The following is a 113,048-nucleotide window of genomic DNA, read 5'->3' as shown; positions in this document are numbered from 1 at the left end:
CGTCGACGGCGGCTGGACCGCAGTCGACGGCCGCTTCAACCCACCGAACTGACCCAACAAACCACCACACCCCGCCGCCGAACGTCCGACCACCAGGAAGCGCGCCGCCCCAGAACCTCCGACTGACCATGAAAGCCCGCCGCTGAACCCGAGCCGCTGAAGTGGAGCCTGCCGCATGAGCCTCGCCGACCTGACCGCGATCGAACTGTTGTCGAAGTACCGCGACGGTTCGCTCTCACCCGTCGAGGTGATCGAGGACGTGCTCGCCCGGATCGAGGAACTCGAGCCGCGGATCTGCGCGACGTACGCCCTCGATCCCGACGGCGCCCGCGCGGCCGCTCGCGAGTCGGAACGCCGCTGGCGTGATGGATCAGCCGGCCGCCTGGACGGCGTACCGACGACAGTCAAGGAGAACATCGCGACCCGCGGCACCCCGGTGCCCCAAGGCACGGCGGCAACCGAACTCGTGCCGGCAACCGAGGACGCACCCGCCGCGGCCCGACTCCGCGAGGCCGGTGCGGTGATCATTTGTAAGACAACGATGCCTGAATACGGAATGCTCTCGTCAGGCGTGTCAACGTTCCATCACTTGACCCGCAACCCGTGGGATCTGTCGAAAACGGCCGGCGGTTCGAGTGCGGGTGCGGCGGCGGCTGCGGCGGCTGGGTACGGCCCGCTGCACATCGGCACCGACATCGGCGGCTCGATCAGGCTGCCGGCCGGCTGGTGCGGCGTCGTCGGCATCAAGCCCACCCACGGTCGCGTCGCGGTCGGGAATCCATACCCGGGCCGCGCGATCGGCCCGCTCGCTCGTACGGCGGCGGACGCGGCGCTGGCGTTGTCGGTGATGTCCGGGTACGACCCGCGCGACCACACCTCCCTTCCGCCCATCGATGACACCTACACCGAGGACCTGACCGTTCAGGGGCTACGCGTGGCACTCCTGCTGGACGCAGGCCTCGGACTCCCCGTCGACCCCGAGGTCACCAAGGCCGTCTCGTCCGCGGCCGCCGTACTCGAGAAGGGCGGAGCGATCGTCGAGCCGATCGAGCCGATCATCACCCGCGAGATGCTCGACGGCCTGGACCGGTTCTGGCGAGTCCGTTCCGCCGCCGATATCGCGGCGTTGCCCGAGGACCGCCGAGCGAAGGTGCTGCCCGAGATCCGCCAGTGGGTCTCCACCGCTGGCGACCTCTCCAGCTTCGACGTCTTCCACGGCTACAGCCAGATGGGTGCGATGGCTGCTGCCGTCACACAAGTGTTCCGGTCATACGACGTGATCTTGTCGCCGGTAGCGCCGATCACGGCGTTCCGGGCAGAGCTGGCATACCCGACGGACGATCCGTCGAAGCCGTTCGAGCACATCGCGTTCACGGTGCCGTACAACATGTCGGCCCACCCGGCGACGACGGTGAACGTCGGGTGGTCGGCGTCGGGGCTTCCGATCGGTGCGCAGCTCGCCGTACCGCATCACCAGGACCTGACCGCGCTCGCGCTGGCGGCCTACCTCGACACCGAGCGCAGGGACTGGCCGACCACCTGACGCGCGCGGTTGCAGGGCCGTCGCGATCCGCCCCTGTCACCGCGGTTTGGACTCGATCTTCGGAAGATGGGTCGCGCCTGACGGCACTTTCCTTCCGCAAAGTGCGGTCCAGTTGTAGCTTGAGGTCGAGGTTGCTGACCATGGCGGATCGTCTTGACGAGGTTTCGGCCCACGCGGTGCGGCGCGGGCTGGTTTCGCACTGCTATCGGATGCTCGGCTCCATCGCCGAGGCTCAGCAGGTCGCCACGCTGAGTCTGCAGTCGTCGGGCGAGGTGTACGCGATCGCCACCCGGCAGTGTCTGGACCAGGACGTCTGGCGCCCGCTGCCGACCGGCCTCGCAGCGGCGAGCGACGACCCCGAGGGGAGGCTGCAGCAGCGCCCGGAGGTGCTGTGGCTCGAGCCGATCCCGGACGACCTGACCGACGGCCGCCCGATCGGCCTGGATCTCGTCGCCGCGCTGCAGCGCCTGCCCGCCCGGCATCGCGCCGCGCTGATCCTGGCCGACATCGAGGGCTGGACGCCGGCCCGGGTGACCGACGCGATCGGTGTCAGCGCCGCCGATCTCGACGAAGCCAGATCACACTTCGACCCGGGCCAGAGCCACGTCGCGGACGACGCCGCGCTGCTGGATCGCTACCGCGCCGCGTTCGAGCAGTACGACGTACCGACCATCACCGGGTTCTTCACCGACGACGCGATCTGGGAGATGCCGCCGTTCACCTCGTGGTTCCGCGGCGCCCGCAACATCGGCCGGCTCATCTCCACCCACTGCCCGGCCAAGGAAGCCGGCGACCAGCTCCTGGTCCCGATCAAGGCCAACGGCCAGCCCGGCTTCGCCGTCTACATGCGCGACCCGGCCGACAACGTTCACCGGGCCTTCCAGCTCCAGGTCCTCACCCTCACCGCGACCGGCATCGTTCACGCCATCGCGTTCTTCGACCTGACCCTCTTCGAAACCTTCAACCTCCCCGACCTCCTCACCACCCTCCCCAAGTCCCCGTACGAGGCCCAACCCAGCCTCCACGTCACCCGCGCCGACAAGCACGAGTGACGTGGAGGTCCGTCAGTAGTCGCCGTAGACCTGGACCTTGGTGCCGATGGGGGTTTCTTTGAAGATCTGGGTGATTTCGGGGCGGGTTACGCGGACGCAGCGGTGGCTGGCGGGGTAAGGCTTGACCAGGGAGTTCACGCGGGAGCCGTGCAGGGCGATGCCGGGGCGGTCGCGGAGGAAGTAGAGCGAGTCATACATGTACGCCTCGGGGTAGAGGCTGCTCTCGTGTGCGCCGGCCCACTTGCGCCAGACCTTGCCGGTGCGGTTCGGGGTTTCGTAGCCGGGGGCACCGGTCGAGACCCAGACGATGCGCTTGTAGGTCTTGCCGACGATCTGGTACGCCACCTGGCAGGTCTTGTTGACGTAGATCCCAGGCGCGCGCGTCGGCGTCGGGCGGCGGGCTGCGTTGAGCACCGAGTACGCGTCATTCAGGGTGAGGCCCTTGCGGCTGACCGGCATGCCGTGGGTCTCGCGCCACGCGCACAGGGCCTGCTTGGCGCGCGCGGTGATGTCACCGTCGACGTCGCCGACCGGGTACCCGAGCTTGTCCAGTTGCCGCTCGACGCGAAGCGCGTAGTACTGCGGCGTCTGCTTCACCTTGGGCTTCGGCTTGGTCGTCGGCGTGGGAGTCGGTGTGGTGCTCGGGGTGCTGGATGGGGTCGCACTCGCAATCGGCGTACTCGAAGACGACGGCGTGTCCGATGGACTGGACTCACTGGCGGCCACGTCGGAACAGCCGACGAGAACGAACGACAGTACGACCGAACCGGCAACGAGACCACGTCGACGAGACACGATTTCCCCTCTCCCTCAGCATTGTCAGAGTCGCAGAACCGCGCTGCTCGAGCCTGCAACGAAACGCCGAGACTAGTGCTCCGAGGGTTCCCCAGACGTGCCGTTGCCCGCGCCCGTCACCGAACCGTTGTCGATCACGAGTGCAAGACAGTCCCGCAACCTTGCTAGACAAGTACCCATGTCGGCACTTTCCAGCACGGAACGGCGCGGCACGGAAGCCGAGCTCACGAACAGGCCGCAGATCGATGCGCAGGGCATCGAACTCTGATCAGCAGCCGCAGGACTCGCGTCGTACCAGCTCGTGCGGCAGCGTGATCGTGACTGCCCCCTGGCCCTGCGCGGCGTCCAGCAGGAGCTCGATCGCGCGGGAGGCGAGCTGCGGCACCGGACGTTGGATCGCGCTCATTGGTGGAATGGTGACGGCACATTCGGCGGTGCCGTCACCGCCGAGTACGGCGAGATCGTCGGGCACCGACAGACCGGCCCGCCACGCGGCGAACAGCACTCCGAACGCCTGCTCGTCGGTCGCGCAGTACAGCGCACGCGGTCGATCTTCCTCCGCCAGCCAGGAGCTCGTCACCTCGGTGGCGTGATAGCGGGAGATCTCACTCGTCCGGTGATCCACGTGGACTCCCCGGCCGCGCGTTGCCTCGGCGACCCCGATCAGGTGCTCCTCGGTGCCGGGGGAGCCGATCGGTCCGGTCAGTACGCCGATGCTGCGATACCCGTGCTCGACGAGGTGCGACGTGGCGGTCTCGGCGGCGGCGACGGAGTCGATCGACAAGCTCGATGCAGGCGATCCGTCGGGCATGCGGTGGAGGGCGACGACCGGGATGCCCGCCGTGTCGAGGCCGACGAGCTCGGGTTGGCTCCGGACGGACACCAGGACGATGCCATCGACCTGCCGCTCGATGAACGACGTCAGATGGCTCTGCTCCTGCGCGGCATCACCACCGGAGTCGCCGATCAGCAGCAGATGGTTGCGCGCCCTGGTGCCGGCTTCGAGCTGCTCGGCCAGCGCCGCGAAGTACGGGTTGCGGATGTGCGGTACGACGATCCCGATCGAGAACGTACGCCCGGCACTGAGCGCCCGGGCCAGCGCATTGGGTCGGTACTGCAGCTCCGCCGCCGCATCGAGCACGCGCTGCCTCGTGCTCGGAGCGACCGGTCGGGGGCCGTTGTTGAAGACGTAGCTGACGACCGCTGTCGACGTACCGGCGCGCTCGGCGACGTCGCGAGCGGTGACCATCACCGGCCTCCAGTTGGGGTACGCGCGACCACCGGATTCCCTGCTCCGGCGCGCTGGATTGCCTCGATGATAGCCGCCGCGGCGCCGTTGCCGTCCACGGTGAGTGCGAGGCGGATCGTGCCCGCGTCGTCGGGGGTAAACGTGCTGTGGCCTTCAGCTGAGATCTCGACGACGCCAGGTTCGGTGAGCGTGAACAGGTCGGGCCGGGAGAGGGTGAGGACCGCGACAGGATCGTGCGGCACGTTCCATTCCTGCTGCCAGAACTCCCACCACTGCTGGATGTCTGCTTGCAACGCCGCGCCCAGCGCTCCCGCGGCTCCGATCAGGTCGAGCCCGGCCTGGTCGATGCCGAGCTGGCGCGTCACATCGAGTCCGGTCACGGTGGTCGGGATGCCGGCTGACAGTACGGTGCGGGCGGCGACCGCGTCGCTGCGAAAGTTGTGTTCCGCCTTGCTGCCGGCCGGGAACGAACCACCCATGATCCACAGATGGCGCATCCAGGTCGCCACCCGTGGTTCGCGTCCGAGTGCCTCGGCGATATTGGTCAGCGGCCCGACGGCAACGACGTCGATCTCGCCCGGGTGGGCCTGCAAGGTGGCGATCAGGTGCTCGACAGCAGGCCGCTCCTCGACGATTTCGCGATCCAGGCCCTCGTGCAGGCTGCCCTCATGACCCGGCCACCACACCTCGCGGCCGGACAGCGGGATGCTCTGTCCGGCGTGTACGGCGAGATCTTGTCTGGCAAGTACGCCGTACCGACGTGCGATCTTGGCTCGCAAGAGCGTGTCGCCGTACACGGTGGTCACCGAGTGCAGATGGAGCTCCGGCGTTCCGATGATCTGGGCCAGCGCCATCGCGTCGTCGACGTCCGAGCCGATGTCGGTGTCGAAAATGAGCGTGCGGGGCTGCTGCATCTGGTTCATAGATCCTCTACTTGAGGCCGCTGCTGGAGACGGACTGGATGAAGTACCGCTGGAAGCCGAGGATGACGGCAAGCGGGATGAGCGTGAGCAGTACGGCGCCGGCGAACACGACTCCGTAGTCGACGAAGTTCTGCCCCTGCAGGTTCGCCAGTGCGACGGGACCGAGGATGTGTTCGCGGTCGGTGCCCATCAGCAACGGCCACACGTACGAGTGCCACTGGAACAGGAACAGCGTCAGCCCCGCGCCGATCAGGGCCGGGCGTGACAGCGGCAGGTAGATCCGAGTGAAGACCCCGAACCAGCCCAGGCCGTCCAGCCGCCCGGCTTCGACCAGCTCGGTCGGGATAGCCAAGAAGAACTGTCTGAGAAGGAAGATTGCCATACCGTTGCCGATGCCTGGCAAGACCAGTCCGGTGAAGGTGTTGGTCAGATTCCAGTCGCGGAACATGTCCGACAACGGGATGGCGATCGCGTCGAACGGGATCAGGAAGCTGAGTACGACGACCGCGAAGACCGCCGTACGACCCTGGAACCGGAACGCCGACAACCCGAAGGCCGCGCTCGCGCAGATCGCGAGGCCGGCCACGACCGTGACGACGCTGACCAGCAGCGAGTTGACGGTCGCGCGGCCGATGTCGCCGGTGAAGAGCTTGCTGTAGTTCGAGAGCGTCGGATCCAGGGTGACGAATGAGTCCCACGACAACGGACTCAGCCGCGCAAAGGTCTCATTGCCCGGCCGCAGGGAACCGGTCAGCACCCACAGCAGCGGGATGAAGAAGGCCAGGCCGATCAGGGCCGCGGCCACCGAACGCGCGAGGTAGCGGAGGAGCCGGCGGTTCATCGGTCGTCTCCCTTCAGCAGGCGGAACTGGAGCGCGACGATGATGAGCGTGACCGCGACCAGCAGGATGACCTCGGCCTGCGCCGTGTGCAGGTCGCCGATCGCGTAGGCGCGGTTGTAGACGTCGTACATCATCAGGTTCGTCGTCCCGTTCGGGCCGCCCTTGGTGAGGATCTGCACCGGGGCGAACACCAGCAGGTTCGAGACCGTGTCGGCCACGAGTACGAAGGCGAGCGGCCGCCGTACGAGGGGGAGGGTGATCGACCACAGCCGCCGCCACGGGCTCACCCCGTCGAGACTCGCCGCCTCGTGGATCTCGTCCGGGATGTCGTTGATGCCGGCAATCAGGAACAGCATCCAGTAGCCAACGCCGATCCAGGACAGCAACACGATGATCGAGGGCAGTGCCTGCGAGGACGACGTGAGGAACGGCTGCGCCGGGATCGTCAGCAGGTCGAGGAAGCTGTTGGCCAGGCCGTCGGGTCGGTAGATGACGCTCCAGATCACCGCGGAGACCGCCGGCGGAACGGCGATCGGCAGGATCACCAGCGCCCGCCAGACCTTCGAACCGGCCGCCCGCTGGGTGTAGAGCACAGCGAGCAGGAACGACACGGCGATCTGGACCGGGTTGACGATCAGGGTGAACACGAGCGTCACGGCCACGGACTGACGGAAATCGGGATTGCCGAGCAGATCCGCATAGTTGCCGAGGCCAACGAAGGTACGGCCGCCCCGCAACAGGCTCTCGTTGAAGAAGCTCTCGACGAGAGCAACTCCGGCCGGGATGAGCCTCAGCAGGGCGAGGCTGATCAGCGCCGGCAGCAGGAAGAGCACGGCGATCCGCCCTTGGCCGGCGTGACCCCCTTTGCCCGACCGACCTGCCTTGCCCGGCCGACCTGCCTTGCTGCCCTGATCCGTCGTGATGCCGGTCCGGTGGCGCCGCGCTGACACCACCGGACGGGACGTCGTACTCATCGGACCGACTTCCACGCCACCGATCGAGATCCGGTGCTCATCGGATCGACTTCCAGGCCTCGGTGAGTTGGCCCGTGGCGGTCTCGAGGCGCGACGCCGCGTCGGTGCCGTTGCGGATGTCCGCGAACGCCTTGCCCATCACCTCTTCGAACTGGATGTAGCCGACCGAGACAGGTCGTCCGACAGCGGTCTTCGAGGCTTCGTAGGCGACGATCTTGGTGGCGCCGGCGCTCTTGGCCCCGGCGAGCTTCTCGAGCCGCGGCAGGTACTCCGCCTCGGACTTGGTGTTCGCCGGGATGATCGTCGTGGCTTCGGTGGTGGCCAGATTGCCCGCGGTGTCCAGCGTGGCGAACTCGATGAACTTCCGCGCCATGCCCTGCTGCTTGGAGGCGGGGTTGATCCCCAGCGACCACGAGCCGGTCGGCGTGACGGGCTTGCCGCCCTGGAAGTACGGCATCGGAGCGATACCCCAGTCCACCTTCGCGGAGGAGAACACCCCGATATCCCACGGCCCGCCGACGAAGAACGCGACGTCCCCGTTGGAGAAGACCGGTCCGGTCTGGAATCCGCCGATGCCGCGTGGCGACAGTCCGGTCGCGAACGTCCCGCCGTACCAGCTCATGGCCTTCTTCCACCCGTCGGTGGTGACGGCCGGCGTGAGAGCATCCTCGCCCTCGATGCCGCTGCCGCCGCCCAGGGACTCGGCCAGCGGCTGCAGTTGGTAGTAGGCCTCCGCCTGCTCCAACAGCAGTCCGTACTTGATGCCGCTCGTCTGCTGCGCCTTCTTGCCGGCCTCGGCGACCTGCTCCCACGTCCACCGCTGCTCGGGATCCGCCGCCGGTGGGGTGACGCCGGCCTTCTTCAGCGCGGTCTTGTTGTAGAAGAGGAACTGGGTGGAGTTCCACATCGGCAGTGACCAGAGTTTGTCGCGGAAGTGGTTCGCGTCGTACGACGCCTGCGAAGTCGCGGCCTTGGTCTTCGCGTCGAGATCGCTCAGGTCGACCAGGAATCCCTTCGCCGCGAGCTGCGAGACCCGGGGCTGATCGACGGTGTACACGTCGATCGTCGAGTCCTTGGCGTTGAGCCGCCGCTGGAGGGTGGCGTTGAACTGGTCGAACGGGACCTGGCTGTAGTTCACCGTGATCCCGGGATTGGCGGTCTCGAAGGCCTTGATCACCGGCGCGTACGTCTCGGTGTTGTCCGATCCGACCACATTGACCGTGCCGGACTCCGGCCCTTGGTCCGCGGCGGGTGCGGTGCCTGTCTCCGCCGAGTTGCCACAACCTGCCAGCAGCAGGGCAGCGGTGGCGAGGGCGATCAGCTGCGTGGTGCGTGGTGCCATGAGGGTCTCCTGCGACGGGAGTCTAAGCGGTTAGTCTAACCGGGTAGACAGAAGGTAGCAGGCGACCGCCGTCGAGTGGAAGCGAACGGAAAAAGTTCGGGCAGGACACAGCGCGCGGCTGTGTCCTGCCCGTCGTTGGCTGGGTTTGGCTACAACCCGAGGTCGCGGAGGAACTGCGGCTTGTACTTCTGCATCACGACGTACCGCGGATCCGGCACCTCCATGCCGGCGTTCTTCGCCGCGTCGGTGGCCGCGTCGTGCTCCCCGACCGGCGTACTCGGATCCGTCCAGTCCTGCTCGGCCGCGTTCCATCGCGTCACCGTGTACTCGGCCTGCAGTTTGTCGTCGGCGACGAGCTCCTTGACGGTCTTCTCCGCCTCCAGCGCATCCTCCAGCGAATGCGTGTAGAGCAACATCCGGTTCCCGTCCCGGGTCACCGTCACCTGGCTCCCGAGCCGCTTCCGCGCGTCATCATCCAGATCCAGCGCCCGCAGCCGCTCCCAGAACGTCAGCCCGTGCTCGTCACTGCCGAGCTCAACCTCAACCCGAAACTCTTCCGCCATGCGAACACCTTACCGTCGGCTTCGGGCTGTCTGAGGTGGTGAGGTAGCGGTTGGTGCGTCAACATGTGGGACAGGAGAATCTCTTTGCTTCGATTGACTACAGTTCTTAGTCATGGAGCTTAGGCACTTGGAGCATTTCGTAGCGGTGGCCGAGCAGAAGCACTTCACCCGGGCCGCCGAGGCGATGTCGATCTCGCAGTCGGGCCTGTCCGCTTCGATCCGTGCGCTCGAACGTGAGCTCCGCGCTTCCCTCTTCGTCCGAAACACCAGAAGCGTCGAGCTCACCGAGGCCGGACGTGCTCTCCTCTGCGAGGGGCGCCGTACGCTCGCCGCCGCCGAAGCCGCCAAGGACGCGGTCGCCGCGGTCCAGGGCCTCCTCCGCGGTCACCTCACCGTAGGACTCGAGCAGTGTCTCGGCGTGGTCGACGTACCGGCGCTGCTCGCCAAGTTCCGCTCCGCCTACCCCGGCGTGGAGATCGAAGTTCGCCAGGGCGGCTCCACTCCGATGCTCGACGAACTTGCCTCCGGCCGCCTCGACGTCGCCTTCGTCGCCACCGCCGGCGATCCGATCGACGGTCTCGACCTGCGCCCGCTCTCGCGCGAGTCAATGGTGCTCGTCTGCGCCCCCGACCACCGCCTGGCCAACGCGATGTCGGTCTCGCTCGGCGACCTGGCCGGCGAGTCCTTCGTCGACTTCGACCCCACCTGGGGCGCCCGAGCCATCTCCGACCGAGCCTTCGCCGATGCCGGTGTTGCCCACCCGGTCACCATCGAGGTCAACGACGTACACACCCTCCTGGCCCTGGTCGCCCACAACCTCGGCGTAGCCCTCGTCCCCGAGCGCATAGCCGCCAAGCGCGGGGATCACGTGACGGTCGCGATGGCACCGGGGAGCGCCTCAGACTGGCAGGTGTCCGTCGCCGTCCCCACGAGTCCGTCCGCCTCCCTCGCCGCGGACGCACTCATCGGCATGCTCCCGACCACTGCGGTCCACGCCTAGGCGTACTGGAGCTCAGCGACGCTGACCCGTTCGCCGCGGACCGTGAAGTCGTAGTGGGCCCGCCAGCCATCCGAGCCGGCCGGTGCCCAATGCACCAGCAGTTTCTGCCCGTCGGGGCGTCGCTCGACGATCTTGAGTACTTGCAGGGTGCCGCCGATGACCTCGTTTCGGGCCCAGGTGCGGATTGCGTCGTGCCCGGCGATGGTCCGGGAGACGTCGACGATCCGGCCGTCGGGATGAAACGCGTTCACAAGACCCTCGAGATCACGGCGGGCGACGGCGTCGACGTACGCCTGGGCCGCCGGCAGTACGTCGGCCGGCGGCGTCGCGCTCGCGCTGGTCGTTGGAGCCCCGGCCGCTGGCGGAGCGCTGCTGGTTGATGAATCCTGTCCGCAGGCGACGAGCAGGATCGCCAACGCTCCGACTCCGACGAACATCTTCATCGGACGTCCTGCAGGAGCGTGGCGCCCACGGGCTCGAGTCTGGCGAGTACTGCATCTATCCGCGCGAGTGTGTCCGCGTGGAGCGTGATCTCGGCGGCCGCCAGATTCTCCACGATGTGCGCCGGCGTACGGCTGCCCGGAATCGGCACCACCGCCGCATCCTGATGAAGCAACCACGCCAGCGCGAGCTGACTCCGCGTGATCCCGAGGTCCGCGGCCAGCGCCTGCAGAGCCGCGTACGACGCGTTGTTCGCCTTCAGACTCTCCGAATCGAACCGCGGAGCGTTGCTCCTGAAGTCGTCCGCGCCAACCTGCTGCACCGTCCCAGTCAGGAACCCAGCCCCCAGCGGACTCCAAGGTACGACGCCGATGCCGAGCTCCCGCGCCACCTCGAGCAACTCCGGATCGATCGGCCGCCACATCGACCACTCGGTCTGTACGGCGGCGATCGGATGAACAGCATGCGCTCGCCGGAGCTCGCTCGGCGTCACGTTGGAGACTCCGAGGTAGCGCACCTTGCCATCAGCAACGAGTTCGGCCATCGCGCCGACGGAGTCCTCGATCGGCACCTGCGGGTCGGGGAAGTGTAGGTAGTACAGGTCGATCACCTCGGTGCCGAGATTGCGGAGACTGCTCTCGGCGTACCCCTGGATGTACTTCGGCTCAGCGTTCACGAGCAGTTCCTCGAACGCGAACCCAACCTTCAGCGGATGCTCCTCCGCGCCGTCGGCCAGCTTCAGCCCGAACTTGGTCGCCACCGTGATCTCGTCGCGCCGGTCACGAATCGCCCGCCCGACCAACCGCTCGTTGTGCCCGTCATCGCCGTACGCGTCACTCGTGTCGACGAACGTCCCGCCGGCCTCGATCGTCGCCTGGATCGCCGCGACACCGCGCTCGTCATCGATCTCGCCGTACATGCCGGGGGAGAGCACCATCGCACCGAGCCCGATCGCCGGTACGTCGAGCTCACCGAGACCGCGTCTGGGAAGTGTGTTTGTCATACATGCAGCTTTGGCTCGCAGTGATCACTGCGTCCAAGACCTGTTGGTATAACCATTGGTTATGGACGCCCACCTGCGGGAACTGCGGTACTTCGTCGCCACAGCCGAGGAGCTGACCGTCACCGCCGCGGCCGCACGCCTGTTCGTGTCGCAGCCCGCCCTGTCCAAGCAGCTGCGAGCCCTCGAGCGCCGGCTCGGGTTCGACCTGTTCGTCAGACTGCCCCGCGGCCTCGCTCTCACCTCGCAGGGCACCACTTTGCTCCCCGTGGCCCGCTCGATCCTGGAAGCCTGGGACCGCGGCTACGTCGAGGCGCGCGCCCTCACCCATCCCCGCCAACTCGTCGTCGGCATGCAAACCGCGGTCGGCCGCGACCTCCAACGTCCAGCCGTCCAACGCTTCCGCGACCGCGCCCCCGACTGGACCGTCTCCCTACGCCTGGTCGGCTGGGACGACCCGACCGCCGGCCTGGCCGACGCCACCAGCGACGTAGCCTTCGTTTGGCTCCCGATCCCCGCCGACGACATCGCGACCCGGGTCCTAGTCCGCGAAAACCGCTGGATAGCCCTACCCGCCGAACACCCCTTATCCGACCGTCCTGAGATCCCGTACGCCGAACTCCTCGACGAACCGTTCGTAGCCCTGCCCACCGCAGCTGGCCCACTCCGAGACTTCTGGCTCGCACTGGATGCTCGCTCCGGCCGTCCGCCTACCATCGCAGCCGAAGCCACAGCAGCCGACGAGGTCCTGGAACTGGTCAGCGCAGGCGTAGGCATCGCCCTCATTGCCGAAGGCAACGCCCGCCTCTACAAGCGGCCCGGCCTGACTTTCCGCCCGGTCCCCGACCTCCCACCCGCCGAACTCGCCATCGCCTGGCGCCGCACGGACCCCCGCGAAATCGTCCATCTCTTCGTCGACTCGGTCGGCGGATGACCCGAGGGTGCTGGTTTGTCGTCGACCAGGCATCTACGATGCGGATGAGAAAACCACAATTCGGCGAGAGGGTGTGTTGTTGTGGCGCGGGCGATCGGGCGTGAGAGTGGGCCGGGCACGCAGAGTGTCGAACGGGCACTGTCGCTGCTGTCCGAGTTCACCGAGGCGCATCCGCAGCGTCGCGTCTCAGAGCTGGTCCAGGCGACCGGGCTCGGCCAGTCCACCGTGTCCCGGCTGGTCGCCGCACTGGTGGCGCTCGGGTTCCTCGCGTACGACCAGCGCAGCGGCCTGTACGGCATCGGTCCGCGGGTGATCACGCTGGCGGGCATCGGCCTGAACGAGATGCCGGTGCACCAGCAGTCGCGCCAGGTCGCGCAGAACCTCGCCGCCGACCTGAACCTGGGGGCCAACGTCGCCGAGCGTCGTGGTGCCGAGATGTTCTACCTCTGCCACTTCGAGGGCCGGGCAGCCGGCCGCTCGTCGACCCTGGTCGGTCGGACTGGTCCGCTGCACGCGACCGCAATCGGCAAGGCACTGATCAGCGAGCTGCCGCGGGCGGAATGGCAGGAGCTCCTCGGTGACGACCTGCCGCGGTACACGCCGCACACCGTGACCGACCCTGATGAGCTGGAGAAGATGCTCCGGCAGGTGCGTGATCGTGGCTACGCCCTGGAACTCGAGGAGCTGGCCTTCGGCCGCGCCTGTCTCGCGGCTCCGATCCGCGACCGCACTGGCGCGATCGTCGCCGCCCTGTCGGCCTCCGGCCCGCTGTCGGCGATGGACCTGGCGAACCGGGAGGAGTCGCTCGCCATGCAGGTCATCGAGCAGGCGGACCAGATCTCGTCGGGTCTTGGGTACCACGCGTCCGCGGCGGTTGGCTGACCCGCCGTACCACCAGCACGGCGGCGAGTCCCGCAGCGGCCGGCCAGAACACCAGTGCCGCCGGTACGACGAACCAGGCGGCCAGAGCCAGTGCGAAGAGTACTGCGGTCCCGGCGAGCGGTAGTACCGGACGACGCCAACTGAGGTGCATCGTCAGCAGCCACACGGTCCTCGCCCGAGCTGGACCGGCCGAGACAGCTACGGCAGGCAGCAACCAGAGCGAGACCAGATAGCCAAACGTCACCACCGAAAGCGGGAACGCCCACACAGTCTGCCGAGACGCGGTCAGGTAGAACGCCAGCACCCACACCGTGGCAAGCGGTAGGCCGAGAACCACCTGGCCCCGGCCGAACCACGCGCGCCACGCAGACCAGAACCGCGACCACGGACGTACTTCTGCCTCACCATCAGACAGGTACGCATGTAATACATGCTGACTTGCCAACGTGGCCGGAGCGACTCCAGCGACGACAAGTCCGGCTGCAACGCCCAGTAGCCACAGCAACGTGACCACGACGAGCCGCAGCGGCCAGTCGAGCAGCCGGTAGAAAGGCGCTGCTCGCCCGGTCAGCTGGACCTCAGGCATCCCGCAGCCTGGCTCGGAGATCGGCCCGCCCGACTGCTGCGGGGGACATGATGGACAAGCCGCCATCCACCGGCAGCACAACGCCGGTGATGCCGGAAGCCCTTGGTCCGGCTAGGAACGTCACGGCGTCGGCGACCTCGGTCGGCAGGATCGTCCGGCCGATGGGGTAGCCGGCCGCGGCGTCCGGCAGGTTCGCCCCTCCGACCATTCCCGGGGCGACCGCGTTCACCCGGATGCCCCGGCCGCCGTAGTCCACGGCGAGCTGCCGGACCAGTGCGTCTACTCCGCCCTTGGCCGCGGTGTAGGCAGCCGCCCACGGAGCAGCAGCCAGTGTGTTCACCGACGACACCGCCACCACTGCGGCCGCATCGCTCTCGAACAGGTGCGGCAGTGCGGCCCGGACCGGGAAGAAGAACGTATCCAAGGTGTTCGACAAGGCCTCGAACCACTGCGCGTCCGTGGTCCGGTGGGCCGGCTCGAGCGGCATCCGGCCGGCCGCGGTGACCAGGACGTCCAATCCGCCGAACTCGGCTGCGACCCGTCCGACCACCTCAGCGGCATCGTCCGGATCCGAGCAGTCCGCCTCCAGTTGAAGGTCCAGACCGTCGACCTGCTTGTCCTCCAATGCTGCACCGGCGACCTGGCAGCCGTCCGCGACCAGCGCTGCGACGATCGCCGTACCGATGGGTGTCGTCGACCCGATCACCAGGGCCCGGCGGGTCACCGGATGCACCCAGCGCGTACGGCGTCCTCGTCGACCTCGATCCCCAGACCAGGCCCGGTTGGTACGGCGAAGCCGAGAATGCCGGGTTCCAGAGGTGTCAGCAGCACAGTGTTCACCGGCTCGAACAGCATCGAGTGGAACTCGTACGCGAGCAGGTTCCCCACCGCGGCCGACGCGTGCACGCTCGCGGCCATGACTATGCCGAGTCCCGATGAGTGGTGCGGTGCGAGCGGCGTGAACCAGGTCTCGGCCACGGCTGCCAGATCCACCAGCTCGGTGATCCCGGTCCGGCCGACATCTGGCTGCAGGATCGCGGCGGCGCCGCCTTCCAGCCAGGGGCGGAACTCCTGCCGGTGCCGCAAGCTCTCACCGATCGCCACCGGGGTATCGATCCGTCGAGCCACTTCCGCATGTCCGGCAACGTCTTCGAAGCCGACCGGCGCTTCGAGGAACCAGGCGCCCATGCTGTCCAGTCCGCGACCCAGTCGGACCGCGTCCGCGACGTCGTACACGCCGTGGATGTCCACTGCGATCAACAGGTCGTCGTGAACGCCTCGCAGGGCTTCGACAGTCGCCAGGTCCGCACGCACGCCGTACCCGAGCCCCAGCTTCACCTGCCGAACACCTTGTGCCACCCAGTCCCGTGCGTACGCAACCCGCTCGCTGTCCTTCCTGCCAGGCAAGCCAGACATGTACGTCGGTATGACATCGCGCTGGGCTCCTCCGAGCAGCTGGTGCACCGGCAGCCCGGTGATCCGGCCGGCCAGGTCCCACAGCGCCACGTCAACCGCTGCGACCGCATCGCCCTGGTGGCCGCCGAGGTGGCCGCGCTCCCGCATCAGAGCGCGGAGGCTGCTCACCAACGGGCGCACCCTGGTCGGGTCCGCCCCGAGGAGTGCGGGCTTCAGCAGAAGTTCGATGATGTTGGCCGGGACCTCTGGAGCGACAGGCGCCAGGGCCTCACCCCAACCGACCGAACCGTCGTCCGCGGTCAGCTTCACCAGCAGCGCCTCGCGTGACGACGCGTAGATGCTCGGCCACGGCGGCTTGGTGGAGTAGCTCCGCGGTGGCGAGTCCGGCCCGGCCAGCACGAGCGGAAAGACCTGTACGTCGATGATGGTCGGCATCAGCGGATCCCCGTCAGCGAAGTCATCTCTAGCCGATCGAGTATCGCAGTCAGACCCGCTCGCGCTCTGCTGTCGAGGTCGCGAGCCGGGACCCGGACTGTGGCGTGGTCGATCAGGCCACGACGTACCAGGACTTCCTTGTGGACGGCCCAGGCGATCCCGGTCTGCAAGCCGTACACCAGTAACGGCAGCAACCGGTCGAACCTCGCCCGTGCATCGTCATACAAGCCGGCTTGCCAGTCAGTGAGCACTGGTGCGAGGAGGTCAGGGATCTCGCAGGCAGGCATCGAACCCACAGCGCCGGCCGCCAGTTCGTCGAGCAGGAACTGCGCGTTCTGCCCACCCAGTACGACGAAGCCGGGTTCGTCGATCCGGTCCACCACCGCCGCAACCTTCGGCGCGGTGGGCGGCGCCTCGACCTTCACCGAGGTGACTCCGGTGATCCTGCCGAGCTCGACGAGCTGCTGCGGTGACATTGCAACACCGGTCGCGCCCGGAGCGTCCTGCACCATCACCTCAGGTCCTACCGCGGCAACCGCGGCGTAGAACTCGGGCAGTTGGGCCGGACTCGGAGCCACCATGTACGGCGGCAGCACCATGACCGCATCGGCTCCGGCCGCGGCCGCCTCGGTTGCTTGCTCGACTGCGGTCACCGTCGACGTGGCTGCCACGCCCGCCACCAGTGGGACCGCGCCGGTGACCACCTCGGCCACCGTCGTCGTGATCAGGCGGCGCTCGGCCGCGGTCAGTGCGAAGGCCTCGCTGGCCATCCCGAGGACAGCGACCCCGTGGACACCGCTGGCCAGCTGGAACTCGGTCAGTCGGCGCAGGCCCGGCAGATCCAGGCTGCCGTCGGGGAGGAACGGCGTGGCCAGGATCGGTACCAGGCCGTGGACGGTATTCATGGCTCGCTCCTCAGCGTCAGCATTCGGCATCCGATGGATGCTTGACGAGATCCATCATGTGCGTAAGGCTGCCACATAGTGGATGGCATCGTCCATCATCTCGGCAAAGGATGCAGCCTGTGGGCAATGAGGCGGGGACCAACCAGAGCGTCGAGCGGGCGGCCGCAGTACTGCGTGCGTTCGCCGGCACCGGCATGCTCCGCGTCAGCGAGGTCGCCAAGTTGGCGAGGCTGCAGCAGTCCACGGCATCGCGGCTGTTGAGCACCCTCGAACAGGCCGGATTCGTGGAACGGGACGACGGCCAGTACCGGCTCGGCGCCGAGCTGATCACCTTGGCCGGAGTGGCGCTCAACGGTCATCCCGTGCACCACGCGGCCCGGCAGCGGGCGCAGACCCTTGCGGCCGAGACCGGGCTCGGTGTCAATGTCGCTGTCCGGCGCGAGGCCGAGTTATTCTACCTGTGCAACTTCGAAGGGCAGCTCGCACCGCGCTCGTTCGTCCTGACCGGACGGCGCAATCCACTGCACGCGACCGCGCTCGGCAAGTGCCTGCTGCTGGGGGTGGAGCAGAGCCGCGAACTGCTCGGGGAGTTGGAGAGGTACACCCCGCGTACCATCACCGACCACGACGTACTCGCTGCCGCGGTCGAGCAGGTTGCCTGGCAGGGCTATTCGACCGAGACCGAGGAGTTGTCCCTCAGCCGGTCCTGCCTGGCCGCGCCACTGCGCGACCGGACCGGCTCGGTGGTCGCCGCACTGTCCCTGTCCGGTCCGTCCAGCGTCGTCGATCTGCCGGCTCGCGAGCGGGAGCTCTCCCGGCTCGTGATGGAGACCGCCGACGCCATCAACTCGCAGTTGGGCCACCACGGCCCGGCTGATCAACAGATCCCGGCGCCCACGCGCCATGACCTCCGGAGCCGATCATGAAGATCCGCCCTGCCCTCACCGCGTTCGCCTGTGCGGTGGCGCTCGCCTTGTCGGGGTGCAACCTCGTCGGCGGCAGCTCAGAGTCCGCCGACGCCGCCAAGGTCACCGTCACCGTCGCGCTGGTGCCGGACCCACCGGGCGCCAGCCAGTTCTACCGCCAGCAGTTCGACGAGTTCGAGAAGGCGAACCCCGGGATCGCCGTGAAGGTGCTGGAGAACCCGTCCGACCAGCAGCTGAACGCGGTCGAGCTGATGTTCCAGCAGAAGAACGCCCCCGACATCTTCCGGGCCCAGGACGACGGGATGGACCGGATGGCCGCTCGCGGCTGGGTCGCCCCACTCGACGAGTTCGTCACGCCGGAGTTCCTGAAGCGGTTCCCGGCCGGCAGCATGGATCCGGCCACCTCCGGTCTGCACCGCGAAGGCAAGCTGATGAGCCTGCCGCTGGTGTGGGGTCCGTGGTCGACGCTGCGGGTCTTCCTCTACAACGAGGACCTGCTGAAGACGTCCGGGTACGACGGCCCGCCGAAGACCTGGACCGAGCTCGAGCAGATGGCCACGAAGATCACGGCCGACGGTAAGGGCAAGTACTTCGGTTACGCCCCGACCGCTGCCAAGGCGGTGGGCGTCGAGATGCTCGCCGACACGGCCGTCCCGTACTCCGTGCCCGCGACCGGGATCGACTACCGCACCGGCAAGCCGGCCACCTCGAGCCCCGGTCTGGTGGAGGCCGTCGAGCTCCACCGCCGGATGCAGGCGGCGAAGGTGATGATGCCGGGCTGGGAGAGCTGGGACGGCAGCCGTGCGTTCAAGGAGTTCGCAGCGGGCCGGCTCGCGATGTACCCGACGCCGCCCTGGCACGTGGCCGAGGTCCGCAAGCTCGCGCCCGAGATCAAGATGGGCGTCACCGGGCTGCCGGTGCCGGCCGCCGGGCGCGGTGCCTACCTTCCGTTGACCAAGTCGTTCAGCCCGCTCTGGTCGATGTCGGCCGAGTCCAAGCACAAGGCGGAGAGCTGGAAGGTGATGGACTTCCTGGCCTCGCAGCCCTTCCACAAGGCGTACTACGAGAAGTTCGGCACGCTGACCGCGCTCGACAGTGCCTGGAAAGCCGAGGCGGAGCAGAAGCCGGACCAGGCCGCCATCCTGAAGGTGGCCGAGGACACCATGCGGCGGGCGCCGAACCCGGCCCTGACCACCCCGGGCGGCCGGGCGATGACCGACGCGCTGGCGGCGAAACCCGATCTGAAGCACACCGACGCCGCCTTCAGCTCGATCATCAAGAACCAGCCGTTCGCCCCGGTGGCGGCCCGGCTGGACAAGGACCTGCAGGCCTACCTGGACCAGACCTCGACCGCCCTGAAAGGCAAGGGCAAAGAGGGCTCCGCGAAGGACCTGACGTTCACCGGCTGGAACCCGCTGCAGGACTACACGCCGGGAGGCTGACCGCATGAGGTTGCGCAACCACTGGTGGAGCTACCTGTTCCTCGTGCCGTTGGTGCTCCTGTTCGGTGGCTTCACCGTGTGGCCGATGGTCGCGAGTTGGTGGTACTCGTTCTTCGACTGGGACGGGGTGGGCAGCCCGACGGAGTGGGTCGGCCTGGCGAACTTCACCGAAGTACTCGGCTCGGCGGCGTTCTGGCGGGCGTTCTGGCACTCATTCGTCTTCTCGCTGGTGGCGATCTTCGTCGAGCTGCCGCTGGCCCTGGTACTGGCGATCCTGCTGAACAACAGCTGGCTGCGGTTCCGCAACCTCTACCGGCTGGTGCTGTTCCTGCCGGTGGTGGCGACCACCGCGGTGATCGGCATCGTGATCGCCATCCTGCTCGACCCGGCCGGCGGGCTGGTGAACCGGATCCTGCTGGACTCCGGCCTTGTGGACCAGCCGGTCAACTTCCTCGGCAGTACGTCGACCGCACTGCCGACGCTGTTGTCGATCGACGTCTGGAAGGGGTTCGGGATCACCTTGATCTACTGGCTCGCGGCGCTGCAGACAGTGCCGAAGGATCTGCAGGAAGCGGCCTCGATCGATGGGGCCGGATTCTGGCGGGCGTTGCGATTCGTCACCTTGCCGGTGGTCACGCCGATCGCGATCGTGATTCTGCTCCTGGTGTTCCAGCGCAGCCTGAACACCTTCGACCTGGTCCGGGCGGTGACCGAGGGCGGGCCGGACTACGCGACGGACGTCGTACCGACCTATATCTACCGGTACGCGTTCGATCCGTCGCTGCAAGCCCCGCGGTACGGGTTCGCCTCCGCGGCCGGGGTGGTGTTCGGCCTGCTGACACTGGTCGTGACGTTGCTGCAGGCGCCGTTCCTGAAACGTCGCCTGGCGGGAGCGGGCCGATGACCGAGTCGTCGATCGCTCGCCCGATGACTCGCCCAGCGACTCGGCGGATGACCGGGCGCTGGCGAGTCGTTGCCCGGCGCAACATCTGGCACCTGCTGCTGATCCCGCTGTGCCTGGTCTGGGTCTACCCGTTCGTCTGGATGGTTTCGGCCGCCTTCAAGACACCTCGGGAGATGCTGATCGGCGGGCTGTCGCTGCTGCCGGACGACGCCACGTTCGAGAACTTCCGGCGGGCCTGGACGACGGCGAAGTTCAGCACCTACACGGCGAACACCATCACGTTCTCGGTCGTGGTCGTCGTACTGGTGCTGCTGGTGGCGTCGACAGCCGGGTACGCCCTGGCCCGACCGGGACTGCCGGGACGCAAGGTGCTGGTCGGGATCCTGGTCGCGACGATGTTCATCCCGCACGGCTACACGATCATCCCGACCTTCGTCCTGGTGAACGGTCTCGGGCTGGGCAACGGCCTGCTCGGGGCCGCGCTGGCCCAGGCCGGCCCGGCGCTCGTCGTACCGGTACTGCTGTTCATGGGATTCTTCAGCGGCATCCCCAGGGAGTTGGAGGAGGCCGCACGGATGGACGGCGCCGGCTATCTGCGGACCTATTGGCGGGTGATGTTGCCGTTGGCCAAACCTGTGATGGGCACGGTCGCGCTGATGAACTTCATCGGAGCGTGGAACGCCTTCTTCATCCCGCTGGTGTTCACCCTGGGCAACCCCGACCTGCGCACGCTGGGCGTCGGCATGTACGGGTTCTACGGGCAGGACACAACCGACTGGACCGGGTTGGCGGCCGCGGCCTGTATCAGTGTGATCCCGATCGTGGTCGTCTTCCTCTTCCTGCAGCGCACGTTCGTCGAGGGGATCGCCGGTGCGGTCAAGAGCTGACCGCGTCTCCTCGATCTCCTACCGGCAAGGGGAATCACCGAGACTCGATGCCAGGACGGGCGAGTTGGTCTGGGTCGACATCGTGGCGGGCCGGGTGCATCGTGGCCGGCTCGAGGATGGCGTGCTGACCGTACTGCGGGACTACGACATCGGCGGGCCGGTCGGGGTCGCCGTACCGCTGGCTGGGTCGGGGGAGGGGTGGGCGATCGCAGTACGGGACGGGTTCGCCCACCTGGCCGAGGACGGCACGGTCACGCCGCTCGTGACCGGGCTCACCAGTGGGCGGGACCAGATGAACGACGGCGCCTGTCATCCGGACGGCAGTTTCTGGGCCGGGTCGCAGGCGATCCCGCGGGCGCCCCGGGGCGCGCTCTTCCGGCTCTCCGCGGACGGCGAGGCCGCGACCATGCTGACCGGTCTCACTGTTGCCAATGGCATCGACTTCGCTCCGGACGGCCGGACGCTGTACTTCGTCGACACGCTTCCACATCGACGGCTCGAGGCCATCGCGGTCCACGACGGGCGGCTCGGCCGGCGCTGCACCATCGCCGAGATCGGTGGAGGTAATCCCGATGGCCTGGTGCTGGACGACGAAGGCTGTGTGTGGATAGCCGTGTGGGATGCGGGCGAGGTCCGCCGGTACGCCCCGACCGGAGAGTTGCTGGCCACGGTCGAGTTGCCGGTTCCCCGGCCTACCGCGGTGTGCTTCCAGGGCAGCACGCTGGTGATCACCACCGCCTCGCTCGGTCTGGATCGCCCGCCCGCGGGCAGCGGTCGTCTGTACGCCGCCGATGTCGGGGTCACCGGTCCACCCGCGCGTCCCTGGGCTGGCAGGTCGTAACGCATATTGCGGATGTCGCATCCGTACTATGGACATAGAAACCGCAGAGTCATATCTTCGTCCCACGTCTGAACCGTTGGGAGCCGTCTGATGACCGTCCGCCGCTCTGTCCGCTTGCTGGCCTCCTTGACCTTGATCGCCACCTCCGCACTGGCCTCCGCTGTGGCCGGGGCCGCGGTCGCCGACGCCGATCCGGCGCCCGGACCGAACCACGTGCCCGCCGGCTACCAGCTCAGCTGGGCGGACGAGTTCGCCGGTACGGCGCTCAACACGAACGACTGGTACTACCGCGAAGGGGAGAAGGCGATCTGTGCCAACCGGCCGGGCAACGTCTCGGTCGACGACGGCACGATGCACATCGCGCTGAAGCGGGAGACGTACCAGGAGATGGACTACACCTGCGGCGGCATCATCTCGCGGCGGACCTTCGGCTACGGGTACTACGAGACGCGGGCGAAGCTGTGGGGCGACAAGGGGTTCCACTCCGCGTTCTGGCAGATGGGGCTGGCCGACTACGTTCCGGACACCCCGTCGTACAAGGGCCCGTACAACCGGTTCAACGAGATCGACGGGTTCGAGATCGACTCGCATGCGCCGACCAGCGTCCAGCAGCATTCGCACTGGACCGTGCCACAGCACATCGGCAATCAGGGCGGGGTCTACACCGGCCCTGACTCGTCTGACGGCTACCACACCTACGGCTACGAGTGGTTGCCCAACGAGATCCGCTTCTACGTCGATGGCGTGCTGAGTCGGACGCTGGCCTACCCAGGTCCGCACGCGCTGCAGAACGTTTGGCTCACCACACTGGGCTACACCGAGCCGGTCGACGAGGCGAATCTTCCTGGTGAGACCACTTGGGACTACTTCCGGTACTACAAGCCCATCGGCTCGGCAGACGACATCGCGACCGGCACGGTGCTCGTCGACACCTGCGACCCGGGTTACGCCGAGACGGGGAGCTGGACTGGTGTCGGGGATGCTTATGGCTACCAGGACAAGCTCACCCGGCGTGCGGGGTCTGCCGACGCCGCAGCCAGTTGGACACCGAGTTTGCCGAGTGCACAGACGTACGAGGTGTACGCCTGGAACCCTGACTTCATCAGAAGCGGCAGCACCGCGGCGCGGTACGCGGTCGTCCATGCGGGCGGCACCACAGACGTCGTGATCGACCAGACCAAGGCAGGCCAGCAGTGGATCGACCTCGGGGCCTACGCGATGATCCCGGGAGCCGGGCACAACGTTCAGGTCGCCAGCGATACCGGCGCTGTCGGCACGTTGCGGACGGACGCAGTCAAGTTCGTCCCGACCGTTGTCGTCGACAACGGCGGCGCCGGTTACACAGAGGCTGGGCCCTGGACCAGCAGCACGACAGTCAAGGGCTGGCGCTCTTCCGACACCCGCTACTCCTCCACCTCCACGAGCACAGCACGCTGGACCCCGCAGCTCCCGGCCACGGGACGGTATGACGTGTACGCATGGCTGCCAGGTAGCCCTGTCAACGTGTTGACGGCGCGATACACCGTCAACAGCACGACGGGTGTCAGCGATCCAGTGGATCCCGCCGAGTCGGTCGGCGTCGACCGTTGGGTGCGGCTGGGCAACTATCAGTTCGCCGCGGGCAGTGCCGGATGGGTCGAGCTGAGCAAGGCGACCGGTGACGAGGGCTACCTCCGGGCCGATGCGGTGAAGTTCGTCCCGGCTCCTGCTGCCGATGCGGTAGCCCCGGCAACACCGACTCATGTAAGACAGACCGTCAAGACCACGCCGTCGACCGGTGATGCCGTTCTCACGCTCCGGTGGAATCCGGTGACCGGGGCGGACGTGATCGGCCACCATGTCTACCTCGACGGTCGGCGTCAGACCGCCAACCCCGTGCAGCGCGGCTCATTCGAGTTGCACCAGTTGCTGGCCGGCCAGACGTACCAGCTGTCGGTCACGGCGATCGATCGGTCCGGCAACGAGTCTCCGGCTTCGCAGCCGATCGCCGTACCAGTCCCTGCCGACACCACCGCGCCGGCCGCCCCGACAGGCTTGGTGGGGGAGGCCGCCGACGGCAAAGCGGTCCTCTACTGGAGCCAGAACTCTGAGGTGGATCTGCTCGGCTACAACATCTATGCCGACGGCGCTCTCGTCACCACCGACGAACCTGTCGGCAACATCGGCAACCCGGAGCTGGTCGCGCGAGGCATCCCGGTGCCGGATCTGGCGAACAACGTGGCGCACACCCTGCAGGTCCGGGCCGTCGACCTCGCCGGGAACGAGTCCGCCCCGGCCACCGTGTCGGTGACCCCGCTGCCGATGACGTTCGTCGGCGTCACCGACACCGGCTACACCGAAACCGGCGCCTGGGCACCATCCAGCGTCCCCGGCTGGCTGACGTCCGCGACCCGCGCCTCAAACGGCACCGGCAAGGCCGCCGAGTGGCGACCCAACCTGCCCAGCGCCGGCGCGTACGACGTCTACGCCTGGGTGCCCAACCACACCAACAGCACGGCAGCCGCGCACTATGTCGTCACCCACGCCACCGGCTCGGCTGCTTTGGACATCGATCAACGTTCCGGTGGCAACCAATGGATCCTGCTGGGTCGCTACACCTTCACTGCCGGCACCGCGGGCCACGTGACCATCTCGAACCCATCCGGCGCCGGCTACCTCCGCACCAACTACACCAAGTTCGTCCCGGTGAGCTGACGTTCTGGGCCGGACCGCAGATCCGCGGTCCGGCCCAGAGCTGGAGTCCTACCAGGCGTAGTCCTCCGGCGCGGTCTTGTATCCCGGGAAGATCTCATCGAGCTTGGCCAGCGCCTTGTCATCGAGCTTGACGTCGACCGCCCGCACCGCAGACTCCAACTGCTCCATGGTCCGCGGCCCAACAATCGGCCCGGTCACTGCAGGCTGGTGCAGCAGCCAAGCCAACGCCAGCTCGCCCGGCTCATGCCCGAGTTCATCCGCGAACGCCTCGTACTGCTCGATCTGCGGCCGCAGCTTCTCGAGTGCCTCCTTCGCACGACCCTCGAGCCTGCGTACGCCCTCGTTCTCCTTGCGGACCACTCCGCCAAGCAGCCCACCCTGCAACGGCGACCACGGGATCACACCGAGCCCGTACTCCTGCGCCGCCGGCAACACCTCGCGCTCCACATCCCGCACAATCAGGTTGTAGATCGACTGCTCACTGACCAGACCGGTGAAGTTCCGCTCCTTGGCGGCCGCCTGAGCCTGAGCAATGTGCCACCCCGCGAAGTTGCTGGACCCGGCGTACAGGATCTTCCCCTGCTGTACGGCGACCTCGATCGCCTGCCAGATCTCCTCCCAAGGAGTGGCCCGATCCACGTGATGGAACTGGTACAGGTCCACGTAGTCCGTCTGCAGCCGCTTCAGCGACGCATCCAGCGCCCGCCGAATGTTGAGCGCCGACAGCTTCCCTTCGTTCGGCCACCCGTCACCCATGTCGCCGTAAACCTTGGTGGCAAGCACCGTCTTGTGCCGGTTGGCCGGGTCCTTCGCGAACCACTCGCCGATGATCTCCTCGGTCCGGCCGGGGTAGATCGCCCGCCCGTATCCGTTTGCCGTATCGAAGAAGTTGATCCCCTTCTCATGCGCCGCATCCATAATCGCGTGCGCATCGGCCACCTCAGTGTGCGGCCCAAAGTTCATAGTCCCCAACACGATCCGACTGACGTTCAGCCCCGTACGCCCAAGATGAGTAAAGTCCATAACCCCCACCCTCCCGCGCGCAGGCCTACACTTCCAACAAAAGAATCAACTCACAGCCATTGCCACAACTTCTGAGTCCACCCGAGTGCGACGGGTGCACGCGTCACAGATCGATCAGCTCAGCGATCGCCTCAAAAACGGTCTCGGTCGCCTGGGCATCGGATAGGACATCCTCGAGCCGGATCGATGGGTACTTCCGCCAGTGGGCCGCTCGCGCCTCAGCGACCTTTCGCTTCATGGAAGGGAGGTGCTCCAACTTCCTTGCGGCGCCTTCGATCCGGTCGGCTCGATCGGGCCCTGTTCGTTCGATGATGTCTCCGAAGTAGAACACCAGATATGCCTTGCTGGTGGGGCTGTCGGTGTTGGCATTCAGGACCCATACGCCGGTCGGCTGTCCCTCGACGTTGTACCAACCGCCGACACCTGGAGTCGCTCCTCGTCCCCAGGACAACTTGACTCCCAGCGATTCGACATGGGCGAACAGCTTCTCGATGAGAGCGACCTCAGCCTGGCTGCAGCGCACCCGCGCCGCCTCGAGGAAGGATTCCCGAGTCCACTGCCGTCCACTCGGATTCTTGGCGCCGACCGCAGCCGACGTCCTGCCGACTACCCGAGGCACGTAGGCTATCGAGGCTCCGGAGACAAATTGCCGAAGCTCGACACCGAGAACCTCGGCCGGATTCATCTGCTCGTTCAGGAACTCGATCACGCGTACCAGCTCCGGAGGAAGCACATCAGCGACGAAAATCATCCGAATGCGGCCGGCGATCAGATTGGAGTCGACGGAGTTCCAGAACTCCTCCGGCTCCAGTCCCGGCCGCAGCTCGGCCAGCATCGCCTCGACGGCGGTGTTCTCCTGCGCCGCCCGAGCCTCAAGCGCCTGCCTGATGAGTGACAGTGGCCAGTGCTTCACTGCGTTCGCGGCGTAGTCGAGCATCTGTCCGACCACCTCACGGCGTATCCGAGTGTCAGACGACCTCTTGACCTCGACCAGCACGGGAACGCACTCGTGGTCGATGAACAGGTGATCAAGACTGAAGTTCGCGGGGCCCTGCTCCGCAATTGGCACACCCATCTCGCGACTGACAAGCAACAGCCGCGCGTCTCCATCGCCGTCAGTCGTAGGCCCTGCAAGCACCTCCGGATACTTGGCCAGTGCAACCTGCAAGACGTCTTCAGAGTCGTACGGCGTCTCCTTGAGCAGCGCGAGCTCGTTTCCAACCCTCAAGAAGATCCCGGTAGCCCCCACGGCGCGCGCCCCTTCGCAGTCGAGGATCCAGGGTAACCCGATGCAGCCTGAGCGGGAGATCTCAGCCTCTGCCTCAGAGATTGCGAGTGGGATGCCAGGGAGAAAGCGCCTCGGCGTCACGCGGAAGCATTCGTTGGTCCTCGATCTGAAGGTCGCCATCGGCATCGCCACCGAAGGGCGGATTGTCATAGTCGAACCCAGCAGCCAGCTGCCCAGACTGTAGCGAGTCAACCGTGTGTTGTCTCAGGTTCGCTTACCTCCCGAGCAGATCCGGACAGGTGCCACTCAACTTGCTGCCGCGACGAGCCGACACTCCGCTTTGTCGATACGAGGCCGGCGGACATATCCGATTCGGTGTCCACACGGGGCGCGGATACTCATCGGACATGCAACCGAGGGGCATCCTCGGCGAGCTGTCGTCGATGCTGATCGTCGACCGCGAGGACGGCGGATTGGTGTGCCTGGCGTGCGATAGCACCAAGACGGACGCTATGGTCCTATCTGCTGCACGGATTGGGCGTGCATCTCGCTGATTGAAATGGCAGACGCCACCATGCATCCCGTCCGCTGCCCTGCACCCAGCGATCAATCCAGTCGCAGATTGGCTTGATGGCCTCCGCCTGCCGTCAGTGATGCATCACTGGCGGGCTGCTGGTTTCGCGTTGCTGCACGCGACGGGGAAGAAGAGCTTCAGCTGGACACGTCTCTCGTGGCCACCAGGGACATCGATGGCCTGTTAAACCGACTGCAGGCGACCGACGCCGAGGTGATCCTTTGTCCTCGGATCGATGCGTCCTTGATCGGGTCTCCTGGCATACGCTTCGTCGGCTGTGCCCGCACAAGGCCCTTCGACGTCGACGGCCTGGGACGTCGATCAAGCATCACGCGTGCGGGGCGTAGCTCCACGGCCAGCAGAGATGGAGTACCGTTTCCTCCTCGATCGAGGAGTTTTGCCAGGTCCAAACCCTGGACAGATGGCGCCATCGGGTCAAGCGGGAGGGCATGTCCATGCCAGGTACGAGTTACTACGACGTTCCGCCTTCGGCTGCACGACTCACAGGATCTCTCCGCGACATCGGATACGACTTCCAGACTGCAGTAGCGGACCTTGTCGACAACTCGATCGCTGCTGGCGCGCACCGGATCGGCGTAGAGCTTGTCTTTGACCCGAACGCCTCGTATGTGCTCATCTGGGATGACGGAGCAGGAATGGGGCCTGCCGGACTGCTTGAGGCCCTTCGCTTTGGAAGCCGCCGCGCGTATGCCACCAACGAGCTGGGGCGGTTCGGACTTGGCCTCAAGACTGGCACCTTCTCGCAGTGTCGTCGCCTCACTGCTGTGAGCCGGCAGGCTCGTCACCAGGCGCGGTATCACGTTCGGACACTTGATCTCGACTACATCGAACGCCGGGACTCGTGGAGCGTTCTCGCAGACGAGCAGAGTGACGCGATCGAGGAGGCGGTCAGGATTCTTCAGGATGGTCCAGGGACCGTCATTGTCTGGGAGAAGCTGGACCGAGTACTACCCGACAGGTACGCGGAGTCGGGATGGGGCCGGCGTCGCCTGAACATGTTGGCCAAGAAGACTGCCGATCATCTTGGCTTGGTCTTCCATCGGTTCATCGCTGGCGAACGCGAAATCGAACCGGTGGCCATCTCGGTCAACGGCGAGAAGCTCGCGGCATGGGATCCCTTCGCAAGGGACGAAGAGCACACCGAGACCGTTCCGGAGGAGATCTTCGAGGTCGAGAACGGAGACGAACCGTCGGAGGTGGTGTTCCGTGGGTACGTTCTGCCACCCCGCGACCAGTTCTCCTCACAGGAGGCCTTCGAACGACTGTCAGGTCCACTGAAGTGGAATCGTCAGCAAGGTCTCTACGTGTACCGCGCCAACCGACTCGTCCAGTACGGGGGATGGAGCGGCCTACGAGGCATCGACGAACACACCAAACTTGCCAGGGCATCGATCGACTTCGACACCGAACTCGATGAGACCTTCCAGATCAACGTGGCCAAGATGAGCGTCGTGCTTCCCCCAACCCTCAGAAACATGCTCGAGCGCCCGGTGCACGATCTGTGTGCGCGCGCAGACTCGGCCTACCGTAGGGCGGCATCGGCGGCCGAACCGCGTCGACCATCTGCGGCGAAGGCGAGCGCTGACGGAGTGGCTTTGTTGGAGATCGGTGTTGCGCTCAAGGCAGCGATGTACGAGAACACGGACTTGCCGGGGTTCCGCAAGGCGTTGGACACGTTCAGGCGGAGGCACCCTGAGGTCTCTGCGGCCCTGGGAATCTAACTGAAGTCGTCCTTCGAGCGACACCAGGTCGACAACGGGCATTCCTCACAACGCGGTCGAACCGGTACGCATACATCCGTTCCCAGCTCGAGCAGCGCCAGCTGCGCCAAGCGTGCGCTGGGACCGAAGCCGATCATCTTGGCGATCGCGATCCGGCCGTCGCTCCTCTGGTTGATCCGGCCACGCGGATTGCGTTGGAACCGGTTGGCGACCCTCAGCGCTCCGGTCGTCGCGATGACCGGCTCCTCACTGTCGGCGCTCGCCAGGAGCGCAATGTCCGCGATGCCGCGGGTAAGGTAGCCGCCGGCGACGAGAGTGTCCAGCTGTTGTTCGCTGGTTCCGCGCTCAGTGTCGAGCGCGTCGGCAACTTGGATAACTTGGTCCAGGCAGTCACCTCGGCCGAGCCATGAAAGGATTTCGTCGAGCTCGGCAGGTCGTCCGAGTACGTCCGCTGGCAAAGCAAAGGACTCAAGTAGGGGCCAGATTGACTGCGCGACGAGGGACGACACACGACCGAGAACCAGCTCGCCCAGCACGATGTGCCATACCGATGTGGAGTGGAGCCACGGGGAGGTGCCTCTGACACCGCTTCGAAACCAGATCGACAGCGCACCGCCGATCCGCTCGCTGGATGGCTGATCGCCCCCGCTCCGACTGAGAGCACTACGTACGGCTCGACCAATTGCCTCTCCAAGTCGTGGGGGGACAGCGTTTCCGATCTGTTTGAACGCAGCAGTTGGCGGCCCAGCGAACCGGTAGGAGTCCGGAAACGTCTGAAGTCGAGCCGCCTCACGTACGGTCAGCGTGCGATTCTGCTCCGGATGTATGTACCAGTAGCCGTCCTTGGCGATATGTGCAGTGATCGTTCTCGAGACATCGTCCCCGGACAGTCGCTTGTACTTGTCGTCGAAAATGTCATCTCGGTAGCGCTTGAGATGTGTGGGCAGGTCTGAGTACCGACTCTCAGAGTCCAACAGCTCGAATGCGCGCACATCGTCGTCGCGGACGGGACGGGTGATGTGGTCGAAGACCTTGGTCTTGTCCGCCGCGCTTGTGTCCTTCCGCATAGCACGCTGGAAGGACGTCTTCGGGCCTGAGTACTCGGCCCAGCCACCGGCACCTCCGGAGGGCCGCCATCCCCCCTCGACTGGCGGCAGGTCGGAGATCGCGTTCGCAACCGTTACCTTGCGCGGGTTCTCGGCCGGCCATTCGAACGGTGCGGCACCGCGAACTGCCACCAGTACCAGTCGCTGGCGAAACTGGGGGACACCGTAGCGCCACGCGTCGACCACGCGCTCCTGAACGCTGTACCCCAAGGCCTCCAGCTCGTAGACCATGCTACGAAGAATGAACATTTCACGGTCGAGCGCCATGTCCGGCACATTCTCCATCAGCACTGCCCGGGGTCTTGCGAGCCGGGCGACTTCCAGAAACGAGCGCCAGAGGTCTCTGCGACGGTCATTTTGTTCACGAATTCCCTCCCGAACGAGGTGTCGCATCCGCGATCGTCCTGCCTTCGAGAACGGCTGACACGGAGGGCCACCGGCCAGAATGTCAATCTCGTTGTCACGCATCAACTGGGCGACGTGCTCGACTGCTGTGGCCTCGCCAAGGTCCCAGTCCAACGCCATGCCGGCGAAGTGGTGGCGATGGGTTTCCAGAGCCTCTCGGTCATGATCAGCGCCGATGACCACCCGCAGTCCTGCGTGCTCCAGTCCGAGACTCAGGCCGCCAGCGCCCGCGAAGAGGTCCGCCGCCAGTACAGCTGCAGGATCGCTCGCCCGGATCTCGTCACACAGACGGCTCAGTTCGGCAGCCGTCTCGCAGTGCAACGGATGGGGCGCGAGACGCAGAAACGGCCCTCGCACCAATCGGACGTTCGGCCTCCGAGTCTTTGACATCTATCACTCCTCAACGATCAGTCTAAGCGGCCCGACCGGTCTCACTGTCGTCGAGAACCTCGTGTCGAGCGATGACGGTTGCAGGTCACGAAGGATGGCTGCCTTTGGCAACCATCTCGATGGCGCGAACTCTGCGACGACCCCACGGCTGGACACAGCCTCCCCGGCGCAAGCTCGACGTCGCTCCGGGAAGTCTGACAGGCGACACGCACTCGCGCGACTAGATCCGCCGGATGTTGCAAGGACACAGTTACGTTCCTCCAGGTTCGCCTCTCAGCGCCTCGCCACAGCGATCCGATTTGGAGGAATGGATTCTGAGACGCTAGTTGTCGCGTAACGCAACCTCGCCGAATTCCGATGTAGGCATCGACGCAAGTAGGCGTTTGGGCTGGTGGGTGGGGTCATGGAAGCGCGTGATCGAGACCTCAGCTGACGGAACGCTGAGGACGCACATCAGCGGGTTAGCGAGCTGCGAGCCTCGACTGGCGGCCATCAGCAAACGGGGGAGGAAGCGTTCGAAATGACTCGAGCTCACTCGACTGCTGCTCGCAGCGACGAGCCCCGAATGAAGTCGAGCGAAGACCAGGCGCTCGCCCATGACGATATTTCGTATCACTTAGGACACGGCAACGGTGTGGATCCTGGAACTTCTAGCACCAGCATCGCGCATGTCGCGGATCTTGCTCGGGATGTGGAGGGGCAGGCGAGCACGGCCAGACAGGGTAATCGACAGTCCCGCCTGTCCTGTTCCAGTCCCACGGCGGACTACGCATCGACCCCTACGTTGAGTGGACAACGAGTGTTGGTCAGCATGCCGAGGGTATTGGCTGGGGGAGAGCAGAGTCGTGCGGCTGAGCAGGGTCGTAGCAACCCCAAAGGTATTCAAAGCAGCCCTACGGGCGTTAGCCTCACAGAATCGGAACGTCGCGATCGCGGAGGGTTAGCAAGATTGGGCCTCAACCAGACGAGTGTGGCGCCTTGCGTCAACATCTGCAGAGCTACGACCCAGTGTCGGGCACGACTTCGGATGTGGTCGACTCAGTGGCGAGCAGTCCGATTTGACGGACCCGTCACGCAGCTATCGAACCGTCAGGTTTCAGGCCGGGGGAGATGCGGTCTCTGCACTTGTCCGAACGTCAGATCTGGTACCTGTCCGGTTGACTGGACTGGGGCATCGCAGTGAGTCAGATTGAGCTCACGCCTGATCCGCACCTGCTCGAGTCGATGCGGGCCGTGGGGTACTCCTTCGAGACTGCCGTCGCGGACATCATCGACAACTCGATCACTGCGGGCGCCAACACCATCCACGTCCTGACGTCCGCCCAAGGGAATCCGAGGGTCTCGGTCTTTGATGATGGCGATGGCATGGACCGCCAGACGGCAATCGTTGCCATGCGGCTCGCAGCCCAGAGTCCAAGTGCTTCTCGCAGGATGTCAGACCTCGGTCGGTTTGGCCTCGGCCTCAAGACCGCATCGCTGTCTCAGTGCCGCCAGCTGACCGTCGCGACCAAGCAAGCCGGTCAGCTCACGGTGCTCCGCTGGGATCTCGACCACGTTCTCACCACGGGCAGATGGCTCGTGCTCGAACTGGAAGACGGCGACGCGATCTCGCTCCTCGGGTGGAACCTCCTGGCCGAGGTCGACAGCGGCACCCTGGTGTGTTGGACCAGCCTGGACCTGTTGATGTCGACCGAGGGGCCAAGCCAGGCAGACTTCGACGCTGCGGTCGCGCGTGTGCGCGATCACTGCACCCTGGTGTTTCATCGATTCGTGACGGGAGACGACGTCCGCAAGATCTCGATGACCGTCAACGGTAACCAGTTCGTGGCGCTGGACCCATTTCTCAGTGAAAACAGGGCGACCGACAGGAGGACCGAGGATCTCCAGCTCGCCGGACAGGCGATTACTGTGGTGGCGTACACGCTTCCGTTCATCAACAAGCTGACGGCAACCGAACGGCAACGTGCGCTGGCCCCAGGGAGCTTTCGCGACAGCCAGGGATTCTATGTCTACAGGGCGGGCCGGCTTGTGGTCTGGGGCACTTGGTTCCGTTTGAACCCCAAGACCGAGCTGAGCAAGCTTGCGCGTGTGAAAGTTGATATTCCGAACTCACTCGACCATCTCTGGGCACTTGATATCAAGAAGTCTGCGGCGACTCCGCCACGCGACCTACGCGAAGCTCTGAAGGTTCTCGCAGGTAAGTTTGTCGAACCGAGTTCGCAGGTCCACCGATTCCGCGGTCGTAAGGAAAAGGAGCTTGACTCCCTCACCCGTGCATGGGACGTGATCGTGGATCGCGACAGCTTTCGATATGCAGTGAATCGTGAGCATCCTGTCATCAAACGCTTCGCAGACCTCCTTGACCCCAACGAACTCGAGCGTTTCGAGGTCCTGCTCGAGCTGGTCGAGCAGACGTTTCCTCTCATGGATGCCCATAATCGTCTGGGTCAGGATGCGACAGCTGTGACACTTGGAGATCAACTCGAGCGCGCAGTGGCGAGGGCCGTCGAAATTCGGGGGATGTTTGACGGCAGTCACCCGGGCGACGATAGTTACATAGAACTACTCAGTTCGATCGAGCCATACTGTCAGATTGTCGGGTTTCAATCCGCCTTGCGCGCTGCGCTCGGCGCCGGCTAGTTATATCGCAGACACCGTGGGCTAGGAGAATGTGGTGCAGAGTTTCAGCGACCATGAGGTGATCGGCTTCATAGTGCAGCAACTTGGAAAGGAGTATCCGCAGCCCCCGGTGCCCGTCGAGGCGGTAGAAAAAAAGGTCGATGCCTGGCGCAAAGGCGGCATGTACCCCGATCTCTCGGATGAGGCGTGGCAAAAGGTCCTGCTGCATGTGAAGACCAAGGTCATCATCACGATGGATCCCGGCGAGACACTTTCAGACAGCGGCCTCCAGATCTGGCTTCCGGAAAGGCACGCAGATATTGCCTGGAAGCGGTGGATAGCGTACAAACAACTATTGACGCAGAAGGGATTCTCGCCGGGTGTCCTGAATGTTCTGGACGCATCCACCGACGAGATCGTGAACTGTCTGGGAGACCCGCTCCTTGATGGTTCCTGGAAGCGACGAGGACTCGTCATTGGCGATGTTCAATCTGGGAAGACAGCCACTTACCTGGGAGTTGTGAACAAGGCCGCCGACGCAGGCTACAAGCTGATCGTCTTACTTGCCGGGGGTACAGAGGCGCTACGGAAGCAGACCCAGTTTCGGGTTGATGAAGGTCTGATCGGCAGGGATTCGTCGAAGAGTCCTGTTGGAGCGCATCTGTCAGTGACCCCGGTCTTCGGCGTGGGGAACTGGCTCGTCAACTTCCTCTCGGCGCAGGGGCTAACCACGCAAGAGACTGATTTTCGCAAGACGTCCAAGCAAGCTACGAACCTCGCTATCGACCCGCAAGCCTCGGCGCCTTACGTCTTCGTGCTCAAGAAGAACAAGACAGCGCTTGAGAATCTACGGGACTGGCTCATGGGGCATCAGCTGGGTGGGGCGAAACTCGATGTCCCAATGCTCGTGGTCGACGACGAGTCTGACTACGCTTCGGTCAACACGAAAAAGGAAGATTCGCCGACGGTCATCAACGCGCTGATTCGTAGCATTCTCGGTACCGTCACGAAATCTTCCTACCTGGCGTTCACGGCCACGCCATTCGCGAACGTGTTCATCGACCATGAGACGACGCAGGAGCTGCTCGGCGACGACCTGTTTCCCCGAGACTACATTCGGACGCTGGACGCTCCGTCCAACTATATCGGCAGTCGAAGCTATTTCGGAACCGAAGAGGAGGTGGACGCTACTCGGCTCGTCAAGCTGGACGACGCTGAGGACTGCTTCCCAATGAAGCACAAGTCGCATCTGCAGGTGTCGAGTCTGCCGCCCAGTCTCATCGATGCCATCCGCGCCTTCGTCGTTGCCGTCGCGATTCGTGAGGCCCGCGGTGACACCAGCGCGCGCGCCATGTTGGTCAACGTATCCAGGTTCAAGCGTGTACAAGCACAGGTTCACGAGCTGGTCGAAGCGGAGTTCCACAGGATCAAGGATGCGATCGAACTGCATTCCGTCTCGCTTGTGCCCGGCGACACTCATGATGAGTTGACGGCCCTGCGGAGGACGTTCGAACGATTGTTTTCAGGTGCCGAACTTCGATGGAACGACGTGGTGCCCAAACTGAAGTCTGCTGTCCATTCGACGTCGGTGAGGTTGATCAACTCCGACAGAGTCAAGCAGGCTAGCGACATATCCGACCTGGAGTCGGAGCGCATGATCGCGGTTGGCGGAGACGTCCTCAGTCGAGGTCTCACGCTCGAAGGCCTGACGATCAGCTACTTCCACCGAAGCGTCGGCGCCTCCGACACCCTGCTCCAGATGGCGCGATGGTTCGGCTACCGGCCAGGTTACGACGATATCTGTCGCGTCTGGCTACCTGATGACGTAGCGGACCAGTTCCGATACGTCTCCGGGATCGTCGATGAGCTCCGCGCTCAGCTACGTGCGATGAAGAAGCAGGGACTGACTCCACAGGACTTCGGGCTGATGGTTCGGATGCATCCAGAAACCCTGAAGATCACTGCGCAGAACAAGATGGGGGCCGCGGAAGCGAAGTCTTGGACAGTGGACATCGCGGCGAAGCGCATCGAGACAACAGACATCGATGCTTGTCCTGAGACAATCTCAAAGAATCGTACGGCCGTCAGCAGCCTTGTTCGCGGGATTGAATCAGCATATCCGCATCACAGCTGGGCAGGCGGTGGTGGGCCGTGGCCGCTGATCTCTGGGATTGACAAGAGCTTCGTTGCTGAATTTCTTGACGCGTACATCCCATTCGTTACGGATGCCTTATTCGCCGATAACGTTCTCTCGTCCTATGTCGAGAAGACGAGCAGTCCGGCCCTCAAGACATGGACGGTCGCGTTCGTATCGGGGAAGGGCGCGAAAGTTCCAGTCTCGAGGAACTTGGGCATTAACGCGCCGGTGCGAGCGGTGAAGATCGGGGCAGCGGTGACGGCGCGCGGCGGAAGCCGCTCGCACATTCCGTTGAAGGTTTCAGGAAGGAGTACGCGCCTAGCAGGTAAGGAGGATATCGGACGTACGTTCGGATTCGCGACAGCTTCCGACCGAGTTGAGCCCAGGGTTTATGAGGCGATGATGGGACACGGACCTTCCCTGATGATCTATCTGCTGGAGCCCGACTTTGGTGATTCCAGGCCTGAATTCTGGCCCCAAACCGGTCCTGATGGTGCCGACTACCTCGTTGGAGTTAAGGTGGCCATTCCAGGAAAACCCGGCACAAAGGGCTCCGAGGTGAAATACTTGCTGAACTCGGTAGCTCTGGATGCATGGCGCCTTGCCGTCGTCGAAGAGACCGCTCCCGAGGACCTCGGTGATCTGGATGGCAGCGATGATGAGTGAGGCGTCGTTTCTGACGAGTTGGCGACGGCGACTCGCGGACGGTCAGCTCGGCGTTGTTCTGGTCGACGTCGATCATCCGCTTGAGGTCTACGCGGGTGTCGATGATTTCGGTTACCCGCTGGTCCAGATCCGCTCGACCGTGAAGCCGAGACTTCCGGAGCTTTCAGATCTGGTGCTCGTCAGCCGGAAGGAGAGCCGCGGGCACTGGGTGCTGTCTCTGACTCTCCAGGACCCCAGGTTCGCGGAAGTCTTCCTTCGCCTCGTTGCACACGTGGTTTCCTCGTCGCGTGACGAAAGGACGCCGGCGCAGGCCTGGGTCGTTGTGGACGCCGTCCTCGACGAGTGGAGGCGCCTTCTTCGTGCTCGCCCGATGGGCGTGCTCTCCCTGGAGGAGCTGCGTGGTTTGGTGGGCGAGCTCTGGCTCCTCTTAAACCGGTTCGCGGCGCAGATGTCGATTGACCAGGCAATCGTCGGGTGGCTCGGTCCTCTCAATGCTCCTCAGGACTTCTGGTACCAGAAGACTGGTTTTCATGAGGCGAAGTCGATCGGGCCAACGGCCACACACGTCAGCATCAATTCGGCGAGCCAGCTCGATGAGATGGGGATGGAGCTGCTCGTCCTGCAGGTGCCCCAGGTGAGCGAGACGGAGTCTGGCTCCGTGAATCTCGTCAAACTCGTCGACCAAGCGATGGCAGGTCTCAACGCGGCGGGGGCCCCTCCGGACGAGTTCGAGTTGAGGCTCAGGAGTATGGGCGTCGACATCACACATTCGTTCTACGCGGACACCTGGTTCAGGACCACTGCTGTTGAGACGTTCGTTGTGACCGAAAACTTCCCGGCTCTTCGGCAGAGTGATCTCCCTGAAGGGGTGGAGCACGTGCGGTACAAGATCGCCCGCAGCAGCATTGCGCCGTTCCTTGTCAAGACCGACTTGATCGTCTGAAGGGTCGCCTTCCAATGGATCTCGAAGCGTTCCGCCTCAATCTCCTGAACCAAGCCCATGTTCGCGCCGCAGCAGAGGGATCTTTCACGAAGGAGGCCTTCCTGGCCGAGGTGTCTGACCGTCTGGCCGAGGCGGAAGAGGTTGAGCTCCTCAATGTCGTGTGGTTCGAAGGCGAGGGCAAAAGGCGCCGAAAGCTTGCGGTGCATGGCTTCGACCTCGATGATTCGGACAACTCAGTGGCGCTGGCCGTGCTGCGGTGGGGTGGTCAGGACTTCTCGACATTCAGCTACACGGAGGCGATGGCGTCCTTCAAGTCGCTGCAGGGCTTCCTTGAGGAAGCCGTCAGCGGAGAATTCGTTGTTGGCCGTGAGGAGAGCTCCCTGCAGTATCAGTTGGCGGAGGATCTTCGGAAGCGCGGGGCGAACGTCAGCCGCTACCGCCTCTACCTGCTCAGCGACCTAGCAATCAGCGGTTCGGCCAAGGCAGTCCCGTCAACGGAGCTGAACGGCGTGCCCGTCGACTTCCATGTTTGGGACGTCCGCCGGTTGCACCAGGTTGCGGAGTCCCTCACTGGTCGCCAAGAGCTGGTGATCGACCTGACCGAATGGCTGCCTGAAGGACTGCCTGCTCTTGAGGTCCGAGCTCATTCCAATGACACCAGGACGTACCTGGCCGCGCTGCCCTCAGTGATGCTCGCAGAGCTGTACGACCGACATGGGAGCCGGCTTCTCGAGGGAAACGTTCGCTCGTATCTGAGTAACCGCGGCAAGGTGAACAAGGGAATCCGAACGACGGTTCTGTCTGACCCTGCCCATTTCCTTGCCTATAACAACGGAATCACCGCAACCGCTGTCGGCGTTGACCTCAAGGACGGCAGGATCGCGAAGGTGACTGATCTCCAGATCGTCAACGGTGGGCAGACCACGGCGTCGCTTTTCTACGTCCGACGCGAGAACAGATCCGCATCGATGGAAGACGTCTACGTGCAGATGAAGCTGGTTGTGGTCGAACCGTCTGTAGCCTCTGACATGATTCCACTGATCTCGCGGCACGCGAACAGTCAGAACCGGGTGAGCGAGGCCGACTTCTTCTCGAACAGTCCGTTTCACGTCAGGCTGCAGGAGCTGTCGCGACGTATCTTGGCGCCAGCCAAGGCCGGCGTCAACTTCCAAACACACTGGTTCTATGAGCGCACGCGTGGAAGCTACCAGAACGAGAAGGCGAAGCTCACGCCGGCGAAGCAGAAGAAGTTCGAGGAGATGTATCCCAGGACACAGGTCATCGACAAGACGGCCGCCGCCAAGTATGAGGTCACCTGGGGCATGCAGCCACACTTGGTAAGCAGCGGTGCGCAGAAGAACTTCGTTGCATTCGCCAACCTCGTGGCCGCCAAGTGGGAGGCAACACCCGATTTGTTCAACGAACTCTATTGGAAGCATCTGGTCGCCAAGGCGCTTCTCTTCGAATCTGTGAGAACGGCGATAGCCAAGGCCGACTGGTACCAGAAGGGGTACCTCGCCAACTACGTCACCTACACCTTGGCGAAGCTGGCGTACGAGATCGGACGTCAGGGAAGGGGCCGGATTTTCGATCTCGATCAAGTCTGGAGCGTTCAGGCGGTCTCGCCAGAGGTTGTCGACGAGTGCCTTGCCATCGGACGTAAGGTGCAGGGAGTACTGACGTCCGACAACCGCGAGGTACAGAACGTTACAGAGTGGGCGAAGAGGGAGTCGTGTTGGGCGGCCGTGAAAGCCGCTGATCACAGACTCTCTGAGGGGATCGACTCGCAGCTCACGGCCGCCGCCACAGTGAGACAGAACAAGCGCGACGCAGCAGCGGTGCAGAAGATCGACGCGGGCATCGACGCGCAGCTGAAGATACTGTCCATGCAGGCGTCAGAGTGGATTGCCATACAAGAGTTCTTGAGCGACAGGCGGCTCCTCTCTCCCAATGAGGCAAGCATCCTCGATCTTGTCACCGGTCGGCGGCCCGGCGTTCCGTCGGAGGCTCAGGCGAAGCGGCTGCTGGCAGTGCTCCAGAAGGCGGACGACGCTGGGCATGGCCGCGTCGGCGGGGCATGACCGTCAACCACCAGGCAGTCAGATGTCTTCGGTGTCGGCTGCGGGTGCCGGCCGCAGTTGTCATACTGCCGTGTCGACCATTGTTGACGGGTGGACTGTCCGGCCGCCGGTAGGTCTGGTGTAGACGCAACCGGCTTCCGTGCCGTGGCGCCAGACAGTACGCCTCGGGTCCGGGTGGGACTCCAAGCTTGACCCAGCACTGGCCCGCTGAGAGTTGTCCACCGTAGCAATCGCGCCGACCCGGCCGATGCTGCGTGCTGTGTCGATGTGTGCGGAGAGTGTCACGACAGTCTTGTCGATCTGAGGTTGAAGGTGTGGGGCAGCCAAGGCGCGCGTCCAGCAGACCCGCGAGCCTGCATACGTGCGTGACACGTGCGCCCAGGGCTGTTATGGGGTTTCCTGGAGTCGGTAGGCACGATCAGGACGACACGATGAAGACGACACGATCAGGTGTGGACCAGACACTGGCTTGTCTGACGAGCCCAAGATGCGCCAGTGGGTCAACTACGATATCCACCGCGTCTCAAGCCATCGGATGGGGCAAATCGGATGAGTAGTGATCGTCAGTGGATCAGCACTCGTGAGGGGGCGCACCTTCGAGCGCGCCGCGTCCGAGACACACAGCCTGAGGTAACGTTGCGAAGCGCAGTTCATCGCTGTGGCCTCAGATTTCGGGTGCACCGCACGGTTGCCAGCCGGACGACGGCCGATTTCGTGTTGCCGAGGTACCGCATTGCCGTGTTTGTCGACGGGTGCTTCTGGCACGGGTGCCCGGATCATGGAGCACGCCACTTCCGCGGCCCGAACGCTGCCTTGTGGAAGGAGAAGATCGCAACGAACGTAGCTCGCGACGAACGGAATACAATGGCGGCCGGAGCAGCAGGGTGGACTGTCGTCAGGATTTGGGAATGTGAGATCCGTGCGAACGTCGATGCGGCAGCGCATCGTGTGCTCGACGCGGTGTCCAGGGTTGCATGACCACATCAGTCCGCCATTGGGAATGTGTGCCTGATTCCGATCCGGCGCTATCCAGTAGGTGGTGAGAAGGCGAACAAGTCCTGGGAATTCTGGTCCTTCCGCGGACAGTGGACAGCCAGAGGGCAGCTGTAGCAGTTCGGTCGAGTCTCATGGCAGAACTTTGCGCCTATGAGGCGTACCGCCGCCATGCGGAGAGGTGCAAGGTGGCCGGCGCCGATGAGCTTGACCAGTTGGACACGCCCATCGCTCGACCGGTTACGATCAAGGTCTTTGTCGTTTAGCCGCGCAGCGACCCGCAAGGTTCCGTGACTGACGAGCATGAGGTCCTCACCCGACAAAAGCCGGAAAACCGCCTGCTCGCCTGGTGCGAGGTGCAAATTTGCATCAATGGCCTCGACGTCCGACCAAATCGATCGCAAGGCCACAGCGCTACTCAGCCGACTGATGCGCTTGCGGGCCGCGACGGTCGGTGCAGCACTCAGGAGCTTGTTGAAAATGGCAGGTGTGAGGCGCGTCGACTTACGAATCGTTGCCATCAGCTCCGCCAATGCCGATGGTTTCATCCGCGAGCTGGACAGCACGGCCATCACAAGCGCGTGCAGCATCACAGGTTCTGAGGCAGGCAAATGGTGCCAGTCATCACCCTCTCGTCTGGCAAGAGCCCAGGTCGTGAGCGACTCTCGGACCTCCCTCCAGTGTGGTTGTGTCGCGCCAGCGGAGTGCCGACCGGGCTCACACGGCAGCAGAGCCTCGGCGGCAGCCCGCCCGAGCTGAGGTGGTACTGCATTGCCGATCTGGCGGAACGCGTCACTCCTTGTGCCGGCAAACCTGAATCGGTCAGGAAAGGTCTGAATGCGCGCAGCCTCTCGGACGGTCAGGGTGCGCGGCTGATCGGGATGGATGTACCAGTAGCCGTCTTTGGCGATATGGGCAGTGATCGTCCGACTGAGCTCGTTCCAGTCAAGTTTCTTGTACTTGTCCACAAAATGGTCCGCCTTGTAGCGACGCCGATCTTCGTCGATCTCGGAATACAGCGTCTTCGGTTCCATCTCTGTGAATATCTCGAAATCGTCTGCCCGGACTCGTCGGGTCATGTGATCCCACAGGATGCCGCGTTCGGCCCCCTTCCGCATCGACCTCGCGTAGCGGGACATGGTGGGTGGCTGCCTGTAAGCCGTTTTGCGTGCACCGACGCGCTCAAGGGGCTCGACGTCGAGCTTCGGCAGATCGCCTATGGCGTCTCGTAACGTGGTGCGTTCTCGATCAGGCTCACGCCAGTCGAACAAGTCAGTGTCGCTTCGTGCCAGCAGGATCAGTCGCTTGCGGTGCTGTGGTACGCCATACTCCCACGCGTCGACTATGCGAATTTGAATCGCGTAGCCGAGATCCTCGAGTTCCTCCTCGATGAGACGAACAACGAAGAAGTCGTCTGCCAGGCCCATGTCGGGAACATTCTCCATGATCACGGCACGCGGACGTACTCGCTTGATCACATCGAGATAAGCGACCCATAGTTCTTTTCGGCGGTCGTGAGGATCACGCTTATGGTTCTTCACGAGGTCGCGGATCTTGCTCCGTCCGGCCCGACTGAACGGTTGACACGGGGGCCCGCCTGCGACAAGGTCGATTTCGGCTGGCGCGAGGAGATCGATAAGCCGGTCACGCTCCGACGGATCTCCAAGATCCATGTGGAGACTCAAACCAGGAAAGTTTGCGGCATGTGTCTGCAGCGCCCTCTCGTCGATGTCCACGGCTGCGGCCACAGTCCAGCCTGCCTGCTCGAGTCCCGAGCTAAGGCCGCCGGCGCCTGAGAACAGATCAACAGCCAGTCGCTTCCCGCTGCCCAAGGTCTGCAGCCAGTCTCGGAAGCCTTGTGTGTCGCAGCTGCGTGGATGGGGCTTCAGCTCCAAGTAGTCACTTCGCTCAAGCGGCACGCCGTAGTGCCTTCCCAGCTTCGCGGCCACGGACCATCCTCCACAGTGAGCCGAAACTGACGAGGCCCAGGAGATCACGCACGGTCGCGAGAGGTCAAATCGTGATCAGCCCGAGCTGCCATCTCTATGATCTGGCCTGAGTGGGGTTTCGACCCACCCGACGCTCCGTACGAGCTACGGTCTTTCTGATCTGAGCCGCGCTGCGCTCGGCGCTGTTCCGGTCCGGACCGTCGGTCGAGATGGACGGGGAGTCAGGCCTTGCGTGGCGCGGAGACTGACTTCTTCACGGATTTGGCCCATCGCCGAGGTCAGCCGCCAAGTCTAGCCACCGGGTGTACGCGATCGCTCACAGTCCCGTCTTGCTCTGCAACTACCCTGCTCGGCCAGCCAGCCAGCGAGCCGGGCGCAGGCGTGTGCGCAAGCACCTTGACGCCACCTCCTTCAGTCGGCAAGCAGGCGAGAGTGGTGACCACGCCTGTCGGCATCGGTCCGCGGGAGCGTCAGATCGATTTCTAGTCGATGTTGAAAGTCGCTCTGATCACTCTTAAGAGCTCCCGTGCGCTGCGCTCGTCGAGCTGGATCGATTGACTGCTCTTTGGGTTCGACCGCCGATCATCTGAGCCAAAAGTGGTTAGGTGGAGGAACTTGGTGCCGCTGCCATCCACAATCGTTTGATAAAAACAATCGACCTCCGTCGGATGGATTTTTACTGACTGCATACCGCTGCTCAGTGAGCGCACTCTCGCCATCTGTCCCTCGCGTCTACGTCAAAGTGCCGGCGGCGTACTGTATTCGAGTGTCAGGCGCCATGTCGAGCATTTGGCCCAGTGCATGCAACCGCATCTGTAGCCACGACAGCGGGATGTCCTTCGCCGCAGAGCATGGCGACGAAGCGCTCAGTCGCTACCGGTTCATGGCCCACGATCTCGATCTGCTCCAGAGAAGGTCGGATCCAGCGCATTGCGCGGACGTGTTCGCGTGCTTGTACGTCGGTTCCGAAGACCGCCAACCGCCGTACGTCGTTCCGTGCGAGCGCGTCTGTGGCGAGGGCCGACACGGCCGGCGTACGGCGGGCTGCCAGAGCGGCGCCGTCAAGCGTCGCAACCGCCGCGCCGTCGTTGCCGAGCAGGACGTACGCCCCCTGGTGGGCCGCCGACGACTGGCCGTTGCCAAGCAGAGCGTACGACCCCTCGCCCGCCGCCGACGACCGGCCGGGCCGAGCGGAACGTGCGACCCCAAGCCGGCCGCCGACGACCGGCCGGGCCGAGCGGAACGTGCGACCCCAAGCCGGCCGCCGACGACTGGCCGGGGCCGAGCGGATCGTCCGATCCCTGGCTGGCCGCCAGCGGCCGGACGGCACCACCGTGAGGTAGAACGACCGACAGACCATCGGCGAAGGTCTTCCGGAGTTCAGTGACCACCTCCTCGAATGGTGCGAGGCGGTAGATGCGGCCCGCGTCGAGGTGCGGGAGAGTGTTCATGTCATGGCTTCTGCGCCGCGACTGGCTCCTGCTCAGCCACGGCCGGCGCCGTACCACTGAGGTGCGGCTCAGGAACGTCGCGCCGGCGACGCAACAGGTGCGCCACGGTGCCCCAGACGCCCCGCCGGAAGAGCAGTACGACGACCACGAAGATCACACCGGTGATGAGGCCGGGTCCGGTGATGTTGAGCGGGCCGATGTGGATCCCCGAGGTCGCGACGTAGTCCTCGACCTGCACGATCAGAGCGGCGCCGATCGTGCTGCCCCACAGCGTTCCGATACCACCGAGCACTGTCATGATCACGACCTTGCCTGACGTCGTCCAGTACACCTCCTGCAACGACGCGAACCCGTGGCTGATGGCATACAACCCGCCGGCGAGCCCTGACAACCCGGCGGAGATGACGAAGATCATCACCTTGTACCGGTCGACCGGGTATCCGAGCGAACGCGAGCGAGCCGGGTTCTCCCGGATCGCGACGAGGACCCGCCCGAAGGGGGAGTGGACCACGCGCCACGCGATCAGCAGTCCGATCAAAGCGATCGGCAGTCCGGCGTAATAGAAGTAGAACGGGTCCGACAGATCCAGCCCGAACAGGTTCTTCGGGATGCCCTGCAGTCCGTTCTCCCCACCGGTCACGCCGCGCCACTGGTTCGCGACGTAGTACACCATCTGCGCGAAGGCGAGTGTCACCATCGCGAAGTAGATGCCAGTACGCCGTACTGCGAGCAGCGCAATCGGAACGGCCAACACCATTGCCCCGACTGCTGCGCCGAGAATCGCGACGGGAAAGGGCACGCCAGTCTTGATCGCGATCGTGCCGGCTATGTACGCCGCGCTGCCCCAGAAAGCCGCATGACCGAACGACAGCAGCCCGGTGAATCCGAGCAGCAGATCGAGCGCCACTGCGAACAGCGCCCACGCGACGATGTCCATCGCCACCGGCGGATAGATGACCCACGGCAGCGCGAGCACGACCAACAGTCCGACGAGCACCCCGGCGACTCGCCAAAGCCGAGGCATCGCCGACAGTTTGCGGAACAGCAGCGCCGTCATACGGCAGTCTCCTCACGGCCGAACAGACCAGCCGGTCGCCACAGCAGCACGATGGCCATCAGGATGAAGACCGACGTCGTTGCCAGTCCCGGGACGTACACGTTGCCGAGCGCCTGCAGCATGCCGATCAGGAACCCAGCGGCCACCGAGCCGAAGATCGACCCAAGGCCACCGATCACGACGACGGCGAACACGAGGATGATCAGGTCCGCCCCCATCAGCGGACTCACCGCCCGCATCGGAGCGGCCAGTACGCCGGACAGCGCGGCGAGCGCGATCCCGAACCCGAAGACCGGCGAGATCCACCGCCCCACATCGATCCCCATCGCACGAGTCAACTCAGGCCGTTCGGTCGCCGCCCGGATGATCATCCCGACCCGAGTCCGGGCCAGGAGCAACCAAGCGCCGAGCGAGACGAGGACGGAGAACACCAGCACGAACACCTGGTACGCCGGGAAGTCGAACAATCCGAGGTCGATCGTCCCGCGCAGCCCGGCCGGTTGCGGATACGGCTGCGGTTGCGAGCCGTACTTCATCCGGAGCAGATCCTGGAAGATCAGCGTCAGGCCGAACGTCAGCAGGAAGTTGTACAGCGGATCCAGCGCGACCAACCGGCGGACGAGCAACCGCTCCAGGGCCATCCCGACCGCGCCGAGCGCCAGCGGCACCACCAGCAGGGAGATCCAGAAGTTGACGCCGGCCTCGTTGAGCAGGATGAACGCGCCGAACGCACCAAGCATGTAGAACGCGCCGTGGGCGAAGTTGACCACGCCGAGCATGCCGAAGATGACGGCCAGCCCGAGTGCGAGCAGTGCGTAGAAGCTGCCGTTGACCAGGCCGTTGAACGCGTGCTGAAGCAGATCGCTCATCCCTACCCCATCTTGCAGGTGGTCTCGGACACCGGCTTGAACGCCTTGTCCGCGGGAATGGTGGTCACGATCTTCTCGTAGTCGTACTCCTCCTTGACGTCGCTCTTCGGCTTCACCTCGGCGAGGTAGGCGTCGTGGATGACGCGGTGGTCCTCGGCCCGGATCTTGCCGTTGCGCAGGAAGAAGTCGTTGATCTCCTTGCCTTCCAGGTTCTTCACCACGTCGTCTGACGCGTCGGTGCCGGCGGCCTGGACGGCTTCGAGGTAGTTCATCGCGGCCGAGTAGTTGCCGGCGTGCGCGAACGACGGCCGGGAGCCGGTCTTCTCCTTGAACTTGTCGGCCCACTCGCGGTTCTGCTCGTCGAAGTTCCAGTACCAGGCATCGGTGAAGCGCGTCCCCGCCAGTGCGTCTGGTCCGAGTGAGTGGATGTCAGTGATGAACATCAGACCGACAGACAGACCGACACCTTTGTCTTTCAGTTTGAACTGGTTGTACTGCTTCACCAGGTTCACCAGTTCACCGCCGGCGTGCATGGCGCCGAGTACGTCGGGGTTGGCGGCCGGTGCCTGGAGCAGCTGGGACGAGAAGTCGCCGCTGGTGTTCGGGAACTCCGACGACTTCTTGCCGACGACCTTGCCACCGGCCTTCTCGACGGCGGTGGAGAAGCTCTTCTCCATGTCCTGCCCGAACGCGTAGTCCGGGTAGACGATGTACCAGTTCTTCGCGCCGGCTTCGGTCACTGTCGTACCTGTGCCATTGGCTAGCATGTACGTGTCGTAGGCATAGTGGAATGTGTACTTGTTGCACTTGCCACCGGTCAGCTCGGTTGTCGCCGCGGTGACGTTGAAGTAGAGCTTCTTCTTCGCCAGCGCTTGTCCTGCGACCGCCAGCGCCGCGGACGACGTCGGTACGTCGAAGATGGCGTCGGCCTTCTGCCGGTCGTACATCTCCTGCGCCTTGGTGTTCGCGATCTCGGGCTTGTTCTGGTGGTCGGCGACGACCACCTCGATGTTCTTGCTGACGGCGTCGTCGCCGTGCTTGGCCTTGAAGTCGTCGATCGCCATCTGCACCGCCTTGACCGCGTTCGGGCCGGACAGCTCGCTGTAGATGCCGGTCTGGTCGTTGATGACGCCCAGCACGATCTTGTCGTCACTGACCTTCCCGCCGCCACCGGATGGGCCGCCCGCCCCGCCGCCACAGGCTGCCAGCAGCGAGACGACGGCCAGGGTCGAGATCGCCGGGATGAGGTTTCGTCGCATGTCCTTCTCCTCCGATGGTGCGTTAGATTCCGAGGTATTCGAGCAACTCGTGCTCGCGTTCCTTGACCTCGGTGTTGTCCAGCGTCTGCGCGACCCGGCCTTGGGCGAGCAGGTAGTGGCGGTCGGCAACGGTTGACGCGAACCGGACGTTCTGCTCGACGAGCAGTACCGTCACCCCGGCCGCCTTGACGTCGCGCAGGATGTCGCCGATCTGGTGCACGAGCACCGGCGAAAGACCTTCGGTCGGCTCGTCGCACAGCAGCAGCCGAGCACCCATCCGCAATACGCGGGCGATGGCGAGCATCTGCTGCTCGCCGCCGGAAAGCTTCGTACCAGGGAACTTGCGGCGTTCCTTCAGCACCGGGAACGACTCGTACACGCGGTCCATCGACCAAGCGCTGTCGCTGACGCCGGGTGGCAGCCTGAGGTTCTCCTCGACGCTCAGACTGGCGAAGATCCCACGGTCGTCCGGGACGAGTCCGAGACCTCGACGGGTACGTCGGTGAGCCGGCAGGCCGGTGATGTCCGTGCCGTCGAGGGTGATGGTTCCCGAGGTCGGCCGGTGCAGTCCCATCAGGCATCGGAGCAGGGTCGTCTTCCCGGCGCCGTTGCGGCCGACCAGGGTGACCACCTCACCCGCTGCCACGTCGAGCGATACGTTCCGCAGTACCTGCGCTTCGCCGTACGACGCGTTGACGCCCTGCACGCTAAGCAGCGGACTCACCACCCAGGTACGCCTCGATCACCCGCGGGTCGTTGCGTACTTCGTCGTACGTGCCCTCGGTCAGGATCCGGCCGAATTGCAGCACCGTGACCCGGTCGGCGAGGCCAGCGACGACGCTCATGTTGTGCTCGACGAGGACGACCGTGCGGTTCGCGCGGATCCGCTTGACGAGCTCAACCGTTCGCTCGACGTCCTCCATCCCCATGCCGGCCGTCGGCTCGTCGAGCAGCAGCACAGCGGGATCGAGAGCGAGTGCGAGGGCAAGCTCGAGTGCGCGCTTCTGCCCGTACGCGAGAGTTCCAGCCGGTACGTCGCGCTGCCTGGCGAGCCCGACCTCGTCGAGGAGTTCGCCCGCGCGGTCCGCGAACCTGGCCAGCACCCGGTCGGACACCCAGAACCGGTGGCCGAGCTTCGTCGTACCCATCAGCGCAAGCTCGACGTGCTGCTGCAGCGTCAACTGCTCGAACAGGTTCGTGATCTGGAACGAGCGGGCCACACCCAGCCGCGCGATCCGTTCGGGGGACGAGCCGGTGATGTCCCGGCCATCGAGCCTGATCTGCCCGGCGCTCGGCTTGAGGAAGCCGGTCAGCAGGTTGAACAGCGTCGTTTTGCCCGCGCCGTTCGGCCCGACCAGCGCGTGCACGTCACCTTCCGAGACGGTGAGGTCGACCTGGTCGACGGCGGTGAAGCCGCGGAAGCTCTTGCTCAGTCCGGTGGTCTCGATCACCGCCCCGGAATCGCGTCCGGGCGCGTTGCTTGGATCCATGGCTGGAAGTTAGGTGCAGCGCGAACGCTGTTCCATGTCGTAGGGAGACACACTGCTCGCCCGATAGGTGTGGCGGCCGCACAGGTCGAGCCTGCAGGTGACGGGGTCGAAGCCGGCTATTGCGGAAGTCCGTCTTCCGCTATCGGTGGGACGATGACGGGATGTTGGAGACGTCGGCGCGGTTGTTGCGCTTGTTGTCGTTGCTGCAGGTACGGCGGGATTGGTCGGGGGCCGACCTTGCCGAGCGGCTGGGCGTGTCGACTCGGACGCTCAGGACTGATGTGGAGCGGCTGCGGGGGTTGGGGTATCCGGTCGAGGCTCGGCCCGGGGTGGCGGGTGGGTATCGGCTGGGGGCTGGTGGGGAGTTGCCGCCGTTGTTGCTGGATGACGATGAGGCGGTGGCTGTTGCGGTGGGGTTGAGGTCGGCGGCCGCGGGCGGGATTGCGGGGATCGAGGAGACATCGGTTCGGGCGTTGGTGAAGTTGGAGCAGGTGCTGCCGTCGCGGTTGCGACATCGGGTTCGGACGTTGGCGGGGGCGACGGTTGCGGTGGGTGGGGGTGGGGGTCGGGTTGATGCTGAGGTGTTGACGGCGATCGCGGGAGCGGTTCGGGATCGGGAGGGTTTGCGGTTCGACTACGCCGGCGGGGGCGGCGGGGTTTGGGGGAGTCGGCAGGAAGGCAGCGACGAGCCGACCGCGGAGGTGGATCGTCCGGTCGGCGACGAGATGCAGCCGCCGCGGGCGGTTGAGCCGCATCGGTTGGTGGCGTGGGGGAGGCGCTGGTATTTGGTTGCTTGGGACAACGATCGTGAGGCGTGGCGGACGTTCCGGGTCGATCGGATGCGGTTGAAGACGCCGAATGGGCCGCGGTTCACACCTCGGGAGTTGCCCGAGGAGGACGTTGCTGAGTTTGTACGGCGCTCTGTCGGTGAGGCGTCGTGGCAGTACCGGGCCCGGGTGAAGGTGTTCGCCTCGGCGGCGTACGTGCAGAACCGGATGCCGATTCCGATCGAGCCAGACGTAGTCGACGAGGACACGTGCATCGTCGAGATGGGCTCCGACGACCCTCATCAGTTGGCGCTGTGGTTGGGGCTGCTGGACGCGGACTTCGAGGTCCTGGACGCGCCGGAGCTGGCCGCGGCGGCCCGGGACGTTGGCGATCGGTTTCACCGGGCGGCGCGGAGGTTTGGATAGAGCAGGGCGGGCCGGTTCGGCCCGCCCTTGATGGCTGCGTCAGTTGTGGTGGTCGTGGCCTAGTTGGGCCCTGATCTCACCGCCGGGGAAGGCGGAGCTGTGGACGTTGACGTACGTCGTGCCGTTCCGCAGGGCCTTGACGAAGTCGTCGTACTGGCCGGCGAGCAGGCTCTGGCCGACCGGACCGATGACATCGGCGGCCCTGATTGTGCCGGTCACGGTCGCTGGTGCCGCGGGGCACAGTTGGGTTCCGGCGGGGCCGTTGCCCAGGTTGGTGCAGAGGAACACGCTGATCCCGCCGCTCTGCGCCTTCCCGCCGAAGTGGATGTGCGCCTGCTGGACCGTGCCCTCCAACGCGCTGTAGGTCAGCCGATAGGTGATCTGCTTGTTCCGGTCGTCGATGTGGGCCTGGAACCGCCCCGAGCCGTTCGTCGAGATCGGAGCCGGGTCCTCCTCGTAGCCGGTCAACTGCTCGCGCACCGTGGTCGGCGAACTGCCCGAGTCTTCCCGGCCCGCGGTCGCCACACTGCCTGTCGCCGTGGCCGCCAACCCGATCGCAATGGCCGCTGCGAATAGCCGTGCTCTCCTTGCCACCATGTATTCCCTCCCTCATCGAGGCGCGACGAAGAGTCTGTGATCGCCGTCACACCCCAATGAACGATGCCGAGCCCGCAACGGTTCAGTCACAGCACGCTTTCGGCCCATCCGCACCCGACACCCTGGAGTTCACACGCCGCTCACCAGTGAGATGGATCAGAATTCTCGACCGGGCGGACCGTCGCGGCGCGGGTGAGTCCGTGACTGCTCGGCGGGCTCAGGTGGCCTGACGGCTCCGGAGGCGCGGCCGACGCCGGATGTGGCGGCGATGGCGTCGCGGATGTCGGGTGGCAGGGCCTGGCGGATCGGAGCGGCGTGGGAAGTGACGGCCACGCCGGCCAAGGTTTGGATCCTGGTGCCGCGGGCGCGACCGAGGCGGGCTGCGGCGACGTCGAACGGGCGGTCATTCTTGCGTGGTTCGAACGCGACGATCTCGCGGTAGGGCAGGCCGCCGTCCTCGGCCTCGAACTCCCGGTACAGCAGGCGGTGGGAGGGGCCGAGTTCGTGGTTGCGCCGGGCCTCCGGGATCACTGGGAGCTTGATCTCTGCACAGTCGCTGAGGTCGTACTTGCCGAAGCCGAGTCGTTTGCCGGCGAAGAGTTCTTCCTGACCATGCGCGAGAGCGCGAAGCCCAAGCTCGAGGGCCTCGAGTTCGCGGCGGCGCAGGCCACCGGGTGTTTGAGTCGCGGCTGCTCGCTTGAGTACGGCCAGTTGTTGCAGCACCTCCCGGTGAATGAGGAGGCGGTACTGCGTCATTGCGGCTTGGGCAGGTCGGAGTCGTCGACGGGCTCGCTGAGGTCCAAGCCGAGCTCATCGGCGACTTCTTCGATGGGGATTGACGGCTGGGGGTTTGCGAGGCGGTGGCGGAGGACCGAGTAGCTGGAGTCGAAGCCCTCCTCGTCAGTGGCGGCGGCTTCGAGGGCGCGCCAGACCTCGAACGGAATGACGACGCCCTCAGGCTGGCCGGCATCACCGAAGATCAGCGGCTCGGTCGCGCCGGAGCGGAACAGGTTCAAGAGGTTGGACAGGTGTTTCGAGGCTTCCGCGGTGGTGAGCACCCAGACACGGTCGCCACCGGGGAGCAGGTACTCGGTTTCGGGATCCATGGGCAACAGCTTAGGAGCGGGGCGCCTCGCGCGGCGGGAGTTATCCACAGGGGTGTTCTGAGTAGCCTGGGGGGATGGGTGAAGGGCGTTGGGTTGAGGTTCGGGTGTTGGGGGCTGAGCTTGATGCCGAGCGGGTGGGGAAGGCTGTTCGGCAGTTGCGGAAGGAGCTGGCTGAGCAGGAGTTCATGACTCAGGCGGGGATCGGGGACGAGCCGGCGACGGCGGTTGCGCTGAGCGGGCCGGATGGCACGATTCCCGGGTTGGTCGCCGTACTGCGGCATTGGATTTGCCGGCGTCATGGTCCGGGGACAGTCAGGCTGACCGTGGGCGACGAGTCGATCGAGGTGGACAAACCGTCGTTCGACGAGAAATCGCTGAAAGCGTTCCTGACCAAGCACTAGCTCAACCGTCGAGGGCCTCGCGCACAGCCGGAAGCCCGGAGCCGTAGTGGCCCCGGGCTGTTCCAGCGGGTGGTCAGCGCAGGCTGGCGAAGAACTTGCGGAGGTCGGCGGTGAGTTCCTCCGGGCGCTCCAGCGACGCGTAGTGGCCGCCGGTTTCGAAGTTGGACCAGTGGACGATGTTGGTGTTGTCGCGCTCGGCCAGCGGGCGGATCGTCTTGAAGTCGTCGGCGAACACGGCGACGCCGGTCGGGGCGTGGTTCTGGACCGGTTCGGTGCCGGAATGGGCCTCTTCGTAGTGGTAGCGACCGGCCGCGGCGGAGCTGTTGGTGAACCAGTACAGCGACACCTCGGTCAGGATCTGGTCCTGCGTGACCAGGCTGGTTCCGTTGCCGAAGCTGTTGAACAGTTCGTTCCAGGCGAGCTGGCCGACCGGCGAGTCGGAGATGCCGACGGAGACGGTCTGCGGGCGGGTCGCGTTGATCTGGTTGTATCCGCCGACCGACTGGAACCACTGCAGGTGCTCCAGCGCCGCGTAGTCCGCCGGCGTGAACTTCTCGAACTCGGCCGGATCGCCCGACGGGAACGAGAACAGTTGAAGTACGTGCAGTCCCAGGAAGCCCTCGGGGTTCAGGATGCCGAGCTCCCGCCCGACCAGCGCGCCGGCGTCGGAGCCATGAGTGCCGTACGACGAGTAGCCGAGCCGGCGCATCAAGGTGTCGAAGGTGCGAGCCACCCGGGCCATCGTCCAGCCGCGGTCGACCAGCGGCGTACTGAAACCGAAACCGGGGATGGACGGTACGACGACGGAGAACGCGTCCTCGGCCGAGCCGCCGTACGCGACCGGATCGGTCAGCGGGCCGATCATGTCGAGGAAGTCGACGAACGACCCCGGGTAGGAGTGGGTCAGCAGCAGCGGCGTCGCACCCTCGACCGCCGACGGGACGTGGATGAAGTGGACGGTCTGGCCGTCGATCTCGGTCAGGTAGTGCGGGAACTCGTTCATCCGCTTTTCCTGCGCCCGCCAGTCGAACCCGTGCTGCCAGTGGTCGACCATCTCGCGGAGGTAGTGGTTCGGGGTGCCGTAGTCCCAGTTGTCGCCGGGAACGGGTTCGGGCAGCCGCGTCCGCGCGAGGCGGGCGAGCAGATCGTCCAGGTCAGCCTGGGCGATGTCGACGGTGAAGGGCCGGATGCTCTCGTTTGTGCTCATGGCTTCACAGTAGAATCCTTATAGGAACACTAGATTCCTATTTAGGAGATGAATTTGCTCGAGACTTCGTCGCGGTTGCTGAGCCTGCTGGCGCTGCTGCAGACCCGCCCGGCCTGGACCGGCGCGGAGCTGGCCGACCGGCTCGAGGTCACCACCCGGACGATCCGGAACGACATCGACCGGCTGCGCGAGCTCGGGTACCCGGTCGACGCGACCCGTGGGCCGGCCGGGCACTACCAGCTGGGGGTCGGTGCCAAGCTGCCGCCGTTGCTCTTGGACGATGAGGAAGCGGTGGCGGTCGCCGTCGGCCTGCGGACGGGAGCCGGCGTGGTCGGGATGGCGGAGAGCAGTGCGCGGGCGTTGACGAAGCTCGAGCAGGTGCTGCCGCATCGGCTCCGGCGACAGGTGAACGCGATCCACAGCACGATGGAGAAGGGTCCGGACAACACCGGGTCCAACGTGCCGGATCCCGAGATCGACCCGGCGGTGCTGACTGCGGTCGCGGCCTGTATCCGAGACGAGCACTATCTGCGCTTCGACTATTCGGTACCTGTCGACGCTCCGTTCCGCGGTCCGGGATCGGGAAGCGGATCCGATCTGCCCATCCTGGTGGAGCCGTATCGGTTGGTGAGCTGGCAGCGGTACTGGTACCTGGTCGCGCGCGACGAGGCCGACGCCTGGCGCACCTATCGCGTCGACTGGATGTCGTTGCGGATGGCAACAGGTCGTCGCTACCAGCCGCGCCCGATGCCGGGTGACGACTACACAGACTTCGTACTGCGAGATGTCGCGACAACGGGGTGGAAGGTCCACGCCCGCATCACCGTCTTCGCTCCCGCCCAGGAGGTCCTGTCCCGGATCCATGCCGCGGTCGGTGTGGTCGAGTCCGTCGACGACGCGACCAGCGTGCTCGTCACCGGCGCCGAATCCCTCGAGATCGTTGCCGTCTACATCGGCATGCTCGGCCTCGACTTCCACGTCGACAACCCGCCGGAACTCGTCCAGCACCTCAAAACCATCGGCAACCGCTACCTCCGCGCAATCACCTGACGGCTTCCGCACGACGGAGTACCCCGCCGTGCCCGCTTCCGCGCTTCTCGGGAAGAAGTCGTCGCCAGGTGCAACCTCTTCTTCCGGAAGCTCAGGTTTGCTCGGAGCCCAGGCCGGCGTTGCGGGCCTGGATGATGGCGGTGGCGCGGTCGGCGATGCCTAGTTTGGTGAAGATGGTGGAGACGTTGTTGGCGACTGTCTTGGCGGCGAGGTCGAGGCGGTTGGCTATGGCGGTATTGGAGAGGCCGGCCGCGAGCAGGTCGAGGATCTGGCGTTCGCGGGTGGTGAGCTCAGGGAACGGCTCGGCCGCGGGCGGAGGTGCGGAGAAGAAGCTCAGGACGCGGCGGGCGACGCCGGGGCCGAAGATCGCCTCCCCGGCGGCGACGGCGCGGATGGCCCGGGCGATCTCGTCCTGCTCTGCGCCTTTGACCAGGTAGCCGCGCGCGCCGGCGCGCATCGCGGCGAAGACCGAGTCGTCGTCCTCGAACATCGTCAGCACCAGTACGGCGACGTCCGGCGCCGATCGCGCCAACTCGCGCGTTGCCGCGAACCCATCGAGGTCGGGCATCTGCAGATCGAGTACGGCGACATCCGGGCGCGACGTGACCACCTCACGGATCGCCTCGCGGCCGGTCGCGGCGACACCCACGACCTCGATCCCTGGCAGCGATGTGAGCAAGGCTGACAATCCCGCACGTACGACCGGATGATCATCGGCCAGCACCACGCGAATCATGCGTGCTCCAACGGAAAACTCGCCCGTACGACGCCTCCGCTAGGCGACGGCCCTGCCTCGAACCGACCGCCGAGCTCCGCGGCGCGCTCCCGCATCGCGTGCAGCCCGACGCCGGGACGCCACTCGCCGTTCGGCGGCCCGTCGTCGGTCACCTCGATCTCCAGGTCCTTGTCACAGCGCAACGCTAGTACGGCGTATGTCGCGTGCGAGTGTCTGACAATGTTCGTGAGCGCCTCGGTCGCAATCCGGTACGCCGCGACCTCCAGAGCCGCGGGCAGCGCCGGCAACCCGTCCGCCGAGACCTCCACCTGGATCGACGCCCCATCCGCCCGGAACGACAGCTGGTCGGCGCGCTGCCGCAGTGCTCCGACCAGGCCGAGTTCGTCCAGCGCGGGCGGTCGCAGGTCGTCGACTAGTCGTCGTACATCGGCAATTGCCATACGAGTGTCACTGCGTAACGTGCTGAGAAGGTTGCGTGCCTGGTCTGTGTCGGTGGATATCAAGTTGGCGGCCGCGTCGGCGGTGAACGCGACGCCAGTCAGTGTCGGGCCGAGACCGTCGTGCAGGTCGCGGCGGATTCGGCGGCGTTCCTCCTCGCGGGCCGAGACCAGCTTCTCGCGGGACGACTGCAGTTCGGCGGACAGACGGGTCGCGTGGACGGCGACGGCTAGCGGTACGGCGACCAGGCCGATCACGTTGCGGTCGGTCGACGACAACTCCGACTCGCCCGACCTCAGGCCGATGTTCAGTACGCCGACCGTGGTCCCGCCGTACTCGAGCTCCAGCGGTACGACGGTGACCGGTAGCGAACCGTCCGAGGCGACGATCGCGTTGTCGACAATCAGAGCGACATACGGGAACCGGAGGGCCGAGCGGATGGAGGCGACGACACCGGGTAGACCGGCCGATAGTTGCTCGCCCACACGGGACGCGACGCGAGCAGGGTCGCGGCGGTCGCCGTACAGGGCGCGATCGACGAGCTGCTGCAGGCGCGGCAGGATCGGAGCGATGATCAGGGCAATGAGGACCGTGATCGCGGCGGATCGCCCGACCCGCGAAGAGATCAGCGAACCCAGGATCGCGGCCAGGGCCGCGTAGGCGCCGACGGCAACCAATGACAGCAGGGCCCAGGTCAGTGCGCGCGACACGACCAGCCGGATGTCGAGGAGTTGGTAGCGCACGATCGCGACCGCGACTGCCACCGGAATCAACGGAATCGCCAGCAGAACCAGGATCGGGGTGCCGGCGATGAAGGACCACGGGGTCACGAAGAGGATCGCGATGACGGATGCCAGCAGCAACCACAGGAGTTGCCGACGGCCCACTTCGTCAGCCCGGCGGTACCTGATCGTCAGACAGGTGATGGCCAGCAGCAACGCGACGAGGTTGCGGAGTTCGGTCATCGTCCAGAGCGGCTGAAGAGCGTCGTACGACGAGAAGCTCAGGTAGCCGGGCGGAAGTCCCTCGCCGGGTGCGCTGCCATCGCCGGCCATCTCCAGGACGAACAGAGGTGCGGTGGCGATGATGCCGATCGCGGCCCAGCGCCAGCGGGGTGAGAGCAGACTGCCGGTCGGGAACAGCAGGAGCGCCAGCGGAAGGAACAGGCCGATCGACCACGGCCAGGCCGCCATCGAGAGCGTGACGATCAGGCGCTGGGCGACCATCGGGGCGTCCGCGTCGCCCATCAGCTGGCCGATCGGCGTGGTCACCGCCGTCGTGGCGTGTCCGATGCCATCGGCGATGAACAACCAGCCGATCGGGTTGCTCGGCCGATGCCACGCGATCACCGCGCCGCACAGCCCGAACGTCAGCCCCATCAACCCGTTCGTCACCACGAACGCCTCGACCAGGATCTGCCAGCCCCACCCCAGCACCGCAGCGAGGATGAGGGCGGCGACCACTTCCGCGGCGACGAACCCGCCCAGCCCACCCGCCAGCCAACGCCGGTTCCGGTCCGAGGAGCCGCCGAGCCCGCCCGCCGGTCCGGGGTCGGTCCGGTCGGAGGCCTCGTCGAGTCCGTCCGCGAGCCCGCCGTGGGGGCGGTCGGAGGTCTCGCCGGGCCCGCCTGCCGGCGCGCGACTGGGCCCGCCGGGCCCGTCGGCCAGGCCTCGGTGGGTGGGGTGGTTTGAGGCCTTCATACCGGCAGTGTGCGCCTGGAGATGTCCCGGCGTCTCGGGATTGGGTTCCCGGGCGGGTCGGGGGATTGCCTGATGGCGGGGGAGTGCGTGCCCAGGTGTCAGACGGGGTGATCGCCAGACAGTGGTGCCCTGAGAGAGGGGAAAACATGTCTGACAAGACCAATGTGTCTGACAAGAACAACATGTCTGGCAAGAACAAGGTGGGGTTGCTTGTACTGGCGCTGGTGTCGGTCGCGGATCTGCTGACGCCGGTCTTGACCGATGGGGAGCACCCGCCGATGGAGATCGCGATCGGTGCGGCGGTCATCGGTCTGGTGAGCCTGGTGCTGGTCGGACTCGCGTGGCAAGGCAAACGCTGGCCGCTGGCGCCGCTCATCACGCTGCGGCTCGCCTCGGCGCTCCTGGCTGTGCCGGCATTCTTCGCCTCCGACGTCCCCACAGCCGCCGTCGCGGCCGCAGGAGTCGGTGTGGCGGCAACAATCTTCGGAGTCGTGGCGGTGCTGCTGCCGTCCCGTGAGTTGGCAGGTGTGCGATGACCCAGACAATGACCAGTACGACGCGAGCCGACGTACGACCCGTATCGCGGTGGTTCGCCGCACTGATCCTGCCGATCGGCCCGGCCGCGATCGCGCTGCTGCGGTACTTCCTCCCGTACGACACGGTCGACGACCCGGCGACCATCACCACGAAGATCGTCGGCAATCTCGATCGAGGCTCGCTCGTTCTCTGGCTGGGATTCATCGGGATCCTGACGCTGGTCCCCGGCGTGTACGCCGTCGGCCGGGTCACCCGTCGCCGGGCCCCGTGGCTTACCGCGATCGCTCTGCTGCTCGTCGTACCGGGGTATCTCGCTCTTCCGTGGATGGCATCCAGCGACATCTTCATCTGGTCCGCAGGTACGGCGGGTCTGGATCCGGCCGCGATCACCCGGGCCGCCGAGGCCACGCACGGGTCGATGGACGTCGCCGGTGTCACGTTCGTCCTCGGTCATGTGATCGGCACGATCCTGCTCGGGATCGCGATGTGGCGCTCGCACCTCGTGCCCCGGTGGGCTGCGGTCGCGACCGCGATCTCGCAGCCGATCCACTTCGTCGCCGCGGTCGTGCTGGTCAGTCACACGCTCGATCTCGTCGGCTGGGGTCTGCAGGCAGCCGGGTTCGCCGCGGTGGGGTGGGCGATCCTCCGGATGCGCGACGACGACTGGGAACCGTTGCCCTAAGGTGCAAAACACAGTCGGCCCCGGGCTCGTCCGGCGCTACGCTCGATCGCACCGCTAGGGGAGTGCGATCCGTCGATCGCATCGCAAGGGAGTGCGACGACGTCGACAGGGGGAGTGGGATGGCGGAGACGGACGAGTCCGGGATCGACATGTCGCGGGGGAGTTTCAAGCTCGCGGACGCGGAGACGCAGGACACCGCGAAGCTGGCGATGATCCTGGACCTGATGGCGCAGCGGCCCGCCGTACAGACCCTGAAGGCGTGGGCGCTCGAACAACTCGCGCCGGCCGCTGGAGAGACCGCGGTCGACGTCGGCTCGGGGACCGGCGAGGACGTCGTCCGGTTCGCCAAGCTGGTCGGCGCTCACGGGCGGGCGATCGGTGTCGAACCGAGCGCGGGCCTTCGGGCGGAAGCGGTACGGCGCGCCACGGAAGCGACCGTGGAGCGTGCCGCGGGAACGAACGTAGAGTCCGTGGACGGGGACGCGGAAGCGACCGGGGAGTCCGTGGACCGTGCCGCGGAAGCGACCGTCGAGTTCGTCGACGGATACGCCGGAGCGTTGCCCTTCGAGCCGGAGTCGGTGGACGCGCTGCGCAGCGAGCGGGTGCTGCAACATGTGGCGGACCCGGCCGGCGCTGTGCAGGACATGGCCCGGGTACTGCGGCCCGGCGGGCGGATCGCGTTGATCGACACGGACTGGTCGACCGCGATCATCCACCCGGCGGATCCCGCCGTACTCAAGCGCATGGTCGACTACTTCGTCGGCGACTCGGCGAACCCGTACTCCGGTCGCCGGCTGCGCGGCCTGCTCGCCGGCGCCGGCCTGGAGATCACCGGCGAGACCGCCGCGACCTGGATCGAAGCGCAGGAAGGCGCGCGGCAGGGTTTCGTCTCGATGATGCACCTGACCTCCCTCGAGGCCGGGATCATCACCCGCGCGGAGGCCGAGGCGTTCGCTCAGGGAATCGCCGACGCCGCCGACCGCGGCGCGTTCCACTTGTCCCTCACGATGTACGCCGTGAGCGCGCGAAAACCGGCCGGCTAAGGACCTGCGCTCCGTGGCTAAGGCATCGCCGTCGTGATCGATGCGCGTTCGCACGATGTGGGGTTCGGCGTGGTGATCGACCGTGGTGAGACAGGACCACTCGCCACAAGGAGAAGCCATGAACCCCAAGAAGTGCGTCGTCGTCGGATCGATGCTCGGAGTCTGCCTCAGCCCGCTCGCTGCGGCGACGGCTGCGGCCGGGCTGCCGGCGGAGAGTTCAGCGCCCGCCGTAGTCGTCCCGCACGACCCGCCGGTGCGGGACCACAACTATCCCGCGGACGACCCGCTGTATGAGGCGGCTGCGGTCAACGCGTCGACGGCGGCGAACTCGTCCGATGACAACGCCACGGCCGCACTCCAGATCGGGGTCGTCCTGGGCGCGGCCGGTGCCGGCCTCACCCTGGGCGCAGTCCAGCTGTACCACCGTCGCCAAAAACGGGCCACCTGATCCCGACGACGTGCGTCCGCCGGAGGGTCAGGTCGGCGTGGCAGGACGCTTGTCCAGTCCGAGTCGCGCGGCCAGTGCGGCAACCTGCACACGGCTTTGGACGCCGAACTTCTCCATGATGTGAGTGACGTGCACACTGGCGGTCTTCGGGCTCATGAACAGTGCTTTGCCGATCTCACGGTTGGTCAGACCGTCGGTGAGCAGGACGAGTACCTGCTGTTCGCGTTCGGTGAGAACCGGGGGCCAGAGGGGTGCATCCGGTTCTGGTTCGCGAGCATGCTGGGCCGCGTGGTGGGGTTCGGCGGCTGGCTGGAGATCGAGTCTGGCCAGTTGCCGAAGGCGGTCGATGTCCTCGAGTAGCGGCAGTGCGCCGAGCTGTTCCGCAAGCAACTTCGCAGCACGCAGTTGGTCCGCGGCCGTGCGCCGGATCTCCGGGCCGGCTCCGCGCTCGAGTAGGGCTTCGGCGGCCCGTACCCGCGCGCGAGCCTCGTCGAATGGCCGACCCAGCGTGGCCCACTCGCGCGCCGCGGTCAGCCACGGCTCGACACGCAAGACACCTGCCGCCCGCGACCGCTCGCCCTCCACCATCGCGGCCACCGCGGCCGCCGTCCTACCGCTGGTCGGTGCCTTGAGCAACGAGACGAGCCGTTCGAGAGACTCTGGCGCAGCGACAGTCGCTGCTGCGTCCAGCCCGGCCAGGAGGAGATCGACCGTTTCATCCTGATCGAGGGTCACATGCACTCTCTCGGCGATCGACAACGCCAGCTGCAGAGACTCGTCAGCGCGACCGGTCTGAAGCAGCAGACGTGTCTGAACCTCGCCGTACAACGCCACGAACTGCGGTTGGTCACGCTCGGCCAACGATGTCGCCTGGGTCTGCAGCTCCTCAGCGGCCGTGATGTCACCTCGCGCCAGACGTACCAGAGCCAACACCCCTTGGAAGAACCCCAGCTCCGACGGCACCGACGGGTCGGACAGCCACGCCAGCGCCTCGTCCCAGCGGCCCGACTCGTACAGCGCGGAGACGACGTTGCCATCCATGACGTCTTCGAGCCAATGCCGCCCCAGCATGAGTGGATGCACCGCGTTCCGGACCATGTGCCCGACGCGGGCCGCCTGATCGGCCTCGCCCAGCCGCAAATAGAGGTCGGTCAGCATGACGCCTGCCATCGCCAGATCCTCTGGCTCGGCCAGCCGCTGCGCGATCACCAGCGCTGTTTCGTAACGCCCAAGTCCCTCCGTGACATCGCCGGAGAGAACCGCCGCGAGACCCAACAAGGTATGGGCGGTGCCGACCGTTCGTCTGTCGCCACACCTGGTTCCGAGCTCGAGTGCGGTTCTTGCCGGGCCGAGTGCCTCGTCCCACCGGTGTGCGGTGCCCAGCACCATCGCGCGCCGCGCCTGGATACGCGCCCAGGTGAGTTCGTCCCCGGGTGAAGCGAGCTGTTCGGCCAGCTCGACATCGCGCACCGCGCCCTCGGTGGTGCCCAGGACCATGCCTAACCAGCTGCGCGTCAACGCCGCGCGCACCACAAGATCGGCCGCGCCGGTGTCGGCAGACAGCTCGCCGTCCAACAGTTCCATGGCCCGATCCGCCTGTCCGATCGCGCCGAGATGATTGGCGGCTGCATCCAGCAATGCCAGCTTCTGCGGTACCCCTGACCGCCTGTGGTTCGCGCTGTCCCACATCGACGCGGCGACGGCGTACCAATGCCCGGCCTCGGCGATCGAGAACCCTTGCTCGGCCGCCTCCGCGGCGCGCACTGCCCATACCAAGGCCTGGTCCGCGTCACCCGATCGTTCATACTGTCCAGCCACCTCGGCCAGCACCGGATGGCGAGCGGTCCATCCGTGTGGGGGATCACGCACCATGAGCCCGGACGCGTACGCCTCAGCGACAGCCTCAGCGTCACCGGCGGCCGCCACCAGCAGCTCGTCGTCCGTCAGCGCGCGGCCATGCGTCGCCGCGATCCCCACGATCTGGCGAGTCGTGGGCGCGACGGCGTCCAGCCTGGAGCCTAGAACCTGTCGTAACGAGGCTGACGGCCTTGCACCACCGCGGGCCAGCTCAGCACTCAGATACGGATTGCCCGCACTTTGGCTGTGCACGGCTTCGCCGATCTCGGTGGGATAGCCGGTCAGCTGCCGGATCGTCTCCGCGAGCGTGAGCCGGCGCAGAGCCACGTCGACGATCGCGGGATTGCGCAACTGCTCACCGATCCAGCGCTCACGCCCAGGATCCGTCTCCTCGTCCCGCCAACTGAAGACGACCAGCAGACCTGACTCCGGCAGATTGCGGCACAGGTGAGCCAAGAAGTCGAGCGTCGATGTGTCAGCCCAATGCACGTCCTCCACGGCCAGGACCGCGCCGTCCCGCGCCATCTCACGCAGCTTCGTCAGCATCGCCTCAACGGCCCGCGCCCGCCCCTCCGCGGACGACGTGAACGATCCGCCGGCGACGCTCCGGACCACTGCCAACGCCGGGTCCAACCCGCCGTACGCGACTGCCCCCGACATCGGAGCACACGCTCCGCGGAGAACCCGCAGCCCGGCAGCGTTCGCGTCGTCCAACACGACCCGAACCAACGCCGTCTTCCCGATACCCGCCTCACCCCTGACGATCACCGCGGCCGACTCTGTCGACAGCCCGGTGACAAGTCCCCCAAGGGTCGCGAGCTCGTCATCACGGCCGACAAGCTCCGTGCCCACCCCACCATCATGCGCTCAAACACACACAGTGGTACGGCGACGTCGCTCTCGGGCTGCAGATCCGGCTTCAGAGTCCGTGCTGCTCGAGGAACGCGACGGTGCGGGCCATCGAGGTCGGCCAGGCGGGGCCGAAGGCGTGTTCCTCGCCGGGGTAGGTGTACATCGAGGCGGTCTTGCCGGCTGCCTTGAGGGCGGCGAGGGCCTCGCGGGACCACGCGATCGGGCAGGTCGAGTCGGACTCGCCGTGGTGGATGAGCATCGGCTCAGTGACCCGGTCGAAGAAGTTGATCGCCGACACGTTGCGCCAGAACGCCGGGTTCCGCGCGGGTTCGCCGTACGCGCGCAGGACGGTCGCGCCGATCGGACGGTCGTTCCGCATCCAGCGGTTGAAGTTGTCCGCGGCGTCGGCACTGACCGGTGCGAAGACGACCCCGGCCTTGATCAGCCCGGGTTGCGCGACCATCGCGTTGTAGGTGACCCCGCCGCCCATCGACCGGCCGAGCATGCCGATCCGGTTCGGGTCGACGGACGGGGAGGTGCGCAGCGCGAGTACGGCGTTGATCGCGTCCTCGGTGTAGCCGAGGCGCATGTCCACGCCCTCGCGCGGATCGTCAGACGATTGTGCATGTCCGCGATAGTCGGTATGTAAGACAACGTAACCGCGCCGGGCAAGGTAGTCCTGCTCACGCATCAGGCCGCGGCCGTTGGTGTAGATCGCCGGGTCGATGTGACCGTGGTTCAGGACGAGTGCGGGGTGCTTGCCGGGCGTGCGGGGGACGTTCATGATGCCGGAGATCGTCAGCGCGCCGCTCCGGTACGTGACGTAGTACCGGGTGTAGGCGGAGTTGCGAGCGAGCACCCGGCCGAGGCGGAGGTTCCCGCCGTTGTACTTCTTCGTCATCATCGCCTGCAGCGACACCGGATGCGGCGCCGCTGTAGGAGTCGTGGTGGTCGGTGTCGGTGCTGGTGTCGAGGGCGCCGGTGTGGTCGGCGGAGCGGATGACGTGGTGGGGGTCGAGGAGGTCGCGCTCGGAGTTGACGCGGGGGATGCCGCGTCGCCCTCGGAGGTACAGGCGCTCGCAGCCGTCATCGCAAGCGCGGCGACTCCCGCCCACGCCATCCGCCGGTTCATACCCTCAAGTCTGCCGCCGCCTTCGCCGAACCCACCGAAAGTCCAGACAACGATTGACGGCGCGGCCATTGGACGATCAGTACGGCTGCCAGCACCAGCGAGCCGCCGAGCCACTGGATCACGCTCAGCGTTTCGCCGAACACGACTGCTGCCGCGACCACTGTCACCACCGGCTCGAGGATGGACAGGATCGAGGCGACCGATGGGCCGACCCGCGCCATCCCGGCGAAGAACAGCAGGATCGCGCCGACCGTGCTGACCAAAGCCAACGCTCCCAGCCACAACCAGCCGATCGGAGCGAAGCCGAGGTCGGTGCCGCCTCGCAGGAACCCGGCGACTAGGAACGTGCCGAATGCTCCGATGCAGACGAGCGCAGCCAACGCGAGCGGGGGCACGTCGGCGGTCACTCGGTCGCCGACCAGGATGTAGCCGGTGTAGGTGAGCGCGGCGCCCAACGCCAGCAGGGCGCCTAGCCAATTGAATCGACCGCTCGTCGCCCCGCTGAGCACCAGCACGATGCCGGTCAGGGCAATGCCTAGCGCCCAGACCCGCCGTCGCGACGCTCGCTCTCGGCCGAGCATGATCGCGCCGGCCATGACCAGCACCGGGTACACGTAGAGGATCAGCGCGACCAGTGAGGCGTCGATTCTGGCCAGCGCGGAGAAGTAGAGACCGGCCTGCGCGGCGTAGCCGAAGACCCCCATACCTAGCCCGGCCAGCACGGCCCGGCGGGGGAGTTGGCGCAGTGCGCCTCGGGCTAATGCGATGGTCATCAGCAGTCCACCGGCCAGCCCGAAGCGGACCAGCAGCAGCGCGTCCACCAACACACCTGCGTCGTAGGCCAATTTGCCGAACACGGCCATCGCCCCGAATCCGGCGGCGGAAAGTAAGCAGAAGAGGCGTCCCACGAGAACGATGGTCCCGGCTATCAACTGTTCAGGTCTATCGCGTGTTCTTGTATAGCAATGTGTAGCTATGCTGAACGGATGTTGGATCTGCACCGGCTGCGCCTGCTGCGTGAGGTGCACGGTCGTGGCACCGTGCATGGCGCCGCGCGGGCGCTCGGGTACACGCCGAGTGCGATCTCTCAGCAGCTGTCGGTCCTGGAGCGCGAGGCCGGTACGCCGTTGCTCGAAAGGATCGGTCGCAATGTCCGGCTGACCGCTGCGGGTCAGGTCTTGGTGCGGCACGCGGCGGCGCTGTTGGAAGGGGTCGAGGCTGCTGAGGCTGAGCTGGCCACGATCGCGGCCGGGCGGGCAGCCGGAGTGGTCCGGGTAGCGGCCTTTCAGTCCGCGTTCCTGCGGATCGTGGCTCCGGCGGTACGGGCGTTGGCCGTGAGCCATCCCGAGATCCGCATCGAGGCCGCCGAGGTCGAGGTGGAGCAGGCGGCGCCGGCGTTGCGGTTGCACCAGTTGGACGTCGTGGTCGGCGACGAGTACGACGGACAACCGCGGGCCGTGCACGCCGACCTTGATCGCGAGCGGTTGCTGCGCGAACGCATTCGGGTCGTGTTGCCTGCCGATCATCCGGAGGCTGCGGTCGAGCGGGTGTCGCTCGCGCGATTGGCCGACGTACCTTGGGCCGCTTGTCAGCCCGGCACCGGGCACCGCGAGATGCACGTACGGGTCTGCCGGGAGTTCGGTGGGTTCGAACCCGATCTCCGCTACAGCTCGGACGACTTCCTGATCTTGCTGGAGTTGGTCCGCACGACTGGGGCTGGTGCGTTGCTTCCGGATTTGGTGCTCGGCTACGGCGCTCCCGGGGTCGCGGTCCGTCTACCTGCCGAGGGGGAGATCGGCCGAGAGATCTTCCTGCTCACGCGGCGAAGTCGCACACCGGCCGTGGCCGCGGTCGCCGCCGCCTTACGCGTCGCCGCCGACGAGAGCCCGCGCAACGATTAGCCCAGCCAGGCCAGGCTGGAGCGCGTCTCTGTGGTCGGTTTGTACTCGCAGGCGGCGTCCCCCTGGTAGCCGGCGGCCTTCAAGGCGTCGAGGGTCGCGTCGATCGGCAAGGTGCCTGAGCCTGGTTCGCCTCGGCCGGGGCTGTCGGCGAGCTGTACGTGCGCGATGTTCGCGCCGAGCGCCGTTGCGGTGCTGACGAGATCGACTCCGTTGCTGCCGAGGTGGAACGTGTCGAACAGCAGCGAGACGTTGTCCACGTCCTTCAATGGCCCATCGAGGATCGCCAGTACGTCGTCCGCCGTGTGCAACGGATAGCGCCCGTTCAATCCTTCGGTGAGTGGCTCGATCAGCACGGTGCCGCCGAAGCCAGCTACCGCTTCTGCGGCGGATCGGATCGCTGCGGCTGCTGTGGCTGCCTGTTCCGCGGATGACCAGCGATCGTCGAGTTGGCCGTAGAGCAGGTTGAAGAGCCGGCAGCCAGTGCGTTCGGCGATCGCGACGATCGCTCGGGTGTTGGCGGCCAGTTGGTCCTGGCGGTCCGGATGCGAGGCGACGCCGCGTTCGCCCGCCGGTATGTCGCCGCCGTAAAAGTTCAGCGCGCCGAGCTCAACCTCAGCTGATTCGACGATCCGCACGAAGTCGTCGATCTCGGCCGGCGAGGGATCGGGTACGGCGAACGGCCACCACGACTCGACGACGGTGAAACCGGCCTCCGCGGCAGCGGTGAACCGCTCGGCATACGGCAGCTCGGTGAACAGCATCGAGACGTTAACACTCAGTCGATGCCCTCTGTACTCCATGTGAAAAAGGCTAACACTAGCTCTTGCTATACGTGCAAACTTGTCTAACAATCTTACGACCCGACCGACTCCGGAGGCGCGATGCACACCGACCCCGAGCAGCAGGCGACAGTCACGCAAACGCAGCCGACAGAGGCCGGGCCAACGGACACCACCGGTGGACCCGCGGCCGACAACGGGACGACAACACCCACCGCCCGCTACCCCCGCTCCGCCGGGAGGACGACAGCCGCCGGGACCACGGCTGCGGAGGCTGAGGCTCTGTCGGCTGCGAGGGCGACAGCAACAGCCGTGGGTGACGGGCGGATCATCGGGGCTCGGGATGCGGATTGGCCGTTGGCGGCTACTCGGTGGGCTCAGATCACGTTGGCCGAGGACGATCCGGAGCATTTTGACGCGGACTTCTGGTTGGACCTGATGCGGGACAGCAAGTCGAACGCGACCTGCATCAGCGCCGGCGGCTACATCGCCTACTACCCGACACAGCTCGAGTACCACTACCGCAGCAAGTACCTCGGTGACACCGACCCGTTCGGCACGCTGGTCGAAGGCGCCCGCAGCCTCGGCATGAGCGTGATGGCCCGCGTCGACCCGCACGCGATCCACGCCGACGCGGCGACCGCGCACCCCGAGTGGTTGGCCCGCGACATCGACGGCAACCCGCTCGAGCACTGGGCGCATCCCGACATCTGGCTGACGTGTGCGTTCACGTCGTACCACCGCGAGTTCATCACCGAGGTGGCGCGCGAGATCGTCCGCGAGTACGACGTGGATGCGATCTTCGCCAACCGGTGGGAGGGGTACTACGGCATCTCCTACAGTGAGGCGGCTCGTCGGTCGTTCCGCGACGACACGGGTCTCGAACTCCCGGTCGCCGAGCAAGCCGAAGGCTGGCATGAGTACGTCGAGTGGCGGCGGAGACGGCTGAGTCAGCTGGTCGGGATCTGGGACCAGGCGGTCCGCGACGTCCGCCCGCATGCGCGGTTCATCCCCAACCTCGGCGCCCTCGCCGCCCGCGATCTCGACCGGGATCTGGCCGAGCGGCTCTACCCGATCTTCATCATCGACAAGCAGGGCCGCTCCGGGATCGAGGCGCCGTGGGGCGCCGGTCGCAACGGCAAGCGCAACCGCGGCGTCTTCCCCGACCGTCCGGTTCGCCTGATCACGTCCGTTGGTCCCGAGCATCACCAACACCGCTGGAAGGACTCGGTCGCACCCGCCGAGGAGGTGAAGACCTGGATCGTCGATGGTTTCGCCCAGGGCGCGCTGCCGTGGTTCACGAAGTTCAACGCAAGCGTGCCGGATCAGCGTTGGGTCGAACCGATCGTCGAGGCGTTCAACCTGCACGCAGCCGTCGAGCCCGTGCTCAAGGACCTCCGCATCACCGCCGAGGTCGCCCTGCTCGATCCGACGCGAGCCGGCCAACTCCGCAACGACCACCGAGGCGATCACGAGGACGGCTTCTACCAGGCCTTGGTCGAAGCACGCGTCCCGTTCGAGTTCATCTCCGACCAGGTGCTGTCGGCCGAGCGCCTCAGCCCGTTCAAGGTCGTCGTACTCGCGAATGCCGAGCAACTCAGTGATGCACAGTGTCTTGTCTTACAGGAGTACATCGCTAACGGTGGCTCAGTCGTGGCAGCGTACGAGACCTCGTTGTACGACGAACGCGGGCAAGCGCGGGCCGATTTCGGCCTGGGAGAAGCGCTGGCATCCGGTTGAGCGAGCCGAGTCGTGCGGTGAAGAACAACTACATCGCGTTGATGGACTCGCATCCGTTGAACCGCGGGTTCGAAGGCACCAGCCGGATCATCGGCGGTACCCGCATCCTCGGGGTGGATCTCCGGGTGGATCTCGGAGTCGGCCCAGGGGTGGAGACGGACGCGGTGGTTCCGTTCCGCTTCATCCCGGACTTCCCGGATCTGCCGATGGAGGAGGTCTATCAGCGGGAGGCGCCGGATCGGCCGGCGGTGGTCTGCACCGAGAACGCGAACGGCGGCCGGACCGTCTACTTCCCGTTCAATCTCGGCGCGATCTTCTGGGAGGCGCTCCAGACCGACCACGGCCGGCTGATCGCGAACGCTGTCGGCTGGGCGCTCGGCAAGACGCCGGAGGTAACCGTCGAAGGCGCCGGGCTCGTGGATGTCGCCGTACATCGGGGTGAGACGAGCATGGCCGTTGCCTTGGTCAACCTCACGAATCCGATGGCGATGCGCGGCCCGATCCGCGAGACCCTGCCGCTGCCGCCGCAGACCGTGTCGATCGCCGTACCCGACCGCCACGTGAAGGCGCGCCTGCTCGTCGCCGGGGTGGATGTCGAGCCGACGATCGCGGACGGCCGGGCCGAGATCGTCATCCCGACCGCGGGGCTGCTCGAGATCGTGCACGTTGATTGGAGCAACCAATGAGGATCGGCTTCGTCGGGCTCGGCGTGATGGGTCGGCCGATGGCGGCCAACCTGATTGCCGCCGGCCACGAACTCTCGGTCTATCGCGGCCGCACCGATGTCGACGCGTACCGCTGCCAGTCCGCCGCCGAGGCGGCCGAGCGGTCCGACGTCGTCATCCTGATGGTCCCGGACACACCGGATGTCGAGGATGCCCTGTTCGGTTCGGACGGGGTGGCCGAGGGGCTCCGGCCGGGGTCGCTGGTGATCGACATGAGTTCGATCTCGCCCACGGCAACCGTCGACTTCGGGCAGCGGATCGAGAAGCTCGGCTGCGACTACCTGGATGCGCCGGTGTCCGGCGGCGAGATCGGCGCGCGGGAGGCAACGCTGACGATCATGGTCGGCGGGCGGCCGGAGGTGTTCGACCGGGCGCGGCCGATCTTCGAGACGCTCGGTAAGAACATCACGCTGATCGGCGGCACCGGAGCCGGCCAGACCGCCAAGGTCGCCAACCAGATCGTCGTCGGCCTCACCATCGAGGCCGTGGCCGAGGCGCTGACGTTCGCGAAGGCGGCCGGCGCGGATCCGGCCGTCGTCCGCGAGGCTCTGATGGGTGGGTTCGCGAGTTCGCGCATCCTCGAGCTGCATGGCGAGCGGATGGTGCGGGAGACGTTCGATCCCGGGTTCCGGATTCGCCTGCACCGCAAGGATCTCGGCCTCGCGGTCCAGGCCGCGGCCGACCTCAATCTGGCCCTGCCGAACACCGCGGCGACCCAGCAACTGATGAACGCGGCCATCGCGGACGGGGACGGCGACCTGGACCACTCGGCGCTCTACAAGACGTTGCGGAGGGGGCGCACATGAGGTTGTGGTGGCACGAACCCTTCCGGATGTTCCAGACCAACCTGCGCGAGATCGACGCCGGTCTGGATGTCGAGAAGGTGCTGGACTACCTGGTGGAGTTCGGCGCCGACACCTGGCTCCTCAGCGTGGGCGGGATCCTGTCGAACTACCCGACCGATCTCGACTTCCAGACCCGCAACCCGTACTTGGCCGAGCGGCCGTCCGGCGACCTCGTCGGCGATGCCGTGAAGGCGGCCGGACGGCGGGGGATCCGGGTGATGGGCCGGATGGACTTCTCCAAGATCGACCACCGCCGGGCCGAGGCGCATCCGGATTGGTGCTTTGTCGCACCGAGTGGCGAGCATCAGGTGTACAACGGCCTGACAAGTGTCTGTCCCAGCGGTGACTACTACCAGGCAAGGCTGTTCGACGTACTCGACGAAGTGCTCGACCGGTATCCGATCGACGGCTTCTTCTGCAACTGGATGTCGTTCAACGAGGTTGACTACAGCCGTCGCTACTGGGGTGTCTGTCACTGTGTCAGCTGTGAGCGCTTGTATGACAAGCCGCTCCCGGAAGGCAAGGATTCACCCAGGTACGACGACTGGCAGCGCTTCTCCAAAGGCGTGCTGGCCGACCTGACCGGGCGGATCCGGCAGCACCTCGCTGATCGTCGACCCGAGGCGCCGCTGGTACTCGGGGACCAGGCCGACATCGTGTTTCACGAGGCGAACAATGCCGTCGGCCGGCCGCTGTGGCACCACCGCACCAGCGAGAGCGTCAGCGCCGCGAAGACCTATCGCCCGACTGTGCCCGTGCTGGCCAACTCGGTCGGGTTTGTGGACATGCCATACAGGATGGCGAGTGAGGATCCGAACCACTTCGCGCAGTACCTGGTCCAGGCGATCGCTCGCGGCGCCAACCCGTCGACGTACATCATGGGCACGCCCAACGTCAGCCCGTACACGTGTCTGACAGTTGCCATTGAACTGACGAGATTCCACCGCGATCACGCAGACGTGTACACCGACCTCGTCCCGGCTGCGGAGACGTTGCTGGTCAGGCCGTCGTCGGGATCCACTGCGGAGTTCCAGGGGCTCTACCTTTCGCTGCTCCAGTGCCACATCCCGTACGACGTCCTACCGCAGGAGCGACTGGGCGACGTCGACCTGAGCCGCTACCGGGTCGTCGTACTGCCGGATCTCGGGCCGGTCGATTCGGTGATCGATCACTATGTCGACGCCGGCGGAGCTGTCGTGGCAACCGGTAGCACAAGGCTTGCATGTCTACCTGTCAGACAGTTGGCCAGTTATGACACCGAGGAGGCGACACGGTCGCTGCACCTCGAGGGCGGGGTGCCGGTGTTCGGTGCCTTCCACGTGGTCGAGCCGGCCGCCGACGCGGAGGTCGGGTTGCTCTCGCTGTCCAGAGCGCCGTACGGGCCGCCGGAGAAGTGCCACGGGCATGTGCAACTGGAGCACCCGGGCGTGATCCGGAGCGGCGGGCACGAGGACCCGGGCGTGATCCGGGGCGGCGGGCGCGAGGACGAGCACGGACGCGGGCGCGAGGACGGGCACGGACGCGGGCGCGAGGACGGGCGCGGGCACCAGCGCGGGCACGAGCGCGGGCGTGAGCAACAGAACGGTCCCGGCCGGGTCGTGTTGTTGCCGTGGACCGTCGGGCGGTCCTATCGCGAGGTCGGTCTGAGCGTGCATCGCGAGATCTTCGTCGACGAGGTGATCAAGGCCGGTGGGCCGCAGGTGGAGACGGACCTGCCGGAGCAGGTGGAGATCGTGCTCGGCCGGTCGGCGGCCGGGACCGTCGTCCATCTGCTGAACAGATCGGGGGATACCGACCAGCGATTCGCACCGCCCGTGCGGATCGGTCCGGCTGAGCTGAGGCTGCCGGACGGCGTACGTGAAGTTCAGGCGCTGCGGTCGGGTGAGCGGCTGCCGGTGACGGACGGGCGAGTGCGGGTGCCGGAGATCGGGTTGTTCGAAGTACTGGTCTGTGTGTGAGGAGAGCGAGATGGATCGGCGAGGATTTCTCAAGCTCGCGCTGGCGACGGGCACCGCGACCGGAGTGGCAGCGGTCTCGGGGTGCAGCGGCAGCAGCGGCGGACCTTCGGGTGAAGGAGGCAATGTCACACTGCGGTACGCGTGGTGGGGCAACAGCATCCGGCAGCAGAACTACACCAAGGCGCTGAAACAGTTCAGTACGGCGAACCCGTCGATCGCGATCGAGCCGGAGTTCGCCGACTACACCGCCTTCCAGGAGCGGATGACGACGCAGATCGCCGCCCGCGACGTACCGGACATCTTCTGGATCGCGTCGCCGCAGGTGATGACGTACCACAAGAGCAAGCTGTACCGGAAGCTGGACGACATCCCGACGTTCAAGTGGGACGACTACAGCAAGGAGGACCTGGAAACGTTCAAGCTCGCCGGCGAGCTGAACACGTTGCCCTTCGCAATCTTCACCCCGGTCGTCCGCTACAACGAAACTGTCGCGACGGCCGACGGCGTGACGATTCCGGCCGAAGGAGCCGGGTGGACCTGGGACAGTCTGGCCGAGCTCCTCGTTGCCTACAGCAAAAACAATCCCGGCAAGCGGAAGGGTACGCCGTACGCGCCCGATCACGACCTGACCTTCGAGGCGTGGCTTCGGCAGCGTGGCGAACAGTTGTGGACCGAGGACGGTCAGGTCGGGTTCACGGTCGACGGACTGGGCAGCTGGCTCGACTGGTGGGAGAAGCTGCGCAAGGCCGGTGCCGCGCTGTCGCTCAGCGAGCAGGAGGGGATGGGTCCGGACTGGGCGCAGGTGGGGAAGAAGGTGCTGGTCAACTTCGGCAACTCCAACCACATCATCGACGACGCGAAGATGTTCCCGAAGGAGCGGTTCCGGTTGCGCGCGGCCCCGATCGCGCCGACCGCGGTGGACGGACACAAGTACCTGTACTTCCCGCGGATGGCGATCTACCAGCGGATCGACGACGCCAACCTCGAGGCGGCCGGCAAGGTGCTCGACTACAACGTCAACAATCCCGAGATGCTGAAGACGGTCCGGCTGACGATGGGTGCGCCGACCAACCCGAAGGTGGCCGAGCAGGCCCAGGCGTTCGCGAGCCAGGACGAGAAGGAGATGCTCGCGGTGGTCCAGAAGGAACGGGCTGCGCAGCGCAAGCCGAGGTACGAGGCGCCGCCCGGATCGAGCACCTGGCGTACGACGACCAGCCGCATCTGCGAGGAGATCGCGCTGGGCCGGACCACGGTGCCGGACGGCGCGAAGAAGCTGGTCGACGAGATTGCCGCCGGTATCAAGAGAGCACAATGATGACAAGGAAGCCTGTCTTCCATCTCAACCGGCAGGGCCGGGCTGCTCACATCTTCCTGATCCCGTGGCAGCTCGGCTTCCTGCTCATCACCGCCGTACCGCTGTTCGCGTCGCTGTACCTGGCCTTCACCGACTACGACATCCTGAACGCGCCGGAGTGGACCGGGCTGGAGAACTTCCAGCGGATGATCCACGACGAGCAGTTCTGGGCGTCGGTCCGGGTCACGCTCGTCTACGTGCTCGTGTCGGTGCCGTTGCAGCTCGGGTTCGCGTTGTTGCTCGCGCTGATCCTCGACCGCGGGCTGAGCGGGCTCGCCTTCTACCGCAGTGCTTTCTACCTGCCGTCGTTGCTGGGGTCGAGTGTCGCGATCGCCATCCTTTGGCGGGAGATCTTCGGCGACGACGGCCTGATCAACAAGGGTCTGGCGCTGATCGGGATCCACGGCGAGAGCTGGCTGCAGAATCCCAGCACTGCTCTCTCGACTCTGATCGTGCTGAACGTGTGGACCTTCGGGTCGCCGATGGTGATCTTCCTGGCCGGTCTGCGGCAGATCCCGGACGAGCTGTACGAGGCCGCTCGCGTTGACGGCGCGGGGACAATTGAGCAGTTCGTGCATGTCACGGTGCCGCTGCTGACGCCGATCATCTTCTTCAATCTGATCTTGCAGACAATCGGCGCGTTCCAGACCTTCACCCAGGCTCACATCGTCAGCGGCGGGACCGGAGGTCCGGCCAACTCGACGCTGTTCTACACGCTGTACGTGTACCAGCAGGGGTTCGTTGCCTTCGACATGGGTTACGCGTCTGCACTGGCTTGGGTGCTGATGGTCGCGATCGCCGCGATCACCGCAGTGCACTTCCTGATCTCGAAGTACTGGGTCTTCTACGGAGACAGCTGATGGCGACCCCGACTGCAACACAGACACTGGCCGCGGGTGAGGTGATCAGCAGCCCGGCGCCGGTCCGCCAGCGCCGGATCCGGGCCGCGTTCAAGCACGCGGGGCTGCTGGTGTTCGTGGCGTTCATGATCTATCCGCTGGTCTGGATGGTGGTCAGCGCGTTCAAGCCGGCCGACCAGATCCTGACCGAGCCGGGCATCATCCCGACCGACCTGACGTTCGAGAACTTCAAGGACGGCTGGCACGCGCTGAACCGGCCGTTCTCGGTGTTCTTCGTGAACTCGCTGCTGGTCACCATCGGGTCGATCGCCGGCAATCTGTTCTCCTGCTCGTTGACGGCGTACGCGCTGGCCCGGCTGCAGTTCAAGATGCGGAAGGTGTACTTCGCGATCACGCTGGCCTCGGTGATGCTGCCGTTCCACGTGCTGGTGATCCCGCAGTACATCTTCTTCTCCCAGCTCGGCCTGGTGAACACCTACTGGCCGCTACTGATTCCGAAGTTCTTGGCCACCGACGCGTTCTTCATCTTCCTGATGGTGCAGTTCATCCGGACCCTGCCGCGCGAGCTCGACCGGGCCGCCTGGATCGACGGGGCCGGACCGTTCCTGACGTTCTGGTACGTCGTCCTGCCGCTGATGCGACCCGCGTTGGTGACGACGACGATCTTCACCTTCATCTGGACCTGGAACGACTTCTTCGTACCGTTGATCTACCTGACCAGGACGCAGGTGTTCACCGTGCCGGTGGCGCTGAACTCCATGGTCGACTCCGAGACCCAGAGTGGGGTGGGCATGCTGTTCGCCATGTCGTTGCTGTCACTGATTCCGATCCTGATCTTCTTCGCGGTCGCTCAGAAGTACCTGATCCGCGGTATCGCCACCACGGGGCTCAAATGATCATCGTTGTCGTCGGCAAGGAGTCACCGGACCTCGTCGACGTCGCTGGTGACGGTGTGGAAGTGCGCTTTGTCAGACAGTTGGACGAGGCAGACGATGTGTTGGGTGAGATGGAGGCGGTGATCGGACGGGTACCCCCGGCGGTCCTGCGGAAGGCGCCGCGTCTGCGCTGGGTGCACAGCCCGTCCGCCGGCGTCGATGCCGATCTGTCCCCGGAGATGCTGGCGTCTCCCGTCGTACTGACGTCGAGCGCCGGTAACGGCGGGATCTCGCTGGCCGAGCACTCGATGTTGCTGATGCTCATGCTCAGCCGGGACGTACCGCGCTGGATGCGGGCCCAGGCGGAGCGTCGGTGGGACCACTACAGGCATGGCGAGTTGGCTGGTCTGACAGTTGGCATTTACGGACTTGGCAACGCCGGACTCGACTTGGCCCGTAAGGCGCAGGCGTTCCACATGCGTGTGCTCGGCGTACGACGTCGTGTCGAGGAGCCGGCGCCGTACGTCGACCTGCTCTGCGACCTCGACCAGATGCTGGCGGAGTCGGACTTCGTCGTGGTCACGGCCCCGCGGACGCCCTCGACGGCCGGGGTCTTCGACCGGGACGCGTTCGCGCGGATGAAAGAGACGGCGTACTTCATCTGCATCTCCCGCGGTGGGATCGCGGACGACAACGCCCTGCTGGACGCGCTGCGGAACGGGCAGATCGCGGGTGCGGGCCTGGACGCGCACGGCGTGGAACCGTTGCCCCCAGACAGCCCGTTCTGGTCGTTGCCGAACGTCATCGTGACACCGCACAACGGCGCTACCAGCCACGGAACCGCCCGTCGCGGCGCCGAAATCGTCCGCGAGAACCTGCGCCGATTCGTCGCCGGAGAAGTTCTCCACAACGTGGTTGACAAGGCCGCCGGCTACTGATTGCGGACAGTACACTTGCGTGACCATTTTGAAACCCGGAGGGGGTGCTGTGGGTACCGAAGCGAGCCTCGAGCTCGGGCCGTCCTCGCTGACCGATGCGCTGTACGAGTCGGTCCGCAAGCGGATCGTGAACGGCGAGATCCCGCAGGGGGAGAAGGTCACCGAGGTCCGCCTCGCCTCCGAGTACAACGTCGCCCGGCCGACCGCGAAGGCGGCGCTGGAGCGACTGACCGCGCTCGGCCTGTTACGTCGTACGGCGCACAAGACGGCCGTCGTCCCGGTGCTCGACCAGGCCGAGATCCGCGACCTGTTCTTCAGCCGGATGACGATCGAGACGGCCGCGGTGTCCGTGCTCGGCCAGATCGGCAAGGTGCCTGAGCCGGCGGCCCGGGCGCAGGTGGCGATCGAGTACGCCGCCCGCGACCGGCTGTTCGAGAACCAGGTCGAGGCGGACATCGCCTTCCACACCGCGCTCGTCGCCGGCGCCCACAGCTGGCGACTGTCCCGCATGCACGAACTCATCATCGGCGAAGTCCACCTCACCATGGGCCAGTACAAAGCCCACCGCAAAGCCGACCCGTCCACGGTCGCGCAGGAGCACGCCTCCATCCTCCAGGCAATCGAAGCCGGCGATCCCCGCATCGCCGTCATGCACATGACCTACCACCTCGAACAAGCCCAGAGCCGCCTCCTCAGCACGTTGAGCGAGGACCTGAACGCAACGACGTAAGGACGTCGTCACCGCCGCCGGTGTCGCTGGGGATTGACGAATCCCGTCCTGCGCGGGAGGGTCGGGGAGGAACGGGCGGGTCTGGGGGAGGTCCGGCTGCCCGTCGGGGTTCAGACGCTCTCTGGGGTGGGGTTCGCGCTGCGCTCGACGGCGACGGCTGGTCTGTGTGGCGCCGGCTGAGGCGCTTCAGTGCGGCGCCGGGCTGCGGCGCCGATCTTGACGTGACGGCCGTGGAGGGGTCATGGGCACGATCGAGAACTTGAGGGAACGCACCAGGGGACAGGTCTTCACCGACGGCGACGCGGGGTACGACGAGGCGCGCCGGGTCCACAACGCGATGCACGACAGACGTCCGCGGGTCGTGGTGCGGTGCGAGAATGCGGGCGACGTGATGGCCGCGGTTGAGTTCGCGCGGACCAATGAACTGGATCTGGCGGTGCGCGGCGGAGGGCACAGCGTGCCCGCGTTCGGCACCGTGGACGACGGTGTGGTCGTAGACCTGAGCGGGATGCGCAATGTCCGGGTGAACCCTGTCAGCCGGACCGCACGCGCGGGTGGCGGCGCGACCTGGGGCGACTTCAACGCGGCGACGCACGCGTTCGGGCTCGCGTCGACCGGTGGCATCATCTCGACCACCGGCGTCGGCGGTCTCACCCTCGGCGGCGGGATCGGGTACCTGGACCGGGCGCTCGGGCTGGCCTGCGACAACCTGATCTCGGCTGATGTGGTGACCGCGGACGGGCAGTTCCTGATCGCGAGCGAGAAGGAGAACGACGACCTGTTCTGGGCGTTGCGCGGCGGTGGCGGCAACTTCGGGGTCGTGACCGCGCTGGAGTTCAAGCTGGCGCCGGTGTCGACGATCTACGGCGGTCCGATGCTGTTCGAGATGGCCGACGCGGCCGCGGTGGTGTCCGGGTTCCGAGACATGATCGGGGGCGCACCCGAGCAGCTCGGCGGGTTCCCGGCGTTCCAGATCGCGCCGCCGCTGCCGTTCATCCCGGAGGATCGGCACGGTGACGTGTTCACGCTGATCGTCGGGTGCTGGGCCGGCGATCCGGATCAGGGCGAGGCGGAGATCTCCCGGTTCCGCGAGTTCGCGCCGGTGGTCGCGGAGATGGTCGGGCCGATGCCGTACCCGGCCCTGAACAGCGCCTTCGACGCACTCGTCCCGCCGGGGCTGCAGCACTACTGGAAGGCGAACTTCGTCACCGAGCTGACCGACGAGGCGATCCAGGCACACCTGCGGCACGCACCCGGGCTGCCGGCGGTGAACTCGACCGTGCACATCTACCCGATCGACGGCGCCTGCCACCGGGTGACGCCGGGCGCGACCGCGTTCGCCTACCGGGACGCGAACTTCGCGACCGTGATCGCGGGCATGTGGCCGGACCCGGCCGAGAACGACGCGAACATCGAGTGGGTCAAGTCGTACTACGACGACGTCGCGCCGCACTCCGAGTCCGGCGGTTACATCAACTTCATGGCCGAGGACGACCAGGGCCGGATCCGGGACAACTACAAGGAGAACTACGACCGGCTGGTCGAGGTCAAGCGCAAGTACGACCCGGGCAACCTGTTCCACCTCAACCAGAACATCGCGCCCTAGGCAACGAACAGCCAGCCCGTACGGCGTTCTCGCCGTACGGGCTGGACTGTCATGTTGTCTTTCAGTTTCACATGTCGGCTAGCTGTGTTGTCGTACACGGCTAGCCGGTGCACTTGTCTTACAGCGCGAGGAGGCGCTGGAAGAAGGCACGGTACTTCTGCAGCGCGGCGCGCAGGTCCTCGGTCGAAGGCTCGCCATCGGACCACTGCTTCTCGAGGCCCTGGTGCTGTTGCTCGAAGGTCATCGACAGGCGCTTGAGCAGATCGTCGACCAGCTTGTCGGCTTCGCTCACCGACTGGCGCGGATCGTCGACGAACCCTTGCTGGATGACCTCCCACCGGGTCCGGAAGTCGACCGCCTCGTCATCAGCCACCAGCGGCCCGGTCGCCGTGCCGCGGTCGTCGGTCGTGCCTCCGGCCGTAGCTCCTGTGGCGGAGTCGGCCGACCAGTCGCTGCCGGGCTCACGCAGGTCGTCGTCACGCCGCGTCGTCGGGTCGACGTCGCCGGCGCCAGTCGTACGGTCGCCGTCGCGGAGGTCCGCCGTACGGTCGCCGTCGCGCACGTCAGTCGCGCGGCCGCCCTCGCCGGTGCCCGTCATACGGTCGGCTTCGGGCATGCCCGTCGTACGGTCGGCGTCGCCGAGGTCCGTCGTACCGTCGGTGTCGCGGTAGTCAGCGCGACGATCGGGGTCCAGGGCGTCGTGGTCGGGCGGCGCTCATGCGGCGGTCGTCGTCAACCTCGCTGAACGGGCGGTCGTCTGACGTGGTCATGCTTGCTCCTTCGCATCGGTTGAGTGCGAGCGGTGCTCCGCGTCGCCGCGGTCGGCGCTCGCGTCCCCGCTGTCGGCCAGCAACGCGTCGACCAGGTAGCGGTAGGCGGTGACGGCCTGACGGAGTTCTTCCGTGTCGGTCTCGCCTCGTGCCTGGGCGACCGCGACCCGGTGTGCGTCGCGGTAGTGCGCGGCGACCTCCGGGTGGTCCACCGAGATGTCGTTGACCCGCTGGTCGAACTCGTCGACCGGGTAGCCGGCCTCGCGCATCATCCGCAGGGCGAGCTGGTCGGCATCGGCGACGGCAGCCGCCGGCTGGTCGACGAAGCTCTGCTGGACGCGGGCCCACTCGGCCCGGTACTGCTCGGCGGACTCTCTGCTCAACGGAGTGATGTCGAGCTTCGCCACGCGGCGCTCGCGCTCCCGCAGTTCGCGCTCGGCGCTGCGCCGGTCGCCCGACTCCTCGATGGTGTGCTCGTACTCCGGGCCGAACCGCTGTTGCAGTTCACCCGAGCGTTTGCGCTGGTACATGAACAGCAGCGCACCCGCCGCGAGCACCACAACGGCGATGATGACGACTGTCAGGACGCTATCCATCAGACCTCCAGTCCGATTGGGCTGTGCAGACCTGCGATCTGGAGAACTGATCGCGAGGACTTTCGGCAGGCGGTCCCCAGCGCCGCCTCACATCCCCGAGGCCGGTCCGGTACCCATGGCGTCCGCGAACAAGCGTCCGGCCGGCCACCAATCAGGTGACCGGCCGGACGCTGTCGGATGATGCTGGGTCAGGCCTTCGGGGCCAGCTTGTGGACGACGATGCCGGACTTGAAGGTGGTCGTGCCGAGCAGTTCGAGGTGGGTGATCTCGACAGCGAGGTTGTCAAACAACTTCGCACCACTGGCAAGTACCGGAAAGATCCAGAAGTGGTACTCGTCGACCAGCTTGTGCTCCAGCAGCGTCTTCGAGAACTCACCCGTCCCATACTTGATCAGGTCGCCGCCGTCCTCCTGCTTGAGCCGCTTGACCGCCTCGGCGGCGTCGCCCTCGAGCAGCCGGGCGTTCCAGGTCATCTCGGTCAGCGTGCGGGAGGCGACGTACTTCGGCATCGCGTTGAAGTTGTCCGTGAACGGGTCGCCGCCCCGCTGCGACCAGGCCTCGGCGAAGCCTTCGTAGGTGACCCGGCCGAGCACCTGGGCCTCGATGTTCTCCATCAGCGCCTGGGAGTAGGCCGAGTGCTCGTCGTCCCAGTACGGGCCGGACCAGTCCTGCGGGCTGTCGATGACGCCGTTGGTGGTCATGAAGGTGGATTCGATCAGCTTCCTCATGGTTCTTCCTTCTTTCTCAGTGGTGGTAAGGACGTTTGGTCCGCGCGTCCAGGAGCGCTTGGGCCCACCAGACGAGCTGGTCGAGCATGAGCTTGGCCTGGGCCTCGTAGCCGGCAGTCGGCCGTGGCCAGTCGCCGTCTGCGGTGAACTGCTCCCAGTAGCAGGGCAGTGCGACCGTGTTACGGATGGTGACGGCTTGGAGCTCGGTGAAGACCTGCCGCAGCTGCGCTGTGGCGTACAGGCCACCGGTCTCCCGGCCGTAGCTGACGATCGCGACCGGCTTGGCGTGCCACTCCTCGTAGTACCAGTCCAGTGCGGTCTTCAGCGGTGCCGGGAAGCTGCTGTTGTACTCCGGTGTCACCACTGCGAACGCGTCCGCGGTGGCGATCCTCGGAGCCAGTACGGCGACCTCCGTAGGTGTCTCGTCGTCGGTATCGGGCAGTGTGGTCGGCAGGCTCGCGGTGGCCAGGTCGATCAGGTCCACCTCGAACTGCTTGGCGGCCTGCTGGGCGAGCCAGTGGCCCACGGTCGGTCCGAACCGCCCGTTGCGGGTGCTGCCGATGATCACTGCCAGTCGCATCTGCCTGCCTCCTTCCTGATGTCCCAGACTCTGCCTGAACTCGTTTACGGTTTCTTTCCGGTCGCAGCGAGTGAGGGCGTAAACCTTGGACCGGTGCGGCGAGGTCGGGGTGACGGCGGGCGGCCGGTATGGCGGTTAGGGTGCGGCCATGCGTTTCGGGGTGCTGGGACCTGTCACTGCCTGGACGGACGCGGGGGAGCCCGTCACGATCCAGGGGTTGAAGGTCCGCGCCCTGCTGGCCGATCTACTGGTGCACGAGGGCCGTCCGGTGCCCGCCGACCGCCTCATCGACGACCTCTGGGGTTCTCAGCTCCCCGGCAACCCGTCAGGGACCCTGTCCGCGAAGGTCTCCCAGCTCCGGCGCGCCTTCGAGGACGCGGAGCCCGGCAGCCGCGCACTGGTGAAGTCCGGCCCGGCCGGCTACTCGCTCACGGTCGACAGCTCGACGTACGACGCTCTGACCTTTGCTGACCGGGTAGCGGCCGGACAGCTCGGTGAAGCACTCGCACTGTGGCGTGGACCCGCGTTCGCCGACTTCGCGGACGAGGCGTTCGTCGAGACGGCTGTAGCCCGGCTGAACGAGCAGCGGCTGACTGCACTGGAGGCCCACTACGAGGAGCGCGTCGACCACCCAGTGAGCGAGCTGGCCACGCTGGTCGCCGAGCACCCGCTGCGCGAGCGTCTACGTGCGAGTCACATGAGGGCGCTCTACCGGAGTGGTCGTCAGAGCGAGGCACTGGACAGCTACGAGGAGCTGCGCCAGCTGCTGGCCGACGAGCTGGGGCTGGACCCCAGTCCGGAGTTGGTCGCACTCCACCAGTCGATCCTCACGCAGGAGCTACCCAGCCGCCGTTCCAACCTTCCTGCCCAGCTCACCGAGCTGATCGGTCGTGATGAGGCCTTGGCCGACATCGGCTCGTGTCTGGCGTCCGCACGGCTCGTCACGCTGACCGGGCCTGGGGGAGTGGGCAAGACTCGGCTGGCGCTCGCTGCTGCCTCTGAGGTGGCGGACCGGTTCTCTGATGGTGTCGTCCTCGTTGAGTTGGCTGCAGTGACTCCCGCGGCTCTGTCGGTGACTAGCTCCCTGATGGATGCCGTGCAAGTAGCACTGGACGTGCGGGAGATCGCTGGGCCTGCTGACAGCATGGTGGAGCGGCTTGCGGCGGTGATGGGCTCCCGGTTGTTGGTGCTCGACAACTGTGAGCAGGTGGTCTCAGAGGTTGCTGACCTGACAGACAGGCTTCTGGCTGCCGCTCCGGGCTTGCGGGTGCTGGCAACGAGCCGTGAGCCGCTCGGCCTTGCCGGTGAGGTCGTGTGGACTGTGCCGACGCTTGAGGTGCCCTCCCGCGATGCCCAACCCGATGCCGTGGGTGAGAGCAGTGCGGTGCAGTTGTTCGTTGCCCGCGCGTCGGCCGCATCGCGAGGCTTCACTCTGTCGGAGGAAACGGCCGCAGACGTGTCTGTGCTGTGCAGACGGCTTGACGGGATCCCACTCGCGCTGGAGCTCGCCGCGACCCGGGTACGCGCTCTCGGAGTCCGTGGACTCGTTGCACGACTGGATGACCGCTTCCGCTTGCTGGCGACCGGACACCGGGGTGCTGCACCGCGCCAGCAGACTCTGCTCGCAATGATCGACTGGAGCTGGGAGCTGCTCAGCCCGGACGAACAGGCTGTTCTGCGGCGTCTCGCCGTACATGCGGATGGCTGTACTCCGGATGCCGCGTCAGTGGTGTGTGCGGAGCCAGGGGTCGACGTTCTCGATGTGCTGGTACGGCTCGTCGACCGGTCGCTCGTCGTACCGGTGCAGGGGTCGGAGGGGCAGCGATACCGGCTGCTGGAGTCTGTGGCGGCGTACTGCTTGGAGAAGCTGCGCGGAGAGGACGAGTTGGAGTCCGTGCAGCAGCGACACCTCGAGTACTACACGGCGTTCGCCGAGGAGGCTCGGCCGCACCTGTACGGCGGTGAGCAGAGCAGGTGGTTGGAGCTACTGGATGAGGATGCGGCCAACCTGCGTACGGCACTGGACCGGGCTGTTGCAACAGATCAGCTCGACCTGGCCGAGCGGTTGGTGGACGCACTGGCCTGGTACTGGTACCTGCGTGGGCGGATCGCTGAGGCGCTACGGTCGTTGGAGGCTGTGCCGGACTCCGCGCGGGCAGGTGCTTGGCGAGTCGGGTTCATGTACGTGCAGGGCGACAGCGATGCAGCGCGCGAGCGGGACCGTTGGCTGGACTCCGCAGACGCGCGGGCGCAGTGGTGGATCGCCTTTGCCGGCAGCGATGCCGGGGATCTCGTGACGTGTCTGGCGTTGCTGGAGATCGCGCTGAAGAGCTTCGAGGCGGAGGGCGACCAGTGGGGCATCGCGGCGGTGCTTGCAGCGCGTGCCAAGCACGCACATGTGCGGTCCGACGCGTCTGCGCTGTATGCCGATGCTTCGGAGAGTGCCCGCCTCTTCCGCTCGCTGGGTGATCGGTGGGGAGTGCTGCAGGCGACCAGTTGGCTCAGTGCCCATGCTGAATTCACTGGCGACTTCGACAAGGCGGCGGGGTTGCAGCGGGAGGGCGTGCAGTTGGCTGAGCAGCTCGGGCTGTGGCCAGAGCTGTCAGGGTCGCTGGGGATGCTCGGCTGGACTGAGATCAGGCAGGGCAACTACGACGCCGCTCGTGCGGATGGAGAGCGTGCTCTTCGCCTGGCAAGCGAGCAGGACCAGCGCTCGACCCAGGCACTGGCAGAGATCGTGCTGGCCTTTGCTGCACGTCGTACCGGGGCACTGGAGGAGGCGGAGACGCGGCTGCGCGCGCTCTTGGATGAGGCGCGCCGCCAGGCCGATCCGGTCCTCTACCTCTCGATGGTCCTGACGGAGCTCGCGTACGTGTTGGAGCTCCGTGGGGAGCCGGAGGCAGCTCTCGAGCTGCACCTGGAGGCCTTCCGTATCTCGGAGGAGTACGAGTCGCTGCGAGGCATGTGCTGGTCTCTGGAGGGCATCGCTGCCTGTCTGCCCGACAAGGCTGTCGCTGCACAGCTCCTGGGTGCCACCGCCGCGACCCGCGCCGCAGAGGGCTACCTGGTCACGCCGGCCGAGTCCGGTGACAACGACCGGGCTGTGTCGGCTGCTCGGGCTGTGCTGGGGGATGCCGACTACGAGGTGGCTTGGGATCTCGGCACCGCCCTCTCGCCGGAGCAAGCCTTCCGCTTGCTGTGATCATGTCTTCGTAGCAGATGTTCTGGACTTGAGATTATTAGTCCAGCGAAGTAGTTTCGTGGTCAAGCAGACGGTGAAAGGTGAACCATGGACTACGGCCACGAGCTGGTCTTCGGCACGTTCCTGACCCCGGCGGTCGACAACCCGGCTCGGGTGATCGCGTTGGCGCAGCTGACCGAGCAGGTCGGCCTCGACCTGGTCACCTTCCAGGACCATCCGTACCAGCCCCGTTTGATGGACGCCTGGACCCTCCTGTCTGTCGTCGCCGCCCAGACCCAACGCGTCAAGGTCGCGACGAACGTCGCCAACCTCCCGCTGCGCCAGCCGGTAGTTCTCGCCCGCAGCGTCGCCACACTCGACCTGATCAGTGGTGGCCGTGTGGAGCTGGGTCTTGGCGCCGGTGGCTTCCTGGACGCGGTCGCTGCGAACGCCGGTCCGCGGCTGACCACGGGGCAGAGCATCACTGCGCTGGAAGAGGCCATCGCGATCATGCGGGAGGTGTGGACGCCGGAGGGCGGTGGCATCCGGCTGCCCGGCAAGCACTACACCGTGGCCGGCGCCAAGCGTGGTCCGCAGCCCGCACACGATGTGGAGATCTGGCTGGGTGCCTACAAGCCCCGCATGCTTGCAGTCACCGGACGGCTCGCTGACGGCTGGCTGCCGAGTAGTGCGTACGCCGGACCGGATCAGCTCGCTGAGATGAACAAGATCATCGACGAGGCCGCTGTGGAGGCCGGGCGTGACCCTGCGTCGGTACGACGGCTCTACAACTTGTCAGGGCGGTTCGACGGTCGTGGTGGGTTCCTGCAGGGACCGGAAGAGCTGTGGATCGACCAACTCGCCGAGCTGACGCTGGGCGAGGGGATGAGCACGTACATCCTGGGCTCCGACAACCCGGAGGACATCCGTCGGTTTGCTGAGGTGGCAGCCGGTGTCCGCGAAGCAGTGGAGGCGGCGCGCTCAGGTGCCGCGGTTGCTCGGCCCACCGACTCGACTGATCGGCTGGGCGGCTTCACCGTAGTACCGACTCCACCTCCTGCGGTACGACGTAGCGAAGTACAACTGCTGGATGAGTCGGAGCGCCCCACCGGCCCGGCGTGGGACCCGGAGCGGACGTATACGCCGCAACAGCTGTCGTCGGGTCAGCATCTGATCGACGTACACGACCATCTGCGTGCCGAGCTCGAGCAGATCCGCGACCTGGTCGAGCAGGTGGCTGCCGGGTCAATCGGTGTCGGGCAGGCACGGTCGCACATCAACACCATGACCATGCGGCAGAACAACTGGACGCTCGGAACGTACTGCGAGTCGTACTGCCGGCTGGTGACCACTCACCACTCGCTGGAAGACGCCTCACTGTTCCCGCACCTGCGGCGAGCCGACCCGGCGCTGGTACCCGTCGTGGACCGGTTGCAGGAGGAGCACCAGGTCATCCACGACGTACTGGAAGGTGTGGACAAGGCACTGGTCGCACTGGTCGACGGCTCTGGATCCATCGACGGTCTGCGAGCAGCGGTCGACCTGCTGGACGACACGCTGCTCTCACACCTGTCCTACGAGGAGCGCGAGTTGGTGGAGCCGCTGGCGCGGCTCGGGGTCATTTAGCCTCACCCAGGAGTGAGGCCAGGATGTCGAGCAGGCGGAGGGTGGGAACCTCGCCCAGCAGGCGTGCGGCCGACGTGGCCGGCTCGGCGATCAGACGGACCTGCAGCAGCTTGAAGTCGCGCACGTTGGCCGGGTTGACCAGGTCGTTGTGCACCGCGGTCAGGAACTCGGCGCCGGCCGACGCCGAGCCATAGGTCATCCGGATGAAGCTGTCGGTGACCGGGTAGAGGTAGGGCCGCTTCAGGTGCAGCAGCTTCGACTTCTTGGCGTGACCGAAGCCGCGGTGGCCGGTGAACTTGTCGTCCAGCGCCATCGCCGCCTCGAACAGCCCACTGCCCGGCGCCGCGTCCTCCAGCCGCGCGTCGACCGGGATGGCGGCGAGCTCCTTCTCCGCTTCCACCTCGAGCAGCCACGGGATGTCCAGCGCCCGCAGGTCGGAGCCGATCACCATCGTCCGGGCCAGATCCTCGAGCGTGATCTGGTTCGGGTCGGATCCCCCGACGCACGTCAATCCCGGCAGACCGTCGTAGTAGCGCAGTACAGCACCGTTCGTTTCGGCGTACAGCCGCAGCTGAGCTATCGCCTCGTCAACGACGATCTTCCGAGTACCGATGTTCATGAGCCACACCCTCACACTCTTGGTGGCAGACCCGCCAGCAGGCGGACCATTATCCGAACGATTTCCCACACTTCGTTCCCGCAGATCGTAGGCGACCCCCCGCTCACCCACACGCCTGGGTCACTTCCCGTTATCCACAACCTGTAATCATCCGCTCCGCTGAGCCTCCAATCTCCATAAACTCTCAGTGACAGGCCATCAACCGAGCGGAGGCGACCATGAACCCTGTCCGGCGATTGCTCGCCCTGCTCTGCTGTGTCCTGCTGGTGGTTCCGCTTGCTCCCGCGGCCGACGCGGCGCCGCCGGGCACGTGCGTTCACGTCGACGTCAGCGTGACGGCGAGTGGCGAGTTGCTGAGCAAGGGACCGCAGATCGCGAACGACGGCGGGTTCGCGCATGCGGGCACCGGGCAGACGTTCACGTTCCAGGCGCGGACCTTTGCGCCGTCAGGAAATATCTGCGTCATCCAGCTGACCGATCTGCGGACCTGGCAGGTGAGCGTCTGGCCATGTGACAACCATCCGGCGCCGAAGGCTGCACGAACGCAGTCGCTGAGTTGGTCGGTCACGGTGCCGGTCGACTGTGCACTCTCCAATTCACCCGGTCTGCTGACCGCGTCGCTGACCAACGGCAAGGGCTCGGCCAGCGGCAACGTCATGATCTACGCCGGTGCGCCAGGCTTCGTGCTGCCCGACCTGCAGGCCCGCGGTCTGTTCGGCCCGTTCGCGCTGCAGTCCGACCCGGTGAACTCGTTGACGGGCGCGCTGGTGGCATCGGAAACCGACGCCGCGGTCGGTGCGTTGGGTGTCCCGCTGACCGTGACCCGGACGTACAACTCGAACGACGACTCCCCGGGTCCCCTCGGGCGCGGCTGGCGTCCGTCGTACTCCGATCGTCTCGCATTCGACGCCAGGGGAGCGCGGTACCTGGCGTCCGACGGGCGGGTGATCGGGTTCGACCGGCAGGGGACCGGGTTCGTGGTCGAGCGCGGCGTCGCCCGGTTCGGCCTCGCGCGGTCGGGGAGCGAGTACGTGCTGACGAGTTTCGATCAGCTGCGGATGCGGTTCTCCGCCGCCGGCGATCTGGTGTCGGTCCTCGATCGGAACGGTCAGGGTGTCGTGATCGAACGCGTCTCGGCGCGCGTGGCGACGGTGACGAACGGCCGGCGCTCCTTGTCGTACGACTACAACGAGCTCGGGCTCATCGCGTCGATCCGGTTGAGCGGGCCGGGCGTCGAGCCTCGGACCGTGCGCTATGAGTACGCCGATGGCCGGCTGACCGGGGTGACGTCGCCGGGCGGGATACAGACTCGGTACTCGTACGCCGACGGTCGGCTGACGTCCGAGACCGTCGGCGACTCGGCGAAGCCGGCGTTCGTCACGGAGTACGACGGCGATGGCCGGGTTGTGGCCCAGACGGACGCGAAGGGTGGCAGGTCGACCTGGTCCTGGGATCCCGCCGGGGTCCGCGGCACGTCGACCATGACCGATCCGACCGGCGGGAAATGGATCAACGAGTACGAGCGGAACTGGCTGGTCCGCCAGACCGATCCCACCGGTGCCACGGTCACCTTCCACTACGACGCGGCCGGCAATCTCATCCGAATCTTCGACAGTCTCGGCCACGGTGCGCGCCACGCGTACGACGCACTCGGCCGGGTCATCGCGTCAACGGATGCCGGCGGATACGTCACTCGTCGGACCTACAACAGCTTCAACGACGTCGTCGCGACGACGGATCCGCTCGGCCGACGTACGACGTACTCCTATGACGCTCGCGGGAATCTTGTTGGTGTTCTGTACGCCGGTCGGACGTCCGCGGTCGCGTACGACGGTCGAGGTCTGGTGACTCAGACGCGGGATCCGCTCGGCCGGGTCACCCGCTTCGGGTACTCGGCGGATGGCGATCTCGTCAGCATCACCGATCCGGCCGGGCGGGTTGCTCGCTACCAGGTGGACGGCTGGAGTCGAGTGACCAAGTCGACGTCGCCACGGGGTGCGGTCAGTACGTTCACCTACACCGCCGACGACCAGCCGCTCGAGCAACGTGGGCCGCTGGACGTCACGGGCCGGCAGACGTACGACGCGCAGGGCCGACTCGCGACCGCGGTCGACGGCCGCGGCAACTCCACCGGCTTCCGGTACGACGAGGCCGGCGCCTTGGTCGGGGTCACGAGGCCATCGTTGCCGGAGGCCACCGCTTCGTTCGACCTGTCCGGCCGCTTGACCAAGCGTGTCGATGCGAGCGGCCGAGCCCAGACCTTCTCGTATGACGCGGCCGGCAGGACCACGGAGACGACGTACGGCGGTCGCACGTGGCGGTTCAGCTACGACAAGGCCGGCAGGTTGATCCGCACCACGCTGCCGTCGGGCAAGTCGGCGTCGTTCACGCTGGACCCGCGCGGCGCGATGACCAAGATCGCGTACTCCGACAAGACCTCGCCGGTCAGATTCACCTGGGACGCGATCGGCCGTCGTACGTCGATGACCGACGCCGTCGGCACGACCCGCTTCGGGTACGACGCCTTCGACCAACTGACCTCGAGTGGGTCTGTCGCCTACCGATGGGATGCCGTCGGCAACCTCACCGCGCGAACGGCGGCCGGCCACACGGAGACCTATACCTGGGACGCCGTCGACCGGCTGAGGTCGGCAGCCGTCGACGGGAAGCCGCTGGCGTCGTACCGGTACGACGGTCGGGGCACGACCACGACCACCCGTCCGGGCGGGCTCATCGAGACCCGTTCGGTCGACCTGCGGGACCGCCTCACGTCGCTCACGTTGACTCGTGGTGGCAGGCCGGTCCGGTCGATCACCTCGTCGTACGACAGCACCGACAACGTGATCCGCAGCGACGACTCGGTCGCCGGCAAGTCGTCGTACATGTATGACGCGCTGAATCGTCTGACCGGAGTGTGTTACGCCGTCGACGGGTGCACCGACGACGCCCAGGACTTCATCCGGTACGACTACGACGGCATCGGCAACCGCATCTGGGAGCAACGCCCCACCGGGAGCATCTGGTCCCTCTACGGCTCTGGCAGCGAACTCCTCGCCTCCATCACCGCCCCAGCGAGGTACCCGCTCGACCCACCGACCGCGCACGTCTACACCTACGACCCCGACGGCAACCTGTCGTCGGACGGCAACACCGCCTACACCTGGTCCGCGGCCGGCAAACCCGTCACCTCAACCGCCGCAGGCACCCAAACCACCTACACCCACACCGGCGACGGCCGCCGAGCCACCTCCACCACCGCCTCCCAAACCACCAACTACCTCTGGGATCCCCTCTCACCCCAGATCCTCTCCACCTCGACCAGTCGCACCCCAACCCGCTACCTCTACGGCACCGGCCTCCTAGCCCAAGCCACCCCGACCACAGTCACGCCCCTCACCACCACCCCGACGGGCACCGTCCTAACCACAGCCACCCCAACCCCCACCCACCACACCTACGACCCCTACGGCCTCCCACGCACCACCGCCGGCACCCCGGCCGCCAACGGCGCAGAAACCCTAGACCCTGGCTACATCGGCGGCCTCAAACTTCCGAGCGGCAACTACCTCCTAGGTCAACGTGAGTACAACCCCTCCACCGGCACCTTCCTCACCCCAGACCAAGGCGGCTCCTCCAACCCCTACGCCTACACCTCCGGCAACCCCCTAAAATCCACCGACCTCCAAGGCCTCTCCGACATCGACGGCACCCTCACCGACGTCTCCCACATCTCCGGCTGGGCCTCCACCGCCGCCCTCACCGGCGCCGTCATCTGCACCCTCGCCCGCCCCTGCGCCCCCGCCGTCCCGATCTTCCTCCAGGTCTCCGCCGCCACCGGCATGGTCTCCGCCGGCACCTCCGGCATCCTCGACTCCCAAGCCTGCGTCCTCAAAGGCAACTGCTCCCACCTAGCCGCCGACATAGCCGTAAGCGCCGTATCCAGCCGCTTCCCCGCGCTTGGCAGCGCCGGCCGCCGATTGCCGACCATGTCCGGACGCGCAACGTTCGGTGGGCGGGACACGGCCGTGAAGAACATGCTGAAGTATTCGGAGAGCAACCCGATGGATGGCTTCTACGATGTCGTCGGACACGGCGGAGAGCACGACATCGCAGGACAGTCCGCTAGCGAGATAGCGCGTAAGATCGCGCCGAGTGTTGGCGGACAGAACGTCCGGCTGCTGTCGTGCTGGACAGGCTGCCTCGACGATGGGTTTGCGCAGGATTTTGCAAATGAGCTCGGGGTGACGGTATTGGCTCCGACGACCGAGATCGGTGCATCTCGATCGGGTAAGACCTTGGAAATCTACGACGGAGGTGTGTGGCGATGGTTCGAACCGGTCGGTCGACGCTGAGACTGATCGGCTATTGGGCCGGACCGACCGCTCCGGACTGGCCGGATCCGAGGGACTTTGTCGATCCGACCTGGGATCAGGGTGAGCGTGAGACTGTCGCCGACTATCTCCGATGTGGGTTTGTGTTTCGAGCGTTCGGCGGCGTGTCGACTTGCCGGTTCTGTGGACGGCAGAACGGCGCGCTCGAACTGAGCGACGGTGTTTGGTACTGGCCCGACGGACTCGTGCATTACGTAACTGACCACGATGTTCGACTGCCGTCTGGGTTTGTCGAGCATGCTCTTGAGTACCTGGACCGGTTGGGCGATTCCGATCGTGATGTGGACTGGTGGCGCTCCCAGAGTTCGTGGTCAGGCGAGAGGGTGTAGTCAGCACCTACCTTGGGCCTCTGCCGTGGGTCGCGTCTACTGCTCAGCGTGAGCACGCTGACGTGTGATCACGTCTCGGAGCCTGCGACAAGTCGACCGTACGAACGTGATGCGGTGTAGAAGCTGGAAGGGCCAATTGCGCGTGCAACGGAGGATCGGTGAGCAAGGATCAGGGTTGTGATTGAGCCTGGAGCCCGCTCTCACCCCTGATGAACGCAGGAGGCGTGGGAAATTGGAGGATGTAGGTGAGCCGGGCATCGCCTTCGAACTGTGTGTACTCAGATCGACGAGCATCACGCCGTTGTGACGCAAGAGCTGAAGGGCAGCCTCCAGAATCTCGGCACGAACATTGGCCTCGATCCCGAGTGCTGGAGGGTACTGCGCGTCATCGAAGAGTCATCGGCAGTCGCCTACGAACGGTCGCACTCAGATGCAACTGGCGGCGACGAAGCAGGAGACCATTCCTGAACTGCACCAATCGCGCATACGATGCCATGCGCAACGATGTCGCCCGCTGGACAGCCCGCCGAGGCGTCGGAAACCCTCAAGCATTGGCGAGCTCAGCTCGGCGTTGCATCTAGTCTGAGCAACGGTTGGACCCGTACTCCCGCTCAGTTCTCTGAGTTATTCAGCACGGAGGTCTCGGTGGTGGCGCATGAGATCTCGTTGGGTCTGTCCCGCGATCAGGCGCTTGTGCTCCTCGACTGGCTGGCACGGACGAGCGAAGGCGGAGACCCGTCAGACTTCGTAGACCAGGCTGAGCAACGCGTGCTCTGGGACATCGAGGCGGCTCTGGAGACGCAACTGACAGAGCCGCCAGCGGCCGACTACCGAGCCACCTGCAGATAGCCCGCGACAGGATCCGAGACACCGAAGATTGATGCCATCACGACCGCCCGTACCTGCGGTCGATCAGTACGGCTGCTGGCCGGCGAGGATCCGTGTCGTCAGTCTGCAGATCGCTCCACGCCGGGAACTGTGACCGGACCAGCCGTGTCACCACTGTCGCTACAACTGAGAGCGCACCTCTCGGTCGTGGGACAGTCCGGCCGTGGCGGTCCGTTGGCGCCGCGGTTGGCTGGTTGCGTTCGGCTGGGTTCCTGGTTGTCTGAGGCAACTTGTCGGAAGCTCGGTCACGAGGTGGGTTGGGGCGGCTCACTGTGGGTGGGGTTAGCGCGGGGTTAGGCGGATTACTGGGTATTGGCGGGGGGACTTGGACTGGTACTTGGCCAGGCGGGGTTGGGCGGTGGTGATGGTTTGCCAGGCCTGGGTGCGGGTGGGGCCTTCGAGGGTGGTGGGGGTGACTGGGAGTGGGGCGCGGCCGGGGAGGGCGATGGAGGCGTTGGTGGGGTGGGCCATGAGGTTGGCGTGCCAGTCGGGGTGTTGGCTGCCGCCGCCGGAGGCGACGATGAGCCAGGCGTTCTCGCCGTCGGGGAACCAGGCCAGCGGGGTTTCGCGAGGCTCGCCGCTGCGGCGGCCGAGGGTGTTGAGGACGAGTACGTCCATGCCCATGAACTTGTCGCGGCCGGCGTGGATCTTGCGGCTGGTACGGGCGTTCATGGTCCGCTGGATCCAGCGCGAGAACGGGCCGGGCGTACCGGGCTTGCGCTTGGCGGTCTGCTGGTTCTGAGTCATGGCTACCTCCAGTTGATTCGACGTGGTGTCGCTGGCGGTAACGCTATGAGCGGCGGGGATGTGGGTGCTTCTCGATTCCTGACCGATCGGACCGTGTGGTCACGCAGGCCTAACCCGTGGCGAACACCGGCGTGGCTGGGCTAGACGGTCGCGGCTATTTGGGTGGCCAGGTCGAGAGGTAGCGGGTAGGGGCGTTCGGCGGGGAGGGCGGATTGGGCTTCTGCCGGGTTGGTTTGGGAGAGGTGGTGGATGTGGTGCATGGCGGGGGTTACGTCCTCGATGGTGGTGATCCAGTCGTGGACGTAGTGGTGGACCGCCTCGGGGGAGAGGCCGATCTGGATGGAGCGGATCTTGGGTTGGGGTTGGAGGTGGAGGGTTTGCTCCGGGTCCCATTGGATGCGGACGGGGGAGGTGGCGAGGGTCGCCCAGCCTGAGCGGTACGCCATCCAGAGGAACGACGGTTTGATCCAGGTCATCCGGTTGAGGCCGAAGGGCGGGACGAAGGTGCCGGCGGCGAGGGCTGGTTCGGCGATGTCGGGTGCGTACGCCTGATAGACGGCGATGGTGTCGTCGTCATACAGGGCACGGATCTGGCGGTACGGCGTCGGCTCCATGCGGCGATCCTAGGCAGGGCAAGGCCGAGTGCTCTTCGACGGTGAGCCGTCGGTGGAGGTCCGGTGCCGTCGGTCCGGTGGGGGCGGAGTTCGATGCGCGGGGTCCGGGGAGCTGCCGTGGGGCAGTCGTGTGCGGTGGAGCGGTGGCGGTTGGGTGATCGGGGGTAGGGCAGTCCGGAGGGCGCGGGGATTGGGGTGCTGGAGCGTGCCGGTGGTGGGTGGGATGGAGTGGTCGGAGGCGGGTAGTCGAGTGCGGTGAATGCGGTCAGTTGGTGCGGAGAGGCGGGTGGTGGGGGGACGTGGTGGGGGCGTAGTGGTGGAGGGGTGTTGTAGCGGGCAACGGTTCGTAAATCGGTTGAGGGGGTGCTGCGGGCGGGATCATGATGCGGGTATGGATACGACCGTGGGATTGTTGCTGTTGAACGGGGTTGCCGACTGGGCGGCTCGGGGGCAGCAGCAGGGTGGTCGTTGGGGGAGGTCCAGCCTCGGTCAGTCGTGACCGGGGCGCTGGTCGCCGGGTTGTTGGCTGGGTATGGGATTGCCATGCCGGTCGGGCCCGTGGGGACCTATCTGGTGGCGTTGACTGTGCGGAGTTCGCTGCGGGTCGGGGCTTGTGCCGCGATGGGGATCGCGTCGGCGGACGGGATCTACGCGCTGGTGGCTGCGGTGGCCGGGTCTGCGTTGGCGCCGTTGCTTGCGCCGATCGTCGTACCGCTGCGGTGGGTTTCCGTCGCGGTGCTGGTGGCGCTTGCGGCTAGCGGTGCGATCAAGGCGACACGGCGGTATCGGGCGCATCGGTTGACCGGGATGACTCAGGAGATGCCGGTTGGCGCGGTGAAGGCTTACGTCGGGATGCTGGGGATGACCCTGCTGAGTCCGATGACGGTGATCTACTTCGCGGCGCTGGTGCTCGGCGGGTCTGACTCGATGGCCGCGGGCGAGCGTGCGGTGTTTGTGATCGCAGCGTTCGTGGCATCGGCCAGTTGGCAACTGTTGCTTGCTGGAGGTGGAGCGTTGCTCGGGCGAGCGTTGACCGGCGATCTCGGGCGGTTGCTGACCGCGCTCGGCTCGAGTGTGGTGATCGTCGTGCTGGCCGCGCGGCTGGTGACCTAGACCTACACCTAGAGCTACACCTAGACCGAGAGCGAACGCTCCACCGCACCCGCCGGGTTCAGGAAGAGGAGAACCGGGGGCCCGGAGTTCGGAAGCGTGGTGGCGTAGGCCTGGAGCTGGGGCGCGTAGTACGTGACCCGGCTGTCCAACGCAGCCGTGGGGACGGCGTCCGTCTTGTAATCGACGATGACGAGACGGCCGTCGTCCTCGCGGTAGATGAGGTCGACGAAGCCCTCGAGGATCGTGCCGTCGGGCTGGACGGCGCCGACGTACGACTCACGCCAGTGTTCGCGGACGGCGGCCCGCTTCACCACGTCGGCGGACAGGGCGGAACGTGCCAACGCCGCAACGACATCGGCGTACTCGAGAACGCCCTCGGCCAAACACTGGGCAGTCACGGCGGCTTCGAGGCCGGAGCCGGACGACAGATCAACCACCTGCAGTACGCCGTGGACCGCACGGCCGATCGCCGTGCCATAGCGGCCCTTCGACCAGGGTGGGAGCTCGAGATCACGGGCCGCCTTGGCCGTGCCGGGATCGACGTCGGCCAACGCGACGTCCGGGCCGGTCCCTTCCAACCCGGACGCGCTCTGAGCCGAGCGCCGACGGCTCGCCGACCGGGCCGCGGCGACGCGGGACTCCCAGTCGGAGCGATTGATCGGCGGGGTGACGTCCGCCGACGACCGCGGCTCGCGCTCGACCGGAGGCGGGCTGGAGAACAGCGTGACGTGCGGAGCCTCAACGCCACCGGCGGAGGCGAGGAGCTCGGCGTTGCTGGAGTGACGCCGATTGCCCGAGCGGTGCAGTGACACGACTAGGTGGTCGCGCGCACGGGTGGCGGCGACGTACAGGAGGCGGCGGCGTTCGTACTCGTCCATCTGCTCGTCGACCGGCTGGACGAGATCGAAGTCCTCGGTCTGGACCGACGACTTGAGCTTCACCGCATAGCCGCCGTCCGGCGGCCAGAGCACCTGGACCCCGCGTTGACGGTTCGGCGCGGCGGTCATACCGGACAGGATGACGATCGGGAACTCGAGTCCCTTCGCGGCATGGATCGTCATCACCCGTACGGCGTCCGCATCGGTCTCGGGCAGCACCGCCTCCGCGACCCGCGAAGCCTCTTCACCTTGGTGCGCGGCCCAGGCAAGGTACGAACGCAGGCCGCCGTGCTCCACCTCGGACCACGCCCGCGCCTGATCGATCACGAAGCGAACCCGGCGCCACGCGTCCCGCGCCCGCGGCCCGATCGCGGCCACCTCGAGCATCCGGCGGTCGGCGACGATCTTCGCCAGGACCTCGCTGGGGGTGAGCCAACGCGCGGCCTTGTAGGTGCTCCAAAGCCACGCCATCGCCTCGCCGACCGGGTGGGTCAGCAGTCCGTCGGGGATGGGCGCGGTCAGGTTGAACGAGCCACCGGATCGCTTCCAGACATAGAGATCGTCGTCGCCACAGCCGAAAAGCGGCGAGCGCAGGGTCGTGACGAGCGCGAGCTGATCACTCGGGTCGCCGAGCGCACGGGCGCAGGCGAGCAGGTCGCGAACCTCGGCGGTCTGGTAGACGAGTGAGCTGGCCTCGGCGCGGTACGGGATGTCCGCGCGATCCAGGGCGTCCTCGAGGAACGGCAACGACGTACGTGCAGGAACCAGTACGGCGATGTCGCCGGCTTCCGCGGGTCGCCAGCCGTGGGCGCGGTCGTCGTACACCAGCCAGCCGTCGGTCAACGCCTGCTCGATGACAGCAGCAACGTCGCCGGCCTCGCGCTCGCGGAGGACGGACGCCTGGGCGCGGGGGAGGTCGTCGTGCGGCTCGGCGCCGAGGATGGTGACGGCGGGGCCGGAGACGGTCTCGTCGTACTCGGTGACAGGTAGTGTCTCCGCGGAGTCGGGGGAGGTACGACGGAAGGGCAGAACCGTCGCAAGGTCGACAGCATCCGGGGAGTCGGCAGAGGCGGACGGCTCAGACGCGTCCGAGGCGTCGTCGAGGTCTCCGAGCAGTGAGAGCTGGTCGCCGCTGACATCAGCAGGCTGGGGCGTGACACGTCCCGACGACCGAGGCGAATCCGCAGACGGCCCGGTCCGGTGCGGAGACAGCGACTGGTACGACGGCTGGGCCGCCTCCTGAGCCTGGATCAGCGACCCGAACACCGTGTTGATCCAGTCCAGAATCGGCGACAGCGTCCGGAAATTGGTGGTCAGGGCAACCGTCTCGCCCAGCAGGTCCTGCGCCGTCAGGTACGTCGCGATGTTCGCCCGCCGGAACCGGTAGATCGACTGCTTCGGGTCCCCGACCACGAACAGCCGCCCCTCCGGCACCTCCACCTCACGCCAGTCCTCCGCGACCGCCTCCGCACCACCCGCGATCCGCACCGCCAACTCGATCTGGATCGGATCGGTGTCCTGGAACTCGTCCAGCAGCAACCGCTCGAACCGCTCCTGCAACGCCGACCGCACCGACGCGTCCCGCCGCAGCAGATCCCGCGCGAGCACCAGCAGATCGTGGAACTCGAGCCTCCCCTCGGCCCGCCGCAGCTCCGCCGACTCCAGCACTCGCTCCGCGATCCAGTGCGAGAGATGCCGAAGGCAAGCATCGAGAAGCAGCTCGACCAGCGATCCGGCGACCTCGACCACCTCGGCGCAGTCGCCGCGCACCTTGGTGATGTCCGGCCAGTTCTCCTTGCGCCCGATCCGGCCGACCTTCAGCCCGCGCAATGTCTGCAGGATCGCCAGCTGCGTCTCCTGGTCGGTCGCCGCGTCCAGCATCACCCCGAGCTCACGGATCTGCTGCAGCTTCGGCAGCAGTCGGTCCTCGGGATCCATACACGACTCCGCCACCCCGCCGATCTGCGCGGCCGCGGCGACCAACCCGTTGAGATCGGGCATCGACACCAACTCGGGCGGATCAACCAGCACCCGCTCGGCGATCAGGTCCCAGTCGTTCCCGAACAACCGCGCCAGCGATCGCAGGTGTTTCAGCTCGACCCCGACCGCCATCGCCAGCAGTAACGGCTCCGCGATCGAGTCGTCGTCCAGCAACTGCTGCTGCAGCTCCGACCAGCGTTCCTCGAAGGCGACGGACGACCCGACCTCGTCCAGTACGTCGATCAGCGGCGGCAACCCGGCCTCGATCGGATGGGCGAGCAGAAGCTGTTGCGCGAACGCATGCAACGTCCCGATCGACGCCGAGTCGAGGTCGTCCAACGCCGCATCCGCCAGATGACGGGCCGGCCCCTTCCGCGCCTTCTCGAACTCGACCCGCAACCGATCCCGGAGCTCCGCTCCTGCCTTCTCGGTGAAGGTCACGGCCGCGATCGTCCGCAGTGGTACGCCGTCCCGCAGCACCAACGTGGTCACCCGCTCGACCAGCGCATGCGTCTTCCCCGACCCGGCACCGGCCTCGACGAACAGCGTCGCCGACGTGTCGGACTGGATCCGCTCCCGCGCCGCTCCGTCCAGCAGCTGCTCACTCATCGCCGGTCTCCTCGAACACCACAGGATCGATCAATCGGACCAACCGAGAGAGCGTCGGATCATGCCGTTTCCGATCCCACCGCGCCCGCACCTCGCTGTGGCCGATCCCGTCGGGGTTGCAGTACGGGCACTGCACCCACAGGAAGTCCGGCACCTCGGGCGCCTTGGGTGGGAAGTGCCCGGCCGCGATCGACGACACGATCACGTCGAGCGTCTCGACGTACCGGGCCTCGACCTCGGGGGTCAGCGGGACCGGGATCCGTTTCCCGCCCTTGCGGACGAACCAGTACGACGCCTCGACCGGTGTGGACGGCTCACCCAGCCGGGCGCGAGCGGCGTACGCGTAGACCGGCAGCTGCAGCTTCGTCCCGCCTGCCACCGGGTCGGACTCGATCGCCTCGTACCGCGAGAAGCCGCCCGTCTTCACATCCGTGACATAGATCGTCCCATCCCGCCCGAGGTCGACCTTGTCGGCCGAACCACGCAGCAGCACCCGACCCGACGGCACCGGGATCTCCACCGGCGGCTCGCCGTCGAAGCCGAACCGCAACTCCGAAGCCACCACCGACGCGTCCCGCTCAGCCCGCCAACCGTCGTCGTCGTTCAGCAACACCAGCAGGTCGCCGAGGATCCGCAGCCGCTCGCGCTGCCACAACCGCGGATGCCCGGTCAGCCCTTCCGCCTCGAACCGATCGGCCAGATCCGCACCGATTGCCAGCAGCAACGACCGATGATCGGCCGACCACGCCTCGCCGTACGCCGGCAGCGAACCGGCCAACCGCGACACAAACGCGTCCAGGCTGTTGTGGATCAGATTCCCCACCTGCATAGGCGAGATGACCAGCAGGTCCTCGGGCGCCTCCAGCGGCTCCACCTGAAGCAGCCGCTCGACGAAGTACGCATGCGGGCAGGTCGCATACGCCTCCAGCGACGTCGGCGACGCGATCCGATCCTCCACCGCGTACTCCGGCAGCCCCGACACCCCGGACAGATCCCCGTCGAAGCGGGTGAACGCATTGCTCCCGCGGCCACGCAACAGCTCACGCGCGCGGACCACGACCGCGTCGTCCAGCCACAGTCGCGCCGACACCGCGCGGACCTGCCACTCCTGCTCGGTCGCCGGCATGGTTGCCGTCGTCAACGATCCCGCGTACGACGCCGACGTCAGCAGCCGGTCGCCGTACTCGGCCTGGTCCCACTCCGTCGCGGCAAGCGCATGATCACCGGTCAACGAGCGCAGTGTCCCCAGCAACCACCGGGTCGGAAGTCGCCGTGACGACCGACGCAGGTCGCCCCGCGGGAACGACGCCACCACCTTCCGCGAACCGGCCGAGAACGCGATCAGCAGGTGCCGCTGCTTCTCGTCCAGTCGATCCCGGAACGACGCCAATTCAGGCGCCGCCGCCTCCCGGACCCGATGGGGGAGCAGGGCGTCCTCGTGCACGCGCCCCGGATAGAGGTCCTCCGACAGCCCGACGACGTACACGATGTCCGCCGACAACCCCACACTCGCCGACAAGGGAGCCACCAGTACGCCGGTGCCGAACGTCCCGACTCGGGGGAGTGACTGTTGCAGCTCCAGATCCAGTACGTCGCGCAGTACTGTCAGGCTGGCCGGCGTACCGAGCTCGTCCAACGTGGACAGACCCTTCAACGAGCCCTCGACCGCGACCGCCGCGTACTGCTCCTCGATCGGCAGGGACGAGTAGTCGCCGAGCAGATCGTGGAAAAGCTGCAGCACGCCGTCGGCCAGCTCGGACCACGTCTCCAGTACGGCGACCGCGTTCAACCGGCGGCGGAGCTCGGAAGCAAACGCATGCAGGCGCTCGGCGTTGGCCGCGTTGCTCTGCGCGCGCCGGATCGCGGCGGGCCGTGGATCCTCGGCCGCCTCCTCCTGATTCGCCGTACGGCGCTCGGACTCGGCGTACCGGGCAAGCCGCGAATCCCAGTCGTCACCGCGAACCACACCAGCGGCGCGGGACATGCGTTCCCATTGCGGGACCGGGATCCGCTCGCCGGTGAAGTCGCGGGTCGGCGCGTTCGCCAGCGCGCGGAACACGTCGGCGCGAGGCAGATCCTGATCGACAAGCGCGAGCACCTCGAGCAGCGTCCGGGCGATCGCGCGTTCGTGAACCGGCCGGGTGCCGGGACCGTTGACCTCGATGCGAGCGGCGGCGAGATGCTCGTGCAGAAGACGTGCGTACGGCGTCGCGGCCGAGTACAGGACGGCGATGCGATGAGCCGGAGTGCGCTCGAGGGACGCGACGACATCGCGGACGACGCAGCGGACCTCGTCGTCGGCGTCGGACGCGTTCAGCACCTCGGTCGCGACCGGGTAGTTCTTCGAGATCGACGGTGGCAGGTCGATCCCGATCCGTTCCAGGGAACGGCGGACGGCGCGGTCGGCACGCCGTACGTCGGTCAGGCCGACAATGACCGTGAGGTCGGCCGCGGCGCTGCCGAGCGCCTCGACGAAGGCGGCCTCGGTCTGGGTGAGCTCCTGCGGGAGATAGAGGACGAGAGCGCCGAGCTCGGCGACGAGACCGGGGTCGGCTGCGACCCGCGACGACGCGGCTCGGAGGAGGTCGGTCTCGTCGTACCACTCGGGCGCCAGCTCGGACGTCACATAGCGGTGCAGGCGGACGAGGTCAGGACCGAGCGTCGAGGCGCCGGCGACGTTCTCGAGGGCGGGGTCGGTGAGGTCGCGAAGCTCGCGGTGGGCTGAGGCAAGCGCTTGGATGGTGGACGGGTGCTCGGCCACCTCCTGGAAGATGCCGGGTGCTTTGGACAGTGCCGTCCGCCAGGTCGCGGCCACGATCGGCCGGGTCGCCGGCCGTCGCGGCGACAGCGCCCCCGCGGCCAACTGCTCCGCCAGGCGGCTCAAGGTCCCCAGATACAACCCGGCGATCCCGGAGAGGGCCAGATGGCGGCGGGCGATGACGCCGGCGAGGTTGTTCGGCAGGAGGAGGGTGACAGGCTTCATCGGATCGTCGGCCTTGAGCCGCGCGACGACGGCACTCAGGCATTCCAGCGCGGCCGCTCCGTAGGCCGTCGTCTCGATCCGGGTCTCGCTCACCATTCCCCCCATCCTCAATCAGCACAGCCTCGACTGTCACCGCAGACGCTAAACCCTGCCACGGACAGAAAGGTGACGGGGCGCGAAACGCCAAGGTTTCTGCAGGCGGCGCGATCCGCTCGGACAATGAAGGAATGACCAGGGAGACGTCGATCGCGCGGGTGTTGCTCGTGCTCGTCTTCGCGCCCGCCGGCGGTCTGTTCGGCAAGGCGGTGGCCGAGGCCGCGCAGGGCCGGCAGTGGTGGCCGTGGCTGCTCGCGGCGCTCGTCTGGCTGGTGCTGTCCGGGCTGGTCTCGGTGGCGGTGACGAACCATTTCGACGAGCACAGATAATGCTCCGATGGCCGCCGCGGTGCATCACATCGAGATCTGGGTCCCGGACCTGTCCCGGGCACTGAACAGTTGGGGCTGGATCCTCAACCGGCTGGGCTGGAAGGACGGTGACGGCTGGCCCGGCGGGATGACCTGGGCCGCGCCCGACGGCAGCTATGTCGTGGTGGAGCAGAGCCCGGCGATGTCCGCCGACGAACACGACCGGCTCCGCCCTGGGATGAACCACCTCGCGCTCAACGCGGCCGGCCGGGCCGAGGTCGACGCGATCGTCGCGGAGGCAACCAGGCACGGCTGGACACTGATGTTCGCCGACCGCCACCCGTACGCCGGCGGCCCCCAGCATTACGCCGCCTTCCTGCACAACGATGACGGCTACGAGCTCGAGATCGTCGCCCCCGACTGACAGATGAGACGTGGTGTGCCTGGAGTGACGCCCGGGACTGGTGGTGTGACATGGTTACTCCAGGCAAGGTGTGTCGCGGAGCAGAAGTGGAAGGACGGTGCTCGTGACGGAGGAGCCTGACGGGGGAAGTACGCCCGGACCGGTTTCACCGGAGCTCCTGGAAGCCCGGATCCGCGGTCTCCAACACGCACTCGGGCAGTTGCTGGAGAACGCCCGCAGACTGACGTACGGCGAGCATCAGCGAGCCGTGCAGTTGCATCGTCAACTGCAGGAACAGACCGCCATCGCCCGCCGCGAGTCACGCGGACTCGTCGACGCCAAGACCGCCGAAGCGCTGGCCACGGCCGAGCCGACGGCACGCCTGCTCGCGGACCGGCTCGCGCCCGGTCTCGCGTCGATCCCGCCGAACGATGCGCGCTGGCGTTCGCGGCAACTGGTCGGCGCGGGCATCCCGTCGTATGTGCGGGTCGGGGAGCTCGAGGCCGGTACTCCGGTCGCCGCGCCGCTGCTGCGCACGAACGGCTGGAAGGTCACGGCCGATCGCAACGAATCGGCCCGCAGACTCCTGCAGAGCGTGGCGATGCGGCTGGTCGCGGCCGCCGAACCCTTCCGGCTCAGGATCGACGCGTTCGACCCTCGACTGACCGGCACGATGGGGTTGCTGGGTCACCTGACCACGAAGTATCCGCAATTGGTGCCCAGGGCAACGCACACTGCTGAGCAACTGCACGCGGTGCTGTCCGGGCTGGTCGACGTCTCGTCGTTGCGCGCCAGCCGGCAGGCGCAACTCGGGCACAAACGGTTCGAGGACCTGATCCGGGAGACGGGCCGGGTCACCGATCCCTATCGGCTGGTCATCCTGTTCGACTACCCGTTCGGCATCGACACCCTGGCCCAGCGCGATCTGCTGCGGCTGGCCGCGACCGGCGGCGAGCGCGGCATCTGCTTCCTGGTCCATCACGACCCGTCGATGACACCGGAGAACGACGTCGACACCAAGCAGTTGCTCGACCTGCTCACCCCCGTTGCCATTGCCGGCGAACGCGTGGAGGTCGCACCACTGCCCGGCGTACCGGCGAAACTCGATCCACCGTTCGACGCGAATGTTGCCGCTGGCATCTGTGACGTGGTCGCCGAGCTGGCCGAGATCGCCGTACTGCCGACGATCGAGTTCAACCGGACGTTGCCGGATCGCTCGACCTGGTGGCAACCGGTCAAGGATGAGCTCAGCACAGTGATCGGGTACGACGACCGCACGCCGGCGCTGGTGCGGTTGCGCAGCGGCAACCCCGCTCTGCCGCACGTCCTCGTCGGCGGCGCGGTCGGTCAAGGCAAGTCGAACCTGCTGCTCGTGATGATCCACGGTCTCGCCGCGCGGTACGCCCCGGCCGACCTGGAGATGTATCTGCTCGACTTCAAGCATGGTGTCGAGTTCTCCGCGCTCGGTCCAGCGACCGAGCGGGAGCACTGGCTTCCCCATGTACGCGTGCTTGGCATTCACAGTGATCGTGCATTTGGACTTGCTGTACTACGACACTTGTCTGACGAGTTGGCACGTCGTAGTGAGATCTTCAAGTCGCATGGCAACGTGGCTGACATTGCCGAGCTCGCGCCCGGACCCGATCGGCCGCCGCGCATCCTCGTCGTACTGGACGAGTTCCAGGTGCTGCTGGAGGACGACGACGAGCTCGCTGACGAGGCGGCCAAGTTGCTGGAGCGGCTGGTTCGGCTGGGCCGCGCGTACGGCGTGCACGTCGTACTCGCGACGCAGACGATCGAGGGGGTCAAGCGGCTGTCGACGCGACGCGACTCGATCTTCGGGCAAGTGCCTTACCGGATCGCATTGAAGACAACTCCTGCTGACGCACAAGCGATCCTGCGGAACGGTAACACCGCGGCGGCGGAGCTGCAGTTCCGCGGCGAGGCTGTCCTGAACGCGAACTTCGGCTCGCCTGACGACAACCAGCACGTGCTGGTCAGCTTCGCGGACAAGCCGGTGCTGGACGAGCTGCGCCGCGAGCTCTGGGTCAAGTCGGGGACGACGCATCCGCCGCGGGTGTTCCATCTCGCCGAGCCGGCGCGGTTGGCTGACACGTCGGCCGCGGTGCAGCCCGAATTGGGGCGGCCGTGGACCGGGTTGCCGATCGCGGTGACTGAGGCGCCGGTGCCGGTCGAGGTACGACCCGAGCCAGGCGCCGGTGTACTCGTGCTGGGTGACGGCCCGGCCGACGCACTCGGCGTACTGAGTGGTCTCGCCTTCTCGGCCGCGGCCGCAGCGGTGGACCCGCCGCGCTTCGTCTTCGTGGACGGCACCAACTCGTCGCCGGAGGTTGCCGACGGCAAGGGTGCGTTGATCCAGGCGTTGCGGCAGCTGGGCTGTGAGGTCGAGACGGTTGACAAGCACGACGACATCGCGCCGCGGTTGTTCTCCCTGCGGGACACGGTGCGGCACGGGCACGTCGGTGGGGAGACCTATCTGCTCGGGTTCGGGTTCCATGGCGTGCCGCGGATGCAGCTGCACGCGGAGGGGTTCTTCGAGAGCCCGGCCAACGCGCTGCAGGACATCGTCCGGGACGGGCCCGCGCAGGGTCTCATCACCTTCGGCTGGTGGAACCGGCTGCATGTGTGCACCGAGCACCTCGGGTACGGGCGCGCCAACGTGGCGACCCACATCTTCCTCAGACACCCGCAGGACGGCGTACGGGCAGTCTGTGGCCCCCTGGTGCGGTGGGCGTCCGAACCACACCGCGCGCTCCTGTGGGACGGGCTGCACCCCGAGGCGCAGGTCGTCGTACCGTTTGCCGCACTGCGGTCCGACGAGGTGGACCGCGCGGTGGAGCTGGTACGGCGATGAAGACGGAAGAGCAAGCGTGGGCGGAGTACGCGCGGGCGCTGCGGCAGGTCGCAGGAGCCCGTGCGGACGCGCAGCAGGCGCAGGACCGGTTGACGGCGCACAAGTCCAAGGCGGAGGCCACGGCACTGGCTGAGGCCGACGCGATGGCTGAGCGCGGCCGGAAGGTGGAAGCTCGGCTGAATGCACTCGCCGAGCAGGCAGCGGCCAGTCTGCAGCGCGCCGGCCTGCCCGCCGAGGGCAAGCGGGTGAACGTCGCCTTCCCCGAGATCCGTGCGCTGACCGACTTGGAGTCGGCGGCGGCCCGGCTGACCAAGCAGCTCGGCGAGGCCGTCGACCAGCTGGAGCAGGTCCGCGCGGAGACCCGGGCCGAGCAGGAGCGGCGCAGGCGTCGTACGATCAGCGCCGCGCTGACGCTGGTCGGGTTCGTGGTGGTGTGGGCGGTCACGCGGTCGTTTCTGGCCGGGGTCGAGGCCGCCGCCATCGCCGCGGTCACGATGCTGGCGGCGTCGCGGGTGCTCGGGCTGCCACGCCTCCCCGGCGCCCGGTGGTGGGGCTGGGGTGGCGCGGTCGTGGTCGTGGCGGTGATGGCATCCGGGCTGCCCTGGTGGCTGGCGATCCTGGTACCGGTGATCGTGTCCGGTACGGCGATCGTGCTGCCGAAGAAGCGTCGTTGAGGGAAGAGGGTCAAGGTGTCTGATGTACAGCGGCTCAAGGAACAGCTGCACCAGGTCTCGATGGAGGCCAAGCAGGCAGCGGGCGGCCTGGCCGGTTTCAAGCTGCGCTTCACCCAGCACAGTCAGCAGGTGGAGAGCCTGATCGCCGGTACGGCGACCGGCGTCGACCGGGACATCTCGGAGATCCTCGACGCGGCCGGCAAAGCGGTCGAACAGGCCGCCGAGGCCTTGGAGATCGCCTCGGCCGGATGCAAGAGCTACGCCGACCAGATCTGACCTCATGCCGTCGGACCTGCAGCGGGTCGCGCGTGGGCTCGTCGAGAGTCTCGACGAGGTGCCGCAGGTGGTCCAGCACCTGCAGCGCACCGCCGACCGCTGCCGAGAGAACGCCCAGGTAGCGCTGATGGCGTCCCACGGCCGCGCCACGGTCGCGGCCCAGCAACTCGACGCGGCCGCCCGCGCCTGCGAGGCCGCCGCCCACTACCTGTCGATGGCGCCGCCGAAGGCCCGCGCCTGGGCCGAACGCCTGATCGGCGACGGCAGTACGACGGACCGCCCCTCGAGCGACTCCGCCGACCGCAACAAGGCCACCGGCGGCACCGGCGACCTCGCCGAGCGCGACTCCAAAGGCCGCACCAAACGCCTCACCGCCACCTTCGAAGACCTCGACCTCCCCGAAGACAACGAACCACCCCTCATCACGATCGCCCGCAAAGCCTTCGAAAAGTTCCGCAAACAACGCGAGAAGGACGAAGACCAACGCGACGACCCCGAGGACCTGGAAGTCGAGATCACCGTCACCGAAACCGGCGAACTGCTCATCGAGGAACGCGACGAAAAGGAAGACCAGAAGCGAGAGGACCGCCTCCTCCAGGACTTCCAGATCGCCGTAGACCTCACCGAGCCGGTCAAAGAACTCCTGGCCGCCATGGCCGAGTCGAACCACCAAGCCTGGGACCACGCCGTCATCACCATCACCCCAGCCCACGCCGAAGCCACCTTCGACTACCCCGAAGACAACCCCCAACCCATCGTCGTCGACATCGACCTCCCCGACCTACCGAAGCCGGAACCCGCCGACATCGACCCAGCTATCGAACTCCGCCCGCTGGGCCCCGACTTCACCCCAGGCGTTCACGATCCGGAACGCGCCTTCAGGCCGCACGAGCTGGTCATCGCTGAGCGGCTCGCCGAGGAGGGATGGCGGATCGATGCGAGGCTTGCCGACCACAGCAAGCATGGCCAGAAGAACCCTGACGTGATGGTCCGCAAGTCCGCAACGAGCAAGGGCGTCGTGACTGAGTTCAAGACGCCGATCAGTTCCAAGATCAGTGCCGTCAAGCGGAATATGAACACTGGCAGCAGCCAAGCCGGGTGGGACGGTGAGGTCGTCATCGACGGCCGGCAGATCGGGCTCTCGGAGAGCGATGCCGAGAGAGCGTTCCGGCGGGCCTGCGGGCAACCCGGTTCGAGAGTCGCCAGCATGGTGCATGTGATCCTGGGGGACGGACGGTTGGTGAGCTATGTCAAGGAGTCTTGATGGCCGACAGTGATGAGATCTTTCTGGCGTTGGATGCACCGTTGGAGGAGGCGGCCGAGCGGGTGGCTGCCGTGCTGGGGTTGGAGTTCAACGGAGATCTCCGGGCGGACACGGGCGAACTGCAGTACAAAGGTCAGGCACGGACGTTCGACGGTGTCATCGGTGTGTACATCGGTCCGAACACCTTCCAGCCGGAGCCGGACGAGGTCCAGGCCATGGATCGGTACGCCGTCGTCGTCGACGTCCAGTCCCGCCAGCGGAAGGACGCCCAGGCCGACGAGACCCGCCTGGCCTTCGAAGCGTTGACCGGGGCGCTACCCGACGTACCCGCGCTGCTGTCCCACAACGTCGAGCTGCTGATCGCGTCGTACCTGCCGGATTCCGGAACACACACCTTCGAGCCAGGCACCACGCTCGACGACCCGGACCTCGACACCTGGCGCGCTTGGGTTGTCAGCTGATGTCAGTTGTCGACTGTGTCTTCGTGGCGGTTGCTGGGTCGCCGGGGCAGGTGGCTGAGTGGCTGGGTGAAATTGCCGGGTGCGAGGTCATGGCCGTGGACGGTGAAGCTGTTCGCATGCGGGTGCGGGCGGCGACGGTTGACGAGTGGCTCGGGGTGGTGGCTCAGCCCAACGGGTACGTCGAGGCGGACCCCGAGCCTGACGATGTCCAGGCGATGGACCCGTACGGGATTGAAATTCAAGTCCGGGGCGGACGCAGGGAGGAAGTCCTGCACACGGAGTCGAGGCTGATCTTCGACAAGCTCGTAGCCGCCCGCCCCGAACTGCCGATGCTCCTGCTACACAACCTGGAAACGCTGGTGGCAGCCCATCTGCCAGAGGCGGGCACACACACCTTCGACCAATCGATCACCCCGGACGGTCCCGACATCGACGTCTGGCGCCCGTGGGTTGTCAGCTAACCGCGGGCAGCTGATGTCTACTGACGACGACATCTTTCTGGCCGCGATCGAACCCGTCGATCAAGTCGCGCAGTGGCTGGCCGGTGCGCTCGACCTCGAGCCGGTCCAGGCTTCGGACCTGTTGGAAGGTGAGCACCTGTTTCGTGGCCACGCACGCACAGCTGAGCGCGAGCTCGTCGTTCTCGTGGCACCGAACGGGTACATCGAGGTTGACCCGGAGCCGGACGAAGTCCAGGCGATCGATCCGTACCCCATCGACGTCCGGGTCCGGCTGCTGGGACGCAAGGACGAGGATCTCCAGCTGCGCGAGACCCGAGCCGCCTTCGCCGCATTGGCCGAGTCGCGGCCGGACATCGCGATGCTGCTGGTGCACAACCTAGACACGCTGGTCGCGGCGCATCTGCCGGGAGCCGGCACACACACCTTCGACGAGCCGATCAGCCCGGACGCCCCCGATATCGACACCTGGCGCCCGTGGGTTGTCACCTGACGGCTGGTTAGGCCGTGGGCGGCACCAGCTGAGCCGAGAAAGTTCTGCGGAAGTCGCGTCATGAACGCCTGTGGGGTCCGTCACTACCAGTGAACCCATCCCCACAGGGAAGTGGAAGTGATCGATGTGAACCGCAGTTGTTCGCTGATGGGAACGCCTCGTCCGACCCGGCGGGTGCATTGAGATGGCCGATGATCCTGTTCCCCAACGTCGCCGCGTACGAGTGTGGTTCGGGGACCACGTCGTCGCGGACTACCGGGCGGAGGCCGAGTTGGCCGAACGCTACGCAGCGGCCATGTCGCGCCGGTTCGCCGGCCTGCGCGTGACCAGTGATCCGATCCTCGTCACCGACCCAGGCCCGGACCGTGCGCTGCCGGGCGAGCGGCTCTGGGAGGTAGCCCCGAAATGACATGCCGTCGCTTCCGGCTGATCCGCCATCATGACGTCTCCGGTGTCAGCGGCACCGGGCCCGTCGCCGAGGGCGTGCAGTTCACCGACGGAGCCGTCGCGCTGCGCTGGTACGGCGACTATCCGACCACCACGGTCTGGGACGGCATCGAGTCCGTCGTCGCCATCCACGGCCACGGCGGTGCCACCGAGGTCGAGTGGCTCGACCCGGAACAGGGGCCCGATCCCGAGCTGAAACTGCCACCCCGCGAAACCCTTCCACCGAGACCTTGGCCGGATCTGCACTCCGCCCCCGAGCCACAGGACCCCGATCCCTTGCATCACGAGCCCGACCGCGGCTCGTACGGCGGTGCGCCGCCGAGCGGCTGGTCGTCGTACCGGGTGTTCCGCTGAGCCGGACCGGGTCCGGCGCCGCGGACCCGGTCTGATCGGTGGCCGGTGCCGAATCCTCCCTTCCGGCACCGGCCCGCCGACCTCCCGTTGCCCGCGCCGTTCTGTTGCACGAGGCATCGAGTACGACGACAGGTCTCGGGCCCAGCCGGACTCGCGGTGGCGGCTGGGCCCGAGTGCTCAGTGGGTCAACTGTCCATCGACTGCACGACGTCGAGGTTGTAGTACTTGGCCGGCCCGTCGCACAGTTCCATCATCTTGGCGGCGAACTCGCTCGTGTCGGCGCGGTTGGAGTTCTCCATCGCCTCCTCGTACGACCCGAACTGCACGATGGCGAAGAAGCGCCCCGGGTCGTCCCGGTCGGCGCCGGTCAGCGCGAGGGTCGGGGGAGAGCCGTCGCCCTGCGCCTCGCGCGCCTTCCGGTACTCGTCGTTGAGCGCGGCAACCTCGTCCGGCTTCGACGTGCGGTACTCGATGATCTGAACGAAACCAGCCATTTCTTCCCCCTTGCCCATGGCCCCACGTGTGGTTGCTTCCACTGTCGACAGTGCGCCCGGATCCGGGCCACCGCAAGGGGCTGCGCCGCGCGGTGACCGCCTGCCCACATCGCATTACGAAGCGTTTGTTTCTGCCATCGGCAGATTGGTGTGTTTTTCTCCCCGCGGCCTGATTGGCTGACGGCTGTGGAGATTCTGATTCTTGGCGGGACCGCCTGGCTCGGTCGGGAGATCGCGACGCAGGCGGTCGAGCGCGGGCATTCGGTCACCTGTGTGGCGCGCGGCGAGAGCGGTGGAGTGGCCGAGGGGACGACGCTCATCGCGGCCGATCGCAGCCGTCCCGACGCGTACGACGCCGTACCCGATCGGGACTGGGACGCGGTGTTCGAGGTGTCGTGGCAGCCCGGGTTCGTGCGTGGGGCGCTGGCGGCCTTCGGGGCGAGGGCGAAGCACTGGAGCTATATCTCGTCGGTCAACGTGTACGAGAAGTACGACACGCCTGGTGCCGACGAGTCCGCCGTACTGCGGGCGCCGACAGAGCTCGACGTGGCCGACCGGGAGCAGTACGGCGAGGCGAAGGTCGCGAGCGAACTGGCGTCGATCGAGGCGGTCGGGGATCGGCTGGTGATCGCGCGGGCCGGGCTGATCGGGGGACCGGGGGACAAGAGCGATCGCGCCGGTGCGTGGGTGGCGCGGGCCGCTCGGGCGCCCGAGGAGCCGATGCTGGTTCCGGACACGCCGGACCTCGCGACGGCGGTGATCGACGTACGGGATCTCGCGTCCTGGCTGCTGGACAACGCCACGGAAGGCCGGACCGGGACGTTCGACACGAGGGGACCGGTCGTGCCGTTCGGGGAGTGGATCGAGCTGGTGCGCGAGGTCGGCGGTCACACCGGGCCGGTGGTGCTCGCGCCACGGGAGTGGCTGGAGGAGCGGAAGGTCGAGCAGTACATGGGGCCGGACTCGCTGGCGATGTGGTTGACCGAGCCCGGGTACGAGGGCTGGTCGAGCCGCAGCGGGGCCGCGGCTCGGGAGGCCGGGCTGACGCATCGGTCGCGGCGGGAGTTCCTGGCGGACACGCTGGCGTGGGAGCGCGAGCTCGGGCTGGACCGTGAGCGCAAGGCCGGTCTGAGCCCGGCGAAGGAGAAGGAGTTGCTCGAGGCACTGCCGACGTAGAGAGTGGGCGCATGCGGTTGGTGCTGATCTCGGACACTCATCTGCCGGTACGGGCGAAGCGGCTGCCGGAGCCGGTGTGGAACGCGATCGATCGGGCCGATGTGGTGATCCACGCCGGGGACTGGGTGAGCGTGGCGCTGCTGGACGAGTTGGAGGCTCGGGCCGCGCGGTTGATCGGATGCTGGGGTAACAACGACGGGCCGGATCTACGGGCCCGGCTGCCGGAGGTTGCTCGGGAAACGCTCGATGGAGTGTCGCTCGCGGTTGTGCACGAGACCGGGTCGGCCAAGGGGCGCGAGGAGCGGTGCGAGAGGGCGTACCCAGGGGTGGATGTGCTGGTGTTCGGCCACAGTCACATCCCGTGGGACACGACGAGCGCGGGTGGCTTGCGGTTGCTGAATCCGGGGTCGCCGACGGACCGGCGCCGGCAGCTGTACTGCACGTACCAGACGGCGACGATCACGTCCGGGCGGCTGGAGGACGTTGCCCTCCACAACCTCTGACGGACGTGGTTGCTCTGCGCAATCAGCTGTGAGGGGCTGGCAGTTGTGAGGGCTGGGCGTGAACGAGTAACGCCGTACCACCGAGTTACGGCGTCCAGTCACGCCCAGCCAAGGGCTTACGCGTTGGCTGCTTCTTTGACCCGCGTCTTGAGCCGGTCGCGTACCTCTTCGGGCGTGTAGGCACGGCGCTTCCGCTCGCCCCGCGCGACCACCACGCCCGTCGCGGCCACGCCGACGAGCCCCGCAAGTCCTACGACCTTCCATACCTTCATGGCGACTAACCTAGCGATGTGGAGAGCCGGATTTCGCTGGATGACGCTACGGAACTGACACGAACAGGTGACATTTGGCTGTTCCGCGGTGCGAGTGCCGCCGATCGAGCCATTCAGCTGACCACGAACAGCCCGGTCAACCACGTCGGGATGGCGATCGTGATCGAGGACCTGCCACCGTTGATGTGGCATGCCGAGCTGGGTCGCTCTTTGCCTGACATTTGGACAGGTACACATCACAGAGGTGTGCAACTGCATGACCTGCGCGACGCGGTGCTGGTGTGGTCGCGGAAGTACGGTCAGCGGGCGTGGCTGCGCCAACTGGATCACCCGATCACGCGGGAGATGGAGGACGCCGTACTGCGGACTGTCGCGCGCCTGGACGGTACGCCGTTCCCGTCGACGGCCCGACTGGCGTCGCGGTGGGCGCGTGGGCGGCTCCCGGCGTTCCGGCGCGGGTCGCGTGAGCTCGACCTCGAGTCGGCGTACTGCGCGGAGGTCGTGGCGGTGACGTACGAGGAGATGGGGCTGCTGCACGGGCGCTCGCCGAGCTGGTACGACCCCGGGCGGTTCTGGAGCGGTGACGATCTTCAACTGTCGCACGGGGCCCGGCTGGGTGCGGAGATCGCGGTCGACATCCCTGCGGACTGATCGCGAGAACTGTCGGCGTCGTGTGATTGGGTTGTTCTGGGTCGGTCACCGAGCCGGAGGAGGCGCCGCGGATGTATGCCGTCATCGACACCGAGACGACCGGCCTGTTGCCGAGTCATCGGCATCGGGTGATCGAGGTCGCCGTCGTGCTGCTGGATGCGCGTGGGCAGGTGGAGCACGAGTGGGTGACGTTGCTGAATCCACAACGCGATCTCGGTCCACAACACATTCACGGGATCCTGACCGCGGATGTGCTGGCCGCGCCGGAGTTCGGTGATGTGGCGCGTGAGCTCGGCGGGTTGCTCGCGGGGCGGATGGTTGTCGGGCACAACGTCGAGTTCGACCTGGGGTTCCTGCGGGCGGAGTTCGGCCGGCTCGGATACGCCGTACCGCTGATCACGGAGCGGTCGATGTGCACGATGGCGTTGGCCGGCTATCTCTATCCCGGAGCGAAGCGGACGCTCGGTGCGTGTTGTGCCGCGGCCGGGATCTCGATCGAGGGCTGGCATTCGGCATTGGCCGACACGCGGGCGACGGCGGAGCTGTTCGCCCACTATTTGCAGGCGTTTCCGTCGCCGCCGCCGTGGCAGTGGGCGTATGAAGAGGTCAGGCGGTTGCCGTGGCCTGCGCTGCCCGGGTCGGACGTTTCGCCGACGGTGCGGCCGGTGCATGCCGGTGGTCGGCATGGGTGGATGAGCCGGATCGTCGATCAATTGCCGCGGGTTCCGGAGCCGCCGCAGGCCGACTCGTACCTTGCGCTCCTCGACGGGATCCTGGCCAACCGCGAGATCACCGCGACCGACGCCGACCAGCTCGTGCAGGTCGCGACCGAGCTGGGTCTGTCGCGCTCGGAGGTGCAGGAACTGCATCGGTACTACGTTTCCGCGCTGGCCGAGGCGTCGTGGGGCGATGGTGAGATCACCGCGGAGCAGCGCAGCGATCTCGACCGGGTCGCGGTGATGCTCGGGCATCGTGTGTCCGACGTGGACGACGCGCTGCTGCGAGCGAGCTCCGGGCGATACGTCGTACCGGCTCGTCCTGGAGCACAGGGCTTCCCGCCCGGGAGCACGCTGGTGTTCACCGGCGACATGATCGAGCCACGCGAGGTGTGGTGGGACCGCGCGGTCGCGGCCGGCTTCGCGCCGCAGGAGTTCGTCCGCCCCGACACGACCTTCCTCGTCGCCGCCGACGTCGACAGCCTGTCCGTCAAGGCCCGCGCGGCCCGCGAGCTCAACATCCCCATCATCTCCACCGAAGACTTCCGCCGCCTCCTGCGAGAACCCGAGTCGCTGCCCCACACCGAACGCAGAGTCGGCTAGCCCGCCAACCCGACGAGGTCGGCCAGGCCAACGCGGGAACGGTCG

General features: G+C 66.4%; 100 protein-coding genes (1 of these 100 cut by a window edge). 55 read left to right on the top strand and 45 right to left on the bottom strand.

The window, feature by feature from the left end:
- The 3 genes from ACGFIF_RS37670 to ACGFIF_RS37660 all read left to right on the top strand — a co-directional run.
- Nucleotides 1-52, top strand: the final stretch of a protein-coding gene (locus ACGFIF_RS37670) for an SDR family NAD(P)-dependent oxidoreductase (RefSeq protein ID WP_393161357.1). It extends 851 nt beyond the left edge of the window; the window shows 52 of its 903 coding nt (coding positions 852-903); its start codon lies off the left edge, out of view; its stop codon occupies nucleotides 50-52.
- A gap of 123 nt (nucleotides 53-175) precedes the next feature.
- Complete coding sequence (locus ACGFIF_RS37665) at nucleotides 176-1,543, top strand: amidase (protein ID WP_393161355.1); 1,368 nt, start codon at nucleotides 176-178, stop codon at nucleotides 1,541-1,543.
- Nucleotides 1,544-1,683: 140 nt separating this feature from the next.
- A complete protein-coding gene (locus ACGFIF_RS37660; protein ID WP_393161353.1) occupies nucleotides 1,684-2,595 on the top strand; it encodes an RNA polymerase subunit sigma-70 in 912 nt (303 codons plus the stop codon).
- A gap of 12 nt (nucleotides 2,596-2,607) precedes the next feature.
- Here the strand turns inward: ACGFIF_RS37660 and ACGFIF_RS37655 are convergent, their stop codons facing one another.
- The 7 genes from ACGFIF_RS37655 to ACGFIF_RS37625 form a co-directional block, all read right to left on the bottom strand.
- Nucleotides 2,608-3,390 carry a L,D-transpeptidase family protein gene (locus ACGFIF_RS37655; protein WP_393161351.1) on the bottom strand — a complete coding sequence of 261 codons (783 nt, stop codon included), beginning with the start codon at nucleotides 3,388-3,390 and terminating at the stop codon, nucleotides 2,608-2,610.
- A gap of 268 nt (nucleotides 3,391-3,658) precedes the next feature.
- Nucleotides 3,659-4,639: a LacI family DNA-binding transcriptional regulator gene (locus ACGFIF_RS37650; protein WP_393161349.1), complete on the bottom strand. Its 981-nt coding sequence runs from the start codon at nucleotides 4,637-4,639 to the stop codon at nucleotides 3,659-3,661.
- Complete coding sequence (locus ACGFIF_RS37645; protein WP_393161347.1) at nucleotides 4,639-5,562, bottom strand: nucleoside hydrolase; 924 nt, start codon at nucleotides 5,560-5,562, stop codon at nucleotides 4,639-4,641. The genes ACGFIF_RS37650 and ACGFIF_RS37645 overlap by 1 nt, the downstream gene beginning before the upstream one ends.
- Nucleotides 5,563-5,569: 7 nt before the next feature.
- Nucleotides 5,570-6,403, bottom strand: coding sequence for a carbohydrate ABC transporter permease (locus ACGFIF_RS37640; protein WP_393161345.1), 834 nt, complete (start codon nucleotides 6,401-6,403; stop codon nucleotides 5,570-5,572).
- Nucleotides 6,400-7,377, bottom strand: a complete 978-nt coding sequence (locus tag ACGFIF_RS37635; RefSeq protein ID WP_393161343.1) for a carbohydrate ABC transporter permease — start codon at nucleotides 7,375-7,377, stop codon at nucleotides 6,400-6,402. The genes ACGFIF_RS37640 and ACGFIF_RS37635 overlap by 4 nt, the downstream gene beginning before the upstream one ends.
- 37 nt (nucleotides 7,378-7,414) lie before the next feature.
- Nucleotides 7,415-8,719 (bottom strand): ABC transporter substrate-binding protein, encoded by a 1,305-nt coding sequence (locus ACGFIF_RS37630; protein WP_393161341.1) that lies wholly within the window; start codon nucleotides 8,717-8,719, stop codon nucleotides 7,415-7,417.
- 149 nt (nucleotides 8,720-8,868) lie between these two features.
- Nucleotides 8,869-9,282 carry a hypothetical protein gene (locus tag ACGFIF_RS37625; RefSeq protein WP_393161338.1) on the bottom strand — a complete coding sequence of 138 codons (414 nt, stop codon included), beginning with the start codon at nucleotides 9,280-9,282 and terminating at the stop codon, nucleotides 8,869-8,871.
- 112 nt (nucleotides 9,283-9,394) lie between these two features.
- Between ACGFIF_RS37625 and ACGFIF_RS37620 the strand changes: the two genes are divergently transcribed.
- Complete coding sequence (locus ACGFIF_RS37620) at nucleotides 9,395-10,282, top strand: LysR family transcriptional regulator (RefSeq protein WP_393161336.1); 888 nt, start codon at nucleotides 9,395-9,397, stop codon at nucleotides 10,280-10,282.
- On the opposite strand, the gene ACGFIF_RS37615 is transcribed toward ACGFIF_RS37620, so the two are convergent.
- Nucleotides 10,279-10,725: a nuclear transport factor 2 family protein gene (locus ACGFIF_RS37615; protein ID WP_393161334.1), complete on the bottom strand. Its 447-nt coding sequence runs from the start codon at nucleotides 10,723-10,725 to the stop codon at nucleotides 10,279-10,281. The genes ACGFIF_RS37620 and ACGFIF_RS37615 overlap by 4 nt on opposite strands.
- On the bottom strand, nucleotides 10,722-11,726 hold the full coding sequence (locus ACGFIF_RS37610; RefSeq protein ID WP_393161332.1) for an aldo/keto reductase: 1,005 nt from the start codon (nucleotides 11,724-11,726) through the stop codon (nucleotides 10,722-10,724). The genes ACGFIF_RS37615 and ACGFIF_RS37610 overlap by 4 nt, the downstream gene beginning before the upstream one ends.
- Before the next feature lie 61 nt (nucleotides 11,727-11,787).
- Between ACGFIF_RS37610 and ACGFIF_RS37605 the strand changes: the two genes are divergently transcribed.
- Complete coding sequence (locus ACGFIF_RS37605) at nucleotides 11,788-12,657, top strand: LysR substrate-binding domain-containing protein (protein WP_393161330.1); 870 nt, start codon at nucleotides 11,788-11,790, stop codon at nucleotides 12,655-12,657.
- An 81-nt stretch (nucleotides 12,658-12,738) separates the two neighbouring features.
- Nucleotides 12,739-13,539, top strand: a complete 801-nt coding sequence (locus ACGFIF_RS37600) for an IclR family transcriptional regulator (RefSeq protein ID WP_393161328.1) — start codon at nucleotides 12,739-12,741, stop codon at nucleotides 13,537-13,539.
- Here the strand turns inward: ACGFIF_RS37600 and ACGFIF_RS37595 are convergent.
- Genes ACGFIF_RS37595 through ACGFIF_RS37580 form a run of 4 tightly spaced genes read right to left on the bottom strand, consistent with a single transcriptional unit; the run spans nucleotide 13,475 to nucleotide 16,881 of the window.
- Nucleotides 13,475-14,125, bottom strand: coding sequence for a DUF624 domain-containing protein (locus ACGFIF_RS37595; protein WP_393161326.1), 651 nt, complete (start codon nucleotides 14,123-14,125; stop codon nucleotides 13,475-13,477). The genes ACGFIF_RS37600 and ACGFIF_RS37595 overlap by 65 nt on opposite strands.
- A complete protein-coding gene (locus tag ACGFIF_RS37590) occupies nucleotides 14,118-14,849 on the bottom strand; it encodes an SDR family NAD(P)-dependent oxidoreductase (RefSeq protein WP_393161324.1) in 732 nt (243 codons plus the stop codon). The genes ACGFIF_RS37595 and ACGFIF_RS37590 overlap by 8 nt, the downstream gene beginning before the upstream one ends.
- Nucleotides 14,846-15,976: a mandelate racemase/muconate lactonizing enzyme family protein gene (locus ACGFIF_RS37585; RefSeq protein WP_393161322.1), complete on the bottom strand. Its 1,131-nt coding sequence runs from the start codon at nucleotides 15,974-15,976 to the stop codon at nucleotides 14,846-14,848. Before ACGFIF_RS37585 ends, ACGFIF_RS37590 begins: the two co-directional genes overlap by 4 nt.
- On the bottom strand, nucleotides 15,976-16,881 hold the full coding sequence (locus ACGFIF_RS37580; protein WP_393161320.1) for a dihydrodipicolinate synthase family protein: 906 nt from the start codon (nucleotides 16,879-16,881) through the stop codon (nucleotides 15,976-15,978). Before ACGFIF_RS37580 ends, ACGFIF_RS37585 begins: the two co-directional genes overlap by 1 nt.
- A gap of 119 nt (nucleotides 16,882-17,000) precedes the next feature.
- On the opposite strand from ACGFIF_RS37580, the gene ACGFIF_RS37575 reads away from it, so the two are divergent.
- From ACGFIF_RS37575 to ACGFIF_RS37550, 6 genes are all read left to right on the top strand, one after another.
- Nucleotides 17,001-17,807 (top strand): IclR family transcriptional regulator, encoded by an 807-nt coding sequence (locus ACGFIF_RS37575; RefSeq protein WP_393161318.1) that lies wholly within the window; start codon nucleotides 17,001-17,003, stop codon nucleotides 17,805-17,807.
- Complete coding sequence (locus tag ACGFIF_RS37570; protein ID WP_393161316.1) at nucleotides 17,804-19,249, top strand: ABC transporter substrate-binding protein; 1,446 nt, start codon at nucleotides 17,804-17,806, stop codon at nucleotides 19,247-19,249. Before ACGFIF_RS37575 ends, ACGFIF_RS37570 begins: the two co-directional genes overlap by 4 nt.
- A gap of 4 nt (nucleotides 19,250-19,253) precedes the next feature.
- Nucleotides 19,254-20,153: a carbohydrate ABC transporter permease gene (locus tag ACGFIF_RS37565; protein ID WP_393161314.1), complete on the top strand. Its 900-nt coding sequence runs from the start codon at nucleotides 19,254-19,256 to the stop codon at nucleotides 20,151-20,153.
- Nucleotides 20,150-21,040, top strand: coding sequence for a carbohydrate ABC transporter permease (locus ACGFIF_RS37560; protein ID WP_393161312.1), 891 nt, complete (start codon nucleotides 20,150-20,152; stop codon nucleotides 21,038-21,040). Before ACGFIF_RS37565 ends, ACGFIF_RS37560 begins: the two co-directional genes overlap by 4 nt.
- Complete coding sequence (locus ACGFIF_RS37555) at nucleotides 21,024-21,881, top strand: SMP-30/gluconolactonase/LRE family protein (RefSeq protein WP_393161310.1); 858 nt, start codon at nucleotides 21,024-21,026, stop codon at nucleotides 21,879-21,881. Before ACGFIF_RS37560 ends, ACGFIF_RS37555 begins: the two co-directional genes overlap by 17 nt.
- A gap of 90 nt (nucleotides 21,882-21,971) precedes the next feature.
- Entirely contained in the window at nucleotides 21,972-24,575 is a 2,604-nt protein-coding gene (locus ACGFIF_RS37550) for a family 16 glycosylhydrolase (RefSeq protein ID WP_393161308.1), read from the top strand.
- A gap of 48 nt (nucleotides 24,576-24,623) precedes the next feature.
- Here the strand turns inward: ACGFIF_RS37550 and ACGFIF_RS37545 are convergent, their stop codons facing one another.
- Nucleotides 24,624-25,598 carry an aldo/keto reductase gene (locus ACGFIF_RS37545; RefSeq protein WP_393161306.1) on the bottom strand — a complete coding sequence of 325 codons (975 nt, stop codon included), beginning with the start codon at nucleotides 25,596-25,598 and terminating at the stop codon, nucleotides 24,624-24,626.
- A 103-nt stretch (nucleotides 25,599-25,701) separates the two neighbouring features.
- Nucleotides 25,702-27,018 (bottom strand): hypothetical protein, encoded by a 1,317-nt coding sequence (locus ACGFIF_RS37540; protein WP_393161304.1) that lies wholly within the window; start codon nucleotides 27,016-27,018, stop codon nucleotides 25,702-25,704.
- 837 nt (nucleotides 27,019-27,855) lie between these two features.
- On the opposite strand from ACGFIF_RS37540, the gene ACGFIF_RS37535 reads away from it, so the two are divergent.
- A complete protein-coding gene (locus tag ACGFIF_RS37535) occupies nucleotides 27,856-29,142 on the top strand; it encodes an ATP-binding protein (protein ID WP_393161302.1) in 1,287 nt (428 codons plus the stop codon).
- Here the strand turns inward: ACGFIF_RS37535 and dcm are convergent.
- Nucleotides 29,139-31,043, bottom strand: a complete 1,905-nt coding sequence (gene dcm / locus ACGFIF_RS37530; RefSeq protein WP_393161300.1) for a DNA (cytosine-5-)-methyltransferase — start codon at nucleotides 31,041-31,043, stop codon at nucleotides 29,139-29,141. The genes ACGFIF_RS37535 and dcm overlap by 4 nt on opposite strands.
- Nucleotides 31,044-32,222: 1,179 nt before the next feature.
- Here dcm and ACGFIF_RS37525 point away from each other — a divergent pair.
- The 5 genes from ACGFIF_RS37525 to ACGFIF_RS37505 all read left to right on the top strand — a co-directional run bounded on the left by ACGFIF_RS37525 (nucleotide 32,223) and on the right by ACGFIF_RS37505 (nucleotide 40,467).
- Complete coding sequence (locus tag ACGFIF_RS37525) at nucleotides 32,223-33,683, top strand: ATP-binding protein (protein WP_393161298.1); 1,461 nt, start codon at nucleotides 32,223-32,225, stop codon at nucleotides 33,681-33,683.
- Between the two features lie 34 nt (nucleotides 33,684-33,717).
- Nucleotides 33,718-36,465 carry a Z1 domain-containing protein gene (locus tag ACGFIF_RS37520; RefSeq protein WP_393161296.1) on the top strand — a complete coding sequence of 916 codons (2,748 nt, stop codon included), beginning with the start codon at nucleotides 33,718-33,720 and terminating at the stop codon, nucleotides 36,463-36,465.
- Complete coding sequence (locus ACGFIF_RS37515) at nucleotides 36,446-37,408, top strand: PD-(D/E)XK motif protein (protein WP_393161294.1); 963 nt, start codon at nucleotides 36,446-36,448, stop codon at nucleotides 37,406-37,408. The genes ACGFIF_RS37520 and ACGFIF_RS37515 overlap by 20 nt, the downstream gene beginning before the upstream one ends.
- 14 nt (nucleotides 37,409-37,422) lie before the next feature.
- Nucleotides 37,423-39,489 (top strand): AIPR family protein, encoded by a 2,067-nt coding sequence (locus ACGFIF_RS37510; protein ID WP_393161292.1) that lies wholly within the window; start codon nucleotides 37,423-37,425, stop codon nucleotides 39,487-39,489.
- A 549-nt stretch (nucleotides 39,490-40,038) separates the two neighbouring features.
- Nucleotides 40,039-40,467 (top strand): very short patch repair endonuclease, encoded by a 429-nt coding sequence (locus ACGFIF_RS37505; protein WP_393161289.1) that lies wholly within the window; start codon nucleotides 40,039-40,041, stop codon nucleotides 40,465-40,467.
- A gap of 47 nt (nucleotides 40,468-40,514) precedes the next feature.
- Here the strand turns inward: ACGFIF_RS37505 and ACGFIF_RS37500 are convergent, their stop codons facing one another.
- The 8 genes from ACGFIF_RS37500 to ACGFIF_RS37465 all read right to left on the bottom strand — a co-directional run bounded on the left by ACGFIF_RS37500 (nucleotide 40,515) and on the right by ACGFIF_RS37465 (nucleotide 48,557).
- Entirely contained in the window at nucleotides 40,515-42,431 is a 1,917-nt protein-coding gene (locus tag ACGFIF_RS37500; RefSeq protein ID WP_393161286.1) for a DNA cytosine methyltransferase, read from the bottom strand.
- A 769-nt stretch (nucleotides 42,432-43,200) separates the two neighbouring features.
- A complete protein-coding gene (locus tag ACGFIF_RS37495; RefSeq protein ID WP_393161430.1) occupies nucleotides 43,201-43,482 on the bottom strand; it encodes a hypothetical protein in 282 nt (93 codons plus the stop codon).
- Nucleotides 43,483-43,492: 10 nt separating this feature from the next.
- On the bottom strand, nucleotides 43,493-43,882 hold the full coding sequence (locus tag ACGFIF_RS37490) for a hypothetical protein (RefSeq protein ID WP_393161436.1): 390 nt from the start codon (nucleotides 43,880-43,882) through the stop codon (nucleotides 43,493-43,495).
- Between the two features lies 1 nt (nucleotide 43,883).
- Entirely contained in the window at nucleotides 43,884-44,939 is a 1,056-nt protein-coding gene (locus tag ACGFIF_RS37485; protein WP_393161284.1) for a branched-chain amino acid ABC transporter permease, read from the bottom strand.
- Nucleotides 44,936-45,808 (bottom strand): branched-chain amino acid ABC transporter permease, encoded by an 873-nt coding sequence (locus tag ACGFIF_RS37480; RefSeq protein ID WP_393161282.1) that lies wholly within the window; start codon nucleotides 45,806-45,808, stop codon nucleotides 44,936-44,938. The genes ACGFIF_RS37485 and ACGFIF_RS37480 overlap by 4 nt, the downstream gene beginning before the upstream one ends.
- A 2-nt stretch (nucleotides 45,809-45,810) precedes the next feature.
- A complete protein-coding gene (locus ACGFIF_RS37475) occupies nucleotides 45,811-47,067 on the bottom strand; it encodes an ABC transporter substrate-binding protein (protein WP_393161280.1) in 1,257 nt (418 codons plus the stop codon).
- Between the two features lie 22 nt (nucleotides 47,068-47,089).
- Complete coding sequence (locus ACGFIF_RS37470) at nucleotides 47,090-47,791, bottom strand: ABC transporter ATP-binding protein (protein ID WP_393161278.1); 702 nt, start codon at nucleotides 47,789-47,791, stop codon at nucleotides 47,090-47,092.
- Entirely contained in the window at nucleotides 47,775-48,557 is a 783-nt protein-coding gene (locus ACGFIF_RS37465; protein WP_393161276.1) for an ABC transporter ATP-binding protein, read from the bottom strand. The genes ACGFIF_RS37470 and ACGFIF_RS37465 overlap by 17 nt, the downstream gene beginning before the upstream one ends.
- Before the next feature lie 161 nt (nucleotides 48,558-48,718).
- On the opposite strand from ACGFIF_RS37465, the gene ACGFIF_RS37460 reads away from it, so the two are divergent.
- Complete coding sequence (locus ACGFIF_RS37460; RefSeq protein WP_393161274.1) at nucleotides 48,719-49,750, top strand: helix-turn-helix transcriptional regulator; 1,032 nt, start codon at nucleotides 48,719-48,721, stop codon at nucleotides 49,748-49,750.
- Between the two features lie 39 nt (nucleotides 49,751-49,789).
- On the opposite strand, the gene ACGFIF_RS37455 is transcribed toward ACGFIF_RS37460, so the two are convergent.
- The 3 genes from ACGFIF_RS37455 to ACGFIF_RS37445 form a co-directional block, all read right to left on the bottom strand.
- Nucleotides 49,790-50,347 (bottom strand): CHRD domain-containing protein, encoded by a 558-nt coding sequence (locus tag ACGFIF_RS37455; RefSeq protein ID WP_393161272.1) that lies wholly within the window; start codon nucleotides 50,345-50,347, stop codon nucleotides 49,790-49,792.
- Between the two features lie 156 nt (nucleotides 50,348-50,503).
- Nucleotides 50,504-51,103, bottom strand: coding sequence for a hypothetical protein (locus ACGFIF_RS37450; protein WP_393161270.1), 600 nt, complete (start codon nucleotides 51,101-51,103; stop codon nucleotides 50,504-50,506).
- A complete protein-coding gene (locus ACGFIF_RS37445; RefSeq protein ID WP_393161268.1) occupies nucleotides 51,100-51,453 on the bottom strand; it encodes a hypothetical protein in 354 nt (117 codons plus the stop codon). Before ACGFIF_RS37445 ends, ACGFIF_RS37450 begins: the two co-directional genes overlap by 4 nt.
- Nucleotides 51,454-51,527: 74 nt before the next feature.
- On the opposite strand from ACGFIF_RS37445, the gene ACGFIF_RS37440 reads away from it, so the two are divergent.
- Complete coding sequence (locus tag ACGFIF_RS37440) at nucleotides 51,528-51,854, top strand: hypothetical protein (RefSeq protein ID WP_393161266.1); 327 nt, start codon at nucleotides 51,528-51,530, stop codon at nucleotides 51,852-51,854.
- 73 nt (nucleotides 51,855-51,927) lie between these two features.
- Here ACGFIF_RS37440 and ACGFIF_RS37435 read toward each other — a convergent pair whose 3' ends face one another.
- Nucleotides 51,928-53,061, bottom strand: a complete 1,134-nt coding sequence (locus ACGFIF_RS37435; RefSeq protein WP_393161264.1) for an epoxide hydrolase family protein — start codon at nucleotides 53,059-53,061, stop codon at nucleotides 51,928-51,930.
- Between the two features lie 54 nt (nucleotides 53,062-53,115).
- Between ACGFIF_RS37435 and ACGFIF_RS37430 the strand changes: the two genes are divergently transcribed.
- Nucleotides 53,116-54,111, top strand: coding sequence for a helix-turn-helix transcriptional regulator (locus tag ACGFIF_RS37430; protein ID WP_393161428.1), 996 nt, complete (start codon nucleotides 53,116-53,118; stop codon nucleotides 54,109-54,111).
- A 91-nt stretch (nucleotides 54,112-54,202) separates the two neighbouring features.
- Here ACGFIF_RS37430 and ACGFIF_RS37425 read toward each other — a convergent pair whose 3' ends face one another.
- Nucleotides 54,203-54,847 (bottom strand): response regulator, encoded by a 645-nt coding sequence (locus tag ACGFIF_RS37425; RefSeq protein ID WP_393161262.1) that lies wholly within the window; start codon nucleotides 54,845-54,847, stop codon nucleotides 54,203-54,205.
- On the bottom strand, nucleotides 54,844-56,985 hold the full coding sequence (locus tag ACGFIF_RS37420) for a sensor histidine kinase (RefSeq protein ID WP_393161260.1): 2,142 nt from the start codon (nucleotides 56,983-56,985) through the stop codon (nucleotides 54,844-54,846). Before ACGFIF_RS37420 ends, ACGFIF_RS37425 begins: the two co-directional genes overlap by 4 nt.
- A gap of 146 nt (nucleotides 56,986-57,131) precedes the next feature.
- Between ACGFIF_RS37420 and ACGFIF_RS37415 the strand changes: the two genes are divergently transcribed.
- The 4 genes from ACGFIF_RS37415 (at nucleotide 57,132) to ACGFIF_RS37400 (ending at nucleotide 59,695) form a co-directional block, all read left to right on the top strand.
- Nucleotides 57,132-57,521 carry a hypothetical protein gene (locus tag ACGFIF_RS37415; protein ID WP_393161258.1) on the top strand — a complete coding sequence of 130 codons (390 nt, stop codon included), beginning with the start codon at nucleotides 57,132-57,134 and terminating at the stop codon, nucleotides 57,519-57,521.
- Nucleotides 57,518-58,204, top strand: a complete 687-nt coding sequence (locus tag ACGFIF_RS37410) for a hypothetical protein (protein WP_393161256.1) — start codon at nucleotides 57,518-57,520, stop codon at nucleotides 58,202-58,204. Before ACGFIF_RS37415 ends, ACGFIF_RS37410 begins: the two co-directional genes overlap by 4 nt.
- 119 nt (nucleotides 58,205-58,323) lie before the next feature.
- Nucleotides 58,324-59,247 (top strand): methyltransferase domain-containing protein, encoded by a 924-nt coding sequence (locus ACGFIF_RS37405; RefSeq protein WP_393161254.1) that lies wholly within the window; start codon nucleotides 58,324-58,326, stop codon nucleotides 59,245-59,247.
- A gap of 118 nt (nucleotides 59,248-59,365) precedes the next feature.
- Nucleotides 59,366-59,695, top strand: coding sequence for a hypothetical protein (locus tag ACGFIF_RS37400; RefSeq protein ID WP_393161252.1), 330 nt, complete (start codon nucleotides 59,366-59,368; stop codon nucleotides 59,693-59,695).
- Between the two features lie 27 nt (nucleotides 59,696-59,722).
- On the opposite strand, the gene ACGFIF_RS37395 is transcribed toward ACGFIF_RS37400, so the two are convergent.
- The 3 genes from ACGFIF_RS37395 to ACGFIF_RS37385 all read right to left on the bottom strand — a co-directional run bounded on the left by ACGFIF_RS37395 (nucleotide 59,723) and on the right by ACGFIF_RS37385 (nucleotide 64,444).
- Complete coding sequence (locus ACGFIF_RS37395) at nucleotides 59,723-62,404, bottom strand: AAA family ATPase (RefSeq protein WP_393161250.1); 2,682 nt, start codon at nucleotides 62,402-62,404, stop codon at nucleotides 59,723-59,725.
- Nucleotides 62,405-62,471: 67 nt separating this feature from the next.
- Nucleotides 62,472-63,536: an alpha/beta hydrolase family protein gene (locus ACGFIF_RS37390; protein ID WP_393161248.1), complete on the bottom strand. Its 1,065-nt coding sequence runs from the start codon at nucleotides 63,534-63,536 to the stop codon at nucleotides 62,472-62,474.
- On the bottom strand, nucleotides 63,533-64,444 hold the full coding sequence (locus ACGFIF_RS37385; RefSeq protein WP_393161246.1) for a DMT family transporter: 912 nt from the start codon (nucleotides 64,442-64,444) through the stop codon (nucleotides 63,533-63,535). Before ACGFIF_RS37385 ends, ACGFIF_RS37390 begins: the two co-directional genes overlap by 4 nt.
- Before the next feature lie 78 nt (nucleotides 64,445-64,522).
- On the opposite strand from ACGFIF_RS37385, the gene ACGFIF_RS37380 reads away from it, so the two are divergent.
- On the top strand, nucleotides 64,523-65,437 hold the full coding sequence (locus ACGFIF_RS37380) for a LysR family transcriptional regulator (RefSeq protein WP_393161244.1): 915 nt from the start codon (nucleotides 64,523-64,525) through the stop codon (nucleotides 65,435-65,437).
- Here ACGFIF_RS37380 and ACGFIF_RS37375 read toward each other — a convergent pair.
- Nucleotides 65,434-66,237 (bottom strand): hydroxypyruvate isomerase family protein, encoded by an 804-nt coding sequence (locus ACGFIF_RS37375; protein ID WP_393161242.1) that lies wholly within the window; start codon nucleotides 66,235-66,237, stop codon nucleotides 65,434-65,436. The two genes, ACGFIF_RS37380 and ACGFIF_RS37375, sit on opposite strands and share 4 nt — an antisense overlap.
- A gap of 336 nt (nucleotides 66,238-66,573) precedes the next feature.
- Here ACGFIF_RS37375 and ACGFIF_RS37370 point away from each other — a divergent pair, with 336 nt between their 5' ends.
- The 10 genes from ACGFIF_RS37370 to ACGFIF_RS37325 all read left to right on the top strand — a co-directional run bounded on the left by ACGFIF_RS37370 (nucleotide 66,574) and on the right by ACGFIF_RS37325 (nucleotide 77,847).
- The gene (locus ACGFIF_RS37370) at nucleotides 66,574-67,956 is read left to right on the top strand and encodes an alpha-amylase family protein (protein ID WP_393161240.1); all 1,383 of its coding nucleotides are present in this window, start codon (nucleotides 66,574-66,576) and stop codon (nucleotides 67,954-67,956) included.
- Complete coding sequence (locus tag ACGFIF_RS37365) at nucleotides 67,953-68,642, top strand: hypothetical protein (RefSeq protein ID WP_393161238.1); 690 nt, start codon at nucleotides 67,953-67,955, stop codon at nucleotides 68,640-68,642. The genes ACGFIF_RS37370 and ACGFIF_RS37365 overlap by 4 nt, the downstream gene beginning before the upstream one ends.
- Nucleotides 68,639-69,487: a 2-hydroxy-3-oxopropionate reductase gene (locus ACGFIF_RS37360; RefSeq protein ID WP_393161236.1), complete on the top strand. Its 849-nt coding sequence runs from the start codon at nucleotides 68,639-68,641 to the stop codon at nucleotides 69,485-69,487. Before ACGFIF_RS37365 ends, ACGFIF_RS37360 begins: the two co-directional genes overlap by 4 nt.
- Nucleotides 69,484-71,484, top strand: a complete 2,001-nt coding sequence (locus ACGFIF_RS37355; protein ID WP_393161234.1) for an alpha-amylase family protein — start codon at nucleotides 69,484-69,486, stop codon at nucleotides 71,482-71,484. The genes ACGFIF_RS37360 and ACGFIF_RS37355 overlap by 4 nt, the downstream gene beginning before the upstream one ends.
- A gap of 10 nt (nucleotides 71,485-71,494) precedes the next feature.
- Nucleotides 71,495-72,799, top strand: a complete 1,305-nt coding sequence (locus ACGFIF_RS37350) for an ABC transporter substrate-binding protein (protein ID WP_393161232.1) — start codon at nucleotides 71,495-71,497, stop codon at nucleotides 72,797-72,799.
- Complete coding sequence (locus tag ACGFIF_RS37345; protein ID WP_393161230.1) at nucleotides 72,799-73,698, top strand: carbohydrate ABC transporter permease; 900 nt, start codon at nucleotides 72,799-72,801, stop codon at nucleotides 73,696-73,698. Before ACGFIF_RS37350 ends, ACGFIF_RS37345 begins: the two co-directional genes overlap by 1 nt.
- Complete coding sequence (locus tag ACGFIF_RS37340) at nucleotides 73,698-74,594, top strand: carbohydrate ABC transporter permease (protein WP_393161228.1); 897 nt, start codon at nucleotides 73,698-73,700, stop codon at nucleotides 74,592-74,594. The genes ACGFIF_RS37345 and ACGFIF_RS37340 overlap by 1 nt, the downstream gene beginning before the upstream one ends.
- Nucleotides 74,591-75,511, top strand: coding sequence for a D-2-hydroxyacid dehydrogenase (locus tag ACGFIF_RS37335; RefSeq protein ID WP_393161226.1), 921 nt, complete (start codon nucleotides 74,591-74,593; stop codon nucleotides 75,509-75,511). The genes ACGFIF_RS37340 and ACGFIF_RS37335 overlap by 4 nt, the downstream gene beginning before the upstream one ends.
- Before the next feature lie 49 nt (nucleotides 75,512-75,560).
- The gene (locus ACGFIF_RS37330; RefSeq protein WP_393161224.1) at nucleotides 75,561-76,241 is read left to right on the top strand and encodes a GntR family transcriptional regulator; all 681 of its coding nucleotides are present in this window, start codon (nucleotides 75,561-75,563) and stop codon (nucleotides 76,239-76,241) included.
- A 241-nt stretch (nucleotides 76,242-76,482) separates the two neighbouring features.
- Complete coding sequence (locus ACGFIF_RS37325; RefSeq protein WP_393161222.1) at nucleotides 76,483-77,847, top strand: FAD-binding oxidoreductase; 1,365 nt, start codon at nucleotides 76,483-76,485, stop codon at nucleotides 77,845-77,847.
- Between the two features lie 118 nt (nucleotides 77,848-77,965).
- Here ACGFIF_RS37325 and ACGFIF_RS37320 read toward each other — a convergent pair whose 3' ends face one another.
- From ACGFIF_RS37320 to ACGFIF_RS37305, 4 genes are all read right to left on the bottom strand, one after another.
- The gene (locus ACGFIF_RS37320; RefSeq protein ID WP_393161220.1) at nucleotides 77,966-78,463 is read right to left on the bottom strand and encodes a hypothetical protein; all 498 of its coding nucleotides are present in this window, start codon (nucleotides 78,461-78,463) and stop codon (nucleotides 77,966-77,968) included.
- A 150-nt stretch (nucleotides 78,464-78,613) separates the two neighbouring features.
- A complete protein-coding gene (locus ACGFIF_RS37315) occupies nucleotides 78,614-79,213 on the bottom strand; it encodes a hypothetical protein (RefSeq protein WP_393161218.1) in 600 nt (199 codons plus the stop codon).
- 188 nt (nucleotides 79,214-79,401) lie between these two features.
- A complete protein-coding gene (locus ACGFIF_RS37310; protein ID WP_393161216.1) occupies nucleotides 79,402-79,941 on the bottom strand; it encodes a dihydrofolate reductase family protein in 540 nt (179 codons plus the stop codon).
- A 16-nt stretch (nucleotides 79,942-79,957) separates the two neighbouring features.
- Nucleotides 79,958-80,521: an NADPH-dependent FMN reductase gene (locus ACGFIF_RS37305; RefSeq protein WP_393161214.1), complete on the bottom strand. Its 564-nt coding sequence runs from the start codon at nucleotides 80,519-80,521 to the stop codon at nucleotides 79,958-79,960.
- Between the two features lie 148 nt (nucleotides 80,522-80,669).
- On the opposite strand from ACGFIF_RS37305, the gene ACGFIF_RS37300 reads away from it, so the two are divergent.
- Nucleotides 80,670-83,723, top strand: coding sequence for a BTAD domain-containing putative transcriptional regulator (locus tag ACGFIF_RS37300; RefSeq protein ID WP_393161212.1), 3,054 nt, complete (start codon nucleotides 80,670-80,672; stop codon nucleotides 83,721-83,723).
- Between the two features lie 87 nt (nucleotides 83,724-83,810).
- The gene (locus ACGFIF_RS37295; protein WP_393161210.1) at nucleotides 83,811-85,328 is read left to right on the top strand and encodes an LLM class flavin-dependent oxidoreductase; all 1,518 of its coding nucleotides are present in this window, start codon (nucleotides 83,811-83,813) and stop codon (nucleotides 85,326-85,328) included.
- Here the strand turns inward: ACGFIF_RS37295 and ACGFIF_RS37290 are convergent.
- Nucleotides 85,321-85,947, bottom strand: coding sequence for a DUF6308 family protein (locus ACGFIF_RS37290; protein ID WP_393161208.1), 627 nt, complete (start codon nucleotides 85,945-85,947; stop codon nucleotides 85,321-85,323). The genes ACGFIF_RS37295 and ACGFIF_RS37290 overlap by 8 nt on opposite strands.
- A 218-nt stretch (nucleotides 85,948-86,165) precedes the next feature.
- Here ACGFIF_RS37290 and ACGFIF_RS37285 point away from each other — a divergent pair, with 218 nt between their 5' ends.
- The gene (locus tag ACGFIF_RS37285; protein WP_393161206.1) at nucleotides 86,166-90,299 is read left to right on the top strand and encodes a DUF6531 domain-containing protein; all 4,134 of its coding nucleotides are present in this window, start codon (nucleotides 86,166-86,168) and stop codon (nucleotides 90,297-90,299) included.
- A gap of 1,538 nt (nucleotides 90,300-91,837) precedes the next feature.
- Here ACGFIF_RS37285 and ACGFIF_RS37280 read toward each other — a convergent pair.
- Together ACGFIF_RS37280 and ACGFIF_RS37275 are read right to left on the bottom strand one after the other, a co-directional pair.
- On the bottom strand, nucleotides 91,838-92,302 hold the full coding sequence (locus tag ACGFIF_RS37280) for a nitroreductase family deazaflavin-dependent oxidoreductase (RefSeq protein WP_393161204.1): 465 nt from the start codon (nucleotides 92,300-92,302) through the stop codon (nucleotides 91,838-91,840).
- Nucleotides 92,303-92,442: 140 nt separating this feature from the next.
- The gene (locus ACGFIF_RS37275) at nucleotides 92,443-92,916 is read right to left on the bottom strand and encodes a DUF4291 family protein (protein WP_393161202.1); all 474 of its coding nucleotides are present in this window, start codon (nucleotides 92,914-92,916) and stop codon (nucleotides 92,443-92,445) included.
- A 543-nt stretch (nucleotides 92,917-93,459) separates the two neighbouring features.
- Between ACGFIF_RS37275 and ACGFIF_RS37270 the strand changes: the two genes are divergently transcribed.
- Nucleotides 93,460-94,029, top strand: coding sequence for a LysE family transporter (locus ACGFIF_RS37270; RefSeq protein WP_393161200.1), 570 nt, complete (start codon nucleotides 93,460-93,462; stop codon nucleotides 94,027-94,029).
- Between the two features lie 20 nt (nucleotides 94,030-94,049).
- Here ACGFIF_RS37270 and ACGFIF_RS37265 read toward each other — a convergent pair whose 3' ends face one another.
- Together ACGFIF_RS37265 and ACGFIF_RS37260 are read right to left on the bottom strand one after the other, a co-directional pair.
- Nucleotides 94,050-97,496, bottom strand: a complete 3,447-nt coding sequence (locus ACGFIF_RS37265) for a UvrD-helicase domain-containing protein (protein WP_393161198.1) — start codon at nucleotides 97,494-97,496, stop codon at nucleotides 94,050-94,052.
- Nucleotides 97,489-100,575 (bottom strand): PD-(D/E)XK nuclease family protein, encoded by a 3,087-nt coding sequence (locus ACGFIF_RS37260; protein WP_393161196.1) that lies wholly within the window; start codon nucleotides 100,573-100,575, stop codon nucleotides 97,489-97,491. Before ACGFIF_RS37260 ends, ACGFIF_RS37265 begins: the two co-directional genes overlap by 8 nt.
- 131 nt (nucleotides 100,576-100,706) lie before the next feature.
- Here ACGFIF_RS37260 and ACGFIF_RS37255 point away from each other — a divergent pair, with 131 nt between their 5' ends.
- The 11 genes from ACGFIF_RS37255 (at nucleotide 100,707) to ACGFIF_RS37205 (ending at nucleotide 108,588) form a co-directional block, all read left to right on the top strand.
- The gene (locus ACGFIF_RS37255) at nucleotides 100,707-100,904 is read left to right on the top strand and encodes a hypothetical protein (RefSeq protein WP_393161194.1); all 198 of its coding nucleotides are present in this window, start codon (nucleotides 100,707-100,709) and stop codon (nucleotides 100,902-100,904) included.
- Nucleotides 100,905-100,911: 7 nt separating this feature from the next.
- On the top strand, nucleotides 100,912-101,307 hold the full coding sequence (locus tag ACGFIF_RS37250) for a VOC family protein (protein ID WP_393161192.1): 396 nt from the start codon (nucleotides 100,912-100,914) through the stop codon (nucleotides 101,305-101,307).
- A gap of 103 nt (nucleotides 101,308-101,410) precedes the next feature.
- Nucleotides 101,411-104,161 (top strand): FtsK/SpoIIIE domain-containing protein, encoded by a 2,751-nt coding sequence (locus ACGFIF_RS37245; RefSeq protein WP_393161190.1) that lies wholly within the window; start codon nucleotides 101,411-101,413, stop codon nucleotides 104,159-104,161.
- Nucleotides 104,158-104,835 (top strand): hypothetical protein, encoded by a 678-nt coding sequence (locus ACGFIF_RS37240; protein ID WP_393161188.1) that lies wholly within the window; start codon nucleotides 104,158-104,160, stop codon nucleotides 104,833-104,835. Before ACGFIF_RS37245 ends, ACGFIF_RS37240 begins: the two co-directional genes overlap by 4 nt.
- A 15-nt stretch (nucleotides 104,836-104,850) precedes the next feature.
- Complete coding sequence (locus ACGFIF_RS37235) at nucleotides 104,851-105,111, top strand: hypothetical protein (RefSeq protein WP_132209572.1); 261 nt, start codon at nucleotides 104,851-104,853, stop codon at nucleotides 105,109-105,111.
- A 4-nt stretch (nucleotides 105,112-105,115) separates the two neighbouring features.
- Entirely contained in the window at nucleotides 105,116-106,375 is a 1,260-nt protein-coding gene (locus tag ACGFIF_RS37230) for a hypothetical protein (protein WP_393161186.1), read from the top strand.
- Nucleotides 106,375-106,836 carry a hypothetical protein gene (locus tag ACGFIF_RS37225; protein ID WP_393161184.1) on the top strand — a complete coding sequence of 154 codons (462 nt, stop codon included), beginning with the start codon at nucleotides 106,375-106,377 and terminating at the stop codon, nucleotides 106,834-106,836. The genes ACGFIF_RS37230 and ACGFIF_RS37225 overlap by 1 nt, the downstream gene beginning before the upstream one ends.
- On the top strand, nucleotides 106,836-107,297 hold the full coding sequence (locus ACGFIF_RS37220) for a hypothetical protein (protein WP_393161182.1): 462 nt from the start codon (nucleotides 106,836-106,838) through the stop codon (nucleotides 107,295-107,297). Before ACGFIF_RS37225 ends, ACGFIF_RS37220 begins: the two co-directional genes overlap by 1 nt.
- A gap of 13 nt (nucleotides 107,298-107,310) precedes the next feature.
- Nucleotides 107,311-107,787: a hypothetical protein gene (locus ACGFIF_RS37215; RefSeq protein WP_393161180.1), complete on the top strand. Its 477-nt coding sequence runs from the start codon at nucleotides 107,311-107,313 to the stop codon at nucleotides 107,785-107,787.
- Between the two features lie 184 nt (nucleotides 107,788-107,971).
- Complete coding sequence (locus tag ACGFIF_RS37210) at nucleotides 107,972-108,196, top strand: hypothetical protein (RefSeq protein WP_393161178.1); 225 nt, start codon at nucleotides 107,972-107,974, stop codon at nucleotides 108,194-108,196.
- Complete coding sequence (locus tag ACGFIF_RS37205) at nucleotides 108,193-108,588, top strand: hypothetical protein (protein WP_393161176.1); 396 nt, start codon at nucleotides 108,193-108,195, stop codon at nucleotides 108,586-108,588. Before ACGFIF_RS37210 ends, ACGFIF_RS37205 begins: the two co-directional genes overlap by 4 nt.
- Before the next feature lie 185 nt (nucleotides 108,589-108,773).
- Here the strand turns inward: ACGFIF_RS37205 and ACGFIF_RS37200 are convergent, their stop codons facing one another.
- Nucleotides 108,774-109,082, bottom strand: a complete 309-nt coding sequence (locus ACGFIF_RS37200) for a hypothetical protein (protein ID WP_393161174.1) — start codon at nucleotides 109,080-109,082, stop codon at nucleotides 108,774-108,776.
- A gap of 186 nt (nucleotides 109,083-109,268) precedes the next feature.
- On the opposite strand from ACGFIF_RS37200, the gene ACGFIF_RS37195 reads away from it, so the two are divergent.
- Nucleotides 109,269-110,258, top strand: a complete 990-nt coding sequence (locus tag ACGFIF_RS37195; protein ID WP_393161172.1) for an NAD-dependent epimerase/dehydratase family protein — start codon at nucleotides 109,269-109,271, stop codon at nucleotides 110,256-110,258.
- Between the two features lie 11 nt (nucleotides 110,259-110,269).
- Complete coding sequence (locus tag ACGFIF_RS37190) at nucleotides 110,270-110,761, top strand: metallophosphoesterase family protein (RefSeq protein WP_393161170.1); 492 nt, start codon at nucleotides 110,270-110,272, stop codon at nucleotides 110,759-110,761.
- 116 nt (nucleotides 110,762-110,877) lie between these two features.
- Here ACGFIF_RS37190 and ACGFIF_RS37185 read toward each other — a convergent pair whose 3' ends face one another.
- Nucleotides 110,878-111,033 carry a hypothetical protein gene (locus tag ACGFIF_RS37185; protein ID WP_166677970.1) on the bottom strand — a complete coding sequence of 52 codons (156 nt, stop codon included), beginning with the start codon at nucleotides 111,031-111,033 and terminating at the stop codon, nucleotides 110,878-110,880.
- A 246-nt stretch (nucleotides 111,034-111,279) separates the two neighbouring features.
- On the opposite strand from ACGFIF_RS37185, the gene ACGFIF_RS37180 reads away from it, so the two are divergent.
- Both ACGFIF_RS37180 and ACGFIF_RS37175 read left to right on the top strand, forming a co-directional pair.
- Nucleotides 111,280-111,684: a hypothetical protein gene (locus ACGFIF_RS37180; protein WP_393161168.1), complete on the top strand. Its 405-nt coding sequence runs from the start codon at nucleotides 111,280-111,282 to the stop codon at nucleotides 111,682-111,684.
- Between the two features lie 71 nt (nucleotides 111,685-111,755).
- On the top strand, nucleotides 111,756-113,003 hold the full coding sequence (locus ACGFIF_RS37175; RefSeq protein ID WP_393161166.1) for an exonuclease domain-containing protein: 1,248 nt from the start codon (nucleotides 111,756-111,758) through the stop codon (nucleotides 113,001-113,003).
- Nucleotides 113,004-113,048: the final 45 nt, after the last annotated feature.

This window comes from Kribbella sp. NPDC049174 (assembly GCF_043197365.1).
In the GTDB taxonomy this organism is placed as follows: domain Bacteria; phylum Actinomycetota; class Actinomycetes; order Propionibacteriales; family Kribbellaceae; genus Kribbella.
This window is presented reverse-complemented; position numbering and strand designations above follow the sequence as displayed.

What these genes read in the sequence shown, in the direction of transcription:
- ACGFIF_RS37390 (WP_393161248.1), bottom strand. Translation starts at nt 63,536, where the DNA reads ATGAACCGGCGGATGGCGTGGGCGGGAGTCGCCGCGCTTGCGATGACG.
- ACGFIF_RS37360 (WP_393161236.1), top strand. Translation starts at nt 68,639, where the DNA reads ATGAGGATCGGCTTCGTCGGGCTCGGCGTGATGGGTCGGCCGATGGCG.
- ACGFIF_RS37200 (WP_393161174.1), bottom strand. Translation starts at nt 109,082, where the DNA reads ATGGCTGGTTTCGTTCAGATCATCGAGTACCGCACGTCGAAGCCGGAC.
- ACGFIF_RS37570 (WP_393161316.1), top strand. Translation starts at nt 17,804, where the DNA reads ATGAAGATCCGCCCTGCCCTCACCGCGTTCGCCTGTGCGGTGGCGCTC.
- ACGFIF_RS37225 (WP_393161184.1), top strand. Translation starts at nt 106,375, where the DNA reads ATGGCCGACAGTGATGAGATCTTTCTGGCGTTGGATGCACCGTTGGAG.
- ACGFIF_RS37250 (WP_393161192.1), top strand. Translation starts at nt 100,912, where the DNA reads ATGGCCGCCGCGGTGCATCACATCGAGATCTGGGTCCCGGACCTGTCC.
- ACGFIF_RS37605 (WP_393161330.1), top strand. Translation starts at nt 11,788, where the DNA reads ATGGACGCCCACCTGCGGGAACTGCGGTACTTCGTCGCCACAGCCGAG.
- ACGFIF_RS37335 (WP_393161226.1), top strand. Translation starts at nt 74,591, where the DNA reads ATGATCATCGTTGTCGTCGGCAAGGAGTCACCGGACCTCGTCGACGTC.
- ACGFIF_RS37380 (WP_393161244.1), top strand. Translation starts at nt 64,523, where the DNA reads ATGTTGGATCTGCACCGGCTGCGCCTGCTGCGTGAGGTGCACGGTCGT.
- ACGFIF_RS37270 (WP_393161200.1), top strand. Translation starts at nt 93,460, where the DNA reads ATGCCGGTCGGGCCCGTGGGGACCTATCTGGTGGCGTTGACTGTGCGG.
- ACGFIF_RS37620 (WP_393161336.1), top strand. Translation starts at nt 9,395, where the DNA reads ATGGAGCTTAGGCACTTGGAGCATTTCGTAGCGGTGGCCGAGCAGAAG.
- ACGFIF_RS37425 (WP_393161262.1), bottom strand. Translation starts at nt 54,847, where the DNA reads ATGATTCGCGTGGTGCTGGCCGATGATCATCCGGTCGTACGTGCGGGA.
- ACGFIF_RS37635 (WP_393161343.1), bottom strand. Translation starts at nt 7,377, where the DNA reads ATGAGTACGACGTCCCGTCCGGTGGTGTCAGCGCGGCGCCACCGGACC.
- ACGFIF_RS37260 (WP_393161196.1), bottom strand. Translation starts at nt 100,575, where the DNA reads ATGGTGAGCGAGACCCGGATCGAGACGACGGCCTACGGAGCGGCCGCG.
- ACGFIF_RS37420 (WP_393161260.1), bottom strand. Translation starts at nt 56,985, where the DNA reads ATGAAGGCCTCAAACCACCCCACCCACCGAGGCCTGGCCGACGGGCCC.
- ACGFIF_RS37285 (WP_393161206.1), top strand. Translation starts at nt 86,166, where the DNA reads ATGAACCCTGTCCGGCGATTGCTCGCCCTGCTCTGCTGTGTCCTGCTG.
- ACGFIF_RS37205 (WP_393161176.1), top strand. Translation starts at nt 108,193, where the DNA reads ATGACATGCCGTCGCTTCCGGCTGATCCGCCATCATGACGTCTCCGGT.
- ACGFIF_RS37480 (WP_393161282.1), bottom strand. Translation starts at nt 45,808, where the DNA reads ATGAGCGATCTGCTTCAGCACGCGTTCAACGGCCTGGTCAACGGCAGC.
- ACGFIF_RS37440 (WP_393161266.1), top strand. Translation starts at nt 51,528, where the DNA reads ATGGGTGAAGGGCGTTGGGTTGAGGTTCGGGTGTTGGGGGCTGAGCTT.
- ACGFIF_RS37595 (WP_393161326.1), bottom strand. Translation starts at nt 14,125, where the DNA reads ATGCCTGAGGTCCAGCTGACCGGGCGAGCAGCGCCTTTCTACCGGCTG.
- ACGFIF_RS37355 (WP_393161234.1), top strand. Translation starts at nt 69,484, where the DNA reads ATGAGGTTGTGGTGGCACGAACCCTTCCGGATGTTCCAGACCAACCTG.
- dcm (WP_393161300.1), bottom strand. Translation starts at nt 31,043, where the DNA reads ATGTCAAAGACTCGGAGGCCGAACGTCCGATTGGTGCGAGGGCCGTTT.
- ACGFIF_RS37665 (WP_393161355.1), top strand. Translation starts at nt 176, where the DNA reads ATGAGCCTCGCCGACCTGACCGCGATCGAACTGTTGTCGAAGTACCGC.
- ACGFIF_RS37310 (WP_393161216.1), bottom strand. Translation starts at nt 79,941, where the DNA reads ATGAGGAAGCTGATCGAATCCACCTTCATGACCACCAACGGCGTCATC.
- ACGFIF_RS37630 (WP_393161341.1), bottom strand. Translation starts at nt 8,719, where the DNA reads ATGGCACCACGCACCACGCAGCTGATCGCCCTCGCCACCGCTGCCCTG.
- ACGFIF_RS37240 (WP_393161188.1), top strand. Translation starts at nt 104,158, where the DNA reads ATGAAGACGGAAGAGCAAGCGTGGGCGGAGTACGCGCGGGCGCTGCGG.
- ACGFIF_RS37535 (WP_393161302.1), top strand. Translation starts at nt 27,856, where the DNA reads ATGCCAGGTACGAGTTACTACGACGTTCCGCCTTCGGCTGCACGACTC.
- ACGFIF_RS37375 (WP_393161242.1), bottom strand. Translation starts at nt 66,237, where the DNA reads ATGGAGTACAGAGGGCATCGACTGAGTGTTAACGTCTCGATGCTGTTC.
- ACGFIF_RS37190 (WP_393161170.1), top strand. Translation starts at nt 110,270, where the DNA reads ATGCGGTTGGTGCTGATCTCGGACACTCATCTGCCGGTACGGGCGAAG.
- ACGFIF_RS37345 (WP_393161230.1), top strand. Translation starts at nt 72,799, where the DNA reads ATGACAAGGAAGCCTGTCTTCCATCTCAACCGGCAGGGCCGGGCTGCT.
- ACGFIF_RS37460 (WP_393161274.1), top strand. Translation starts at nt 48,719, where the DNA reads ATGTTGGAGACGTCGGCGCGGTTGTTGCGCTTGTTGTCGTTGCTGCAG.
- ACGFIF_RS37565 (WP_393161314.1), top strand. Translation starts at nt 19,254, where the DNA reads ATGAGGTTGCGCAACCACTGGTGGAGCTACCTGTTCCTCGTGCCGTTG.
- ACGFIF_RS37340 (WP_393161228.1), top strand. Translation starts at nt 73,698, where the DNA reads ATGGCGACCCCGACTGCAACACAGACACTGGCCGCGGGTGAGGTGATC.
- ACGFIF_RS37645 (WP_393161347.1), bottom strand. Translation starts at nt 5,562, where the DNA reads ATGAACCAGATGCAGCAGCCCCGCACGCTCATTTTCGACACCGACATC.
- ACGFIF_RS37410 (WP_393161256.1), top strand. Translation starts at nt 57,518, where the DNA reads ATGACCCAGACAATGACCAGTACGACGCGAGCCGACGTACGACCCGTA.
- ACGFIF_RS37255 (WP_393161194.1), top strand. Translation starts at nt 100,707, where the DNA reads ATGACCAGGGAGACGTCGATCGCGCGGGTGTTGCTCGTGCTCGTCTTC.
- ACGFIF_RS37265 (WP_393161198.1), bottom strand. Translation starts at nt 97,496, where the DNA reads ATGAGTGAGCAGCTGCTGGACGGAGCGGCGCGGGAGCGGATCCAGTCC.
- ACGFIF_RS37545 (WP_393161306.1), bottom strand. Translation starts at nt 25,598, where the DNA reads ATGGACTTTACTCATCTTGGGCGTACGGGGCTGAACGTCAGTCGGATC.
- ACGFIF_RS37405 (WP_393161254.1), top strand. Translation starts at nt 58,324, where the DNA reads ATGGCGGAGACGGACGAGTCCGGGATCGACATGTCGCGGGGGAGTTTC.
- ACGFIF_RS37215 (WP_393161180.1), top strand. Translation starts at nt 107,311, where the DNA reads ATGTCTACTGACGACGACATCTTTCTGGCCGCGATCGAACCCGTCGAT.
- ACGFIF_RS37485 (WP_393161284.1), bottom strand. Translation starts at nt 44,939, where the DNA reads ATGACGGCGCTGCTGTTCCGCAAACTGTCGGCGATGCCTCGGCTTTGG.
- ACGFIF_RS37230 (WP_393161186.1), top strand. Translation starts at nt 105,116, where the DNA reads ATGCCGTCGGACCTGCAGCGGGTCGCGCGTGGGCTCGTCGAGAGTCTC.
- ACGFIF_RS37305 (WP_393161214.1), bottom strand. Translation starts at nt 80,521, where the DNA reads ATGCGACTGGCAGTGATCATCGGCAGCACCCGCAACGGGCGGTTCGGA.
- ACGFIF_RS37290 (WP_393161208.1), bottom strand. Translation starts at nt 85,947, where the DNA reads ATGAACATCGGTACTCGGAAGATCGTCGTTGACGAGGCGATAGCTCAG.
- ACGFIF_RS37320 (WP_393161220.1), bottom strand. Translation starts at nt 78,463, where the DNA reads ATGCCCGAAGCCGACCGTATGACGGGCACCGGCGAGGGCGGCCGCGCG.
- ACGFIF_RS37210 (WP_393161178.1), top strand. Translation starts at nt 107,972, where the DNA reads ATGGCCGATGATCCTGTTCCCCAACGTCGCCGCGTACGAGTGTGGTTC.
- ACGFIF_RS37640 (WP_393161345.1), bottom strand. Translation starts at nt 6,403, where the DNA reads ATGAACCGCCGGCTCCTCCGCTACCTCGCGCGTTCGGTGGCCGCGGCC.
- ACGFIF_RS37550 (WP_393161308.1), top strand. Translation starts at nt 21,972, where the DNA reads ATGACCGTCCGCCGCTCTGTCCGCTTGCTGGCCTCCTTGACCTTGATC.
- ACGFIF_RS37475 (WP_393161280.1), bottom strand. Translation starts at nt 47,067, where the DNA reads ATGCGACGAAACCTCATCCCGGCGATCTCGACCCTGGCCGTCGTCTCG.
- ACGFIF_RS37300 (WP_393161212.1), top strand. Translation starts at nt 80,670, where the DNA reads ATGCGTTTCGGGGTGCTGGGACCTGTCACTGCCTGGACGGACGCGGGG.
- ACGFIF_RS37275 (WP_393161202.1), bottom strand. Translation starts at nt 92,916, where the DNA reads ATGGAGCCGACGCCGTACCGCCAGATCCGTGCCCTGTATGACGACGAC.
- ACGFIF_RS37510 (WP_393161292.1), top strand. Translation starts at nt 37,423, where the DNA reads ATGGATCTCGAAGCGTTCCGCCTCAATCTCCTGAACCAAGCCCATGTT.
- ACGFIF_RS37450 (WP_393161270.1), bottom strand. Translation starts at nt 51,103, where the DNA reads ATGACGCAGTACCGCCTCCTCATTCACCGGGAGGTGCTGCAACAACTG.
- ACGFIF_RS37280 (WP_393161204.1), bottom strand. Translation starts at nt 92,302, where the DNA reads ATGACTCAGAACCAGCAGACCGCCAAGCGCAAGCCCGGTACGCCCGGC.
- ACGFIF_RS37400 (WP_393161252.1), top strand. Translation starts at nt 59,366, where the DNA reads ATGAACCCCAAGAAGTGCGTCGTCGTCGGATCGATGCTCGGAGTCTGC.
- ACGFIF_RS37315 (WP_393161218.1), bottom strand. Translation starts at nt 79,213, where the DNA reads ATGGATAGCGTCCTGACAGTCGTCATCATCGCCGTTGTGGTGCTCGCG.
- ACGFIF_RS37625 (WP_393161338.1), bottom strand. Translation starts at nt 9,282, where the DNA reads ATGGCGGAAGAGTTTCGGGTTGAGGTTGAGCTCGGCAGTGACGAGCAC.
- ACGFIF_RS37580 (WP_393161320.1), bottom strand. Translation starts at nt 16,881, where the DNA reads ATGAATACCGTCCACGGCCTGGTACCGATCCTGGCCACGCCGTTCCTC.
- ACGFIF_RS37615 (WP_393161334.1), bottom strand. Translation starts at nt 10,725, where the DNA reads ATGAAGATGTTCGTCGGAGTCGGAGCGTTGGCGATCCTGCTCGTCGCC.
- ACGFIF_RS37505 (WP_393161289.1), top strand. Translation starts at nt 40,039, where the DNA reads ATGAGTAGTGATCGTCAGTGGATCAGCACTCGTGAGGGGGCGCACCTT.
- ACGFIF_RS37455 (WP_393161272.1), bottom strand. Translation starts at nt 50,347, where the DNA reads ATGGTGGCAAGGAGAGCACGGCTATTCGCAGCGGCCATTGCGATCGGG.
- ACGFIF_RS37445 (WP_393161268.1), bottom strand. Translation starts at nt 51,453, where the DNA reads ATGGATCCCGAAACCGAGTACCTGCTCCCCGGTGGCGACCGTGTCTGG.
- ACGFIF_RS37465 (WP_393161276.1), bottom strand. Translation starts at nt 48,557, where the DNA reads ATGGATCCAAGCAACGCGCCCGGACGCGATTCCGGGGCGGTGATCGAG.
- ACGFIF_RS37220 (WP_393161182.1), top strand. Translation starts at nt 106,836, where the DNA reads ATGTCAGTTGTCGACTGTGTCTTCGTGGCGGTTGCTGGGTCGCCGGGG.
- ACGFIF_RS37560 (WP_393161312.1), top strand. Translation starts at nt 20,150, where the DNA reads ATGACCGAGTCGTCGATCGCTCGCCCGATGACTCGCCCAGCGACTCGG.
- ACGFIF_RS37185 (WP_166677970.1), bottom strand. Translation starts at nt 111,033, where the DNA reads ATGAAGGTATGGAAGGTCGTAGGACTTGCGGGGCTCGTCGGCGTGGCC.
- ACGFIF_RS37295 (WP_393161210.1), top strand. Translation starts at nt 83,811, where the DNA reads ATGGACTACGGCCACGAGCTGGTCTTCGGCACGTTCCTGACCCCGGCG.
- ACGFIF_RS37515 (WP_393161294.1), top strand. Translation starts at nt 36,446, where the DNA reads ATGGCAGCGATGATGAGTGAGGCGTCGTTTCTGACGAGTTGGCGACGG.
- ACGFIF_RS37610 (WP_393161332.1), bottom strand. Translation starts at nt 11,726, where the DNA reads ATGACAAACACACTTCCCAGACGCGGTCTCGGTGAGCTCGACGTACCG.
- ACGFIF_RS37325 (WP_393161222.1), top strand. Translation starts at nt 76,483, where the DNA reads ATGGGCACGATCGAGAACTTGAGGGAACGCACCAGGGGACAGGTCTTC.
- ACGFIF_RS37490 (WP_393161436.1), bottom strand. Translation starts at nt 43,882, where the DNA reads ATGAACACTCTCCCGCACCTCGACGCGGGCCGCATCTACCGCCTCGCA.
- ACGFIF_RS37415 (WP_393161258.1), top strand. Translation starts at nt 57,132, where the DNA reads ATGTCTGACAAGACCAATGTGTCTGACAAGAACAACATGTCTGGCAAG.
- ACGFIF_RS37350 (WP_393161232.1), top strand. Translation starts at nt 71,495, where the DNA reads ATGGATCGGCGAGGATTTCTCAAGCTCGCGCTGGCGACGGGCACCGCG.
- ACGFIF_RS37660 (WP_393161353.1), top strand. Translation starts at nt 1,684, where the DNA reads ATGGCGGATCGTCTTGACGAGGTTTCGGCCCACGCGGTGCGGCGCGGG.
- ACGFIF_RS37650 (WP_393161349.1), bottom strand. Translation starts at nt 4,639, where the DNA reads ATGGTCACCGCTCGCGACGTCGCCGAGCGCGCCGGTACGTCGACAGCG.
- ACGFIF_RS37585 (WP_393161322.1), bottom strand. Translation starts at nt 15,976, where the DNA reads ATGCCGACCATCATCGACGTACAGGTCTTTCCGCTCGTGCTGGCCGGG.
- ACGFIF_RS37175 (WP_393161166.1), top strand. Translation starts at nt 111,756, where the DNA reads ATGTATGCCGTCATCGACACCGAGACGACCGGCCTGTTGCCGAGTCAT.
- ACGFIF_RS37435 (WP_393161264.1), bottom strand. Translation starts at nt 53,061, where the DNA reads ATGAGCACAAACGAGAGCATCCGGCCCTTCACCGTCGACATCGCCCAG.